Origin of the sequence: Halpernia frigidisoli, assembly GCF_900113805.1 — a bacterium.
In the GTDB taxonomy this organism is placed as follows: domain Bacteria; phylum Bacteroidota; class Bacteroidia; order Flavobacteriales; family Weeksellaceae; genus Halpernia; species Halpernia frigidisoli.
The window spans coordinates 1-115,343 of sequence record NZ_FOQT01000002.1 but is presented as its reverse complement, the minus strand read 5'-3'; the positions used below and the strand labels follow the sequence as shown (position 1 = coordinate 115,343).

The following is a 115,343-nucleotide window of genomic DNA, read 5'->3' as shown; positions in this document are numbered from 1 at the left end:
AAACAAATAGTTACACCGGAACCATTTTTACAAAAGATAAATTTGTGAAAATTACTTTGGATTGTTCCAAACTTACTGATATCAACACCAATGCTGCATCAAATTTCTTTGCCGTAAAAGTGGGAAAAGGCGCCGATTACAATTTGGATATTGATGACGTAAAAGTAATTGCAGGAAATTAAAACGTATTTATTTTAAAATTTTAAAGCCTGAAAATTTATTTTCAGGCTTTTTCTAATACCAACCGCGACGGAAATAATTAGTCACCGCCGCAAAATTTAAAATTAAAGTAAAACGAATTCTTCTGCCGTAATCTTTAAAAGAAGGCTCAAATCCTAAAGAAGACTGGATAGGAAAATAAACCTCCAGGAAATCCGGAATTATTTTCAGTTTTACGCCACTGTCCCAAATAAATTCCGCTTTTTGAAATTTATTTTTGTAAATACCTGCATCTGCATAAATATTAAACATTTTCCAGATATGAGAATCAACATTTGTACTGGCAATGTATTGATTTACAGTGTTTCCGATATAAGATTTAAAACCACCATCTGCCAAAATATACTGTTGTGAAAGCAATCCTGTTGTAGCACTTTGTCCCAATAAACCGTATGAAAAAGAATAATTTGAAACCCGTGAAATACCGTAGTCAAACAAATTATTTCTGGTAGAATTGTTTAAAAAATAACCTGCAAAAAGCCGGAAACTTATCTTTTTATTATGTGCATATTCCCAACGGTAGAAGCCTTCAGCGGATATTTTCTGGAAATCTTTCATCGTCTGAATGTTTCCACTCACATATTTCTCGTGGATCAGTTTGCTATCGCCGTAGCTGTATCCCAAACTAAAAAGATCATATTGATTATAATCGTTAGATTTTAATCTTCTCGGATCAAGATCTTTATTATAATAGGAATAAGAAATTCCTAAACTTCTGCCCACTGTGCTTCTGGGGTTTTTTGTAAAATTTAAACTTGCAAAAGCAGAATATTTTTGATAAGCGAGATTATAATCATAATGAAAATAAGAGCCAGAAACACCAAACGTCAGATTTTGATAAAAACTTTCCGGTGGTAAAAAGCTATAAGAAACCGCACCAGAACCGGTAATTTCGTTGGTTCCTGTACTGTAATAAGGGGTAAAGGAATAAATAAATGGTTGGTCAAAAAGTGATTTATTTTTAAAATTTAAGCCTAAAAGAACTTTATCATACGCATTAAAAGTAGCTTTTGGATTAAGATAGATCTCATTGTATTCCGGATTTGGAATGTCCTGCAAAAATTTAAATTTGATTTTCTTCATATTAGAAAACAGCCCTTTTGTGTAAATATAATTATCACGGTAACTGCTTTCAGGGAAAACATAATCATCATTTATTGTTATTTTTTCAGCATTTTGTTGCGGAATATTGTATTGAATATCCGTTTTTTGCGCTGAGGTATCATAAAAATAAACCTTTTTTTCACCTTCATTTGTTTCGGTTTCCAGTTTAAAAGGTAACGGAAGGTCTGTGTTTTTTTTAATCCGGATCTGGAAATTGTCGCCGGCTTTTGTATAGCTTTTAAGATTAAAATTATCTCTGTTTTTGTGCTGGAAATATTTTTCTAAAAAAGACGAACTGTATTCCGATTTTACCGCCAATTGGTCCAGGAAATCTTTTGTGTCAACTTTTTGATTTAGATTTTTAGCAAAATAATCCTTCAAAAAACCATCGAAATTCTCACTTCCCATTTTTTGACCAATAAAATCAAACAAACTTCCCGTTTCAAAACTACTGATTGCCATTTCATTAAAATTACTGAGATCGCTGTATTTTGAATCAATTTTTTGATCCAGGTTTTTTGTTAGAATATAATGATAGGCGAGACCGTAGCGGTCTGTTAGTTTAAGATCAGAAGCATAAAATAATTTTAAAGGTTTAAACTTAAAAATTTTTAAATCTTCCGGAAGTTGTCCTAAAAGTTTCGTATTTTCATAATAGGTGTGAAGATATTCAATTTCTAAATAGGTTTTTAACCCATTTTTAAACCAATGGTCTTTTATCTTTTCTGTTATGAAGCTTTGCTCTAAAATATTTTTTGAAATGATACTAAAATAGTCCAGATCTGTTTTTTGTGCATCCGTAAAAAGCTGGTATTTAAATTTCCAGAATTTTATATCATCATTGCCAAAAAAGTTTTCCTTCCTGCGAAATTTTTCCCCGATAAAAATATTTGAAGGTAGGAAACCAACTTTGTCTTTTATAAACTTAAGTTGAAGAGGCAGAAAAAATTCTAAATTTTCCTGTTCTTCCGGTGAAATTGGATAGCCTAATTTTATCGAAATTTTCTGATTATCGATATTAAAAATAAATGGATCTGACAGTTTTTTTAGACTTAAAAGAATTTCAGGATCTCCGGATAATTTTCCGCTGAAGTTATTGTTGTCAATTTTCTTCAGATTACTTTGAGAAGAAAAATATTGTGGATAATTTAAGCTAATATTCCAAAAAGTACCGGCATTTTGCGTTTCCTCCACATCCTGAAAATATTTGGAATATTGTTCTTTTTCTTCAAAACTGTCTGGGACAATAAAGAAATATTTTAATGAAATCTCATCCAGTTCGGAGCCATATTCCGTGAATTTTTTCACCGGTAAATACAAAGTGTAATCTAGATCAATCTTCAAAGATTTTCCTGCTTCCAGAGGAGATTTTAAGTCTAAATAAATATTTTCTTCCTCAAGATTTGAGACGTTTAATGAATTGCTTTCAATAAGAATTTTTAGATTTGTAAGTTGACCAAGATCTTCTTTTTTAGCAAAGTATATTTCGCTTTTTCTGTCGTCCAGTTTTCTTTTAGCTAAAGGAGATTTGCTGTTTTGATAGGCGGCGATCCAGTTTAAAAGTTTTATTTTAGAAATACTTTCATCCAGATCATTACGATAAATAATGGATTGCTTTACATCTAAAGTTCTCAGATCGGATTGCAAAGTCGCCTTTATGGCAATAGAATCCTGCTGTGACAGAACTGTCGCATAGCCAAAAAAAACGAAAAATAAAAAGCTGAATTTTTGCATTTGCATTTATTGATCTCAAATATAATTGTTCTATAACAAAAAATTGAATGTTTGGTAATAATTTTCTACCTTTAATTTTAAATACGTTTTTACATTGAAAATCAGATTTTTAAAACTGTTATTTATTTTATTCCTGTCAATTTCATCTACTATAATCGCGCAGGTCGAGGAAAAAACGGAGCTTTTAAATATCGAAGCTGGTAAATCGACAGTTAGAACGAGATTTTCTCCGCCGCGTAATTACAAATGGCAAGTTGAAACACCGAATTCGTTCGGCGATTATTTGGTTAATTTTCCACTCTATCCTAAAGATTTTCCGGTTCGCGATTTTAATGAAATTCCGATTGCTAAACAATATAACCATGCAGCTATTTTAAAAATTGATGTTGGTGAAAAAGATTTGCAGCAATGCGCCGATGCCTGGATTCGGCTTTATGCAGAATATCTGTTTGCTCAGAAAAAATTTGAAAAAATTGGTTTTCATTTTACCAGCGGACAATTTTTAACCTGGAAAGACTACGAAAAAGGAATTAGAACGGAAGAAGTAAAAGATCGCGTAAAATTTATTAAAGCTGCAAAATCTGACAGTTCTTATGAGAATTTTCGTGATTATTTAGACTTGATTTTCAGATATGCGGGCACGATTTCCCTTAATAAAGAAAGTGAGCAAATTACCAATAATGAAGATGTAAAAGTGGGCGATTTCCTTATAAAACCGGGAAGTCCGGGACATTCTGTGATCATTGTCGGAATCTCAAAAAATATTTCTGGACAAAAATTATATCTTTTAGCGGAAAGTTTTATGCCTGCGCAGGATATTCACATTTTAATAAATCCTGTCAATAAAAAAATATCGCCGTGGTATGAATTGGACGTTAATTCTGCACAGACCATTACTGCTAAATATATTTTTAAACCAACTTCGATTAAAAGGTTTAAGGGTAAATTTTAATATTAATTCTCAATAAAAATTATTTATTGCCCGTTAAATAAGAATTCCACCCGGCAATTTTATAATCTAAAGACGCTTTTTCAATATTTTCCGCCTTGTAAATTCCGCGTCCTACGATAATAAAATCGGTTTGCAAATTTTTAAAAACATATTCCGGCGTATTATATTGCTGCCCTTTTCCGTCGCCGGAGTTTTCTAAATTCACACCCGGCGTAAATAATAAAAGGTCTTCCGGAATTTTATTTTGAGAAACGCCACCAATCACATTTGGATGAGAAAGTGCTATTTTTAAAGCATTTTCGCGATAATCCGAATTCGTTAAAGTTCCTTTCGAAGACATTCCTAAAATGGCAATTACACCAACATTTAGAAAACAATCTAAAGAAGTTTCTCCACCAATCACCTGCGAAGTCACAAGATCTGCCCAGAAAGAAATTTTATAAATTCCGTTAGCAAACTGCAATTCCTGAGTATTTCCAATATCAGCAAATTTGCGGTCTTCCATTAAAAGAAAATTGTAATTTTTTGATAATTCTTTTAAAGGTAAAATGGTTTCATCGAAATCAAAATCTGTGATAATATCTATGTGCGTTTTTAAAGCCACGATATTTGGACCCACTTTTTCGGCAAAATCTAAAAGTTCTTTTGTCGTCAAAACATCTGCAGATGCGATTAAATTAGATTTTTTTTCAATAGCAATTTCCAGAATCTTTTTAGCGAAAGAGTTATTGGTTTTTTCTAATTTTTGTTCATAAGTCAGGTGTTTTTCAACTTCAAAATTTACTTCATTTCCAGTGAGAAAATCATTGATTCTGGTGATTTCTTCTTCTGAAATTAAATTATTATTTCTTAAAATTTCGCAAACTTCTGTAATGTTAAAAAGTGAATGAACTTTAAAACCTTTTTCCTCTAAAAGTTCTTTTCCACCTTGCTGACGGTCTAAAACAACCACAATATCTGAAACAGAAATGCCTTCATTTTCAATTTCCGGAATAGTTTCCAGTAAAGATTTTCCGCTCGTAATAACATCTTCCACTAAAAGACAATTTTGTCCCGTACTGAAAATTCCTTCAATTAATTTTTTTGTGCCGTAAGTTTTTGCTTCCTTTCTTTTAATAATTAAAGGCAATTCGCTTTGAAGCGACATTGCCGTCGCCATAGGAAGCGCCGCATAAGGAACGCCGCAAATAATATCAAAATCGGTTGTAGAAATTAATTCTAACAAATAACTGGATAGTTTTTTTAAAATTTTTGGGTCAGAAGCAAGTGGTCTTAAATCTACGTAAAAAGGACTTTCAATGCCGCTTTTTAGGGTAAATTTTCCAAATTTTATGATGCCCAGTTTGTAACATTCTAATAAAAAACTTTCCTTATTATCCATTGTTTTTTGTTTGGTGCAAATTTAAGATTATTAGTTTAAAATATAGAATTATAACTTTTACTTTTTTATTTCCTAAATTATTATCTTTGAGAGGTTTTTAAACAAAAAAAATTTAAAATGAAAAAATTTTATCCAGTACTTTTTTTACTGATTTCTACACTTAATTTTGCGCAGGTTGATCAAAAGAAATTAGATGAATTAATTCAAAATACTTTAAAAACTTTTGATGTTCCGGGAATGTCGGTTGGAATCATAAAAGATGGGAAATTAATTTATTCTAAGGGTTTTGGAGTTGCTTCATTGACGACAAAAAAACCAATGGACGAAAATACTTTGGTAGGAATTGCCTCAAATTCAAAAGGTTTCACAGTGACTGCTTTGGCAATACTTGCTGATGAAGGAAAATTAAACTGGGACGATAAAGTTTCAAAATATATCCCCGAATTTAAATTATCTGAAGCTTATCCAAGTCAGGAAGTAACAATTAAGGATCTCGTAACGCATCGTGCCGGCCTTGGTTTAGGTGCGGGTGATCTAATGTTTTTCCCTGAAGGCGGGACGCAAACTGTAAATGATATTGTAAAAAATATCCGTTATTTGAAACCAAATTATTCTTTCCGGAACGGTATGGAATATAATAATGTGATGTTCATTGTTGCGGGAGAAATTATCCACAGAGTTTCCAACTTGGACTGGGCAGATTTTATCGAGCAAAGAATTTTAAAACCTGTTGGGATGATTTCAAGTTTTGGAAGTTATGATCACGCAAAAAATGTTTTAAATAAAATTGGCGCACATGCACCAATCAACGGAAAAGCTGTTCAAGTGCCACACGACTGGAATGACACAGCAAATGCGGCGGGCGGAATTATGAGTAACATTAAAGATATGACGATCTGGGCAGATTTTCTTATGAATGGCTGGACGACGAAAGATGGTAAAAAATTGGTTTCCGATAAACAAATTCAGCAAATTTGGCAGATTCAGCGTCCAATTTCTGTTGCTTTAAAAAACCCTTACGACACTCATTTTTACGGTTACGGAATGGGTTGGTTTTTAAGTGATGTCAAAGGTCATTTTCAGGTGCAGCATACTGGCGGATTAATTGGAACGGTAACTCAGTTTACTTTAATTCCGGATATGAAACTGGGAATTGTGGTTTTAACAAATCAGCAAAGTGGTGCAGCGTTTAACACAATCACGAATACAGTGAAGGATAACTACTTTGGAATTGAAGATAGAAACTGGCTGAAAACTTACGGCGACAGAATGCAAAATTATGACATTAAGATCGCGAAAGGGAAAGCAGATGTTTTTGCTAAATCTGATTCTTTTTCTAGAAGCAACTCAGTACCAAAAGATTCGCAATTTATTGGAACTTACGCAGATAAATGGTTTGGTGATGTTGATATTAAAAAAGAAGGAAAAAACTACCGCTTTAATCCCAAAAATTCACCGCGTTTAAAAGGAACTTTATTGCCTTATTCTGAAAATACCTTTATCGTAAAACTGGACAATCAAAGTTATGATGCTGATGAATTTATCACTTTCAATTTTGATGAAAACGGCAACGCCACTTCCGCTAAAATGAAGCCGATATCAGACGTGACAGATTTTAGTTTTGATTTTGGTGATTTGGATTTGCAGAAAGTGAAATAGTTTTTTTTTTACCACAATGTCACGAAGATCTTTTTTGGAATATTTTATCGACAAAGACACAAAGTTTAAAGCAAATTTTTCCGTAATTAAACTTTGTGTATTATAGTGAAAATCTTTGTGTCTTTGTGTTTAAATAAACTAATTATGGTTTAAAAAACGCCACCAATTTTTTTTCTGCATTTTCAAAGTTAGACCATTGCTCACAATCAATATTATAAAGTGCTACACCACAGGTCGGAAAATGAACAATATCTTCTGACAATGAATTAGCAAAGTTTGAAATTCCGTTATTATGGGAAAATACCGCTACGGCTTCATTAGAATCGTCTAAAGATAAAATTACAGAGAGAAAATTTTTCTCAGAAGGATGGTATAGTTTTTCCGCTGTTTCGAAGGATTTTCCATATTTTTTTGAAAATATATCACAGGTTTCAACCGTTCTTTTTGCCGGACTTGTTAAAAAGTAATCAACTTTTAACTCTTTTTCAAATAAATTTTTTGCCATTTCAGTAGCGTCTTTAATTCCTCTTTCAGCCAAAGGTCTGTCAAAATCTTCTGTGTCTTCCGGCCAGTCGCTTTTAGCGTGGCGCACAAGTATCAATGTTTTCATCGGTGTTTTTTAGTTTTTTTGTAAAATTTTAAATCATTCAAAAATTTGCATTATTAAATTTATAAAAAATTTTTTAGTTATTTAAATAAAGAAAAACATTAAAATTCATGGTTTTACTAAATTTTAGTAAATTTGCCAATTGATGGGAAAAGTACTTGCAATAGATTATGGAAAAGTGAGATGCGGTCTTGCGGAAACTGATGATTTAAAAATAATTGCGAGTGGCTTACCAACAATTCCTAATGCGGAACTTTTAAATTTTTGTAGTGATTATTTTAAAAATAATTCAGTAGACGAAGTTGTAATTGGCCAGCCAATTGATTTAAAAGGAAACTTATCAGAAATTGAAAATGATATTTTAAAGTTTATTGAGAAATTTAAAATCAATTTTCCGGAAGTAAAAGTTTCCCGTTTTGATGAAAGATTTACCTCTAAGATGGCGAGTTTTTTCATTAGTCAAAGCGGTAAAAGCAAAAAGAAAAGACAGGAAAAAGGTTTAATAGATAAAGTAAGTGCAACAATAATTTTGCAAAACTTTTTAGAACAGAAATAGAAATGATATTACCAATTCGGGCTTTTGGAGACCCGGTTTTAAGAAAGAAATCAAAAGAAATTTCGAAAGATCATCCAGAATTAAAAACATTTATTGAAAATATGTTTGAAACTATGGCAGATGCGAACGGAATTGGCTTGGCTGCGCCGCAAGTTGGTCTGGATATTCGTGTTTTTGTGGTAGATCTTTCGCCCTTAGCAGATGATGAAGATTATGAGGAGATTGCAGAAGAATTAAAAACTTTTAAAAAAGTATTAATAAACCCTACAATTTTAGAAGAAACCGGTGAACTTTGGAAGTTTAATGAAGGTTGCCTCTCAATTCCTGATATTCGTGAAGATGTGGCGAGACACGAAACCATTACCATCGAATATTTCGATGAGAAATTTAAAAAACATACTGAAACTTTTTCAGATATGCGTGCGAGAGTTATTCAGCACGAATATGATCATATAGAAGGAATTTTATTTACTGACCACTTAAGCTCATTAAAGAAAAAAATGATCAAAGGAAAACTGGTAAAAATCTCGCAAGGCGACGTGAATGTAAATTATAAAATGAGATTTCCGAAGTAGGAAATTAATTTAAAAATATTTAGATAAAAATTTAATAAAAAAAATATGCAATTAGAAAAAATAATCTCAATTTCTGGTAAACCAGGACTTTTTAAATTGGTTTCTCATTTGAAAAATGGTTTTATAGTTGAAGATATTACGACTAAGAAAAAAGCCAGTATTTCTAATTCTTCGCAGGTAAGTTTGCTTGACAATATTGCGATGTTTACTTTTGATAAAGAAGTGCCTTTGTTTGAAGTTTTAGAAAACGTAGCAAAAAAAGAAGATTACAAACCAACGATTTCTCACAAATCTACAGATGCTGAACTTAGATCTTTCATGGATGAAGTTTTGCCGGATTATGACAAAGAGCGTGTTTATGTTTCTGATATTAAAAAATTATCTCAGTGGTATAATTTGCTGGAAAAAGCAGGTTACATTACACCTGAAAGTTTTGTGAAATCTGAAGAAACAAAAGAAGAAGAATCTTCGATCACAGATAAAATAGATGATAAAAAGTCTGTTCAGAAAAAAGAAAAAGCGGTTACTCCAAAAGTGAAATCTTCTTCCTCTGCAAAATCTACAGCGAAAAGTACGCACAGAAAAATGGGCTAAAATATTAGTAATAATTAATTAGCAATAAATAATTTACTTCGGCAAAGTTTGTTCTTTGCCGATTTTTTATTTAGCGAAAAACCAAAAACCGAAAACCAAAAACCAAAAGCCAAAAACTAAAAACGTAAAATATGACTTCCAAAGAACAAAAACTACAATTATTCTCCGAACTTTTAGATATTATGGATGAACTTCGGGAAAAATGTCCTTGGGATCAAAAGCAAACTTTTGAAACCTTGCGACCTTTAACTTTAGAGGAAACTTACGAATTATCTGATGCTTTGTTGAAGGAAGATTTAGTTGAAATTAAAAAAGAATTGGGCGATGTTTTATTGCATTTGGTTTTTTATGCAAAGATTGGTGAAGAGAAAAATGCTTTTGACATTGGTGAAGTTATTAAATCTTTAAGTGAAAAATTAATCTTCCGCCATCCGCATATTTATGGTGATGTTGAGGTAAAAGATGAAGAGGAAGTTAAGCAAAACTGGGAAAAATTAAAACTAAAAGAAGGAAATAAATCTGTTTTAGGCGGCGTTCCAAAAAGTTTACCATCATTAATTAAAGCATACAGAATTCAGGAAAAAGTAAAAGGTATTGGTTTTGAATTTTACAACGCTGAAGATGCGTGGAAAAAAGTAGATGAAGAACTGGAAGAATTTCACGCGGAAACTGATTTAAATAAAAAAGAAGAGGAACTCGGCGATATGTTTTTCTCATTAATCAATTATGCCAGAATGAACGGTTTGAATGCTGATTCCGCTTTAGAAAAAACCAATAATAAGTTTCTCGCGCGTTTCCAGTTAATGGAAAAAATGTCTGCTGAAAATAATGAAAATCTGAGTGATATAAGTTTACAGCAAATGGATGTTTATTGGGAAAAAGCGAAAGATGAATTGAAAAAATAAAAAAAGTCCTGAAATTTAACTTTCAGGATTTTTTTAATTTATTTTCTTTCCGTCTATCGTCTAAAAGTCTTTTTCACTATTTCATCTTTTCTGCATCTGCTACAAATTGCGCCAGACCTTTGTCAGTCAAAGGATGATTTAATAAATTTAAAATCGAAGGAAGAGGAGAAGTGATCACGTCTGCGCCAATTTTCGCGCAGTTGATAATGTGCATTGGCGAGCGGATTGACGCTGCAAGAATCTCACAGTCGTAATCATAATTATCAAAAATAATTCTAATTTCTTCAATTAAATTTAAGCCATCAACCGAAATATCATCCAGTCTTCCCAAAAATGGCGACACATAATTTGCGCCGGCTTTTGCTGCTAAAAGTGCCTGTCCCGCAGAGAAAATTAAAGTACAATTTGTTTTAATCCCTTTGTCGGAAAAATATTTTAAAGCTTTTATACCATCTTTTATCATCGGGATTTTCACCACAATATTTTTATGGATTTTTGCTAACTCATCACCTTCAGCGATCATTTCTTCATAAGTTGTCGAAAGAACTTCTGCAGAAATTGCACCGTCTACGATTTCGCAAATCGTTTTGTAATGGGCGTTAATAGCCTCTTTTCCGCTGATTCCTTCCTTCGCCATTAACGATGGATTGGTCGTCACGCCATCCAAAATCCCCAAATCCTGAGCTTCTCTTATCTGATCTAAATTCGCTGTATCAATAAAAAATTTCATATAAATATATTTTTATCAAGCAAAGGTAGGGCTATTTTTTAGGAGCAACAAGATTAGTTTTTTGTTTTAAAATTTGTCCCGCTGTTCACTTTATCTTTTTACGCGCTCGCCTCGCTCGCGCAAAAAAAAAGGATGCCGTTGCCATCGGGGCTACCTCGAAGTTTTATTTTTTCGTTCAAAAGATCATAAATATTTTACAAAAACAATTTGCAAAAAACTAATTTTGTAAGAACCAAATACCAAATACCAAATACCAAATACCAAATACCAAATACCAAACACCAAACACCAAACACTAAAATATGAATATACTTCTGGCTTCAACTTCAACGCTTTATGGCGGCAATTATTTAGAATATTTAACTGAAGAACTGAAAAGTTTATTTCAGGGAATTGACGAGATATTATTTATTCCTTTCGCCCGTCCTGGCGGTATTTCTCATGAAGATTATACAGCAAAAGCAGCAGAATTTTTTTTAAAATTAAATATTAAGGTCAAAGGATTACACGAATTTGAAGATAAAACCAGTGCTGTAAATTCTGCGAAAGGCTATTTCACAGGTGGTGGAAATACCTTTCTCTTAGTGAAAACTTTACATGAACTTGGCATTATGAATATTTTAAAATATAATGTCGAAGGTGGAAAACCTTATCTCGGAACAAGCGCCGGAAGCGTTATAGGAACATTGAATATGAGAACTACGAATGATATGCCGATCGTTTATCCGCCAAGTTTTGAATGTATGGCATTAGTTCCATTTAATTTAAATGCGCATTATCTTGACGCTGATCTGACTTTAAAACATAACGGCGAAACTAGAGAAACAAGAATAAAAGAATTTTTAACCCAAAATAACTCGAAAGTTATCGGATTGCGCGAAGGAAACTGGATCAGAAAGATCAACGAAAAAATTACAGTTGAAGGTCCGGAATCCACAAGAATTTTTGAAGTAGGAAAAGAACCGTATGAAATTAAAAGCGGAAGTGATATCAGTAATTTTTAACTTGAAAACAATCTTTTAAAAATAAGGTTTGATCAAATCCATTAAAAAATCCGGGCAACTGCATATTTTTTTTGTTTCAGAATTAAAAAAGTATAAGGTGGTTTTGGCTTCCGTTATTTTCTGTTTTTTTGGATTGTAAATTTCATACTCAAATTCGATTCTCACACCCGGAATTTTTTTTATAAAAGTATGAATTTCTAAAACTTCATCATAAAAAGCTGGCATTAAATATTTTATAGAATACTCTGAAACAGGTAACCAAAAACCAAGCTTTTCGATCTCGTCGTAAGACTTCCCAAGCGTGCGAAAAAGTTCAACGCGCGCAATTTCGAAGTAGGCAGCGTAGTTGCCGTAATAGACGTATTTCATAGGGTCTGTTTCGGCGTAACGTACTCTTATTGTGTGTGTTGTGTGTATCATTTTAAAGTATTAAACAAGTCATACAAATATATTTTTTAATAATCAATAGTACAAATATTTTTTTTGCAATTAAAAAAGAAGATATTTGTCTCCCTTCAAAACATAACCAAAAAACTTCTACTGTTCCATAAATAATGAATGAAAATCTTGACTTAATTTGGGAAAACTGCCTTCATTTTATGAGGGACAATCTCAATGCTGCAGAAGACCACACCGACTTGAAAAAACTGGAAAATTCATTCGATTTATTGTTTGACAAAGTTCAGCCTTTGTCTTTGGAAAATTTTAATTTAACGCTTTTAGTTCCAAGTGATTTTTATAAAGAATACATAGAAGACAATTATTTGGCACTTCTTTCTGCCGCTTTGAAAAAAAATATCGGTAAAGGTGTAAAATTATGGTATTCTGTGATGGAAAACAAACCTCAGGGGAAAGAAGAAGCCATCACTTTGAATATGAAAGGGAAAACAACTGTTTCCCCGAAAGTACAGCAAACGAGACCACCATCAGTTTCCAGTGAATTGGTAAATCCATTTGCCATTCCCGGGATGAAAAAAGTGGAAATTAATTCAAACTTAAAAGCAGATTTTTCTTTTGATAATTATGTAGAAGGTGAAAGCAATAAATTTGCAGCAACAGTTGCACGTTCAATTGCAAAAAGACCAGGTTCGACAGCATTCAATCCACTGTTTTTGCACGGCGGTTATGGTGTTGGAAAAACACATTTAGGTCATGCCATTGGTCTGGAAGTAAAAGCCTCTTTTCCTGATAAAGTGGTTTTATATTTATCCTCAGAAAAATTTATTCAGCAATTTATTTCTGCTGCAAAAGCGCGTAAACAAACAGAATTTTCAAATTTTTACCAAATGGTAGATGTCTTGATCATTGACGATATTCAGTTTTTATCCGGTAAATCAGCTACACAAGACAGTTTCTTTCATATTTTTGATTTTTTACATCAAAATGGAAAGCAAATTATTTTGACTTCCGATAAAGCTGCGGTTGATATAATGGATATTCAGGAAAGAATTGTTTCCCGTTTTAAATGGGGACTTTCAGCTGAAATAAAATCACCCGATTTTGATACAAGACGAAAAATAATTGTTGACCGTTTAAGTCGTGACGGAATTGTTTTAACCGATGATATGCTTGATTTTTTAGCTGCAGAAGCACAAACAAACGTTCGCGAACTTATAGGAATTATAAACGCTGTGATCGCTTATTCTACAATTTATAAGTCAGAATTGAGTCTTGAACTTTTAAAAGATACTATTTCAAAAATTGCTTGTAGTAAGAAAAAAGTGATCAATATTCCTTATATTCAAGATGTTGTTTGTGAGTATTTTGGGATTAAAAGAGAGCAACTTTTATCTAAAACAAGAAAAAGAGAAATTGCTCTACCGCGCCAATTAGCGATGTATTTTTCGAAAGAATACACTAACGCAACATTTACAAAAATTGGTGAAGAAATGGGCGGAAAAGACCATTCAACCGTAATGTACGCTTGTGACACTATTCGAGATGTTGGTAAAATGGATAAAGAAATTAAAAAATATTTAAAAGATTTAACCGAAAAAATTAAAAAATAATCGAATAAACTTTACTTTAAATTTATAAAAAACATAAACCTTTCAAAATAATATTTGAAAGGTTTTTTAAATAAAATATATTATGAAAATCTTAATGGTTTGCCTCGGAAATATTTGCCGAAGCCCTTTAGCAGAAGGAATTTTAAAATCAAAAATATCAGATAATCACGTTGTGGAATCTGCCGGAACAATTGATATGCACGAAGGAAATCAACCTGATAAACGTTCTATAGAAGTTGCGAAAAAACACGGAATTGATATTTCTTCCCAAAAATCAAAACATATTCAAAGTTCAGATTTAGACAATTACGATCTGGTTTTTTGTATGGATAAAAATAATTTGAAGGACGTAAAATCTTTAGCAACCAATGAAAAGCAAATTCAAAAAATTTCATTAGTCTTAGATAATTCAGAAGTTCCGGATCCTTATTGGGGAAAAGCAGATGATTTTGAAGATGTTTTTCAGCTTTTAGACAAAGCGTGCGATGAGATTGTAAAAAATTTAAAACAATAATTTAAAACTTTTATCTTTACACTTTTACCTTTTTATTTTTAAAATATGCTTTTTTTAATTCCCGCTTATTTATCGCCAGAAACGCCACAAGATTACTTTGGAAAAATTATTTCAGAATACATTTTGAAAACCAATTACTTTTTTGTAGAAAATGAAAAACCAGCAAGAAAGATTATTAAATATTTTTGCCCGGAAAAAAAACAATCAGATTTAAAATTATTTGTCGTTGATAAATATTCCAAAAATTCTGATTTTTTAGAAGCTCAAAAACTAATGCGGGAAGGTGCTGATTTTGGATTACTTTCTGACGCTGGTTTGCCTTGCATTGGGGATCCGGGGAATATTGTGGTAAAATTTTGCCATGAAAACAATATAAAAGTTATTCCAATTAATGGTGCAAGTTCTTTTGTTCAGGCTTTGATCGCAAGTGGTTTTAATGGTCAGGAATTTACTTTTAATGGTTATTTACCAATTGAAAAATCTGAACGAAAAGGAAGAATTAATTCAATGGAAAAACTATTGCAGAATACTGGTTTTACTCAAATATTTATGGAAACACCGTATCGAAACATGCCTTTATTTGAAGATCTTTGCAAAAATCTTTCCTTACAAACCAAACTTTGTATCGCTGCAAATATCAATCATCCGACAGATGAATATATTAAAACTTTAAATATTAAAAACTGGCAAAAGCAAAAGCCAAATCTTCACAAAATACCGACTGTTTTTATTTTAGGAAAATAGGCAAAATCGACTTTAACATTAATTAACAAAAGCTTTGCATCATTCTTGAATGTAAGTTTGAAAATAAATTAACTATTATGTCAGACAAAAAATTAGCAGGAATCTGGATGGATTCAGAAAATGCAATTGTAGTAAAAAATCACGATATCGAAAGCGCTTTTAAGTTTTTCCTTTGTGATCCGGTAAAAAGAATCGTTCAGGGTGGAAATTCAAGTGAAAACGCAGCGAATAATGCTGAACAAACTAACACAGCCAAGTTTTTTAAAGATTTAGAGCATCTAATTACAAATACTCAGGAATTGTATGTGACTGGAACGGGAACAATTCAGGAACAGTTTAAAAACCATTTAGCTGAAACTGCTCAGTTTAAAAATTTAAAAGTAACATTGGGAACTGACCAAAAAATGAGCGGTGACCAATTTTTAGAAAAGGTAAAAGAGCATTTTAACGCTTAATTTCACTTTAAAAAAAAAAAATGTCCTAACATTCGTTAGGACATTTTTTTTTCTTAATTCTTTCTGACGCCAGATAAAATATTTGGAAAATAAGTATCAGAAAGATGTTCAAATTCATCACCGCGCATAAACATTGAGGCATCAATTTCTCTGTAGGAATGTCTTCCTGTGGCGGAAATTAATTCATTACAAGTATGCAAGGTATTTTTATGAAAATGATAAACTCGTTCACTTTTATCGTTTACATCTAAACCTTTCATCAACATTTTATCTTGTGTTGCAACGCCGGTCGGGCAATTGTTTGTGTGGCATCGCAGCGCCTGAATGCAACCTAAGGAAAACATGAAACCTCGAGCATTGTTGCACATGTCCGCACCCATCGCTACTGCGCGAAGAATATCTAATGAAGTCAAAACTTTTCCACTGGCAATTACGCGCAATTTTTTTCTAACATCAAAAGCTTTTAAAGTCGTGTTCACAAAAATTAATGCAGGTTCTAAAGGCATTCCCACACCGTCAGAAAATTCCGGTGGTGCTGCGCCGGTTCCGCCTTCCGCGCCATCAACTGTTATAAAATCTGGATAAATTTTCATGACGTTCATTTGTTCACAAATATCTTCAAACTCTGTAGTGTCACCGATGCAAAGTTTAAATCCGACTGGTTTTCCGCCGCATAATTCACGAAGTTCCGCTACAAATCTTAATAGTCCTGACGCATCTGAAAAGGCTGAATGTCCCGGTGGTGATAAAACAGTTGTTCCCGGTTGTATATGACGGATTTTTGCAATTTCTTCCGTATTTTTAATTGCAGGTAAAACGCCGCCATGACCTGGTTTTGCACCTTGTGATAATTTTATTTCTACCATTTTTACGTTTGGTAAAGTGGCATATTTTTTAAATAATTCACCGGAAAATGTACCATCTTCATTTCTACAGCCAAAATATCCTGTTCCAATTTGCCAGCAAATATCGCCACCTCCTTCTAAATGGTAAGGCGAAAGTCCACCTTCACCAGTGTTATGGTAAAAATTTCCTTTTCTTGCACCACGGTTTAACGATACAATTGCGCGGCTGCTTAAAGATCCAAAACTCATGGCTGAAATATTTAACAAAGACGCGTCGTATGGTTGAGAACATTGTTCATTTCCAACAATGACCCGAGGTAATATTTCCGAAGGACTTTTTGCGTAGATCGAATGTTTTAAACCTTCATATTTTCTTTGGTTAATTTCTAGTTGCGTACCAAAAGGCACATTGTCAGGCAGATTTTTTGCTCGTCTATACGCGGCAGCGCGTTGATTTCTAGGAAAAGGTTTTCCGTCTGTTTCACGCTCAATAAAATACTGCTGCATTTCCGGTGAAATTTCTTCAAAGAAATAGCGAAAATAGCCTAAAACAGGGAAGTTGCGAAGGATTGCGTGTTTTGTTTGCGTTAGATTATAAAGGCCAATTAAATAAATAATTAATAACAATATTGGAATCCAGTAATCGGCTTTTATAAGAAGGGCAATTGTAGTCGAAAATATGATCAAAACAGCGCCCCAAACTAAAAATTTATTTCTCATTTTTTAAATTTTATCAAAATTACGATATTATTTAAAGATAAGAAATTTCGTTTTAAAAAGAAGAAAAAGGAAGAAATTAGCCTAAAAATGTTTTAAGCATTTTGAAGGAAATCGGCGAAACTGAAACTAACTGAAACCGTTCCATTTTCTAAAATTTTAGTTAATTCCAGATTTTCAATTTGATTGACAGAGCTTAAATCAAAAGGTTTTTGCACACGCACATAATTTTCTGTAAAACCAAACATAAAACCGTTTTTATTTTCGTGTTCCCACAAAACCGATAAAGTTTCCCCTAATTGAGTTTGATAAAACGCCATTTTCTTTTTTTCAGATAAAATTCTAAGCATTTTATTACGGCGTTTTCGTTCCGGAATTGGAACAGCATTTTCCATTGAAGCTGCTTCCGTATTTTCTCTTTCAGAATAAGTAAAAACGTGTAAATAACTGATAGGAAGTGAGTTTAAAAAATTATAAGTTTCTAAAAAGTGTTCTTCCGTTTCACCCGGAAATCCAACAATTACATCAACGCCAATGCATGCATTTGGCAAAACTTCTTTTATTTTTGAAACCCGATTTTGATATAAATTTGTCAAATATCTGCGTTTCATTTTTTTCAAAAGATCGTCGCTACCGGATTGTAAAGGAATATGAAAATGAGGTACAAACCTTTTACTTTTTGCGACTAAATCGATGCAATTATCATTTAATAAATTAGGTTCAATGGAAGAAATACGAATCCTCTCAATACCTTCAACTTCGTTTAAATTTGAAATTAATTCTAAAAAAGTGTGTTCGTGTTTTTTATTTCCAAATTCGCCTTTGCCGTAATCGCCAATATTGACGCCGGTTAAAACTATTTCTTTAATGCCTTTTTGTGAAATTTCTTTTGCATTTTGCACAACACTTTGAATGGTGTCAGAACGTGAAATTCCGCGAGCTAAAGGAATTGTGCAATACGTACATTTATAATCACAACCATCCTGAACTTTTAAAAAAGCGCGTGTTCTGTCGCCGATGGAATAACTTCCAATAAAAAAATCTGTTTCTTCAATTTCACACGAGTGAACTGAAGCATGTTCTTTTGTCTTTTCTAAATCTTCGAGGTAACTTAAAACATTAAATTTTTCTTTCGCACCCAAAACAAGATCTACACCTTCAATCGCAGAAATTTCTTCCGGTTTTAATTGTGCGTAACACCCGATAATAACCACTAAACCTTCAGGATTTGCCTTCAATGCACGTTTTACGTGAAGTTTACATTCACGGTCAGCATTTTCTGTAACCGAACAGGTATTTATAATATAAACCTGTGCAGATTCTTCAAAACCAACTTTTTCATAGCCGGAATCTGTCAATCGACGCGCAATAGTAGAAGTTTCTGCAAAGTTTAGTTTGCAACCTAAGGTATGAAATGCTGCTTTTTTGGTAGTAATTAAATCCATAATTGAAGCGGCAAATTTACGAAAGAAAATTAGATCTAATTTATTTAAAGAATTTATGGCAAAAATAATTTAAATAAAAATTTTCTATTTGATTCTTAAATTTCAAATGTCTAAATTGCAACTTCAATTAATTTTTGAACAATCAAACTATTGGCACAAAATTTATCGTATATATTTGTATGGATTGTAAAGTAACTTCATTTATGGAAGATTTAAACTCATTGAAGATTGAAAACCTTCAAAAGTGGTTTAATGACGAAAGTAGAATATGGATTCCGCCAGCGGGTGAAGTTGTAGGTGTTAGAAGAATTATGGCCTTATTTAGAGCTATTTTCAGAAAATATGAGAAGCTTGAATGGGACGTTGATGAAATTTTTTCTTTAGGAAATAATAAATTTTTCTATGAAACAATGTCAAAAGGAACCATTGCAAATAAGGGTATTTACAGTAACCAAATTTGTACTATCGTTTCTTTTACAGAGAACGGAACTATAAAATTTTTGTCAGATTATTTTAAAGATACAAATTGTTTTAAATAAAATATATTTTCAGATAATTTAAAGACCTTTTTTAAAAGGTCTTTTTTTTGTCAAAATTTTTTGGAACAATTAAAATATTATATTTGTCTTTACAAAAACAAAATAACTAAAAATGGATTTTAAAAACTTCAAAATGCCTTACAGCATTAATAAAGATTTTACAGAAAAAACGGCTTATTTTTCTATGGAATTTGCCATTGATCAGGCTTTAAAAATATATTCAGGTGGTCTTGGATTTCTTGCCGGTTCTCATATGAGAAGCGCTTATAATTTAAAACAGGATATTGTTGGCATCGGAATTTTATGGAAATTTGGATATTACGACCAGGCGAGAAATAGTGATCAAACTTTACTTCCGACCTGGACGAAAAAAATGTACAGCTTTCTGGAAGATACTGGTATTAAATTTCAAATAGAAATCCACAGTGCGCCGGTTTGGGTTAAAGCTTTTTATCTGAAACCTGAAACCTTTGATACAGCGCCGATGTTTTTTTTAAGCACAGATGTGCCTGAAAATGATCATATTTCAAAAACAATTTCTCACCGTTTGTATGACGCCAACGAATCTACAAAGTTGGCGCAGTACATTTTGCTCGGGAAAGGAGGTGCAAAATTGTTAGATATGATGAATTTTGAGCGTGAAGTTTACCATCTTAATGAAGCGCATGGTTTGCCTGCAGCATTTTATCTTTTAAATAAATACGGCGGTGACATGGAAAAAGTGAAAGAAAAACTGGTTTTCACGACGCATACGCCGGAAGAAGCCGGAAATGAAAAACACAATATTCATCTTTGTTCTGATATGTCTTATTTTTCAGGATTGAACATTGACGCTGTAAAAGATATTGAAGGCGTAAGTGACGACCGATTTAATCATTCACTTTGTGCTTTGAAAATGGCGCGGGTTTCTAACGCTGTTTCTCAACTTCATGGTGAAGTTTCCCGGAAAATGTGGAATAAATATGATGGAATTTGTGAAATAAAAGCGATCACAAATGCGCAGGAATTTAAATATTGGGCTGACAAAAATTTATATAAGGCCAAAGATAAAAATGACAATTCAGCTTTTGATGAACGAAAAAAATTACTTAAGAAGCGCGCTTTTAAAATTGTAGCAGATCAAACGGGAAATCTTTTTGATGAAAATACTTTTACGATTGTTTGGGCGAGACGTTTTGCAGGTTACAAAAGAGCTGATTTGCTACTTCACGATAAACAAAGATTTGAAAAATTATTAAATAATCCAAAATATCCGGTGCAGATCATTTGGGCAGGAAAACCTTATCCGATGGATTATTCGTCGATTTCTACTTTTAATTCTTTAGTGGAAGAAAGTAAAAATTATAAAAATATGGCAGTTTTGACAGGTTACGAACTGGCTTTAAGTAAAAGTTTAAAACAAGGTTCTGATCTTTGGTTGAATAATCCGCGCGTCCCAAGAGAAGCTTCGGGAACTTCAGGTATGACGGCTTCTATGAATGGTTCCGTAAATCTTTCAACAGACGATGGCTGGATTCCGGAATTTGCTAAAAATGGTGAAAATTCTTTTGTAACGCCTTTGGCAGATTATGATAATTTAAGCATTTATGACCAGGACAAATTTGATCTGGATAATCTTTATGACGTTTTAGAAAATGAAATTTTGCCGATGTATTATGATGAGCCAAAAAGATGGCGCGAAGTCGTTAAAAATGCGATGAATGATGTAAAAGATCAATTTAACAGCGATAGAATGGCGACGGAATATTACGAACAGATTTATCGGAAATAGACTTTTAGATAAAAGAAAAAAGATCAAAGACTTTTAAATAAAAAATCCACGAAAATTAATTTTTTCGTAGATTTTTTTATATTAATAATTACTAATTACTAATTACTCATTACCAATTACTTATAATCAATGTCCGTACATTTTATTGTAAAGATCGAGATATTTTTCTTTAATTGCTTTTCGTTTTAATTTTAAAGTTGGTGTAAGTAAACCGTCTTCTACAGACCAAACGTCAGGCGTTAATTCAATCATTTTTATCTGTTCCCATTTACCCAGATGACGGTTATATTGTTCTAATTCTTTCTCAATTCGATCTTTAATCTCCTTATTATTACAAAGATCCTGATTAGTGTCACCGACAGAAACATTTTTAATTTTTGCCCAACTTCTTACCATTTCAAAATTTGGCTGAACCAAGGCACACGGCATTTTTTCCCCGTCACCTACAACCATTATTTGATCTATAAATTTTGAAGCTTTTGCTGCGTTTTCAATGACTTGCGGTGCGATATATTTTCCACCGCTTGTTTTAAACATTTCTTTTTTTCGATCGGTAATAAAAAGAAAATTATCTTCGTCTAAATGTCCGATATCACCCGTCATAAAGAAACCATCTTTTGTGAAAGCTTCCTCATTTTTATCTTCAGCTTTAAAATAACCTTTAGTTATTGACGGTCCTTTCACGATAATTTCGCCGTCCTGAGCAATTTTCACTTCCAAATTTGCCAGGGGTTGACCTACAGAACCAATTTTTAGCTTTTCAAAACTATTTACAGCAATTACAGGCGAAGTTTCTGTCAAACCATAACCTTCCAAAATAGGAATTCCAGCCGCATGAAACATTGTATTTAATCTTTTAGATAAAGCTGCAGATCCAGAAACGAGCGTTAAAATATTTCCGCCTAAACCTTCCCTCCATTTTGAAAATACAAGTTTATCAGCGATCCAGTGTTTGAAAGTTTTAGATTTGTTGATGTCATAATTTTCTGCAATTCCAACGGCCCACAGGAATATTTTAGCTTTTAATCCACCAGCAGAAGTACCTTTATTGTAAATAGTATCGTAAACTTTTTCTACTAATCTTGGAACGACGGTCATATATTGAGGTTTAACCTCGCGCACATTATCGCCAATTTTTTCAATACTTTCAGCGAAATAAATTGAAAATCCGTTGTAACTGTAAATATAATAGATCATGCGTTCGAAGACGTGGCAAATTGGAAGAAAACTCAGCGCTTTCATTTCTTTATAATCAATATTCAGTTTTGGAATTCGCGGTGTTGAAGCCAAAACATTTGAAACTAAATTTCGATGAGTCAACATGACGCCTTTTGGTCTTCCCGTTGTTCCGGATGTGTAAATTAAAGTGGCTAGATCTTCTTCATTGATGGAATTCTTTAAATCTTCAACTTCATCTTGTGTGGCATCATCTTCCCCCAAATCCAGAATTTCCTTCCAGCTTGGCGCGCTTTTAACGTCATCAAAACAAAAAATACCAACTAAAGAATTAACCGATTTTTGAACGTCTATTAATTTGTCATAAAGATCTTTATCAGAGACAAAACAATATTTTATTTCGGCATTATTAAATATATAAATATAATCATCCACAGAAATTGTTGGATAAACTGGCACCGTAATCACACCAATCTGAGAAATTCCCAAATCCATAACGCACCATTCTGTGCGGTTCGTGGTAGAAATTAAACCAATTTTATCACCAGGTTTTATTCCTAGTTTTAATAATCCACGGGAAATTTTATTACCCTGATTTACAAATTCTAAAGTAGAAGTTTTTTGCCATTCACCGTTTTTTTTCGTCACCAAAAAGTCATCTTTTGGAAATTTATCTAAAGCATTTTGGGCAAAATCAAAAAGTCTCGTCATCGACATATTTATTATATTTAAATAAGATTAGTAGTTCTATTGACTATTTAGTAAAAATATTAAAATTTCTGATATAAATCTAAAAATAAAATTATTTTAATGTTTTTACTATTTATCGTAATTTTACAAAGTAACACTAAAATTATTTTATGGATTTTAATTTGACGGAAGAACAACTGATGATTCAGCAAGCTGCAAGAGATTTTGCACATTCTGAACTTTTAGCCGGCGTGATAGAAAGAGATACAACTCAAACATTTCCTGCGGAACAGGTAAAAAAAATGGGCGAGCTCGGTTTTATGGGGATGATGGTAGATCCAAAATATGGCGGCGCAGGAATGGACAGCATTTCTTACGTTTTAGCCTTAGAAGAATTATCAAAAATTGATGCTTCTGCAGCAGTAGTAATGTCTGTAAACAATTCTTTGGTTTGTGCAGGTTTAGAAAAATTTTGCAACGAAGAACAAAAACAAAAATATTTAAAACCCCTCGCAAGTGGTGAAGTGATTGGTGCGTTTGCTTTAAGCGAGCCGGAAGCAGGTTCTGATGCTACTTCACAAGCAACTACAGCGATCGATATGGGCGATCATTATCTTTTAAACGGTACAAAAAACTGGATCACAAACGGAAAAAATGCAACTTACTATGTTGTAATGGCTCAAACTGACGCTTCTAAAAAACATAAGGGCATTAATGCTTTTATAGTAGAAAAAGGTTGGGAAGGTTTTGAAACAGGTCCAAAAGAAGATAAATTAGGAATTCGCGGAAGTGATACCTGCTCTTTATTATTCACAGATGTAAAAGTTCCAAAAGAAAACAGAATTGGCGAGGATGGTTTCGGATTTAAATTTGCTATGGCAGTTTTAAATGGCGGAAGAATTGGCATTGCTTCTCAGGCTTTGGGAATTGCGAGTGGCGCTTATGAACTGGCTTTAAAATACGCCCAGACCAGAAAATCTTTCGGTACAGAAATTATCAATCATCAGGCAATTGCTTTTAAATTAGCAGATATGCACGTGAGTATTATGGCAGCAAGAATGCTTTGCTACAAAGCAGCAGCTGAAAAAGATGAAGGAAAAGATATTTCTGAAAGTGGCGCAATGGCAAAACTTTATGCTTCACAAGTGGCGATGGACACAACGATTGAGGCTGTTCAAATTCACGGTGGATACGGATATGTGAAAGAATACCATGTTGAAAGATTGATGCGTGATGCAAAGATTACTCAAATTTATGAAGGAACTTCCGAGATCCAAAAAATTGTGATCAGTAGAAGTATTTCGAAAAAATAGTTTAATTTTATTTTAAATTAATAATATGGAACAGGAAATCTACACCGAAAAAAAGAGCAGTTCACGCAAATTTTTTCTTTGGATCATCTTAGTTATTCTCTTATTTGGCGGCGTTTTTATCTGGTACAAATACTTTTTTGTTTTTGGTGAAGGCGTAAAATCCGGTCAGCTTAATTTTGTTGTAAAAAAAGGAAATGTTTTTAAAACTTATGAAGGAAAACTGATTCAGCAGGGTTTCGGGAATAACTCAAAATCCGGCGCTTTGACAAGTTATGAGTTTGAATTTTCAATAGAAGATAAAGCCGTTTTCGACCAGCTTGAAGCCAATAGCGGAAAGAATTTTGATCTGCATTATAAAGAATACCACGGGACGATTCCCTGGCGCGGAAACACAGTTTACGTTGTAGATAGAGTTTTAAACTCTAAATAAATATAAAACCTTTCAATTTTTTGAAAGGTTTTTTTGTTACTTTTATATTTAAATTAAATTCATGAAATTTTATATTTTTCTATTTGCTTTAGTTTCAACCTCAATTTGTGCCCAAAATAAAATGGAATTTACCGATGAAGTTGCCACAAAACTGGCTGAAAAACCTTTGAAATGCATCAATTAGGAATATCCAAATAAGACTGCGCACGTTATCAATTCTGCTGCAGAAGCGACCTTAACACCGCAAGATCTACACCCAACTTTTTACGGGTGTTTTGACTGGCATTCGTCTGTTCATGGGCACTGGATGCTTTTAAAGATTTTAAAAAGCAAACCGGATTTTGCAAAATCTGCTGAAATCACTACAATTTTAGATCAATCTTTTCAGGCGGATAAAATGAAAAAAGAGGCTGAATATTTCACCAAATATGAAGTTGCACAGAATTTCGAAAGAACTTACGGTTGGGCCTGGATTTTACAATTAGACAAAGAATTGGCAACGTGGAAAGATCCGCAAGCAAAGATCTGGCACAAAAATTTAAAACCTTTAACGGACGAAATTCTAAAGCTTTGGAAAGATTATTTACCCAAACAAACTTATCCAAACAGAACCGGCGTTCATCCAAATACGGCTTTTGCAATGTCTTTTGCTTTAGATTGGGCAAGAGCGACCGGCTACAAAGATTTTGAGAAAATTCTCATTGAAAAGTCTAAATATTTTTACTTAAAAGATGAAAAAACGCCCGCTTATCTCGAACCGGACGGAAGTGATTTTTTTTCACCAAGTTTAGAAATCGCAGATCTGATGCGAAGACTTCTTCCGCAAAAGGAATTCGTAAATTGGTTAAATAAATTTTATGATGAAAGAAGTATTGAAAATATTTCTAAAATCCCTGTAATAAGCGATATTAATGATTTCCAGACCGTTCATTTGGTTGGTTTATCATTTACAAAAGCGTGGTGCATGAAAGGAATTGCGAATGCTTTACCTAAAAATCATCCGCTAAAAAGTAAATTCACAAGAACGGCAGATATTTTTCTCAAAAATGCCTTGCCTTTGGTTTTTGCTGGAAATTATGGTGGCGATCATTGGTTGGCGAGCTTTGCGGTTTATGCGCTTTCGCAGGAATAGTTTTTTAACCACAAAGGCGCAAAGATTTTCACTAAGACCACAATGATTTTTGTTCAGATAAATCTTAAAAATCTGCGGGATAAAAAGTTTTTAAAATTGTTAGACTAAAATTTAAATTTTCTAAAACCTTGTGTCCTTTGTGGAATTTGATCAGTTATTTGATAAAAATTCTTTGTGACTTTGTGGTAAAAATCCATTTAAATCTTCTCAAAATTATCTGCATTTCGGAACTCACTTATAAAATGTAGTTTCACGTTTGGAAATTTTTCTTGTGTCATGTGAATCGTGAAAGATGAATCTGCTAAAAATACAAGTTGATTAAATTTATCTCTCGCTAAAAAACGTTGTTTTAAACGTGCAAATTCTTTAAATTCTTCCGATTTCTCATCGGCTTCTACCCAACAAGCTTTATGGATGGAAAGTGGCTCGTAAGAGCATTTTGCGCCGTATTCGTGTTCCAATCTGTATTGAATGACTTCATATTGAAGCGCACCAACTGTTCCAATAATTTTTCGGTTATTCATTTCCATCGTGAATAATTGCGCCACACCTTCGTCCATTAATTGATCAACGCCTTTATTTAATTGTTTGGCTTTTAAGGGATCAGAATTGTTAATATATCTAAAATGTTCCGGTGAAAAATTGGGAATTCCTTTAAAATTAATTTTTTCGCCACTCGTCAAAGTGTCGCCAATCCTGAAATTTCCTGTATCGTGAAGTCCAACGATATCGCCTGGAAAACTTTCTTCCACGATTTCTTTTTTGTCCGCAAAAAATGCATTTGGTGAAGAAAATTTTAATTTTTTTCCATCACGAACGAGTAAATAATTTTCATTTCTTTTAAAAGTTCCTGATACAATTTTCACGAAAGCCAATCGATCTCGGTGTTTCGGATCCATATTGGCGTGAATTTTAAACACAAAACCTGTGAAATCATCTTCTTCAGGTTTTACCAAACGGTTATCTGAATTTTTCGGCTGCGGTTTTGGGGCGATCTCTATAAATGCATCGAGCAATTCGCGAACACCAAAATTATTTAAAGCAGAACCAAAAAACACGGGTTGAAGTTCACCGGCGAGATATTCTTCACGGTTAAAAGGCGGATAAACTTCCTGAATTAATTCTAATTCTTCACGCAAATTTTCAGCGGCTTTTTTACCTACAATTTCGTCAATTGATTCATCATTAATATCATCAAACTTGATGGTTTCGCCTATTTTTTGTTTTTTTTCTTCAGTAAATAACTGGATATTATTTTCCCAAATATTATAAATTCCCTGAAAACTTGCGCCCATTCCAATTGGTATAGAAAGCGGACAAGTTCTCAAACCGAGTTTTTGTTCCACTTCATCGAGCAGATCAAACGCATCTTTTCCTTCTCGGTCCAATTTATTAATGAAAACCAACATCGGGATATTTCGCATTCTACAAACCTGAACTAATTTTTCAGTTTGCTCTTCCACGCCTTTTGCCACGTCAATCACGACAATCACAGAATCAACAGCCGTTAAAGTTCGGTAAGTATCTTCCGCAAAATCTTTGTGACCGGGCGTATCAAGAATATTTATCTTGTGATTTTTATATTCAAAAGCCAAAACGGAAGTCGCCACAGAAATCCCTCTTTGACGCTCAATTTCCATAAAATCGGACGTTGCGCCTTTCTTAATTTTGTTTGATTTTACCGCACCTGCTTCCTGAATTGCACCACCGAAAAGTAATAACTTTTCCGTCAGCGTTGTTTTTCCGGCATCCGGGTGAGAAATAATTCCGAAGGTTTTTCTTTTATCGATTTCTGTTTGTAAAGACATTTTTTAGATTTTAAATTTTAGATCATGAATTTTAAATTCAAATCTAGTGTGTACTTATGTTTTCTAAATTTTTCAATTAATTTAAAACTTCTGTATTAAAAAAATCTATTGTTTAGATCAAGATTGCAAAAATCGTGATTTTTATTCAATATTGAAAATTGGATTTAAAAGAACTTATACAAGATATTTTCTTTTTAAAAACCAGGCTAAAATTAAACCAATAAAAACCATAAAAGCGCTGAACGGAAATATATATTCCATTCCTGCAAAATCTGCAACGGCGCCAATTACCGGACCTGCAACGCCAAGAGAAATATCGATAAAAAGTCCGTAGCCAGCCAAAGCAGAACCTTGGTTTGCAGCAGGAACACTTTGAATCGCAACAACGCCCAAAGCAGGAAAAATTAAAGAAAATCCAAAACCTGTAACGCCTGCGCCAACTAATGCCAAAGTAGGATCTGTCGCAAAAGCAATCATTGAAAGTCCCAAAGTTTCAACTAAAAGACAAGCGATCGCGACTTTAATTCCACCATATTTGTTGATTGAATTATTGAAAATCAATCGTCCTGCAACGAATAAAATACCAAAAACGCTAAGCGACAAAGCGCCGTTATTCCAGTGGTAAAAAGTATAATAAAGTGTGATAAATGTTGAAATTGCTGCAAAACCAATTCCGCCCAAACCTAGGCAAAGTCCAAAAGGCGTCACTTTTCCTAAAACTTTCCAAAAAGACTGAACTTCTTTCCGGTTTTTATTAATTTTATTCCTCTTGGTTTTAGCAAAGAAAAATCCGATAATTCCCAATAAAATAGACAAAATTCCGATGCCATAAAGTCCGGAATATTGATGGATAACAATGCCCAAAGAAGCGCCAAGCGCTAAAGAACCGTAACACGCAACGCCGTTGTAAGAAATAATTTTTGCCGTATGTTTTTCACCAAACGCCATAATTGCCCAGTTTATAGGACTTGCGCCAACTAATCCTTCTGCACAACCTGTGAATAAACGTGTGATAATTAAAAATGTCAGACTTAAAAATGGGGAAAATTTAAAATAGTAAGCAATGATCAGAAAAATTCCAGTGATAGAAAAACCAATCATACTGTATAAAACCGCGAGTTTTGGACCTTTCCCGTCAATAATTTTACCCGAATAAGCACGAAGAAAAAAGGTGGCAACATATTGAACACTGATCACAATTCCCGCTACAATTAAGCCAAAGCCTAAAGTTTTGCTAATGAAAATTGGAAGTACAGAAAGCGATAAACCGATTATAAAATAACCTATGAAGGTGAAAGAAACGTAAGCGAGAAGAGAACTGGTTATGTTTTCAGTTTTTTTTTCTGAAATGTGCATGTAATAAATTTAAGGTGCAAAGGTACTTTTTAAATAAATTTTAGAAAAACAGATCTGTTAGCAATTGATTTTTCTAAACAATGAAAAACATTGACGGTACAACTTATAGAAATCCTTTATCTTTGCTAAAAATTAATAATTGGAAACGGTAAAGAGATTTAATTTTACGATCGGATGGCGGGAAATAGGCATTTTATTCGCTGGATATTTCTTAGCGCAAGTAGTGATCGGGATTATCGGTGCTTTTATGATGTTCGTTTTAAAAGAAGATTACGCAACATCTTCCGGCTTCTTATTAATTGCGTATTTATTAAGTTTAGGCTTACCAATTTTGTTTTTTGATCTTTTTGTGACACGACCAAAAGGGAATAAATTAAATTTCAATTTTTCTTCAAAACCACTTCTTACTTACGTTTTAATTTTTCCGATGATGTTTGGAATGATGCTCATTTCAGAGTATTTGACCAATCTAATTCCGACAACAGGACCGCTTTTTGGCTGGCTTTACAAAAGTTTTTTAGAACAAATGAATTCCATTTCTGTGGATCACGCTGCAATGGTAATAATGGTCGCCATTTTTGCGCCGCTTTTAGAAGAAATTTTATTTCGCGGGATTATTTTAAAAGCAATGTTAAATAAAGGCATTAAACCAAAAAAAGCGATTCTTTTTTCCGCTTTAATATTTGGTGCTATTCACGGTTATCCGTGGCAATTTTTGGGCGCATTTTTGCTTGGACTGGTTTTAGGACTGGTTTACTGGAAAACAAAATCTTTGTTAATGTCAATTTTACTGCATTCATTCAATAATTTTATTGCTGCAATGCTTATCATATTTACAAAAGATGAAAGTTTTAAAACAATTATTAATTTACCAGAAATTTATCTTTTAATTGCTGGTTTAGTGTTGTTCGGCATTTCATATTATTTTTTTATGCACAGAAATAAAATTATTTATCAGGAAAGTTAAAGCTTAAAAACACTTTTCTAAACATTATAAAACGAAATCGAACGATTTCAAATCATATAAAACATAATTAAAAAATGGAACTTTTAGTAGCCACACATAATCTTCACAAGAAAGAAGAAATTCAACAAATTTTGGGTACAGACTATGTTGTAACAAGTTTGACGGATTATAATATTCATGATGAAATTGTAGAAGACGGAAAAACTTTTCAGGCAAACGCATTAATAAAAGCAAAACATTGCTTTGAAAAAACGGGAAAAGCAAGTCTTGGTGACGATTCTGGTTTGGTTGTAGAAGGTTTAGACGGGAGACCGGGAATTTTTTCCGCGCGTTACGCTGGTGATCACGATTTTAAAAAAAATATCGCTAAAGTTTTAGAAGAATTAAAAGATGAGCCAAATCGAAAAGCCTATTTTATCACCGTTCTTTGCTATAAAGACCAAAATGGTGAGCATTTTTTTGAAGGAAGAGTTTACGGAAATATTACCGAAAAAGTCTTTGGTGAAGAAGGTTTTGGTTACGATCCTATTTTTACGCCGGAAGATCATAATCAGACTTTCGCAGAAATGCACGTAGAAGAAAAAAATAAGATCAGCCATAGAAAACTGGCTTTGGATCAGTTTATTCAGTTTTTAAATATTGAAAAACAAGCCTAAATTCGTAACTTTAAATTTTAAAATCTTACTTTGAGTTCTTATCTTACTATTCTCGGTTTCAATTCTGCCATTCCAACGGTCAATTCTTCGCCCACAGCGCAGTTTTTAGAGATGGAAGAACGTCATTTTTTGATTGATTGTGGCGAAGGAACACAAGTTCAACTTCGGAAAGCAAAGGCGAAATTTTCCAAAATAAACCATATTTTTATTTCCCATCTTCACGGCGATCATTGTTTTGGTTTGCCTGGATTGATCGCGTCTTTCAGACTTTTGGGCAGAGATAAACCTTTGCATATTTACGGTCCGGAAGGCATTAAAGAAATGCTGGAAACTATTTTTAGAATTACAGAAACTTATCGTGGTTTTGACTTGATTTATCATGAATTAAATAAAAATTATTCGGAGAAAATTTACGAAGATAATAGAGTAGAAGTGTTTACGATTCCTTTAAACCATCGCATTTACTGCAACGGTTATTTATTTAAAGAAAAGGAAAAAGAACGCCACTTAAATATGGAAGAAATTTCAAAATATCCTGAAATTAAAACCTGCGATTATCAAAACATAAAAAATGGAAAAGATTTCCCTTTGTCTGACGGTTATGTTTTAAAAAATGATAAATTAACTTTAAATCCTACAAAACCAATTACTTACGCTTTTTGTAGTGACACAAGATATTTAGAAGACATTATTCCGTTAATCGAAAATGTAGATGTGCTTTATCATGAATCTACTTTTTTGCATGATCTAAAAGAAATGGCAGATTACACGGGACATACTACGGCGTTGGAAGCGGCGAAAATTGCAAAAGCTGCGAATGTTAAAAAATTAATTTTGGGTCATTTTTCTAATCGATATCATGATTTAAATGTTTTTCTTGATGAAGCAAAAACTATTTTCCCGGAAAGTTATTTGCCAAAAGCATTAGAAGTTGTAAAGTTAGAATGAGCAAAAAGAAAGTAAATCTGGACGAAGTTTTTTCTTTACTAAATGAAAAAGCCGAACAATATAATAATCTGGATTTCATAGAACTCGATCCAATCAGTATTCCGCATCGTTTTTCTTTAAAACAGGACATTGAGATTTCCGGATTTCTAACGGCAACAATTTCCTGGGGAAACCGAAAAGCGATCTTAAATTCAGCGCAAAAAATGCTGGATTTTATGGACAATTCGCCTTATGATTTTATTCAAAATTTTACCGGTAAAGATTTAAAACAAATTGAAACTAAAGCCCTTCACCGAACTTTCAGCGGGGAAGATTTTGCTTATTTTTTAAAAAGTCTGCAAAAGATCTATTCTGAATTTGAGAGTTTAGAACAGTTGTTCATTGTCAATGAAAATGAAACTAATTTTTACCACGCTTTGGATAGATTTCGTGTGGTTTTTTTAAATGAAGACACGATCAAAACTTCAAAACACGTCAGTTCAACTTATAAAAATTCTGCAGCAAAAAGATTAATAATGTATTTGCGTTGGATGGTTCGCGATGATAAAAAAGGGGTTGATTTTGGTATCTGGAAAAACATTGATGCAAAACATTTATCAATTCCACTCGATGTCCATACTGCAAATATTTCTCGGGAATTGGGTTTGCTTAAACGAACTCAAAATGACTGGAAAGCAGTTGCTGAATTGGATTTGATAATCAGAAAATACAATCCAAAAGACCCTGCGGTTTATGATTTTGCGCTTTTTGGAATGGGTGTGAATAAGGATTTTTGAAATTAATTTTTATTTAACCACGAAGGCACAAGATTTTCACGAAGAATTAATTATTATGACTTTTAAGACACAAAGTTTTAATTCTTTGCATTTTTAAAGTTTGGATATTCGCAGTGTTTTCGTGTTTTGAAAAATAAATTCTTTTAAATTCTTCAAAACAATTTATATTTGTTTTATGAAAAAAAATCAGAAATCTGCGGCGGTAGGTTTTATATTTATTACGATTTTAATTGACATTACCGGCTGGGGAATCGTCATTCCGGTGGTTCCAAAATTAATACAGGAATTATTGCACGCTGACATAAGTGTTGCTTCTCAATATGGCGGTTGGCTGAGTTTTGCCTACGCTTTTATGCAGTTTATTTTCGCTTCAGTTTTGGGTGGTTTAAGCGATAAATTTGGCAGAAGACCAATCATTTTATTTTCACTTTTAGGTTTTGCAGGTAACTTTTTTCTTCAAGCTTGGGCGCCAACAATTATGTGGCTTTTTATCGGCAGATTGTTATCGGGCGTTACAGGCGCGAGTATCACAACGGCAAGCGCATATATTGCAGATGTTTCTACGGATGAAAATAGGGCGAAAAATTTCGGTTTAATTGGTGCTGCTTTTGGTGTTGGCTTTATTATAGGACCAGTTCTCGGCGGACTTCTTGGTCAATACGGTTCGCGGGTTCCTTTTGTGGCAGCGGGAATTTTATGTCTGGTGAATTTTCTTTACGGTTATTTTGTTCTGCCGGAAAGTTTGCCTCTTGATCAGCGAAGAGATTTTTCTTTTAAAAGAGCAAATCCGATTGGTTCACTTTTGCAATTAAAAAAATATCCGAAAATTTTGGGATTAATTTTTGCGCTGATCTTACTTTATATTGGCGGACATGCCGTGCAAACGAATTGGACTTACTTTTCAATGTATAAATTTAACTGGTCTGAAAAAACGGTCGGTTTATCTTTGGGCGTAGTTGGTATTATCACAGCTTTGGTGCAAGGCGTTTTGATACGGTATATCAACCCAAGAATCGGGAATCAAAAAAGTATTTATTATGGTTTAATGCTTTATTCTTTTGGAATGATGCTGTTTGCATTTGCCACGCAAAGCTGGATGATGTTTGCTTTTTTAATACCTTACGGATTGGGCGGAATTGCAGGACCAGCGCTCCAAAGTGTGATCTCTGCGCAAGTTCCAAGGAATGAACAGGGCGAATTGCAGGGAGCTTTGGCAAGTTTGGTAAGTCTGACTGCGATTATTGGTCCGCCTTTGATGACGAATACTTTTTTCTTTTTCACTCATGACAATGCACCGTTTAAATTTGCAGGTGCGCCGTTTTTTTTGGCTTCGATATTAATGGGAAGCGCTGCTGTTCTTGCATTCAGGGTTTTTAAAAAAGAAAATTTACAGGTCGAAAGCGAAGTAGTTGAAGTTTGATGTATATTATCTTGATTTAAAATTTTTATCTTTTTTGTTGGAAAAATCGACACGTGAACTTCTAGTCCCGATCGAAATGGAAATCCTTTTTTTGTGCATTTAACAAAAAAAGATTGGAAAGAAGAGCGGGCAGAGTTTTCCGAAAAATCAAAACTTTTGAAACTCCTTAAAACCAACACCTCTGAAAGTGCGTAAATACATAAATATTTCTTAAAAAAAATTTTAGAATAAAACTATTTCGTAATTTAGCCAAATGGAATTGAGTTTAGGTGAAATGCTAATGATAGTACTCGTAATTGTAGTATTATTTGGACCGGATAAAATTCCGGAAATTGCCCGCGGATTGGGCCAGGGCGTGCGCAAAATGCGTGGCGCAATGGAGGATATAAAGACCGATATCATGAAAGAAACGGATAATCCTGTGTCTGATATCAAGCGTGAGATCGACAGAATCCGTTCGGAAGCTTCAGAATTTAATCCATTAGCGGAATTAAAAAAAGATATCACAGACGATTCTTCTCCCAGAGGTTTGATCGATGAGCCAAAACCGGTTAGTCTGATCGACGATGAAACGCATGAAGGTCCTGTTAGTCGGTAACTATGGAAGATTTCATAGAAAAAGATCAGCAGCTTTTACTTTATTTAAATAATTTAGGAAATAAAAGTTTTGATCCTTTTTGGCTTTTGATGTCCAGCAAACTAGTCTGGATTCCACTTTACATCATTTTTCTTTATTTACTTTATAAAAATTATAAACTCCGAAATTTCATTTTCATTCTCATTTTTATAGGTATTGGCATTACGATTTCAGATCAGTTGTGTAATATTTTTAAAAATGGTGTTCTGCGTTTAAGACCTTGCCATACTGCATTTCTTGAAGCTAAAATGCGTCTTGTAACTTGCGGGGGACAATACGGATTTTATTCTTCCCATGCTTCAAATTCTTTTTTTATTTCTGCTTTTCTATCTTCATTGATAGGAAAAAGATACAAATATTTTACAGTTTTTGTATTTGTTTGGGCAATCGTTGTTTCTTACAGCAGAATTTACTTAGGTGTTCATTTTCCCTTTGACGTGGCTTTTGGCGCGTTGATAGGGTTTCTTCTAGGTGGATTATTTTCGGTTTTAGCTAAAAAAAGTTTTAGAACTGAAAAATTAAAAATTTAGAAATTTTAAACCAAAATTTAATTTATAAATCAAGAAAATTAAGTTTTGCAAATACTTTTTACTTTTCAATCATTATGATATGGTTTTCCCTGCAAGATAGAAGCTGCACGATAAACCTGCTCCACAAAAAACAGACGGATCATTTGGTGTGTAAAAGTCATTTTTGAAAGAGAAATTTTCTCACTCGCTTTTGCATAAATTTCATCTGAAAAACCATAGGCACCGCCAACTAAAAAGCAAATTCTTTTTACCGAAATGCTCATAAAAAAGTCTATTTTATCAGAAAATTCACGACTGGTAAACTGCTTGCCTTTTTCGTCTAAAAGAATTATTAGATCTGAAGATTCTAACTGATTTTGAAATAATTTTGCTTCTTCTTTTTTAATAAGTTCCGGCGTGAGACTTTTAGCATTTTTTACATCCGGTAAGGTAATTATCTCAAAATTCCAGTGTTTTGGCAACCTTTGAATGTAATAGGAGAGAAGTGTTGAAATTTCTTTGTCGTCCGTTTTGCCTATACACATTAAATTAATTCTCATTTCTTATCTTTGTCCTACAAAAGTAGATAAATGGGCCTAAAATCGCCTCTCTTTATAAAAAAAATTCACGGTTATTTAGACGGATTGCACATTCCGTTTTTAGGCATTTCTCTGTGGAAAATGTTTGAGATTTACGGCAAAGGTATTTTTAGAATTCAGCTCGGAAGACAAGCTGCAAGTATTTCCTGGAGTTTTTTTCTAAGTCTTTTCCCGCTTTTACTTTTTATGCTGTCGCTTTTGCCTTATCTTCCACATTACGACAAACTGCAGTTTTATGTATTTGAGGTATTACTTCGGAATATTTTTCCCGCGCATATGCAGACTGATGTTTCAGATTATATACAGCATTCCATTATTCCAAATTTGAAAAATTTTGGCAGCGCCACGATCATTTTTGCCTTAATTTTTGCCACAAATGGCGCGCATTCACTCATTAACGGTTTTAATTTAAATACCGAACTTAAAAGGACTTTTGTAAAAGAATATCTCGTGTCATTCGTTATTACCATTGCGTTCATTGGGGTGATAATGCTTTCACTTTTGGGGATTTATTACAGTGAAGTTGTTTTAAAACTTTTTAAGCCACATTATAATATCAGCTGGTTTGTGCAGAATTTATCAAAAATAATCGGGTACATTTCCTTTCCTTTTTTATATTTTATATTGCTGATATTTTTTTACTGGATCGGTTGTTTAAAGATCACCACAATGAGACAGGCAATTCCCGGAGCCATTTTTACAACTGTTTTATTCATTCTCATCACTTTTATTTTTGCTTTTTACGTTCAAAAATTTGCCAGGCAGAATATTTTATATGGTTCTGTTGGATCGATGATACTTTTGATGGTCTGGATAAACCTCAATATTATGGTAGTACTTTTAGGTAATGAATTAAATATTGCCATCAAAAAAGTACGGGTAGAAAAAATAATGTCAGAAGAAATTGGAAGTTTCGATGATAATTACAACAGTTCTCGTCTCCCAGATTCCCCGCAGGAAGAGGAAAATCACAATATTGTCTGGAAAGATAGAACTTAAAACCTCGAGTTAAATTCCTCGCGGTATTCCGACAAAATTATTTTTTTTCGTCTTGAATATTTTAAAAGCAGAAATCCTGAAAAACCGGATATAAGTGAGGCTGCAAGAATCGCAAATTTGGCTTCATCCTGAAGATCAGTACTTCCACGGAAACTTAAAAGTGCTATAAAAATTGACATCGTAAACCCAATTCCTGCTAAAAGACCGACACCCATCATCTGAATCCACCGGCTTTTATATGGAAGCTCACTAAATCCTAATTTTATGGCGATCCAGGAAAAAAGATTTATTCCGATAATTTTACCTAAAAATAAGCCAAGAATAATTCCTGCGCCAAAATTGGTGAAAAGTCCGTCTATCATTCCGGTGTGAAAAGTAATATCTGTATTTGCCAGTGCGAAAATGGGCATTATAAAAAAACTGACTGGAATTTGAAGTTTTGATTCTAATTTTTCCAACGGTGAAGGTATATTTTTCGAAATATTTGTTGGGATTGTGAATGCCAAAATTACCCCGGCAATCGTTGCGTGAATGCCAGAATGGATCATAAAATACCAAAGAAAAACGCCGGGAATTAAATAATAAAAATAATTTTTAAATTTTAAATAATTAAATAAAATCAGAAGTCCGATGATCAGTACGCAAATCCCCAGATATGCCCAGTGAAGCGAGTCTGTATAAAAAAACGCAATGATCAAAATTGCACCAAGATCATCAACAATAGCCAATGCTGCCAAAAAAATTTTAATGGATGAAGGCACCGCTTTTCCCAACATTCCAACAATAGCCAGAGAAAATGCAATGTCGGTTGCCATCGGTATCGCCCAACCTTTTGCATATGGCGTACCGTGGTTAAATAAAAAATAAATAATCGCCGGAAATAGCATACCGCCGATCGCTGCAAAAATGGGTAAAGAGGCGCTTTTAATAGTAGAAAGTTCACCTTCAACAACCTCTCTTTTAATTTCTAAACCAACTAAAAGGAAAAATACCGTCATTAAACCGTCGTTGATCCAGTGACTTACTGAAAATTTTAAACCCAGCGATTCAAAACCAATGTCGAGATGAAGCAGGTTGTTAAAACTCTCTGATGCTGAAGAATTTGCGATAAAAAGTGAAATAAAAACACAGATTATAAGTAAAATTCCAGAAGTCTCGCTGCTTTGAAAAAAGTTTTTAAAATATTTTGTTAAGATCATTTGAGTTTTATATTAGAGACTTTTTTCCTGTAACTTTTAAAAAAGTAAGTTTTTTGGAAGTGGTATTTAAAGTCTTTTTACTTTATTTACGCCGTTGATACTTCTTAATTGCTTAAAACTTTCCTCCAACTGTATTTTATTTTGCACTTCAAGGGTGATCATGCCACGAAATATTCCGTCATTTGATTCTATGGTCATACTTTTCATGTCCATACTCATTCCGTTACTGATTACGGCCGTTATATCGTTGATCATTCCCATTCTGTCAAGTCCTTCAATTTCAACTTTTATTCTGTTTTTAAATCGTTCCTCATTCACCCATTTTGCGGGCATCACGCGGTAATCGTAGTTTGCACGCAGATTTATGGCGTTGGGACACTGGTCATTATGAACTTTTATACCATCAGAAATTGTTATAAATCCAAACATTTTATCACCAGGAATAACAGTACAACATTTTGCAAAAGTATAATTTAATTTTTCTTCATCCTTTCCAAAAACAATCAGATCAAGATCTGTTTTTTCTGGTTCCTGAAACTCAATATTTTTTGAGGAAGATTTTTTAAAACGGTTGATAAAGTTATTGATCAAACCTTTGCTTTCCGTAAATCTTTTAATATCAGACGTGTCTAAAGCGCCATTTTGAAAAGAAATAAAAAGATCCTGTGATGTTTTAAGATTAAAAAATTTCTGCAACTTATTAATTTCCTCGTCGTTGAAATTAATTTTTGCATGACGCATTTTTCTCTGCAAAGTTTCTTTTCCTTCGTCAACTAAATGCGCTTTTTCGGAATTTAAAATCGCTTTAATTTTCGATTTTGCCTTTGAAGTCACTACAAAATCCAGCCAGTCGAGTTTTGGTTTTTGATTTTGTGAAGACAAAATATCTATTTGATCGCCGTTTTGAAGCGTATAACTAATTGGGACTAATTTTCCATTTACTTTCGCACCAAGACATTTCATCCCAAGATCGGAATGCACAGAAAATGCAAAATCCAATGCCGTAGAACCAACCGGTAAGATTTTAATTTCACCTTTTGGTGTGAAAACGAAAACTTCTTTGCTGTAAAGATTTAGTTTTACATTGTCTAGAAGTTCTGTCGTAGTAAGCGATTGCTGGTTTTCAAGAACATCTCTGATCTCGGAAACCCAGTTTTCAATATTTTTTTCGTCAGAATTTTGTTTGTAGCCTTCTTTATATTTGTAATGTGCGGCAACGCCTTTTTCCGCAATGTCGTCCATCCTTTCACTTCGGATCTGAACTTCTATCCACTTTTTATCCGGACCTAAAACAGTTAAATGTAAACTTTCATAACCTGTCGAACGTGGCTGAGAAATCCAGTCGCGCATTCTTTGCGGATTGCTGTGGTAAAGATCGGTAACTATTGAGTAGATTTTCCAGGCGATAAATTTTTCGTTTCTAGCATCAGATTTATAAATGATCCTGATTGCATAATTGTCGTAAACTTCCTCAAAAGTGACGTTCTGCTTCTGCATTTTCCTAAAAATCGAACTTATGGCTTTTGCGCGGCCTTTTATTGTAAAATTAAGATGTTCGGCTTCTAGCTGCTCAGAAACCTCATTTTTAAATTCATCTACATATTTTCTCCTGTTTTCTTCTGCGGTCTCAAGTTTGGAAGTTATTTCATTGAAAATTTCTGCGTTATTGTATTTTAAAGAAAGATCTTCGAGCTCAGATTTAATGACATAAAGACCAAGTCTGTGCGCTAAAGGTGCATAAATATAAACAGTTTCACTCGCAATTTTTCGCTGTTTATTTGGCGCCATACTATCTAAAGTCCGCATGTTGTGAAGTCTGTCAGCGATTTTAATTAAAATAACGCGGAAATCTTCTGATAAAGTCAAAAGTAATTTTCGGTAATTTTCAGACTGGATCGAAATATTCTGGTGATTCATCACCGAAATTTTAGTCAGACCGTTTACGATATCTGCTATTTTTTCGCCAAAAATCTTTTTGAGATCTTCATAAGTGTAATCAGAATCTTCTATCACATCGTGCATCAAAGCACAAGCTATCGAAGTAGCGCCCAAACCAATTTCCTCACCCACAATTTTTGCTACCGCGATCGGATGATAAATATAAGGCTCGCCACTTTTTCTCCGCTGATCTTTGTGCGCATCGAGAGCGATATCAAAGGCCTTACGGATGAGTTTATTATTTTCCTCGTCTAAAGTTCTGTAAGTATTTGAAATCAGATCTTTATAACGCGCAAGTATTTCCTTATTTTCCTGTTCTAAATCGTACCCCATATTCACTAACAATTTCATACGAAAATACAAAAAAAAGAGGCGAATACCTAGAATTTTTTATCCTTTCAAATAACTTAAAAACGCTTTAAAATTTATAAAAACTCTATATTTGAAAAGAATTTCACCTCTATGAAAAAAATCATTTTCCTTTTTTTATTTTTTTTTAAAGTTTTACCGGCTCAAAACGTCAGTCAGACTTTGGAAAAAGCCACGAAAGATCTGCTTTCCACCTCGGCGGCTCTTTCCGCTAATTTTTCATTTTACGTAGCCGATGCTTCAGGTAATTTGGTTTATGAATACAATGGTAATAAAGGTTTGTCAACTGCTTCCACTCAAAAGATATTTACCGCTGCTGCCGCTCTAGAAACTTTAGGTAAAAATTTTACTTACAAAACTCAGGCTTCTTTCGACGGAAAAATTAGTTTAGGCGAGCTTTCAGGAAATATTTTTATCACTTCCAACGGTGACCCGACTTTGGGAAGTTGGCGCTATGATGGTTTCAAACCGGAAGATTTCAAAAAAAAATTATTTAATGCTTTAAAGGAAAAAAATATTAAAAAAATTGATGGCGATCTGGTCATCGACGATACTTATTTTGATTTTCAAACAATACCTGGCGGTTGGCCGTGGAATGACTTAGGTAATTATTATGGTGCCGGTGTTTTTAGCGTCAATTGGAAAGAAAATCAGTTTGACATTAATATTACAGGGAATAAATTCAAGGATTTTTCTTATGATTTAAAAGATGTCGCTTGGGTTAATGAATTGAAAACTGGCGGAAGTTCTGATCAAAGTTTGATTTTCACGTCGCCAATTTCAAACGTCGCTTATATCAACGGAACTTTACCCGCGGGTAAAACGACAACCGTTTCCGGTGCAACGCCAAATCCTCCATTGCAACTGGCGGTAGAAATTCAAGAATTGTTTAAATCTTCGGGGATTGATTTTAAAGGAAAACTTATCACTAATTCACAAAGATTAGTTGCAGGCGAAAAAGTTTTAACAACGCCAAAAGAGAATATTTTTTTCACCTACGAATCACCAACTTTAGATAAATTAGTTTATAATTTTCTGCGAAAAAGTATCAATCTTTACGGCGAAACTTTTATTAAAACGATGGCAAAAGAGAAGAAAAATGAGGGAAGTTTTGATGTTGGTGTGAAATATTTAAAAGATTTTTGGGTTTCGAAAGGAATAAAATCTCAGATGATAAATTTCGCAGATGGAAGCGGACTTTCACCACAAAATTATGTGTCTGCAAAAGCGGAAGTTCAGGCTTTACTTTATGTTAAAAGACAGAACTATTTTCAGGAATTTTATGATGGATTTCCGACGCAGAGTAGCGGTATGAAAATGAAAAGTGGCACTATAAAAGACAGCAAGTCTTTTGCCGGATATTCTAAAAGGGGTAATTACGTTTTCTCGATCATCATTAACAATTATGATGGAAATGGCGTTAGTGAGGAACTTTATAAAGTTTTAAATGTTTTAAAATAGTAAATGAAGAGAAGAAGTTTTTTTTCGAGGTTTAATAATTGGTTCGTTTTCATTGTCTTTTCCGCGATGATCATCGCAATTATTTTATCGACCACAATTTTGATCAATTATCTGCGAAAAGAAGAAATAAAACGCATCAATCTTTTCGCGACAGCCATAAAATACCAACAGGAAATAAAATCGCCGTCACCAGAAATTTTAGATCTGGTTTTGCAGATCGGTCAATCGAATAACTCAATGCCATTCGTTGTTACTGATAAAAATAACGTACCGACTTTTCAGGCAAATATTCCGCCTGAAGTGGAAAAAAGTCCGGAAAAAATGAGCAGATTAATGCGCCGGATGAAAAATAAATACCCGCCAATCGAGATTGAATTTCCCGATCATAATAATCAGTTTGTCTATTATGACAACTCAGATCTGCTAAATAATTTACGCTATTATCCGTTTGTTTTGGGCCTTTTTATCTTCGCTTATCTTCTGTTTTCATTTTGGTTTTTACGAACTATTAAAAAAACAGATGAAGGTTTTCTCTGGGCTGGTTTAGCAAAAGAAACTGCGCACCAGATCGGAACACCTTTATCCTCAATGATAGGCTGGATCGAGGTTTTGCGCGAAGAAAATCCAAATTCTGAAGGTGTGAAAGAATTTGAAAAAGATATTTACCGGTTAAAAACGATCTCTGAAAGGTTTTCAAAAATTGGTTCAGTTCCCACGCTAAATGATCTCAATATCAATGAAACTGTTCAGCAAAATTTTGATTATTTAAAGAACCGTATTTCTAGTAAAGTAAATTTTTCTTTAAAAATGCCGAATCAGGAAATTTTAATTCCACACAGTAAAATTTTGATGAGCTGGGTTGTAGAAAATTTGGTTAAAAATGCTGTTGATGCGATGCGCGGGGTAGGGAATTTAGCAATAGTTTTGACTGAAAAAAATGATCTTGTGACGATTGATATTAAAGATTCAGGCAGCGGAATGACGACTTCACAGATCAGAAATGCTTTTAATCCTGGCTTTTCTACAAAAAAGCGCGGTTGGGGTTTGGGTTTATCTTTGGCAAAAAGAGTAATCAAAGAATATCATAATGGCGACATTAAGATCGTGCAATCTGAGATAGGGCAGGGAACTACTTTTAGGATTTCAATGAAAAATTCTTAAATATTTTCTAAAAATTTAGCGGAAAAAGCTGATTTTTTAAGTAAAAATCATCAAGATATTCTTAACCTGCTATAGAAAAGTTTTAAAAAAATAATTTGATTATTTCAAAGTTTCCTGAAAATCAGTTCTGTCTTTTTCAGTTATTTCTCTTAAAACCTTACATGGATTTCCTGCGGCAATCACATTTTCAGGAATGTTTTTTGTAACCACGCTTCCGGAACCAATAATTGAATTTGCACCAATCGTAACGCCGGGATTTACATTGACGTTTGCGCAGATCCAAACATTATCTTCGATCACAATTTCCTTCGAAATTTCATAACCTTCTTTTCTGAAATCTTTATCAATCGGGTGATTAACGGTTATCAAGGAAACATTTGGCCCGATCATAACGTGATCACCAATTTTAACTTTTGCAGCGTCAAGAACTAAAAAATTGTAGTTGGCGTAGAAATTCTTTCCAATTTCGATATTAAAACCATAATCACATCTGAAAGGCGGTTCAAGATAAAAAGTACCTTTCGTTTTGCCAAAAAGTGGTTTAATTAATTCGTGACGTTCTTTGATTTTTAAAGGTGATAGATTATTAAATTCAAAAATTTTTTCTTTGGCTTTTTGCCTTTCCAAAAATAACTCTTTGCCCACTGGTAAATAAGGCTCGCCGGAAAGCATTTTTTCTTTTTCAGATTTCATATGAAATAAATTTTTCGCTGATTTGTCATATGTTATCGCCCGGTTTTTATCTTATTTTGTTGACTTAATTTATGATTGGCGATTTCATAAAAATTAATTGGCTTGTGGCTCAATTACTTCATAATTAATGTAGTAATTGGGATCAAAAGAAATTGCCTGTTCATTCTCAAGTTTAAGAAATTGAGTTTTGTTGGATGGTTTAATAATTATTAATTTTCCACCATTATTAATTCTAATTGGCAAACTGAAATTGTCAACCGTATTTTTCCAGATAATTTGCAGCTCTTTTCCATTTTGATAATAACCAAGTGTCGGAATTTTCGTTGTTTCTAAATATTGCTTAAAAACTGAAGAAAAGTCGATCTCGGATTTTTGATTAATATAATCTTCAACCTGTTTTCCCGTCACCGTTTGATGGTAAAAATCTTTATTTAAACCTCGAAGAATTTGGCGAAATTTTTCATCATCATTAATGACCTGCCGAATTGTATGAAGCATATTAGCGCCTTTGTAATACATATCGCCGCTTCCTTCATTTCTTACACCAAATTTCCCGATGATCGGTTCATCATTTTGAATATTTTTTCGAAGACCGATCACATATTTTTCCGCAGCTTCTTTTCCCATAAAATTTTGGGTAAAAAGTGTTTCAGAATAACATGTAAAACTTTCGTGGATCCACATATCTGCCTGATCTTTTGCAGTTATATTGTTGGCAAACCATTCGTGCCCACTTTCATGAATAATTATAAAATCCCAGTTTAAACCAACACCAGTTCCGCTCAAATCGCGACCTAAATAACCGTTTTCATAGCGATTCCCATACGCTACAGAACTCTGGTGTTCCATTCCTAAATAGGGACTTTCTACCAATTTGTAAGAATCTTCGTAAAACGGATAAGGACCAAACCAATATTCAAAGGCCTTCAACATCGGTTTAACCTGCTCGAATTGCTTTTTAGCTTGACCTAAATTATAATCTAAAACCCAATAATCTAAATTTAGTTTTCCTTTTTCGCCGTTAAAAGTGTCTTTAAAATTAACATATTTCCCAACATTTGGAATGATAGAATAATCGTTGATCGGATTTTTTACTTCCCAGGTATAAACTTTAGAATCGCCTTCTGAAACGGTGGAAATTAATTTTCCATTTCCAACGCCTACTAAATCTTTTGGTGTTTTTATCTTTAAAATCAAACCATTGTCCGGCTCATCGTTCCAGATATCTTTTGTGGGCAGCCAAACAGACGCACCAATTCCTTCATCAGCAACAGACATCCACGGATTTTTATTTTTATCTTCGGTAAAAACCCAGCCGCCGTCCCAAGGTGGTTTTACAGCAACAATTGGATTTCCATAAAATTTGAATATGACTGAAAATTTTTGACCTTTTTTAAAATTTTGATTGGTTTCAAGAAAAATAAAATCGCCGTCTCTTTTTTCATTTTTAAATTTAATATCAGAGGCCAGAATTTCGTAATTCATTGGCTGTTTCAAATCAATTTGAAAAGTGGGATTTTCTATGTCTTTTGTAATTTCAAAAGAAATTTTATTGGTTCCATTAATTGATTTGTCTGAAAATTTTGGTGTCACTGAAACTTCATATTTCTTGACATCCCAAAAATTTCTAAAATCTGTATCTGAACCTTTCAAAGTATCAGATTTTGTAAAAGTTTGCGCCGACGCAAAACCCGAAATTATTACAAATAGAAAAATTGAACTAAATTTCATTTAAATAAAATTATTTAGAAATAACGATATCTGTGGTTTTACTTCTTCTGTTCATTCTGCGAACGGTAATTTTACACATTACGATACTGAATTCATACAGTAATAAGAGTGGAAGCGCCGCCGCCATCATACTTAAAACATCTGCCGGCGTTATAATGGCCGCAACACCCATAATTAAAACAATTGCGTGGCGTCGGTATTTTTTCATGAATTCCGGCGTTAAAACTTTTAAATGTGTTAAAAAATAAACCAAAACCGGGAAAAGAAAAATAACGCCCATTCCTAAAACGACCTGTAAAAATAAAGATGTGTAATCGCTAAGATCATAAAGTGGAACGATAATATCTGATATCTTAAAAATAACGCCAAAATTAATAGCAAAAGGAAGAATCATAAAATAACCGCATAAAACACCAGTTATGAATAATATCCAGACAAAATTGATTAGGAAAACAGAGTTCTTTCTTTCTTTTGGATGAAGTGCAGGACTGATAAAACGCCACAATTCCCAAATTAAATAAGGAAAAGAAAGTACCATACCGCCAAAAAGCGAGACCGCCATCATCACATTAAATTGCTGATAAAGTTTTTGCACACGCACAGGAAATTCTCCCGGCAAATGAATACTGTCACTTCCAATTATTGCCCTGGAAAGTCGATTTACGATCCGGAAAGTTGGAAAATTATTTCTTGTAGGACCAAAGAAAATATGATCCATAATGAAGTTTATATTATAACCAATAAAGATGGCGCAGATGATAATTGCAATTACTGAACGGATAAGATGACCTCTTAATGCTCCAATGTGTCCCAAAAAGGACATTTCTTTTTCTTCCATGCTTGTTTGATAGCTATTTTTATCCCTGCGAAATTAACGATTTATCTATGAAAAATCAGGTTATCGGCAGAAAATTCTGATTGTTAAAGGTAAAATACGAAAAAGGAGATTTTTTAGGTTTAAAATTTAAATAATTCCTTCGTCCAGTAACTTATGGATATCAATAATGCCGCAGTATTCTTCAAGATTTGTGACTATTAGTTGTCCAATATTATTTTCCTTTAAAATAGCCATTGCTTCTTTCGCCAAAGCATCTTTCGAAACAGTTTTTGGATTTTTTGACATAATGTTTTCTGCGGTAATATTTTCTAAAGAGTCATTGTTTAAAAGCATTCTACGAAGATCTCCATCAGTTATGACGCCTAAAATTTTCTTATTCTCTAAAACTACTGTGATACCATGTTTTGAACTGGAAATAGAGATAATAATTTCCCGAATTGTCGCATTGTTTGCAATAGAAGGTCTATTTTGAGATAAAAAGCGTTCTACAGTTGCCGTTAAATTCTTACCTAAACTTCCGCCCGGATGAAATTTTGCGAAATCCTGTTCTTTGAAACTTTTCTTTTGCATTAAACAAATCGCCAGCGCGTCACCAAGCGCCATTTGAACAGTCGTAGAACTTGTGGGAGCTAATTTTATCGGGCAAGCTTCTTTTTCAACGAAAGTGTTTAAAACAACATCAGAATATTCTGCTAATTTTGATTCTAAATTGCCTGTCATTGCGATTAACGCTGAACTATATTCTTTTAAATAAGGCAATAGACTTACGATTTCCGGTGAATTTCCTGAATTTGAGATGCAAAGAACAACGTCACTTTTTTGTATGGTTCCAAGATCACCATGAAAAGCTTCGGATGCGTGTAAAAATTGTGCAGGTGTTCCGGTAGAATTTAAAGTAGCCACGATTTTATTTGCAACGTGCGCGGATTTTCCGATGCCGACAATGATCAGTTTACCGGCAGAATTACTGATTAAATCTAAGGCGGTTAAAAATTCGTTATTAATTCTGTCTTTTAAATGTTGTAATTCCTGTATCTCGATTTCTATCGAGTTTTTTGCTAAGTCTAGAAGCTCTGAATTTTTCAATTTGCAGGTTAATTTTAATTAAAAGTAAAGGTTCAAAAAATTGAACTTCATATTTTTTTTTATAACTTTGATAATATGTGCAAATTTAGCAAACAAAATTAGATGGAAACAAAAAACACCGATTTATCAAAAGAACTTAAAAAATATTTTGGTTTCTCTAAATTTAAAGGTCAGCAGGAAGAGATTATTGAGACATTATTAAAAGGCAATGATGTCTTTGTGCTTATGCCAACAGGTGGTGGAAAATCCCTTTGCTACCAACTTCCCGCGTTGATTTCCGAAGGCACTGCGATCGTTGTTTCGCCATTGATTGCTTTGATGAAAAATCAGGTTGACGCGGTAAATGGACTTTCCGACGAAGATGGCGTTGCGCATGTTTTAAATTCTTCACTGAATAAAGCGCAGACAAAACAAGTGATGGACGACATCAGAGCCGGGAAAACAAAACTGCTATATGTTGCGCCGGAAAGTTTAATTAAGGAAGAATACCAAGAATTTTTAAAAACAGTAAAAATTTCCTTTGTTGCCATTGATGAAGCGCATTGTATTTCAGAATGGGGCCATGATTTTCGCCCTGAATATCGAAATATCAAAACGATTGTTGATAGAATTGCAGATCTTCCCGTTATTGCTTTAACGGCGACTGCGACACCAAAAGTGCAGGATGACATCCAAAAAACTTTGGGAATGTCTAATGCAACTGTTTTTAAAGAAAGTTTTAACCGACCGAACCTATATTATGAAGTTCGCCCAAAAGTTAATATCGACCGAGAAATTGTAAAATTTGTCTCAAAATATAAAGGAAAATCTGGAATTGTATATTGTTTAAGCCGAAGAAAAGTGGAAGAGTTTTCTCAGCTTCTTCAGGTTAACGGAATGAATGCATTGCCATATCACGCAGGTTTAGATCAAAAAACACGCGTCGCCAATCAGGATAAATTCTTGATGGAAGAAGCAGATATTATTGTCGCCACGATCGCTTTTGGGATGGGAATTGACAAACCGGATGTACGTTTTGTGATCCATTATGATATTCCAAAATCTCTAGAAAGTTATTATCAGGAAACCGGAAGAGCTGGAAGAGACGGTGGCGAAGGCTATTGTCTGGCTTTCTACGATCCAAAAGATATTGAAAAATTAGAAAAATTTTTAGCCCAAAAACCAGTTTCAGAACGTGAGATTGGTCTTCAACTTTTAAATGAAGTTTCTGGTTATACTGAAACATCAATGAACCGTCGTCAATATTTGTTAAATTATTTTGGTGAACAATTCGATCCCGAAAAAGGTGAAGGGGCGAAAATGTGTGATAATTCTACAAATCCGGTTACTTTAAAAGAAGCAACAAAAGATTTAATAAAAATTCTTCAACTTATTAAAGAGCTTGAAGAAAAATTCCGGACAAAAGATTTAATTGCCGTCTTAACTGGGAAAGAAAGTCCGGTGACGAAATCTTATAAACTGGAAACCAACAAACATTTCGGTTCCGGAAAAAAGGAAACAGAAAATTACTGGAAAACGATTATCAGACAAGCGACCGTTCAAAATTATCTTCAAAAAGATATTGAAACTTACGGTGTTTTAAAATTGACTGAAAAAGGAAATGAAACTTTAGACGGAAAAAACAAAGAAAAATTTCTGATTTCGGAAGATAGAGAATATGATCTGGCGCAAACAAAAGCGGATTCTGATCAAGTTGAAGTGCAAAGTAGTGGCGGTTTAGACGAGACTTTATATTTGCAGCTTAAAGAATTACGCAAAAAAGTGGCACATAAAAACGGAATTCCGCCTTACACGGTCTTTATGGATCCGAGTCTGGAAGATATGACCGTTCAATATCCCATTTCAGTTGAGGAAATTGGAAAAGTCTACGGTGTTGGTGAAGGAAAAGCCAAGAAATTCGGTAAAGATTTCGCAGATTTTATAAAAAAATATGTAGAAGAAAACGATATCGAGCGAACGCAGGATATGGTTTTAAAACAGGTTGCCAATAAATCTTCCCACAAAGTATTTATCATCCAGAGTTGTGATAAAAAAATCGATCTTGAAGATATTGCAAAAGCCAAAAATCTTTCGATGGATGAACTTTTAAAAGAAATGGAAAGAATTGTCTACCAAGGAACTAAACTTAACATAGATTATTATGTTGATGAAAATTTTGATGAAGATCTCGTGGAAGAATTTATGGATTTTATGAAAGAATCTGAAAGCGATTCTATGAAAATACTTTTAGCAGAATTTGGTGATGATTTAAGCGATGAAGAAGTTAGAATGTTACGAATTAAATTTATATCGGACGTCGCAAACTAATTTTTAAAACTATGGAAAATCCAATAATAGAAGCAAAAAAAGAAATCATCGAATGGGTAAAAAATCTTGATGAACTGGAAACGATTCAGGAATTATTGGATTTAAAAAATAATAATAATTCTTCATTTCAAGTTAATGAACCAGAATTAGAATACGCTGTTAAAGATGATTTTGATGAAAGATTTTCGAAGGGAATGAGTTCTGAAAATGCACGAATTGAATCCAAAAAAAGAGTTAGAGAATGGTGGGGAAAATAATTTACTCTGATAATTTTATTTCTCAATTGGATGAACTTTCTAAAATTTTATACACCAAAAAATATTTCAGTTTTATAGAAGATGTAGATTTTTATATTGATAAAATTTATGATTACTTAGATTTTAATATTGACAAACCAATTTCCAAAATTTCACCTGAAAAATTTAAGAAATATGGAGAGAGATTTATAAAATACAAAGCCAATAGTCGCACGACTTGGTATATTTTCTTTGATAAAAAAGACAATAAATTTTTGGTAAATTATATTTTAAATAACCATTCGCACGATTTTCCTGAACTTATGTAAATGAAAAAAATCTCAATAATTTTCATTCTTCCTGATTTGGAAACTGGCGGCGCAGAAAGAATTGTCACCACAATTGCAAATCATCTCGACCGTGAAAGGTTTGAATCAAAAATAATGCTTCTGCGCAAAGAAGGCGGTTATCTGGATTTTTTAAAAGATGATGTAGAAATTATTGATTTAAAAATTCAAAGGATTCGTAATTCTTTAATCCCGATTTTAAAGGAAATTAAAAAAAGAAAACCGGATATTGTTTTTAGTGGTTTTGGTGAGGTCAATGCTTATTTGGCGGTTTTTATTAAAATGTTTCCCAAGACGAAATTTATCGCGCGGGAAACTAATGTTGTTTCGCAACACGTTACGCGAAAAGAAATCAAGTTTTTCTATAAATTTTATAATAATTACCACAAAATCATTTGCCAAAGCGATGATATGAGAGATGATCTGATCGAAAATTTTAAAATTAAAAAAGAGAAGATCATCAAAATAAATAATCCCGTTGATTTTGATTTTATCAGTGAAAAATTAGAAAATGCTTTAAAACCTGAAACTTTTTCTGATGATTTTAAAAACGTCGTAGCCATCGGAAATCTGTCTCAGAGGAAAGGTTTCGATAATTTGCTTAAAGTTTTTTCACATTTGAAAAATGAAAAAATAAAACTTCATATTTTAGGAAATGGAAAAGATGCGGAACTTTTGCATCAAATGAAATTAGATTTACATTTAGAAAACGTCATTTTTCACGGACAACAAAAAAATCCTTATCCATTTTTAAAATTCGCAGATCTTTTTGTGCTTTCTTCCCGTTACGAAGGTTTTCCGAATGTTTTATTAGAAGCCGGCGCGTGCGGAACTTACGCTTTATCCAATAACTGCAAAGGCGGAATTACTGAAATTATAGAGCCAAAAATTAACGGTGAAATTTCTCATATTGAAAACCATCAGGAATTTGCTGAAAAAATTAGTGAAGTTTTAAAGGAAAATCATGATAAAGATAGGATTAGACATTCTATAAAATTGAGGTTTTCTAAGGAGATTATTTTGGAGAAATATGAAAAATTATTAAATAGTTTTTAAATGAAATATTTAAGTTTATTTTTTTTATTTATAATTTATTCTTGTTCACCTTTAATGAATAAGCAAAAATATGTGACGCTTTCAACTTTAGATGAACAAAGATTTGTTTTTACTAAAGAAGATTCAATTTTGATTAAAAAGGAGGAAGAAGATTTAGAAATATATTTAGATGCATGCAAGAAATCTAATGAGAGTTGTTTTGTTGACATCACTGATATTTTGCCGAATTTTAAAAGTGGAGTAAGTGGTTTCCGAAATATTTTTTATGAAAGATTAAAGATTTCGCGAAGTGCAAAACCGTCAAAAAATAGAATTAAAATTCTGATAGGAAAACAAAATTCTATTGAAAATATTGAAGTTACAGACTTCAAAAATAGTTCCGTGAAAAATGAGATAATTAGAGTTTTAAAATTACCGGAACTAAATAAATGGAAATCTGCAAGAACATTATCTGGAAATAAAAACTACGAAATTATATTTTATCTATATATTAAAACCAAATAACCTGATTGTAATTTTAAATAGCCCTGATTGCAGCGGCATCCTTTTTCTTTCGCATAGCGAAGAAAAAGATACAGCGGAAAGCAGGTTCCCGGCTTCTGAAAAAAATAAGCCATAAGTTTAACAGATTGCTTCGTTCCTCGCAATGACATTCAGCCAATTCTTTCTAATGCAGCGACAAAAAAATCCAAACCAATCTATAAGACTTGAAGGAAAAAATTTCCTTAAATTTGCACCACATTCAATTTAAAATAAAAAACGAAAAAAGATGAGTCAATTTGATGTTACTATAATCGGTTCGGGACCTGGTGGATATGTTGCTGCCATTAGATGCGCACAATTGGGTTTTAAAACTGCCATTATTGAAAAATATTCTACACTCGGCGGAACATGTCTTAATGTCGGTTGTATTCCTTCAAAAGCATTATTAGATAGTTCTGAGCATTTTTATAACGCGAAACATTCTTTCGCAGACCACGGAATTATCATCGACGAACCAAAAGCGGATCTCGCAAGAATGATTGCCCGTAAAAATGAAGTGGTAGATGTGACGACCAAAGGCATCGACTTTTTGATGAACAAAAATAAGATCGAAGTTTTCACCGGAATGGGAAGTTTTGAATCTGCAACGAAAATTAATGTGGCAAAAGATGACGGTAGTTCAGAAAGTATCGACACAAAATATGTGATCATCGCTACGGGTTCAAAACCTGCAAATTTGCCATTCATTAAATTAGATAAAGAACGCGTAATTACTTCCACAGAAGCCTTAGAATTAAAAGAAATTCCGAAACATTTGGTTGTAATTGGCGGCGGCGTGATTGGTTTAGAAATCGGTTCCATTTATAAAAGATTAGGCGCTGAAGTAACGGTTATAGAATATTTAGATAAAATAATTGCCGTGATGGACGGTGCTTTGTCTAAAGAATTGCTTAAAGTTTTGAAAAAACAAGGTATCAAATTTATGTTGTCAACCGCAGTTTCCGGCGTTGAAAGAAACGGCGATTCTATAAAAGTGACCGCAAAAGATAAAAAGGGCGAAGAAGTAACAATCGAAGGCGATTATTGCCTCGTTTCTGTGGGAAGAAAACCTTACACAGAAGGTTTAGGTTTAGAAAAGGCCGGCGTGGAACTGGACGAAAGAGGAAGAGTGAAAACCAATGAAAAGTTGCAAACGAATGTTTCAAATATTTACGCAATTGGTGACGTCGTTGCAGGCGCAATGCTCGCGCACAAAGCGGAAGAAGAAGGGACGATGGTTGCGGAACTTTTAGCCGGACAAAAACCGCATATCGATTATAATTTAATTCCAAACGTTGTTTATACCTGGCCGGAAGTTTCTGGTGTTGGGCAAACAGAAGAACAACTAAAAGAAGCAGGTCGCGCCATAAAAGTCGGAACTTTTCCGATGCGTGCTTTAGGTAGAAGCCGTGCTTCAGGTGATACAGACGGTTTAATTAAAATCATCGCAGACGAAAAAACGGACGAAGTTTTGGGCGTTCACATGATCGGCGCGAGAGTTGCGGATTTGATTGCAGAAGCAGTTGTCGCGATGGAATTCCGCGCGAGTGCGGAAGATATCGCAAGAATGTCTCACGCGCATCCAACTTACGCAGAAGCCGTGAAAGAAGCGGCTTTGGACGCGACTGGAAAAAGATCTATTCACTCGTAAGTTGTAAAGTTGTTGATTGGTAAAGTCGCAAAATTTCACAAATAAATATTAGAGAAGTTTCGGCTTCTCTTTTTTACTGGAATTAATTTTAAATGATTAATTTAGCGTTATAAATTTGAAAAATTGCCAGAAATTAGTAGATTTTACGGGATAATTATCCAAATGTTTTTTATGGATCATAATCCACCGCATTTTCATATTAATTATGGAGATTATCGAGCAGTGATTACGATTAATGAAGAAACTATTGAAGGTTTTATGCCTGCAAGAGCTCTGAAACTTGTTTTTGAATGGATGGAATTGCATAAAGAAGAATTATTAGAAAATTGGAGATTAACTCAAATTGGCGAACTTCCTCATAAAATTGAACCTTTAAAATAATAGAAAATGAATCTAATTTGGATAAAAAATGCAAAATATGTTTCAAATTTTATTATTGAATTTGAATTTAATACAGATGAAAAAGCAGAAATTGATTTAGAAAATTATTTGAAAAAAGGCATTTTCGCAGAACTAAAAAATATAGAAAAATTTAAAAATTTTAAGGTAAATTCTTGGACCATTGAATGGGAAAATGGTGCGGATTTTTCTCCAGAATTTTTATACTCATTATTAGATAAAAAAGAATTTAGTTATTGAAATTCTAATTAACAATTATTAAAAGAGAAGTTTCGGCTTCTCTTTTTTATTGGATTTTTTTTTGGCAGCATTTGACTTCGTCGAAAGCACTTTTATATATTTTTTATGGCAGCTTTTCCGCCTTCCGTTCTCAAAACGAGGAACGAATTTCGATGGTTCAAATAAAAATAAATAAAAAGTAGAATCAATCTTTTTTTTAAATGCAAAAAAAGGATTTCCACTCAAACCTAACGAAGTGGTTGGATGATTCAAATGAAAATATAAAAATTCATCATCAAGTCGGGCTGCAAAGTTTTGCATAAAATTTTATTTATCGTTAGTTGATTTTTTTTATTATTAACGAAAGTCTCGACTTCTTATTTTTTATTAAATTTGAATTATGAAAGAACTTTTACTTAAAATTTCTAAGCAAGCAATTGAATTAGGTGATTTTGATTTTAATGAAATTCAAAAAAATAATAATTGGATCGGAAATATTCCTGCTACAAAAGATCAAAATTTCTTTAAAGGAAAAAGAACTTAACATTATTTTGCCAAAAGATTATAAAGAATTTTTATTAATTTCAAACAGATTTTCTGCTTCAAACGATATAGAGCCAACATTTGAAAATCTTGAAAGAATTGATTATTTAAAGAATATTTATCCTGAGATAATTGAAAATTATCAAATTGAAAAATTGAGAGAATGTTTAATTATCGCTGGTTTTGATGATGAACAACAATTTTTCTTAATTCCACCGACTAACGAAAAAGACTGGAGATATTGGAAATTTGCAAATTGGCAAGCCGGAGAATATGAATTTCAAAATTTAGAAAGTTACTTTTTAAACGTTATAGAATTTAACAAGGAACAAATTGAAAACAAAAAAAATCCAGACTTAAAAATTATTGCACAGGAAGAGAATATTCAAATAAAGGAATATGTCGCGCCTTTAATTTTGGTTGATGGAAAGAAAGTAAATGTTCAGGATTTTTCACAAATGAATCAACAAAATTTTATTGAAAGCAAATATTTATATACTGAAGAAGCCATTTTAAAATATGGAGATATTGGTAAAAATGGAGTTGTAGAAGTTTCAACTTTCAAATAATTTTTAAACCCAATTTATTAAGTTAAATTTGCAAATTCTTTATTCAATCAATCTATATTACTTATGAAACTCGGCAAAACCCAATTTTTAAAAATCGCAGAACAAAATTATTCAGGTTTATTTCTGGAAGATGAAGATGGCGAACGCGCTTTTTTATCTAAAGTTTTTGCGCCGGAAAATCCCGTGATTGGAGAAGAAATGGAAGTTTTTGTTTTTCAGGATGATGACAGATTAAAAGCAACAACCGAAAAACCAATTGCTGAGGTTGGCGAATTTGCTGTTTTGACCTGCGTGGAATCTATGCCAAGTGGCGCTTTTATGAACTGGGGAATTATCAAAGATCTTTTTATTCCGTACAAACAGCAGAAATCTAAAATTTTAGAAGGGAAAAGATATCTGGTTCAACTTTATGTGGACGAATTTACCGATCTGATTACCGGAACAACGAAGTTTAAAAGAAATCCACAATACGAAAATACACCTTTTAACTACGGCGATAAAGTAAATCTGATTATGATGAACGAGTCAGAATTGGGTTGGAATGTCGTGATCAACAAAGAATATATTGGCTTAATTTACGCTTCTGATGTTTACAAAAAACTTTATCCTTTGTCGGAAGAAATCGGTTATATAAAAGCCATTCGCGAAGATGGAAAAATTGATGTTTCGCTTCAGCCCGAAGGTTATGAAAACAATGATGAGTTTCAAAAAATAATTCTTGACGCTTTGGAAGCCAATCATGGTTTGCTTTATTTGAGTGATAACTCTTCACCGGAAGACATCAAACAAGAACTTCAAATGAGTAAGAAAAATTTTAAAAAAGCCATTGGAGGACTTTACAAATGGAATAAAATTGAGATTTTAGACGATAAAATCAAATTGTACGAAGAAGGAGAATAAGTAGCTAAATTTTTCTTATTGGGCAAAAACTGCAGCCCGGCCTGAGTGGAGCTCTTTTCTTTTAAATTTTACAAAAATTTAAAAGAAAAAGCGGGAACGGAGGACGGAAAAGCTGCCATAAAAAAAACTATAAAAATACTCTCGACGAAGTCAAAAGTCTGCCCAAATTAATTCCTGTTTTTCAGCAACAAATATCCATTTAAAATCCTTCCATCGGAAACTTTTATCGTGTACCAATAAGTTGCCGTTGGTAGATTTCGACTATTCAATTTTCCGTCCCATTCAAAACTTCCGGAAGTAATTTTATAAAAAACTCTTTTTCCTGAAACATCGTAAACTGAAACTTCAGAATTTGGGTAGTTTTCTAAACCGTCAATTTTCCAGGTGTCATTTATGCCGTCGCCATTTGGTGAGAAAGAATTGGCTATGTTAAATATGGAAAAGTTCATTTCACCAATAATACAACCGGATTTTGCACGGACGTAAACGGTATAATTTCCATTTGCTAAATTCTTAAATTGATTAGAAATCTGGCAGATTTATTATCGAGTGAATATTCGAAATCGCCATTCGCCGAAAGAATTACGGTTGCATTATTATTTAAAATTTCAACTTTTAAAATATTTGCTAAAACTGATTTTTTTACAATAATTGATGCTGTATTTTCGCAGCCAAAACTTGTCTTAACTTTTACTGTATAAGTTCCTTCTTTATCAACTTGAATTTTATTGGTTGTTTCGCCGGTGCTCCATTCATAGGAATAATTGGGATTATTTCCAGGATTTAAAATTACCGATAAACCATTGCAAAATTCTGCAGTTTCAGGTAAATTTATGACCGGTTTTTCATTCAACTGAAGCGTTAATTTTACTAATTTAAAACAACCTTGCGCGGTGGAAACTTTTACATAAAAAACATTGTTGCCAATTGAAAGTGTTCGGCTTTTAAAATCGTTGATGGGATTCTGATTTTGGTCAAAATAGTCGAAAATGTAACCTGAAGAATTACTAATTAAGTTTTCTTCGTATTTTGTTAAATCCTCGATTTTTGAAGTTGAGGTTGTGTCATTGCAAAACGATAAACCAAAATCATTTGCTGGCAAAGCATTTTGATTAATTGCGACTTTTATTTCAAATTTATCTGACTCACAGGAATTGCTGGTTTGCGTCACAAAATAAGAAGTATTGTCTAAAAGCAAAGTAGAAGTTGGTAAAGAATTTCCAGCCAGATCATAAAACTTTAAACCAGTTCCCGTTACTTTTAAATCTGAAATGGTGGCTTTTTGAGTCGAACAAAAATCCTGATTTGCATTTGCTGTAGGAAGAGCCGTTACATTTATTTTTACGGAAACTTTTATTTTGTCACTTTCGCAACCGCTACTATTTTGTGAAGCGAAATAATCGCCATTGACTAGTTTTGAAGTTGGATCTAAAACAGTTCCGGCTGCATCATACCAGGTAATATTTTGCCCTAAAATCTGCAGATCTGCAACTGTTCGATTTTCAGTGCTACAAAACTCTTGCGTAGCATTTGCCGTGGGTAAAGCAGGCGAAGAAATGATCACATTTTGATTTTGATGTGCAATGTTTCCGTTTCCGTCGTCGTAATCCCAAACAACGACATAGGTTCCGGGAATTGAATATTGTAAAGGGTTTTTTGTTGTTGCAATAATATTTCCCATACAACCATCTATTGCCGTTGGAAATACTGAAACTACGGTATTACAATCTCCTTTAATATCTGGAAGATTTGTAATATTTGGAATTGGTGGCGTTTTATCTTCCACTTTTACATCAACTGAAAATGTGCCGTCACAATCTCCCGATCCGGTAATTTTACAATAATAAGTGCCGGAATTTATTGAATTAGCATTTGAAATTGTCGGGTTTTGGTCTGTTGATTTAAAATTATTTGGACCTGTCCACGCGTAAGAAGTTCCACCTGATGCTTTTAGGTTAATATCTGAATTTGGGCAGACAGGGGAAGTTGCCGAAACAAATAGATCATCGGGGCAGTCCTGAAATTTGGTGAGTAAAAAGGTTGCTCCATATACTGCAGCAGGCATAAAAGTTCCAGAAGTTCCAAAATTGTTAACTGAATAACTGTACGAATAAATATTATTTTTACTATTAAAAATAGAAAAAATTTCAGGGTAATAAGTTCCCCAAAGCTGCATCCCTGAACTGTTAAATTTTGTAAGAAATCCTCCTACATAATTTAATGTTTTAAAATCATTAATATAACCATTTGATGTAGCAATATCTGTTGAATTTCCTGTCACACCTGCGATGTACAAACTTCCATCAGATTTTACAAATAAATCATGAACCTTATCATCAAATCCAGTATTAGCGCCAAAATAAGTTCCCCATATTCTGTTTCCATTTTCGTCAATTTTGGCTAAAAAGACGTCGGATCCAGTACCGCTAAAATTTTCTTTGTGAGAATTTGGCGTGGCAATATTTTGTTTTGCAGTAGTATTTCCGGCAATATAAATGTTATTTGCTGAATCTGTTCCAACACCAAAAGGAAAGTTTTCATTATCATGTTGACCGCTTAATCCATATAACAATGTACCGCCATAATATGTGCCCCAAATTTTATTAAAATTTTTATCGAATTTAATAAGAAGGGAATTTGCCTGTCCTACTATAATCGGCTGGTGTGTTCCGGAAGTTCCTTCAGATGGAAAGCTTTTATCGTAACTATAAGCGCAAAAAATATAATTATCATTTTTATCCACTGCATTGTGATAAATGACGTCTGGTAAATAACTTCCATAAATTTGATTTCCAGCAGAGGAAAATTTAGCAAAAAAACCAATATAATAAGAATTTTGTATAAATGATTTGTAAGGATTTGCAGTTACAATTCCTTTATCGCTATAAGTTCTTCCAGAAATTATTAAATCTTGATTACTGTCTAAAGAAACTGAAAGTATTTCATCAGAACTGTCACCACCAAAATATGTACCCCAAATTCTACCACCATTTTCATTGAATTTCATAATTTCACCCTCCACACGAGATCCTGTCGCTATCTCTTTATGAGCACCGGGTGTTGTGATGTTATTGGAATAATTAGAAATTTGCTCCACAGCTTTACCTACAATATAAATTTCCTTTTTATTATTTACAACGCAGTCATTTATAACATTCATCAAACCTCCATTGATGTAATAGGAATAATTACCGATAAAAGTACTCCACAAACGTTGTCCATCTTTATTAAATTTTGAAAGCAAAGAATATTCATCAACGTTTTTGAAATTTGTTTGAAATGCTCCCGAAGTAACTAAATTATTATTTGAAAATATATCAACTTGAGTTGTTGTAATAATATTTTCGTCACTATCAGTTCTCACAGTTTTAATTAATGGTTCATAAGAAGAGCCAAAATAGTAAGTCGCCCAAATCCGCGTCGGCGTCGGATCAATCACCACCGTTTTATCAAAACTATCCTGCGCGCTTTTAAATCCAAAAGTTTGATTTCCGGTTTCTTTGAAATTAACTTTAATGTCTTTTTTAGAAGTTAAATCTTCAATCCATGAATTTGGAATATTTTCCTGCATCTCACCAAAACGCAACTTCATATAAAGTTTGCCGTCTTTTAACTTTGTTTTTGCACCGTTAAATTTTAACTGAATATTAGAAATTTTCCCGCCGGGTTTTACAATAAAATTATATTCTACGGGTTTTAAAGTATCACTTGGTTTAAAAAATTCCAGATCGATGTTTGGATAAAGATTTTTGTAGGTAACTTTTCTGTAACGATAGACTTTTTCAACTCCTTTCGGAATGTTCGGAATATTATAATAATTATCGTAATCGGTAGATTGATCTTCCGCAATAATTTCTACATTCGGATTAGAATTTTCAAAATCAATATCAACTCGATGAAATTTTTGAGTGGTTTTAAAGTTTGGTTTTTGTTTTCTGGAAATGCTTACTAATGATTTTTTTGTGGGCGAAATTTCTTTTCTTTCACTTTCATAAACATCATAAGAAAATCCTGTTTTTTTAATCTGAACATTCAAACCATTTGAAATATAAAGAAATTTAACTTCTTTATTTTGTTTTCCACTTTGATCGATGATCTGACCTTTATTTTCGTAAAATGAATACTCAAAATTTTGTTTCGCTTTTTGTGCAAAACTTAAAAAATTTATGGAAATCATTAAAAAAAGTAGCGTTTTTTTCATCGAATAAAGTAAGCGGCTAAGATAATTTATTCTTTCCGCACGAGCAAAACCCAATCTTCCTCCAGAAATTTATAACCCTGATTGTACACAAACCTGTATTCTGAGCCATTTTTATAAACTGTAATTTGCGTGAAAAAGTCAAAATCAAACCCTTTGGAAGTCATTTTTGTTTTGGTGGTTTTGGTTTTTCCATCTTCGTTAATAGATTCTAAAATTCTGAAATTTTTACGCAATTTGTTGTTCACATTTCGCATCAGGTTTGTAGAATCACTGTTTTGTTTGTTGTTAAAACTGTTTCTGCAGGCATCGTCACAGAATTTTTTATCGGCTCTGCCAACGATTTTTTGACTGCATTCCAGACATTCCATAGTTTCTTTTTTTAATTATTGGGAAGAGTTTTGAGTAGGTAAACGAGCAATCATTTTTGTGAATGATATTTTTATTTAATAAAAATTACCACTTTCTCTGCGTGTATTTCTTTGCGCCTTTGCGTGAAATCATTGTTCGATATTAATCGCTTCAAAACCCATTAATTCTTCTTCCTCAAAAACCACGTGAAGCTCAATTGGATTACAGCAAACCTCACAATCTTCGATATAAGTCTGATCTCTAACGGATGAATCGAGCAGAGCTGATATATTTTCCCAACAGTAAGGACAGGTATAAAAATGCTCATACATATTTTTATTTTATTAAAGTTTTACTAAACTAAATTACAACTTATTCGTTTACAAATGACTACAAACGAAAATAAATAGATAATTACCGAATAAATTTTCATTGTTGATGAATCTTTGCAGCAGAGAAATGAGACAGACAAGTAACGGCTCACTTCTAATATTAATTTTTTAAACTTAAATGTTATGTCACTAAGAAACAAAGTATCCTTAATTGGAAGAACAGGAAAAGAAGTAGAGATCATCAACTTCGAAAAAGGAAAACTTGCAAAAGTAAGTTTGGCAACAAGCGATTTTTACACAAATGCTCTCGGAGAAAAAGTAGAAGAAACGCAGTGGCACAATCTGGTTGTCAACGGAAAATTGGCAGATATTATGGAAAAATATGTCACCAAGGGAAAAGAAATTGCTGTTGAAGGAAAAATTCAATACCGTACTTACGATGATAAAGAAGGCGTAAAACGTTATTTCACTGAAATTCGCGTGGAGGAATTAGTTCTTCTTGGCGCAAATTAATTTTTTCAAAGAAACTTTGCCTAGCTAATAATTAGGCAAAGTTATTTTAAAAGATTTCCCTTAATAACCAAATTTTACCTTTATGAAAGTCAAAATATTAAAAGTAAGAATTACTGATGAGCATCTTCTATCTGACCAAAAACTTGTTGATGAATTTTTATTGAACCATGAGATCTGCAATGTCAATTCTTCGTTCGTATATGAAGAAAATTATTGGTCTGCGTGCGTTTATTATGAAGATAAAAAAAAGAAGGAAGATACTCTTTCAACTACTTTAAACGAACCAAAAGCACAAAAATATTCGGTGGAAGATCAGGAGTTAAATACTGACGAGATCAAAATTTTAGAAAGCTTAAAACTTTGGCGCTCAGAGAAAGCAAAAGAACAGAATTTACCGGTTTATTTTATTGCTACCAATAAAGAACTTTCTTCGATAGCGAAATTTAAACCTTTTAAAAAAGAAGAATTACAGGAGATAAAAGGATTTGGAAAATTTAAAATTGAACATTACGGCTCTGAAATTATTGAGATTCTGGAGCAGATATAGAAACACAAATTGATGGAGGAAAATGAAGTGGCCGGAAGAATTTTTCTTTCGGCCTTTTTATTTTCAAACTAAATATTAGAGTTGAAATTTCCATATTTTTTATTATTTTTAAAAAATGGAAATCACAGTTAGAAAAATTGAAGAAAAAGATAATTTAGAAATTGCGTCAATCATAAGAAGTTGTTTTGATGATTTCAATGCGCCAAAATCAGGAACGGTTTATGTAGATCCAACTACAGATCATCTTTATGATTTATTTAAAGAAAAAAAATCTGCTCTTTTTGTAGCACAAGAAAATGAAAAATTATTAGGCTGTTGCGGCATTTTCCCGACAGAAGGGTTGCCCGAAGATTGCGCAGAATTGGTAAAATTTTATTTACATAAAAATTCACGCGGAAAAGGAATCGGTCGAAAATTAATGGAAGAAAGTATTAGTTTTGCCAAAGACATTGGTTTTAAATCAATTTACATTGAAAGTTTACCGGAGTTTTCCACTGCAGTTTCTATTTACGAAAAGCAGGGATTTAAATTTTTAGAAAAATCCTTAGGAAACTCCGGACACAGCGGCTGTAATCTTTGGATGCTAAAAGAATTGTAACTAATTAATGCAAAAAATTATGTTTTAATTTCCTTATTTTTGTGTTTTAATTTTTAAAGTTAAAGTTGTCAAAAACCGACAACCGATAACTGACAACCGACAACCAATTATAATGAAGCCTAGTTTAGCCAAAGGAACACGCGATTTTACCGCGGAAGAAGTGTACCGCCGAAAATATATTATATCAGTTTTAGAAAAAAACTTTCGTCTTTTTGGTTTCCAACCTTTGGAAACGCCAAGTTTTGAAAATCTTTCAACTTTAACCGGAAAATACGGCGAAGAAGGTGATCGATTAATTTTTAAGATTTTGAATTCCGGTGATTATGCTTCGAAAACAAATTCCGAAGATTGGTCTTCTAAAAACTCTCAGAAATTAACTTCGCAAATTTCCGAAAAAGCACTTCGCTACGACTTGACAGTTCCTTTCGCCCGTTATGTTGCAATGAATCACGGTCAATTGACTTTTCCTTTTAAACGTTATCAAATTCAGCCGGTTTGGCGTGCAGATCGCCCACAGAAAGGACGTTTCAGAGAATTTTACCAATGTGATGCTGATGTTGTAGGAAGCGAAAGTTTGCTGCAGGAAGTTGAATTGGTTCAGTTATATTTAAAATCGTTTTTAGATCTAAAAATTCCGGTAAAACTTCAAATGAACAACCGGAAAATTTTAACTGGTTTAGCCGAATATGCGGGAATTCCTGATCAGTTAATTGATTTCACTGTCGCTTTAGATAAATTAGATAAAATCGGTAGAGAAGGAGTTGTTAAAGAATTGGAATCAAAAAATATCAGTTCAGAATCTATTGAAAAACTGGAATTTTTATTTAAAACTCAGTCAGATCAGTTGCAGTTGTTAGCAGATTTAAAAGAAAAATTTACCAACATTGCAATTGGTTTGGAAGGCGTTGAAGAGTTGGAATTTGTTTTAAACAATTGTATTAATCTCGGAATTTCTCACCAGAATTTAGTTTTCAATATCACTTTAGCGCGCGGTTTAGATTATTACACCGGAGCGATTTTCGAAATAAAGGCCCATGGCGTAGAAATGGGATCTGTTGGAGGCGGCGGAAGGTATAATAATCTGACAGAGGTTTTTGGCGTAAAAAATATCCCTGGAATTGGAATTTCTTTTGGTTTGGATCGCATTTATCTGGTAATGGAAGAACTCAATTTATTTCCGGAAAATTCCGTAGAAAAAACAAAATATTTATTTGTGAATTATGGAACTGAGGAAAGTATTCAGGCTCTAAAAATTATAAATGAACTTCATAAAAAAGACATTTCCTCAGAACTGTATCCTGAAAATACAAAGCTTAAAAAACAATTTTCTTACGCTGAAAAGAAAGGTATTGAAAATATGGTTTTTTTAGGTGAAGAGGAATTGAAAAATGCAACGATCACTGTAAAGAATCTTCAGTCCGGCGAACAAAAAACTTACGATCAGCAGGAATTTCTTAATCAAATTTAATTAAAATCATGTGGTGGATTTACGCTTTGGTTTCTGCATTATTTGCCGCTTTAACTGCGATTTTTGCTAAAATTGGCGTTAAAAATGTCAATTCCAATTTAGCCACAAATATTAGAACCGTTGTTGTTTTAATTATGATAACCGCGATTGTATTTTTTAGAAACGAGTTTAAAAACATCGGTGAAATTACCACAAGAACCTGGATATTTCTGACAATTTCCGGCGTTTGCACCGGGCTTTCCTGGATATTTTATTTCAAAGCTTTGCAAATGGGTGAAGTTTCAAAAGTCGCTGGTGTTGATAAATTAAGTTTGGCTTTGACAATTGTATTTTCAATTGTATTTCTTGGCGAAACGATTTCCTGGAAAGCAGGCGTTGGTGCACTTTTAATAATTGCCGGAACCATTTTGCTAATTTTTAAATAAAAAAACCCTTTCAAATTTTATCGAAAGGGTTTAGTTTTGATTGATTAAAATTTACTCGTTCCGAATAACCGGTTCAAGATCTTCTAATTCTTCCTTGGAAAATAATTTATAATGAACTTTAAAAGTTTTACCAAGTGGAGTTTCTAAAGAAAAGCCGCCGGGTCCGATTCCTTCCAAAATATCCAGGGTAAAATGCGAGTATTTCCAATATTCAAATAAATCCCTATCGACCCAAAATTCATGTTCGTTGATGTGACCGATCATCGCGTCATTCATCCGCGGAAAATAACCACCTTTCTCAAAACACTGTGGTTGTGTTCCTTCACAACAACCACCTGCTTGATAAAACATGAGTTCACCATATTTTTTTTCAAGTTCAAAAATAGTGTCGAGGGCTTTTTCGGTAACGCTTAATCTTCTTATCATTTAGAAAAATCCTAATTTATTTTTATTGTAAGAAATCAGCATGTTTTTCGTGTTTCGGTAATGATCAAGCATCATTTTATGATTTTCACGTCCAATTCCCGATTGCTTATATCCGCCAAAAGGTGCGCCCGCAGGATAAGCGTGGTATTGATTTACCCAAACTCTTCCAGCCTGCACCTGTCTCGGTATTTGATATAATTGATGTGCATCACGGGTCCAAACTCCGGCGCCAAGACCATAAATAGTATCATTTGCAATCTCAATTGCTTCTGCCTCATCTTTAAAAGTGGTAAATGCGAGAACAGGTCCAAAAATTTCTTCCTGAAAAATGCGCATTTTGTTATTTCCTTTAAAAATGGTCGGTTGAATGTAGTAACCTTCCTCTAAATCTTCACCAAGATGATTAACCTCGCCACCAACTAGACATTCTGCACCTTCTTCTTTTCCAAGTTTGATGTAAGATTCAATTTTGTCTTTTTGAATTTTAGACGCCTGCGCACCCATCATCACGGTTTTATCTAAAGGATTTCCAAATTTTATAGCTTTAACTCTTTCAATTACTTTTGCAATAAATGCATCTGCAATATCTTCCTGAACCAATAATCTTGAGGGCGCAGTACAAATTTCGCCCTGATTTAAGGCAAATAAAACCGCACCTTCTAAAGCTTTATCTAAAAATTCATCGTCTGCATCCATTACAGAATTGAAGAAAATGTTGGGAGATTTACCGCCCAATTCTAAAGTTACAGGGATAATATTTTCAGTTGCATATTGCATTACCAATCTTCCGGTTGCTGTAGAACCTGTGAAAGCGGCTTTATTTATTTTTGGATTCGTAACTAATGCTCTACCTAATTCACCACCGAAACCATTAACAATATTTACAACACCTTTTGGCAAAAGATCGCCGATCAATTCCATTAAAATTAAAATTGAAACCGGTGTACTTTCGGCAGGTTTCAAAACGACACAATTTCCGGCTGCTAAAGCTGGTGCAAGTTTCCAAACCGCCATTAATATTGGGAAATTCCAAGGAATGATCTGCGCAATTACACCTAAAGGTTCATGAATAATCAGGGAAACGGTGTCTTTATCAAGCTCAGTTGCAGAACCTTCTTCACCTCTGATCACTGAGGCAAAATATCTGAAATGATCTATCGCTAAAGGAATATCTGCCATCAAAGTTTCACGAACAGCTTTTCCATTATCAACCGTTTCGACGGCTGCAATGTATTCCAGATTTGCTTCAATACGGTCCGCAATTTTATTTAAAATAATACTTCGTTCTGTAGAAGAAGTGTCTTTCCACGTTTTAAAAGCCGCTTCTGCTGCGTTCACTGCAACTTCAAGGTCTTCTTTGGATGAATGTGCTACTTCTGTAAAAACCTGTCCATCTATTGGAGAAACTACATCAAAATATTTTCCATTGACAGGTTCGGTGAATTTACCATTAATGTAATTACCATATTTACTTTTGAAGTCGGGTCTTTTGATAAGATTTTCCGATTCTGTTTTTGTTAATGTACTCATACTTTGTTTTTAATTATTAAAAATCATTTCTACTAAGTTAGAAATAATATGGCTAACAAAATCCGAATATATTATTTTTAAGAATCTTTTATGATTGTAATAGCCTATCTAATTTTACTAAAATTTTAAAAGGCCTTTAAAAAATGTCAATTTGTAAACAGCACCAATAGACAAAAAAAACTCTTTTCATTTGAAAAGAGTTTTTTTACTAACCTAAATTTTTTCTTAGTTTGAAGCGACGTTTTCAGCTTGAGACTGTAAATCACCAGCTTTGTCTTTCACTTGACCAGCAACGTCATTTGCTTTTGATTTTAAATCATTTCCCCAACCTTTTAAGTTGTCTTTTGCGTTGTTGATTTTGTCTTTTACTACTTGTTGATCAGCTGCAGAAGAATTTTTGTATTTCCAATAAGCTAATGCACCTAATCCTAATAATGCTAAAAGACCTTTACCTTTACTTGCCATAATTTCTAATTTTTATGTATTAATAATTTTTGTTTGAAGTTTCTGTTATTGAAAATTATGTGCCAAAGAAAAATTTTTTGTGTTAATAAAACTATAAATTATAGATTTCCAATAATTTATAAACAACACTATTTCATAATAGAGTTTTTTAAAAATCATTAAGAAACATTTCGTGAAAACTAATCATATTATTAAGAATATAGTTTTGCATAAATTTTTTATTCTTTAGGGTTGGGAAAAAAAAATTTTGCAGGAGATTCGTTCAAAAAATAAAAATTTTTGAAAAAGCAAAAAAAATCCGGAATAATTAAATTCCGGATTTTTTTTATTTAAATTTTAACCTAAAAAAGGATATCTATAATTCTTCGGCGGATTAAATGTTTCCTTAATCGTTCTCACAGAAACCCAACGCATCAAATTCATTTTTGAACCTGCTTTGTCATTCGTTCCCGAGGCTCTTGCGCCACCAAATGGTTGTTGACCGACAACTGCACCAGTCGGTTTGTCATTGATATAAAAATTCCCCGCTGCATTTTCCAAAGCGATGTAAGCTTCTTCAATTGCGTAACGATCTTGGCTGAAAACTGCGCCAGTTAAAGCGTAAGGTGAAGTCTCATCAACCAGTTTTAAAGTTTCTTTCCACTTTCGATCTTCATAAATATAAATCGTTAAAATAGGTCCAAAAATTTCTTCACAAATACTTTCGTATTTTGAATTGGTAGTCAAAATCACAGTTGGCTCTACAAACCAGCCTTTGCTATCATCACATTTTCCACCAAAAATGACTTCTGCGTCATTAGAAGCATTTGCTCTTTCAATATAACCTTTGCATTTATCAAAAGAAACCTGACTAATCACGGCGTTAATGTAATTTGAAGGATCTTCCGGCGATCCCATTTTTATCGTTTTCAATTGAGCGTCCATTGAAGATTTTACAGCTTCCCACAAAGATTGTGGAATATAAGCTCTTGAAGCCGCAGAACATTTTTGTCCTTGGTATTCAAAAGCACCACGAACCAAACCAGTTGCAACCGCGTCTGCGTGAGCTGAAGGATGCGCGATTACGAAATCTTTTCCACCTGTTTCACCTACAATTCTTGGATAAGTTTTGTATTTGTGAATATTATCGCCAATCTGTTTCCACATATTTTGGAAAACACTCGTCGAACCTGTGAAATGCAAACCAGCAAAATCTGGATGTTGCAATACTTTTTCAGCCGTTTCTTTTCCGTCTGTAAAAACCATATTGATTACGCCATCCGGAAGTCCTGCTTCACGGAAAACTTCCATAATGACGTGCGCAGAGTAAACCTGTTTGTCTGAAGGTTTCCACAAAACCACATTTCCAAGCATCGCCATACAAGAAGGCAAATTCCCTGAAATTGCGGTAAAATTAAAAGGCGTCACCGCAAAAGTAAAACCTTCCAAAGCTCTGTATTCAACGCGGTTCCACATTCCTTCATCAGAAATTGGTTGTTCCGCATACATTTCGCGCACAAACTCTACATTAAATCTTAGAAAATCGATAAATTCACAAGCCGCGTCAATTTCTGTTTGATGCACACTTTTAGATTGCCCGATCATTGTTGCTGCATTTAAGCGATCTCTGTAAGGTCCTGCAAAAAGATCAGCAGCTTTCAAGAAAATCGCAACTCTTTGTTCCCAGCCTAAAGCCGCCCATTTTTGGCGCGCTTCCAAAGCCGTTTTTATCGCGTCATCCACGTGAGACATATCGCCTTCGTAGTAAAAACCAAAGTCGTGCTGATGATTTTGTGGTGACTGCAACTGCACTTTTTTAGATGTGGTAATTTCCTTTCCGTTGATCACCATTGGGATTTCCATTTTCTCGCCCCACATTTTTTTGTAAGTTGAGATCAGGCTTTTCACCTCTGCTGAGCCGGGTTCGTAAGATCTTACCGGTTCGTTTAAAACCACTGGCACATCCGAAATTGCTTTTGACATATATTTATTTTTATAGTTTAAAATCAAGTTTCACAAAGTTAAGGCTTTCATTTCGGACTTGCGAATTTGTTCAATTAATTAAGTTTTTTTTATGAATTTGAAGCAAGAGATTTTTTGCTTTTTAAGAAGGTTTGTCCCGCTTTCCACTATATCTTTTTCTTTTTTTTTGAAAAAAAAAAAAAAGGATGCCGTTTCAATCGCGGCTAAAAAAGAAGTTTATTTTTTCGTCCGAATAGTCATTGCGAGGCACGAAGCAATCCCATGTAAATGCATCGAAACCCTTTCACGCAAAGTCACAAAGATTTACGCAAAGAAATTCAAGCGTAAAATTTAAACACATCTAATAAAAACCTTCGCCCACTTTGCGTGTATTCCTTTGCGCCCTTTGCGTGAGTTCCCTTTGCGCCTTCGCGTGAAATTCCATTTTCATTATATTTGTTAAAAATAAAAATTATGCAGATTATAAAAGTTGGGCTTTGCGCCTTCGGAATGAGTGGGAAAGTTTTTCATGCACCTTTTATAAAAGAACATCCCGGATTTTTATTAGCAGCAATCGTAGAAAGAAACCGCGAAGAATCCAAAGAAAAATATCCTGAAGCAACGATTTACAGATCTGTCAGCGATATGTTGGAAAACGCAGATATTGATTTAGTAGTTGTTAATTCCCCAATTCAAACTCATTTCGAATATGTAAAAATGGCTTTGGAAGCCGGAAAAAATGTGATCGTCGAAAAACCTTTTACTGTCAATGTTCGAGAATCTGAAATGTTAGTGAATTTGGCAAAAGAAAAAAATCTGTTCCTGAGTGTTTACCAAAACCGCCGCTTTGACCGTGATTATCTACAGTTTAAGAAAATTTTAGACGGAGGAAAATTAGGAAATATAAAAGAAGCAGAAATAAGCTATGATCGTTTTAGAATAGAAGCGAGTGAAAAAGCACACAAAGAAAATCCCGATTTGCCCGGTTCTGGCGCATTACACGATTTAGGTTCGCATTTAATAGATCAGGCTGTCCATCTTTTTGGCTTTCCAGAAAAACTTTTTGCCGATGTTTTTGCGATGAAAGGTTCTGCTTTTGCCAATGATTATTTTGAAATTATTCTCTATTATGAAAATGATTTGCGCGTTCGTTTGAAAGCCTCGGTTTTTGCCAAAGAAACGCATAACGAATTTATCCTTCAAGGTGAAAAAGGCAGTTTTTTACAGGAAAGAACCGACACGCAAGAATCGGAAGTAGTTTCAGGAATTATTCCAAAATTAAATGAAAACTGGACAAAAAATTTAGAAAAACCAGACGGTATTCTCAATTATCAAAAAGAAAATTCTGAATGGGAAAGACAATTGACTTCCAGCGAAGCAGGAAATTATATGGATTATTACCAGGAAATTTATGACCACTTTGTTTCCAATTTAAAACTGCCTTCACCAGGAACTGAAGTCATTCAAAATATGAAAATTATTGATGCGGTTTTAGAAAGTGCGACAGAAGAAAAGGTGGTTTATTTGAATTAGTCATTGCGAGGAACGAAGCAATCCGTTGAAAATTATTACAAACTGATTCAAAATTCAATTAAATTTGCAAATATTTTTTAAAAAATTATGCTAGCAATGTCCATTATCCTCGCAATATTGATTGCTTCAATCTACATTTTCCTCCAACAACCAACTTTCGGAAAAGCACCTTCTGGCGAACGTTTAGAAAGAATGAAAAAATCACCAAATTACAAGAACGGGGGATTTAACAATTTAAGTTTTACACCACAATTTGCGGAAGATGTGTCTGTGCCGAAAGTGATGTTTAATTTTTTCTTTGGTAAAAAACTAAACCTAAAGCCTTCAAAAGCATTTAATTTTAGCAAAACAGATCTCAAAAACTTAAATCCAGCAGAAAATGTTTACGTCTGGATGGGACATTCTTCTTATTTTCTACAAATTGACAGTAAAAAAATCCTTGTCGATCCAGTTTTTAGCGGAAACGCGTCGCCGGTTAGTTTTACCACAAAAGCCTTTGCGGGAAGCGATTTATATGCCGCAGAAGATATTCCGGAATTGGATTATTTAATTATTACTCACGATCATTGGGATCATTTGGATTATAAAACCGTTACTAAACTTCGCCCAAAAGTGAAGCAAATCATTACAGGTTTGGGAACTGGTGAACATTTAGAATACTGGAAATACGATCTCAAAATAATTATGGAACTTGACTGGGGCGAAAATTTTGATCTTGGAAACGGTTTTAAGGTTTATTGCGAAACGGCGAGACATTTTTCTGGTAGAACTTTAAAAAGAAATCAGGCGATTTGGGCAAGTTTTGTTTTTGAAACCCCAAATCAAAAAATTTATATCGGCGGAGACTCAGGGTTTGACACCCATTTTGAAAAAATCGGTGAAAAATATGGCGGTTTTGATTTAGCAATTTTAGAAAACGGACAATATAATGAAGCCTGGAAATACATTCATCTTTTGCCAAATGAGTTTTTTCTGGCAGCAAAAAATCTTAAAGCAAAACGTACGATCGCCGTCCACAACTCAAAATTTGCATTATCCGTTCATACCTGGAAAGAGCCTTTGGAACAAATTACTCAATTTAATGAAATAGAAAAGCTACGTTTAATAATTCCAAAAATCGGGGAGAAAGTGAATTGGGAAGATGATGAAAAAGTGTATGAAAAGTGGTGGGAAGATTATGAATAAAAAATAATTCATTATAAGATCAGTTCAGCAAAATGAAATACAAATCATTACTATTTTCTATTAATTAGTAAGATTTTCGGCATTAAATTTTTATACCTTCGTTAGTGTTATTTTAAAGGACTTAGAATGTCCTAAAAAATAATTTAACTTTAATTTATAAGTTTCACTCAGGATTTTGGTGAAACTATTTCGTAAATTACATTACTAAATTAGAAGAAAGAATACATGAAGGATATTAATTATAATTTTGGGAAGGGTTTTACTTTTAAAAAACACGTTCCCGGAGAAGTTTCTCATTTTGAGCGGGTCTTTGATGTTTTTAAAGATTTGCTCACGCACACTTCCGGCGATATTGAAGAAGCCTTTGAATGGCTGGAAATGCTGGACAAAGAATATGATATTTTCACTGATGAATATTCACTTGAGGATTTCGAGGAAGATCTTAAAAAACGCGGTTACATTAAAGAAGAGATTGATCCCGAAGACGGAAATACCGGCACAGGAAAAGGCAAAAATGTTTTAACGGCAAAACTTGAAAATGCTCTACGAGAATACGCTTTAGATCAAATTTTTGGTAAACTTAAAAAAAGCGGCGTCGGAAATCACAACACCAAGAAAATAGGTGTAGGTGATGATCGTGACGGTGAAACCAGAAATTTCCAATATGGTGACGACATGGCGACTTTAAACATGACAGAAAGTTTAAAAAATGCCCAGATCAACAACGGAATTTCAGATCTGCGTTTGACAGAAGACGATTTAATTGTTGAGGAAACCAAGCATAAAGCGCAAATGAGTACGGTTTTGATGATTGACATTAGTCATTCAATGATCTTGTACGGGGAAGACAGAATTACACCCGCAAAGAAAGTCGCGATGGCTTTGGTAGAATTAATTCACCGAAAATATCCGAAAGATTCCATTGACATTATCGTTTTTGGAGATGAAGCCTGGCCGATAAAAATCAAAGATCTACCTTATTTAAAAGTCGGACCTTACCACACAAACACGGTTGCCGGTTTGGAATTGGCAATGGATATTTTGCGCAGAAAACGAAATACCAATAAGCAGATTTTCATGATCACCGACGGAAAACCAAGTTGCCTAAAATTACCTTCCGGTGAATTTTACATGAATAGCAACGGTTTAGATCAATATATCGTGGATCAATGTTTGACAAAAGCCGCACAGGCCAGAAAATTAAAAATCCCAATTACCACGTTTATGATTGCGCAAGATCCTTATCTAAAGAAATTTGTGGAAGCATTTACCGCTCAAAATAATGGCAAAGCCTTTCTCACGGGACTTTCTGGTTTAGGTGAGATGATTTTTGAAGATTACGAAAAAAATAGAATAAAGAGAATTTAGATAAAAGAGTCAAGATAAAAGAGTCAAGAGCCAAGATTAAAAAAAACTTGCAACTCAAGATAAGTAATTTTGCTAAGTGAAACGCCTCTGCGTGTCTCTAAATATTCATTACAATTAAAAAACTTTGCGAACTCATCGTTCAAAATAAAAGAAATAGAGAAAATAAGATATGAAACAAGATACTACATTTAAAGATTTAAAAAAATCAGGTTATACCGATAAAACCATTAATCAAGAAATTCAGGCGAATTTAATTAAAAAGATAAAAGCAAAAGAGCCAGTTTTTGAAGGACTTTGGGGTTATGAAGACACCGTTGTTCCGCAATTGAAAAAAGCAATTTTAGCCGGACACCACATTAATTTGTTAGGACTTCGTGGACAAGCGAAAACCAGAATTGCGAGAAGTATGGTGAGTCTTTTAGACGAATATATGCCGATTGTAAAAGGTTCTGAAATTAACGACAGTCCTTTTCAGCCTATTTCGAAATTTGCCAGAGATTTAATTGAAGAAAAAGGTGATGAAACACCAATTTCCTGGGTTCACCGTTCGGACCGGTTTTTTGAAAAATTAGCAACACCAGACGTAAATGTTTCCGATTTAATTGGTGACATTGATCCGATAAAAGCGGCGACTTTAAAATTACCTTATTCAGATGAACGTGTTTTGCATTACGGTATGATTCCGCGTGCCAACCGTTGTATTTTTGTTTTAAACGAATTGCCAGATCTTCAAGCAAGAATTCAGGTTTCTTTGTTTAATATTTTACAGGAAGGTGATATTCAAATTCGTGGTTTTCAGTTGAGAATGCCTTTGGATATTCAGTTTGTGTTTACCGCAAATCCTGAAGATTATACTAATAGAGGAAGTATAGTAACACCGTTGAAAGACAGAATTGGCTCTCAGATTTTCACGCATTATCCAAAAACGATTGAGTTAGCAAAACAAATTACCGAACAAGAAGCGAAAATTTCAGTAGAAGATAAAGCGCAAATTTCAGTTCCAACTTTAGCCAAAGATTTACTGGAAGAAGTGGCGTTTGCAGCGAGAGAAAGTGAATATGTGGATGAGAAAAGTGGCGTGAGTGCAAGATTGACAATTTCCGCGATGGAAAATTTAATGGCTGCTGCAAAATTACGTTTGATAGAATCTAATTCCGAAAAAACGACTGTTCGTTTGGTAGATTTTATTTCAATAATTCCTTCTATCACAGGAAAAATTGAGTTAGTTTATGAAGGCGAACAGGAAGGCGCAGATTTTGTGGCTAAAATATTAATTGATAAAGCCGTGATGAATGAGTTTGAAAAAATATTCCCACGGATTTCAAAATTAGAAAAAGAAGGAAAGAAAAATGCTTACACCGACTTAATTCAATGGTTTGAGAAAAACGAACTGGAACTTAATTTCACAGACACAGATGAGGAATTTTTTGCAAGTTTAAAAACAGTAAAACCTTTAACGGAAATCATTAGCGAATATGCAACTGATTTTAGCAAAGAAGACCAAAATTTTTGCAAAGAATTAATTCTTTGGGCTTTGACGATCAGTAAAAAATTAGATAAAGCAGATAGTCAAAATTCCTCAAAATTTGACGCCGCAGGAATTGGTCAATATTACAAAAACTAACATTATAATATAAATTAAATAAATATGGAAATTTTAATAAATACCGATCACAACGTAGAAAGTAGCGAGGAAATGATCGCTTATTATAAGTCAGAAATTCAGGATGATTTTGAAAGATTTAATGAACATTTAACGAGAATTGAAGTAAAGATCAGTGATGAAAATGGCGAAAAATTTTCTGAAAGAGATAAAAAATGCGTGATGGAAGCGCGCTTAAAAGGAATGCAGCCTTTCGTAGTAACAAGTCATGAAGACACGGTGAAAAAAGCGGTGAAAGATGCTTCAAATAAATTGAAAAAATCACTTGACAGCACGATGGGGCGATTGAGTGATCATTAAACATCAACAAAAAATATTATAGAAGAAGGTTAATTTTAGCCTTCTTTTTTTTTATGAGCAGGACAAATTTCGCATAGTCCGAAAACTCTGCCGGCTGTTCGCTATATCTTTTTCTCCCGATTGTCATCGGGATAAAAAGGATGCCGCTGCCATCCGGGCTAGGTTGTAGATTTTTGCTATTTTTGAAGTGAAGAATTTAGTGATCAGAAATTCTAATAAAAATTTTGAGCCAAAAATGTTAAAAAATGAGCGCAACCAAATTACCTTTCGATTTTATTGTTGATAAAACCACAAAAACTGTTTCCATTACCAAAGAATTCGCTGCCGAATTGCCTTTGGTTTGGTACGCTTTCACCAAAAAAGAAATTTTAGATAAATGGTGGGCGCCAAAACCCTGGAAATCTGTTTCAAAAATTATGGATTTCAAAGAAGGTGGAAAAAGATTTTACGCCATGGTCAGTCCGGAAGGGGCGGAACACTGGTCTTTGCAAACTTATAAATTGATCACGCCTAAAAGCAATTTTAAAATGCATAATGCATTTGCGGATAAAGATCAAAATCCAGATTTACCAGGCTCAGATTGGGAATTTAATTTTACCGAAGAAAACGGAAATACAAAAGTGAATATTGAGATCTATAACGAGTCTTTGGAAAGAATGGAACAGCAAATAGAAATGGGATTTCAAGGCGGTTTTACCATGACTTTAAATTACCTTGATGAACTTTTGGAAACTTTAAAATAGAGTAATCCTCAAATTATCCAAATAGAAAATCGGAAAATTTATTCTTAAAAAAAATCTAAAAAATAATCTTAAATTTCAGGGAAATATTTATTTAATACTGTTTGTTAGTAATGTAATATTGATGCATTTCTTCTAAAAACTGCGGATCATCAACAGGAAATTCCGAACTTAAAACGCAGTCCATTTGACATTTTGGGCATACGGCTGTTTCTGTTTTTAAGTTGGGTTCTAAAACAAATTCAGGAATTTCTGCCGGTGCAAAAGTGGCGAGACAAACCATACAACCACATAAATTGCCATCCAGAATTTCTTTTTTATTTGATGAGATATGCTGGTGGGCATTTTTCAAAAAATCAACTGTATATTTTGGTGTATTAATCATTTTTTTATTTTAAAAATTATTACTTTATTTAAAACAGTTGAAGCGATGGAATTCGTTCTTAGCTAATCTAAATTTTAAATCTTTGATTTAAATGTGTGATAAAGATATTAACAAATTATTGACTTTAAAATTTTTTATTCTTAACTACTAAACTGTTAATTTTTAAAGTTAAAGATTAGTAATATTTATAGTTAAAAATTAATATTTACATTTAGTTTTTATTTAATTTCGCATAAAATATAATAATTTATAACGTAATCATTAAATTAAAAAAATGAAAACTACAAAAACATTTCTTCTTCTTTTATTCTTATTTTTAGGCTTCAATACTTTATCTGCACAGCTCGAAAATACTGTATGGAAGGGTACTTTTATGGTTCCAACACCGATAGAAAGCGTGCTGGAATTCGGTAAGGACACGGTAAATCTTAAGTTTGCTGAAGGTTTTGTAATAAATTCAAATTCTGATGAAGAGCTTACAGAAAAAATGAGTTATAAAATTGATAAAGATACCATCGCATTTCAGAAAATCTCTGGTGGAAGTCCTTGTGACGCAAAAGCTGTAGGCGTTTACCGTTTCCAATTAAATGATAATAAATTGTCGCTTGCAATGATAAAGGATGATTGTGTGGAAAGATCTTCAGCATTTCCCGAAGAACCTATGACCGCCGTAAAATAAAATCTGTTTAAACGACTTCAGAATGTCAATTTCAAAACTTATTTGTTTAAATTAGATTTCTAAATAAAAAAAATGAAAATTGCGACTTATAATGTGAACGGAATAAACGGCAGATTGCCGGTTTTACTTAAATGGTTGGAAGAATCAAAACCCGATCTTGTTTTTCTGCAGGAATTAAAAGCGCCACAGGAAAAATTTCCGTTGGAAGACATAAATGCTGCTGGTTATGAAGCCATTTGGGTCGGGCAAAAAAGTTGGAATGGTGTGGCAATTTTAAGCAAAAATATTAAATTAAAAGAGCGCCGACGCACTTTACCGGGAAATGATTCCGATAAGCAAAGCCGGTATTTGGAAGTTGAAACAGATGATTTTATTTTGTGCTGTATTTATGTCCCAAACGGAAATCCTACGCCGGGCGAAAAATATGAGTACAAATTAAACTGGCTGGAACATTTTCAGGCGCAAGCAGAAGTTTTGATTTCTTCTGGAAAAAAGATCATTATTTGCGGTGATTTTAATATTATTCCGACAGAAAAAGATGTTTATAAACCTGTAAAATATGAAAAAGACGCGCTTTTTCTGCCAAGAGTTCGGGAAGAGTTTTCAAATTTAATTTCGCTTGGATTTACAGATGCTTTGCGTTTTTTAAAACCGGAAGCAGAACTTTATACTTTTTACGATTATTTTCGTAAAGCCTTTGAGAGAAACGCCGGAATGCGGATCGATCACTTTCTTTTGAGTGAAAATCTGGAAGAAAATTTAAAAACTTTCGGCATTGATAAAGAGGTGAGAGGTTGGGAAAAATCCAGCGATCACGTGCCGGTTTGGATAGAAATTGATCTGTAAAAAAAGAGCAGATTTATTTCTGCTCTTTTTACTTTTATTTAAATTATATTTATTCCCCTTTTCTTATCGGTTCCTGAATTGAAGGCCATTCTGCAGGTTTTCCGGTTTGCGAATTTATTGGCATCACAATTCTTTCGGCGGAAGTTTTTTCCGGATCTTCGCTTGCCATGTAAGCCAAAATTGCCGTTAAAGCCACATTATTTTTTACTTCATCAAAAACAATTTTATCGTAAGTATCTCTCGTTGTGTGCCATGTATAACGGCCATAATCCCAACTGTTTGAACTTAAACTAAACGCCGGAACGCCCGCTTCCACAAAAGAAGCGTGATCGGAACCGCCTCCGCCGGGATAACCGGGAAAATCGGTTTTAATTTCTTTTGTGATACTTTTTGGAACTGCAGAAAGCCATTTGCCGATGTAATTATAAGAATTCACAAATCCCTGTCCGCCGATATTTACAACCCTTCCGGTTCCGTTATCCTGATTAAAAACTGCCTGAATTTTTGGCAATTGATCTTTATGATCGGAAACGTAAGCGCGTGAACCATTTAAACCCTGTTCTTCACTTCCCCAAAGTCCAATAACGATGGTTCTTTTTGGGTTTGGATAATATTTTTTTAAAATTCTTGCGGCTTCCATCATTGTGATCGTTCCAGTTCCGTTGTCTGTGGCGCCTGTTCCGCCGTCCCAGGAATCAAAGTGAGCAGAAAGAATGACGTATTCATCGGGTTTTTCAGTTCCTTTTATGGTTGCGATCGTGTTAAAAGTTGGCGCCATTCCCAGATCTTTTGAGTTGGCTATAATTTTTAATTTTGGCGTAATACCGTGCTTAATAAATCTGTATAACTGACCATAAGCTTCGAGAGAAATATCTACTGCGGGAATTTTTTCCGTTCCTGCCATAAAAACTTTATTCACACCGAAGCCTTTAGACCAGTTGGACCAGATTATTCCTGCGGCGCCGGCTTTGTCGAAAGGTTTGTTTAAAGTTCTCCATGTTAGACCGATTGTTTGTAAAGATTTATTCCACTTTTCATTGGCTGCATCACTTTGTTTTTGGTATTTTTCAAATAATTCAGGTGTGGCAAATTCTTTCCAGTTGGCTTCCGGGCGGCCGGTCCATTGGTATTGAGAAACCATTACTAGTTTGCCTTTTACGGATGGTAACCATTTTTCAAAATCTGCCTTTGTAGCAAATTCCGGCATCATGATAACTTCAGCGGTGATGCCGTCTTTTTTTGTGGCCGGACTCCACGCCAATTGCATTCCTTCTAAAGATTTAATATAAGGATAAACCATTTCTACAGAAGAGGTACCGCGATCCCAGGATTTCCAGGTTCCCCATTGTTCATTTTTTGCTTCAATTCCCCATTTACTAAATTTGGAAACTGCCCAGTTGTTTGCCATCTGCATTTTTGGACTGCCGACTAATCTTGGTCCGATGCTGTCAGTGAGCGAAAATGCGAGGTTTTCTAATTGAGAATTATCAAAGCTTTCTTTCATGATGTTTTTTATGACTTCATCTTTGGTTTGAGAAAATATAAAACCGCTGGAAAGTGCGGCAGAAAGAAAGCTTACTTTTAAATAAAAATTCATGTTTAAAAATTAAGTTATGTTTCGGTTAAGATATTAATTTTTTTTGAATTTTTTTCTTTACAATTGGAAGGCAACAACTCAATTTTCAGATTTTAAAATTTTTTTCTTCATTTCGAACGAAAAAAAAATCTTCTTTTTAGCCCCGATGGGAACGGCATCCTTTTTTGGCGCGAGCGAAGCAAGCGCCAAAAAAGATATAGTGGACAGCGGGACTGATTTTCGGAAAATGCAGGCTCTTGTTGCTCCTTACTTCAGTTTGAATTTTGTAAATTTACCTATCAAAATTAAAAATATGACTTCCAGAGAAAAAGTCGCACAATTGCGCACAAAAATGGCTGAAAATAATATTGACGCCTTTATCGTTTATTCCGCAGATCCGCACATGAGTGAATATTTGCCGAAAGAATGGCAGGAAAGGTCGTGGCTGTCGGGATTTACAGGTTCGGCAGGTTTTGTGGTTATTACGAAAGAAAATGCAGGACTTTGGACGGACGGACGGTATTTTGTGCAGGCGCCGATTGAATTGAAAGATTCTGGAATCGACCTTTTTAAAGATGGAATGGACGGCACGCCAAATTATATTGACTGGATCATTTCTGAAATTCCAGAAAATGGAACGGTTGCAGTGAATGCAATTGCTACTTCTCACGCCAACTGGGAATTATTAAAGGAAAAACTTGAGGCTAACAATAGAAAAGTGGTTGATTTTCCTTTGTTAAAAGATGTCTGGACGGATAGAAATTTTAACTCTGTGAAAAATCCAATTTTTGCCCATCCGGTAGAAAGAGCGGGAAAATCTGTGATGGATAAATTTGTGGACATCCGAAATAAAATGGAAGAAATGGACGCGTCGGTTCATATTATTTCAAGTTTGGACGATGTTGCCTGGACATTGAATTTGCGTGGAAGCGATGTGCAGTCGAATCCGGTTTTTTTGGCATATTTAATTTTAACAAAAAACGATGCAAAACTTTTTGTTGATCTTGAAAAATTAGATATTGATTCCCGAAAACAAATGGACGATGCGTGGGTGAAAATGATGCCTTATGAAATGTTTTATGAGGAATTGAAAACCATTAAAAATGAAAAAGTTTTAGTTTCACCAAATAGCAATCAATCTATTTTTGAGGCTTTAAAGGAAAATAATACCTTCATAAAAGCGCCGGTTCCGGGAAATTTAATGAAAGCCATTAAAAATGAGACCGAACTGGAAGGTTTTAGAACCGTTATGCAAAGAGACGGCGTTGCGATGGTAAAATTTCTTTATTGGCTGACTCATACTGCAGGAAATGAAAGTTTAACAGAATACTCTATTGGTGAAAAATTACGTGGTTTTCGTGCTGAAGGAAAAAATTTCGTGGGGGAAAGTTTTGGAAGTATTGTTGGTTACGGGGAGAATGGTGCAATCATGCATTATTCCGCGAAAAATGAAGGCAGTAAAGAAGTAACAAATGCAGACACCATTTTAGTAGATTCCGGCGGACAATATCTAGAAGGAACGACAGATATTACAAGAACTTTTGCTTTGGGAACGGCTTCTGAAGAATTTAAAACTGATTGTACTTTGGCTTTAAAAGGTTTAATTCAACTTTCTATGGTGAAATTTCCGAAAGGAACGCGCGGTGTTCAGTTGGATGCTTTTGCGAGAATGGCGCTTTGGAAAGAAGGAAAAGATTACAACCACGGAACGGGTCACGGCGTGGGAAGTTTTATGAATGTTCATGAAGGTCCGCAAAATATCCGAAAAGATATGAATATGCAGCAGTTGATTCCGGGAATGGTTTTGTCTAATGAACCAGGCTTCTATTATGATTACCATTATGGAATCCGCCACGAAAATCTGATCGCCGTCCGCGAACTGGAAACTACAGATTACGGAACATTTTATGACTTTGAAACTTTAACGGTCTGTCCGTTCGACAGAAAGGTTTTAAACTTAGATCTTTTGACGCAACCGGAAAAAGACTGGCTGAATAATTACCACATTTGGTGTAAAGAAAAACTGGAAAATGATCTTGAAGGTGAAATTAAAACCTGGTTTTTAGAACAGGTAAAACCTTTATAATTAAAAAGTGCGGATTGAGAAATTCGCACTTTTATTTTAAGATTAATTGATGCAAATCTGGTATTTAAAGTAATAAAAAAGTCCGGTTTAATGAAAAACTGGACTTTAAATATTAAAGAAAAATTAGTAAGCCATTCCGTGCGGATTGATCACAAATTTCTTCGCTGCGCCTTTATCAAAATCAGCGTAACCTTTTGGACCTTCATCCAGAGAAATTACCTGAACGTTTACGGCATCAGCAATTTTAATTTTATCATTCATAATCGCGTGCATTAAATTTCTGTTGTAAGTCATTACCGGACATTGTCCTGTGTGAAAATGGTGGGATTTTGCCCAACCCATTCCAAATCTTACACTTAAACTTCCTTCTTTTGCAGCTTCAGTTTTCGCGCCCGGATCACCCGTAACGTAAAGTCCCGGAATTCCGATTCCTCCACCAGCTCTGGTAATATTCATAGCGTCATTTAAAACAGTTGCAGGTTGTTCTTCTGCGTCAGCACCATGTCCTTTTGCTTCAAAACCCACACAGTCGATTGTATAATCTACTTCTGGAATACCCAAAATTTGCTCGATCTGATCTGCTAAACTTGCATCTTTTCGAAGATCAACCGTTTCACAACCAAAACTTCTAGCCTGTTCCAATCTTTCCGGGATCATATCGCCAACGATTACAACCGCAGCACCTAAAAGATGGCAGGAAGCTGCACAAGCTAAACCAACCGGTCCGGCTCCGGCTACATAAACCGTTGCGCCAGGTTTTACACCCGCCGTTACAGCGCCATGGTAACCTGTTGGAAGTATATCTGATAATAAAGTAAGATCTCGGATCTTTTCCATCGCCGCATCCTTGTTTGGTAATTTCAATAAATTAAAATCGGCGTAAGGAACCATCACATATTCAGATTGTCCACCGATCCATCCGCCCATATCAACGTAGCCGTAAGCTGCGCCGGGACGGGAATCATTTACATTTAAGCAAATTCCGGTTTGTTGTTCTTTGCAGTTTCTGCATCTTCCGCAAGCGATATTAAAAGGAACTGAAACCAGATCACCGATCTGCATAAATTCTACATCACTGCCTTTTTCTATTACCAAACCTGTAATTTCGTGACCCAAAACCAATCCGGAAGGTGCGGTTGTTCTGCCTCTTACCATGTGTTGATCGCTCCCACAAATATTAGTTGAAACTACTTTTAAAATTACACCATGGTTACATTTTCTATCGCCCAACGCCAGTTTTGGATAACTGATATCCTGAACTTCTACCACGCCGGGTTTTATATATACAATTGCTCTGTTTGTTGCCATTTGTTTAAAATTTTTAAATTAAAATTCTTTAAGCTTGTATTTCAAGCTTTTTTATGACCTTTTTTAAAGTGCTGATACACCTGCTTCTGCAACAGTATGATCGTTTTCAACAGAACTTCCGCTCACGCCGATTGCGCCAATTACTTCACCTTCTGCATTCTTAATTGGAATTCCACCAGGAAATGTAATTAATCCTAGATTTGAATGCTCGATATTAAATAAAGGACCACCAGGTTGAGAAGCCTGACCTAAATCACCGGTGTTCATATCAAAGAATCTTGCAGTTTTAGCTTTCTTGATGGAAATGTCTAATGAGCCTAACCATGCACCATCCATACGTGCGAAGGCTACTAAATTTGCACCACCATCCACAACTGCAATGTTCATTTTTGTGTCGATTGCTGCTGCTTTTTCCTTTGCTGCTGAAATCAATTTTTCAGCTTGTGCTAATGTAATGTTCATACTTTTTTGGTTTTAAATTATTAAATAAATTATTTAGGTAAAGCTAATAATAGTACCATAATTTAAACTCACCAAAAAAGTTCAAAAAGTTATGAAAAAAGTTCAAATATTGTGAAGTTGAATTATTTATAAACCTCTTTTGGACTGACACCAAATTTGTTTTTAAAGGCAATACTAAAATTGGAAAAATTGTTGTAACCGCTGTCAAAATAGATTTCAGCGGGTTTAAAACTTCCGTTTTCCAGTAATTCTTTTGCTTTTTGCAATCTTTTATCCTGCAACCATTTTCCGGGGGAAATTTCGTATTCTTTTATAAAATGACGTTTAAAAGTTGATAAACTCATATTGCATAAAAAGGCAATTTCTTCCAGTTTTAAATTAGAATATACTTTGCTCTCAATAATTTTCTTGAATGAAGAAATCTCGTTGCTAATTAATGAATAGAGGTATTTTTCGAAATTTTCATCATAATTCTGTAAAAGGTAAAGCATCAATTCTTCAAATTTTACCTGCAAAAGATTGTTTAGAAATGGGGTAGAAGTCTCACTTAAAGTAGAAAGTGACTTTAAATAATTTTTAATGTAACGGTCGTTTTTAATGATAAAATACGGAATTTCATTTTCACTTTCATGCTCCTGAATATTGTGTTTGTGTAGAAAATCACGAAGGATTTTTTCCGAAAAAAATAGAAGTTTGCAGTAATAAATTGTTTCCTGATCCAGCAATTCTGTCCAAAGCCAGTTGCCTTTTTTTAATAATAAAGATTGGTTTTTATTAACAGCAACCGAAGTTCCCGCGAAGTGAACCTGTTTTTTACCAATTTGCAAAAAACTGAACATATTCATACTTAGATTGACCTTGCTGTTCACAACATCGCTGGTCATTTTAAAATCATAAACCAACAGCTCAGGCGATTCCTGACCAATTTTTAAATAAGATTCCGGTATGTTTGCGATCGGCATTAATTAGTCAAAAATATTATATTTGAAGGAAATTCATTAATTTCAAATATAGATAAAATTATCAAAATGACTTTTACTTAAAAATATATTGTCTTGTATAAAATTAATTTTTTTTAAATAAAAGCAATTTATAATTCGAAGATTTTATAGTTAAGTAAATGGCGCATTTTAAAAATGAAACTCAGGAATTGAATTCTTTGTTTTATTTTAAATGATTTTTCTCTCTGATTCTCAAATTGCAAAAAGCTAAAAATTATCTATTTTTGCAAAAATAAAAGTGCAGTTTTTGTAATTTTTTATTTAAAATTTTAATTTTTATGAAAGATTACGGCTTTTATTCCACGGTTGTTTTCCAAATGCTGGCAACAATTGGTTTGGCTTTTTGGGGCGGAAACTGGCTGACAAAACATTTTGAAATGCAAACAAATTTAATGACCGTTGGAATTGGATTTTTAGGTCTGGCTTTAGCACTTTACAACACATTGAGATTATTAAAATACAAAGAAGAAAAAGATAAAAAATGAAAAAAACCACGATATATGTTTTCCTTTATTTTTTGATGTTTTTTATGCATTTTGGGATCTGGACTTATTTAAAGCTTGATTTTGAAGTTGTGTTTTTTAAATATTATCTTTTTTTAACGATCATTTTTATGATGGTAATCACGATTTTATCTTTATTTAAAAAGATTTATCCAGATCATTTGGGTTTTGTTTTTATCGGTTTAATTATGGTTAAATTAATGATGATCATGATCATAAAAAAGAAACTTAATATTGTGGAAGTTCCAAACTATAAACTCAACTTTATTTTGCCTTATTTAATGTCTCTGCTTCTAGAAACTTTGTACGCCGTTCAATTGATCAAAGATGAAAAAAATCAGTAATTCTTCGCTTTTATATTCTAAAAAATTGTTATATTTTTGCAAAACTTAAAACAAGATATAGGAATGCTGAAAAGATTAATACTGATTCTGGGTTTTTTCTCGATATTTTCAAGCTCTTTTGCACAGCAGGAGAATGCAGGTAAAGCGATTGTAACAGATTTATCTGAAGCAACCGGACCAACATCTGCGAAAGAAAAAATTAAAGTTGAGAATAAAGAATACATCGATCATCACCTTCTAGACGGACACAGTTTCGATATTATGGCGGTGAAAAATGCGGACGGAACTGAGCACCATGTTGGTTTTCCTTTGCCAATTATTTTTTACGACAAAGCAAACGGTTTCCATTCTTTCATGAGTTCGGAATTTAACCATGGCGAAGAAGTTGTAGCAAGTAAAGGCGGTTTTTACAAACTTTCCCACGAAAAAATTTACAAAACGGACGCTGCCGGAACTTTAACTTTAAACAAAGAAGGTCACGCAGAAAACGAAAAAGTTCTTGATCTTTCTATCACAAAAAGTGTAATGATGATCCTGATCACAGGTTTATTATTGATTTTAATTTTCGGTTCAATGGCTAGAAATTACAAGAAATCACCAGTTCCTACTGGCGTTGGTAAAATCTTTGAACCTTTGGTTATCTTTGTACGTGATGAGATCGCAAAACCAAATATTGGTATTAAATATCAAAAATACATGAGTTATTTATTGACTGTATTTTTCTTTATTTTATTTTTAAATGTTTTTGGTCTGATGCCTTTCGGTATTAATGTTACAGGTAATATCGCCATCACATTTGCCTTAGCATTGCTTACTTTTATCATAACTCAATTTACAGCTAACGGAAATTACTGGAAACATATTTTCTGGATGCCAGGTTTGCCATGGCCAATGAAAATAGTAATGATGCCAATTGAGATTATTGGGGTTTTTATTAAACCATTTGCACTTTTGATACGTCTTTTTGCTAATATGAGCGCGGGACATATTGTTGTAATGAGTTTAATTGCTTTAATTTTTTACTTTCAAAATATCATTGCAGGTGTTGCTTTTCCACTTTTAACATTTGTTATTTATTTACTGGAAATTTTAGTGGCATTTTTGCAGGCTTACATTTTTACAATGCTTTCCGCAGTTTATTTCGGAATGGCAAATGAAGAGCACGGTCACGAAGGTGAAGAGGGAATGGCGCATTAATTAAGGAAAAAAAAGGATTTTTAAAATCCATAATTTAACAGAAACTAATTTTTTAAAATTTATATTATGAACGAATCAATGCCAAAAATTATCGGTGCAGGTTTAGTAGTTATCGGAACAGGTATCGGTATCGGAAAAATCGGTGCAGCTGCTTTAGAAGGTATGGCTAGACAACCAGAACAAGCTGGTAAACTTCAAACTGCGATGTTGATCGCTGCGGCTCTTGTAGAAGGAGTTGCTTTTGCTGCTTTATTTGCAGTAAACTAGGAAGTTCTCAAAAAATACTACCTGCCGGCGACGGTTGGTCACGACAGGTAGTTTTTTAAAAAATTAAGTTAAAAAAAATAATTTTATTATAAAATCTTATGGGATTATTAGAAAATTTTTCTTCAGGTTTATTCATCATTCAGACAGTAATCTTTTTGATCCTGCTTTTCATATTACACAGATTAGCTTGGAAACCAATTATGAATGCTGTTAATGAAAGAGAAATAACGATTGTTGATTCTTTAAATCAGGCAAAATTAGCCAGACAAGAAGTTGAAAATTTAGCTGCTGAGAATGAAAATATTATCCGTGCTGCGAAAGTGGAACGTGATACTATTTTAAAGGAAGCCAGAGATATAAAAGATCGTATCGTAGGTGAAGCTAAAGATTTAGCAAAAGTTGAAGGTGATAAAATGATCGCAAGCGCAAGACAATCTATCCAGTCGGAAAAAACGGCTGCAATGGCTGAAATTAAAAATCAGATAGGTGCTTTATCAGTAAATATTGCTGAATCTATTTTAAAACAAAAATTAGATAATTCTGAGGCCCAAAATACTTTGGTTAATGATTATCTTACAAAAAATTTAAACTAAAATGCGAACTTCTAAAGTAGCAAAAAGATACGCGCAGGGTTTATTAGAGTTTTCCACGGATTCTAATTCTACAACCGAGCTTTTCGGGGAGATGAAGGATTTGGTTAATATTTTAAATTCTTCCAAAGAATTACACAGTTTTCTTGCCACGCCAATCTTGGACAGCAAAAAGAAAATTGCGATCGCCGGCGAGATTTTTAAAAACTTTTCAACAACTGCAAAAAACTTTATCAGTTTAATTATTAAACAGGGTAGAGAAAAAAATATGCAGCAAATAGCGCAGGAATACATTAACAAAGTGGAAACTTTACAAGGTGTGCAGCGCGTTTCTTTAACTTCAGCAACTCAGCTTTCAAAGGAAAATGTAGAAGCGATTTTAAAGTCAACTGATTTGGTTAATGCTTCTCAAAAATTTGATTTGCAGACCAACATTAATCCAAATATTTTGGGCGGTTATATTTTGAGAGTAGGAGACCAGCAAATTGATGCGTCTGTGAAAAGTAAATTGACCCAATTAAAAAAAGAATTTCAATTAAATTAAGAAAATAAGCATAAAATGGCAGAAATAAATCCAGCTGAAGTTTCAGCAATTTTAAAACAGCAGTTAGCTAATTTTGATACGCAATCTAATGTAGAAGAAGTAGGAACTGTGTTAACAATTGGTGATGGTATTGCCAGAGTTTACGGTTTAGAAAATGTACAGTACGGAGAATTGGTAAAATTTGAAAGTGGTGTAGAAGGGATCGTATTAAATCTTGAAGAAGATAATGTGGGTGTTGCACTTTTGGGCGAATCCAGATTGATCAAAGAAGGTGATACTGTAAGAAGAACTGAGAGAATTTCTTCCATCAATGTTGGTGAAGGAATGCTTGGAAGAGTTGTTGACACACTTGGAAATCCTATCGATGGAAAAGGACCTATTGAAGGGACAACTTATGAAATGCCATTAGAGAGAAAAGCACCTGGTGTTATTTTTCGTCAGCCGGTAACAGAACCACTTCAAACGGGTATTGTTGCGATTGATTCCATGATTCCTGTGGGTCGTGGACAAAGAGAGTTGATCATTGGTGACCGTCAAACAGGTAAAACTGTGGTTGCGATTGATACGATTCTTAACCAAAAAGAATTTTATGACGCAGGTCAGCCAGTATATTGTATTTATGTAGCGATTGGACAAAAAGGTTCAACTGTTGCACAGATCGTAAAAACATTAACGGATAAAGGCGCGATGGCTTACACAACTGTAGTTGCTGCAAACGCTTCAGATCCAACACCAATGCAGGTTTACGCGCCAATGGCGGGTGCTGCAATCGGTGAATATTTCCGTGACACTGGTCGTCCAGCATTAATTATTTACGATGATTTATCTAAACAAGCAGTTGCTTACCGTGAATTATCTTTATTATTAAGAAGACCACCGGGACGTGAGGCTTATCCAGGAGATGTATTTTATTTACATTCCAGACTTTTGGAAAGAGCAGCAAAAGTAATTGCTGATGACACGATCGCAGCACAAATGAACGATTTACCAGAATCTTTGAAACCAATTATAAAAGGTGGTGGTTCATTAACAGCACTTCCAATTATTGAAACACAAGCAGGTGACGTTTCGGCCTATATTCCTACGAATGTAATTTCAATTACTGACGGACAGATTTTCCTGGAAACAGATTTATTTAATTCAGGTGTTCGTCCGGCAATTAACGTAGGTATTTCGGTATCACGTGTGGGTGGAAATGCTCAAATTAAATCAATGAAAAAAGTATCAGGAACTTTAAAATTAGACCAGGCGCAATATAAAGAATTAGAGGCGTTTGCAAAATTTGGTTCAGATCTAGATGCTGCGACAATGGCTGTAATTTCGAAAGGTGAGAGAAATGTGGAATTGTTAAAACAACCCGTAAATTCTCCATTACCAGTTGATAGCCAGGTTGCAATGATCTATGCAGGAACGGAAAATCTTTTGAGATCTATTCCTATTAGAAAAGTAAAAGAATTTCAGGTAGAATATATTGACTTTTTAAGAAGCAAACATCCTGAAACTATGGCTGCAATTAAAGCGGGGAAAATTGATGATTCAATTACCAGCGTTTTAAAACAAGCGGCTGCAGAATTAGCTTCAAAGTATAACTAAAATTAGTTGATGGTTTTTGGTTGATAGTTGATGGATTTTTCCAGAACTAACAACCAACAACCGACAACCAACAACTAAATTAAAAATGGCAAATTTAAAAGAAATACGCGCGAGAATTTCCTCCATCTCTTCTACGATGCAGATCACAAGCGCCATGAAAATGGTTTCTGCTGCAAAATTGAAGAAAGCACAGGATGCGATCGTGATGCTTAGACCGTATTCCGAAAAGCTGCAGGAATTGATTGAGAATGTAAATTCTAATCCGGATCCTGACAATATTTCGCCATACGCAACTCAGAGACCTGTAAAAAAAGTTTTATATATCACCGTGACGTCAAACAGAGGTTTGGCTGGTGCTTTTAATTCTTCTGTTATCAAAGAACTCAACACAAGAATTTCAAATGAAAATCATGAAGTTGAGATTTTAACAGTTGGTAAAAAAGTACATGACGCGGTTCATAAAACCAGAAAAGTTTTTGATAACCAAAGCAGCGTTTTTGATTCCTTAACATTTGAGGTAGTTTCAAAATTTACCAAGTCGGTAATGAATGAATTTTCGTTGGGGAATTTTGATAAAGTATATATTGTTTATAATAAATTTATCAACGCTGCAACGCAGGAAGTTCACACAGAGCAGGTTTTACCAATTGCAATGCCGGAAAGCAACGTTTCAGCATCCAGTACAGATTACGTTTTTGAACCAAATGCAAAAGAGATCCTTGATGTTTTAATACCAAAATCCATTAAAACACAAGTTTATAAAGCAATTTTAGATTCTGTAGCTTCTGAGCACGGCGCAAGAATGACAGCCATGCATAAAGCAACTGACAACGCAGAAGCATTGAGAAACGATCTTAAAATATTTTATAACAAAGCGCGTCAGGCAGCAATTACAAATGAAATTTTAGAAATTGTTTCTGGAGCAGAAGCATTGAAGGATTCGTAAAAGATTTCTCATTTAAATATAAAAAAAGCATTGAATAATTTTTCAATGCTTTTTTTCATCTTACTATTGATGATTTTTACAAATTATTTAACTGCCAACAAATCTACCATTTCAATAATCGGATCACTTGATAGTAGTTCCGATGCGTTTGCCATTAAAGCAGCTGCAATTGGTCCATTGAGATGTGCGGTACGTCCTTCTTCCGTTGGGAACGTGTCGAATATTCCGAAAGTTGACGGACCTAATTGTAAAGCATACCAACGAACTGTATCTGGCTCGTTTTCCGCTAGAGGCAATGCCGATTTTAAAAAATCAAGCACTTCTGCTTCTTTTCCGGTTTTAGCCTCGACTCTTACTAAAATTGCAAATTTTTCCATAATTAATTGATTGATTTAAAATTATTTTTTACGATGATCGTTTTGTAAAGTTAGTTATTTCCGAAAGCAATAATTTTTTTTAATATAGAAAAAATCAATTCATCATGTTGAGCTTTTCTGCTACCGGATTTTAAAACATTTAAATTAATTTCTTCAAAGAAATTTTATTAGTAATAAATTTTTGAACCCTAATTTTGACATTTTTTCTGTTTTAATTTCTTAAAGGTAATTTTTGCATTTTAGATTTTATATTAATTTTTTTTAAATTATATTTGAAAAATATACAGCAATTTTATGGCTTCAGGTTTTTTCGCAGTTTTAGATGATATAGCAGTTTTACTGGATGATGTTGCAGCGATGAGCAAAATCGCGGCAAAAAAAACGGCCGGTATTTTGGGCGATGATCTCGCTGTAAATGCCGAAAAAGCTTCGGGTTTTGCTTCTACGAGAGAATTACCTGTTTTGTGGGCAATCACAAAAGGGTCGCTTCTCAATAAATTGATAATTTTCCCTGTTGCATTTTTGTTGAGTGCGTTTTTTCCTGTTGCAATTAATATTATTTTAATTCTTGGCGGAGTTTATCTTGCTTTTGAAGGCGCTGAAAAAATTTACGAAACGCTTTTTCCGCATGCACATCCAAAAAAAGATATTATAAATCAGGTAGAATCGGAAGAAGATATTTTAAATCTTGAAAAATCTCGTGTTAAATCTGCAATCCTAACAGACTTTATTCTCTCCGTAGAAATTGTAATTATTGCGATGAGCACCGTCGTTGACAGGCCTTTACAAACTCAAATATTGGTTGTTTCTGCTATCGCACTTCTAGCAACAGTCGGCGTTTATGGAATTGTTGCTTTGATAGTAAGGATGGATGAAGCTGGTTTTTATCTTATTAAAAAAAGCAAAAAGGAAAATAGTTTTCAAAGTAAATTTGGTAAAATCCTGGTTCAGGCCTTGCCTTTAGTTATTAAAGGTTTGGCGATAGTTGGTACAATCGCGTTGCTATTAGTTGCGGGCGGTATTTTTTCACATAATATTGAGATCTTTCATCACTTTTTAGAAAGTGTTCCGGCGACTATCAAAGATCTTATTTTAGGTCTTGCTGTTGGTGGTCTTGCTGTTTTAGTAGTAGAATTAGGAAAGAAAATTTTTAAAAAATAAATGTAGAGAATTAGCTTAAATCAATTTCGATTTCAGTTTTTGAAATCTAATTTTTTCTATGATAATTTTTATTTTTGTTGAGAAAAATCTTCTGGTAAATTTTTGTAATAATTGTCTTGTAATAAATTAGATTTTTAGCAAGATTATGTTAGCAAAAAAACCTCCTTTTTATATCCATCTTACATCTTATTTTACGCACAGTTTGTATATCATTGAATTCCGATCGGGGAAAACATAATCCATTGGTAAATTTTCATTAAAAGATTGTTCAAATCCATTTCGTATGTAAAATTTGTGAGATGCAGTTGCAATTTTTGGTGTATCAAGCCATAAGGTATTAATTTCTTTGTTTTTTGCAAATTTAATTAAGGTATTAAATAATTTTTGCGCTAAATGAAATTCTTTTCCTCTAAGTTCATTTTGAACAAACATTTTTCTTAATATTCCATTTTTCTCGTTAGTAATTTGAAGACCTATCGTTCCGACGATGGTATTATTTATTTTTGCAGTCCAAAAACCTCCACTTTTGTAAAACTTTTCTATATCAATTAAGTCAGGTTGTTCTGCTGCTTCAAAACCCAGATTGAATTCATTGTTTTGTATGTTTAAAACAAATTCCCGTACTTGATTTTGATCTTTGACTTCAAATTTTTTGATTTCAAACATTTTAAAATAATTATTTTATTCACTTAAATAATTCAAATTTTGAATTATATTTTACTCGATAAATACGGATATCTTATCAACTAATCCATTTTTTAGATATAGAATATCTGAACCCATTATTTTTGAATTATCTTTTTCCGACTTGAATTCCCAGTTAAATTTTATAGTATGATGATGATTTAAAACTTCACCAACCAAACTAAAAGCATGATCTGGATGTTTTGATTGAAGATCTGTAATAAAATCATTTAATTTTTCTTTTCCCTCAAAGTTGATCTGAGGATCTAAAAATTTGATATAATCTGAATATATTAAATCGATAGCATTTCTTCGAAGTTCCATATTTTTTTCGTTCCATAATTGTAAATGTTTTTTGGCCATATTTTCTGCACTTAAATTATTTTCGATTTTTTCATCTTCAAAAATAGTATTCGTTTGAAATATGTTAATTTTATTGCCATCAATGTCTTCAATCATGGTACACAGCATTTTGTCACCTGCTATATATTGCTCCTTCCACACAAATTTCACCTCTTTTTCTTCCAATTGCTGGGTTGTTAAATTGAGATCAGTTACCTGAAATACAATTACTTTATTTCCTATCGGAATTAGGTGCATTGGCACATCAGCAAACATTTCCGGAATTTTTTTGCTATTTGGAACTTGAAGTAACTCTAGATTTAAATCTCCCAATTTAAGAATAGCGATATCCGCCGAGCCTGAAGGTAAGCTGAATTTAGATTTATTTTTAAGTTCGAAACCCAATACATCCTTGTACCATTTAATTGACGCATCTATATTTTCTACTGTAAAAGCAATGTTGTAGAGGGAAATTGATTTTAAACCGTCCTCTGTATATGTTTTTGAATTCATGATTTTTATTTTTTATTGTTTGTATTTTAATTTAAATATTTCATAATTAAATTGCGTTTTCTTTTGCAACGCATAGATTGTAAGGTATTCAGAGTTAGTTATTTTCATTTAATTTCAATTTTCCGGGCTGAATCGGATGCAATTACTAATCCAGCAGTCATCATGATAATATCTTTTATAACCAATCTACCCGCGCCTGATAGAAAGGGAAAACCGTAATCTGCACCGCCCAAATTGGGAACATAAGCTTCCGGGGTGGTAATTAAAAAAGAAAGTGTAACCAGCGACATTCCAAAAGTGAGCAAAGCACCAAATAGACCTATTTTTGCAAACCAAATTCCTAAAAACGTTAGGAATCCAATCAAAATAATAGAAAATCCAAGAACCAAAGCGAAAGTGTAAGTCCCGTTATCTTTATTCCATTGAATATTTGTGAGATTTACTTCACCTTCTTTGTTTTTATGGGTTTTATATTCTACCGGATGGTTATAAAAAAAACTCATAACCGGACTGTTCGCGACAAAGGGAACAATGCCTTCTGCTTCGTATTGAAAGGCTTTTAACCTACCAATCCATGTCATAACAATGAAAATGGATATTCTAAGTAAGTTGATAAATTGTTTTTGAGAATTTGCTAAAAAATATAAGGTGCTTTTCATAATAGTTTATTTTAATTATTATGAAGCAAAATTAGGCTGAATATGACGTTGAAAAAATGGACGAAAACGACTATTCCTTGGACAAATATGCTATTTCAGAAATACCGCCTTTTTTTCTAAAAGTTTGTGGTGATAATTTGGTACATTTCTTAAAAAACCGACTAAAATAATATTCGTCATTAAATTGCAGGCGAAAAGCAATTTCCTTGATACTGAAAGTGGTAAGGTGCAATAATTTTTTAGCCTCTAAAACCAATCGATCCTGAATTAACTGAGAAGGTGTTTTACCGAAGTATTTTATTGATTTTTTGCTGAGTGTATTTGAGGTAATTAATAAAAGTTCAGCGTAATCATTGGGTTTGTGCAGCGTTAAGAAATTTTTATCTAACAGCAACCTGAACTGTTCCATTTTATCATCTTTCAAAGTATTGACATTCAAAATTTCTAAAGTTTTTAACTTGATACTGCTGCATTTCGCTAAAAATACCTGCAGGTAAGCTTTTAAAACAATCTCTGAAGAAGCAACATCTTTAAACTCAAACTTAATTTGGTTGATCAGTTGTGAAAATTCTTGTAATTGCTTTTTCGAAAGGTCAACTGAAGGCTCAGCATAAATATTATTAAATAAAAGTCCGTTGCAAGCCACCTCATCCCGATGCGCTTCAATACAATAAAAGTCTGAATGGAAGCGTAACAGAGTATATTTTATTTCTTTCTCAGAAGTAAAAAAAATAGTTTGCATAGGCGTTGCAAACAATAATTTTGGTCCCGTAAAAAGAAATGAGGAAAAATCTGCGTGGTAAATTCCTTCACCATTATGGATAAGAATAAATGCATACTCATAAAACTGAACGCGAATCGTCAAATTAAGATCAACATTTTCTTCTATTCCAATTAAATACTCACCAGATTTTGAGATCATATTTTTCATATAGAGGTACTTTGTTGATTTTTAAAAGTAATTAAAAGTTCAGTTAAATTGCTTACTAAATTTTCTATTGGTAAATAAATTTAAATAAAACTAATCTTTGTTTATTTTTGATCTTTCAATTTTTCTTCCAACATCTTCACCTTATTTTCGAGAGTTAGGATATATTCTTTCTGTGGTTTCAAGATTTCCTCAATCTCTTCGCTGGTAAAACGTAGTGTAATATATTGCGGACAATTCCAGTCGTAGGCCTGAATTTCGAATACCATCATTCTTTCAGGACGAAATTGATAGTCTTCAGGTTTTAGAAGTTCATATAATTTTTGATCATTTTCAAGATCTACAATTTTTGCTTTGGCGTAAAGTTTTAATCTTGCACGATGCGGATAGGACACCATAATAATCGCCACATTATTATTTGTGACTATATTTCCTGCAGATATATATTGCTTATTTCCCGCAAAATCTACGAAGCCAATAGTTTTATCATCAATCACCTTTACAAAACCTTTCGGTCCGCCGCGATGTTGAATGTATGGAAATTCATTTTCGCCGAAACTTGCCATATAAAAACTGTCACGGTCTTGAATAAAACTAATTTCATTATCTGTAAGTCCGTCAACAACCGACATTTTTTCCATCCTGTCATAACCATTTCTGCTTCCCTGCTTTTCCTGCAAGTTTTTAACAGCATCTGTAAAAGCTAATTGTGCATAATTCATATTTAGAGATTTAAGTCGTTAAAGATTTATTTTTAAATCAAATTTTCCAGCTATAAAAACCTCGTTCAAATTTAAGAAAAAGCAACAATTACGAAAACCGCGGTTACCTGTTGCCCAAATTATTAGCAGCTAATTGTGTTGGTGCTAAACCAAATTCTTTTTTAAAAGCGAATGAAAAATGGGAAAAATCTTCAAAGCCTACTTCAAGATAAATATTGCCTGGTTTTTCGTGTTGGTTGCTGATTTGAAAATAGGCTTCATCAAGACGTTTCTTTTTGAGCCAAATTCCCGGGTTTGTTCCAAATATTTTCTGAAAATCTCTTTTAAATGAAGATAAACTTCTACCCGTAAGAAATACAAAACGTTCCAAACTAATATTAAACCTGAAATTAAGATTCATAAATTCTTCTAAATTTATTTTTTCAGGTATTCCAAAATTGAAAAATGCATCTGCAAGTATAGGATTGTTTTTTAGTAAAATCAGCAATAATTCTTCCCGCTTTACATCTGCAAAAGTTTGGTCAATTTGCTCATTTCCGCTGTAGTAAGGTTTTAATGATTGTATAAAACTTTTTATCAATACATTTTCCTCTACAAATAAAAATGAATTTTCATTATCAAAAACGCCAACCGATATTGGATGTTTTTCCAGATAGTTTTTTAAAAAAATTTCGTCTAAAGTGATGACTATTTTTTGAAAGGAATTATTTTCATCTTTAAGTTTTGTGTAGCGCATTAAATGATTTTTCCGGGCAATACAATAATCGCCCGGCTTCATCGAATAATTATTTTTCCCATCAAAAGCCTTCATCGAACCTTGCAAAATATATAGGAAAAAATGCTCAGGTATAAACTGTTCGGGCGAAATTTCCGGACCTAAATGGCAAGATTGGATAGCGGTGGTTTGCATTTTTTTTGGAAGATTATTTACAAATCAAATTTAGTTAATTATACTATCAATACTTGCTAAAAGTGTTTCTTCTTTACTTCGAGGATGCCAATCTAGTATTTCTTCTGCTTTTTTATATGAAATAGCTACATAAAATTCTTCTGAAACGGGTTTTAAATCTGCGATTTTACTGCTTATTTCAGGACGTTCTTTTTTGATGAGTTCTGCAATATCATTAAAGGCAACTGAACCAGCTGTCGTAGCCAAAAAACGTTGTCCGTCTGCATCAGGATCCAACATTGCCTTAATATGAATATCTGCGACATCTCTAACATCAACGGTCGCAAAAGTAAACAAAGGTGTTTCTGTAACGACACCATCGATAATAGACTTAAGAAGATCTTGCACAACAGGATAAATACCGCCGATAACAGGACCGGTAATTCCGACTGGATTAATCACAGTAAATTCTAGATCGCCGCCTTCATTTTTTATAAAATCCCAAGCTGCTTTTTCAGCAACCACTTTTGATTTGATATAAGGTTCAATAGGCGCATTTTCATCGGTCCAATCTTCTTCGGTAAAAACATGATTTTTTGAGTTTCTACTATATCCAATTGCCGCAAATGACGAAGTGAGCACTACACGTTTTACGCCTGCTCTTTTTGCCGCTCTCAATACTCTCAAAGCACCATCACGAGCAGGAATAATTACTTCATTCTCGTCCTTTGGCTGTTTTGCAGGAACGGGGGAAGCAATATGCAAAACATAATCACAATCTTTCACCGCTTCGTCCCATCCTTTATCATCCGTTAGTTCCGCTTCGTAAAATGACAGGTTATCGAAACTGGTAATTCCTGCTTCTTTCAACGCATTAATAATGAGGTCTTTTTTTGCTAAAGAACGTAGCGTTGTTTTTACTTTATAACCTCGTTGCAGTAATTGCAAAATAGTATGAATTCCAACAAACCCTGTTCCTCCGGTTACTAATACTGTTCTGGTCATTTTCATTTTTTATAAATTTTATAATGCAAAATTAATAATGATGGAATTGATTGGCTTTGTTGTAAAGTTCTTTTTTTATGTGTTGTGCAGTTCTTTTTTCGTATTAAACAATCTGTATTGTTGAAAATTTAAGAAGATGTTTGAATTTATTATCGGCAATATAAATAACTTCAAATCATTTTTTGTCCTAAAAATTATTTTAAATTTCTGTGTATAAAATGGCTTCTAATTAGCGTTTCCAAACATTTTCTTTTTAAGAAAAATTTTTACAACAAGTCTTGGTAAATAAAAAATTGAACAGTTAGCGAAAATCTTGATGATAGGAACTTCCGACCCGCTAATAGAAATACTCTGTTAGGCGAAGTTCTTTCATTCATAATACCAATTTGAAAAAATTTCTTCATTATTTTTGCAAATTTCTTCAATTGAATTTTTTTCTACGAATTCATTGAGTTCGAACTCATTGATGATTTTATAAATTTCATCATCATATTTTTTGTTTTTGGTTTGGATATATTTTTTACATAAGCATTTCGCAACTTCCATTTTTGCGTTATGATATCTGTACCCTTCATATTCACGTCCAAACACAGACATTTTATATTCACTTTTACAATCTTGTATAGTAATTGATTTTGTTATGTCCGGATTTATCAATCTAAAAATTGCAAATAGCACTAAAATAATTCCCGAAATTTTCAAAATCTTTTTTGGTGTCATATGTTGTTTTTAGAATTTCGTCTAAGGTTTTGCCAAACTGCTGTTGTGCGATCTGCTTTACATTCTTTTGAATTTTCAGTAACCATCTTTTTTAATTTATTGCATTAGTTTTTTTCCAAAATTTTGAAACGATTGCAATGCACCTCCAAATAACATTTCTTTGATATTTTCATTTTTACCATTATCAGTTACCATTTCTATTGTATTATTTTGGTCATTTCTAAAAATATAAGTCTCATCGTAAGTTTCAGTCAATTCTTCATCTATATATTGTTCTATTTGAAAAACAACTTTAACGGTGTTAGAATTTATTTGTGTTATTTTTTTTACATTGTATGTCATTGCACAGCCAGTACCACAACTTATAACGAATGATTCGTTTTCAATATTGTTGAAATTTCTACCCGCAACATTACTTTTAGTTTTTTGTATTTTAATTATAAATTCTTTATAGTCAAGAAAATCAGAATCGCCTGCATTTCTAATACTATCCATCTTCCATTCGATTTTTATTTCATCTCCACTTTTAAAATAAGTTTGTTCTTTATTATATACTAAACCAATTGTGTCATTGTTTTTCTTGACAAAAACTAACCAATTATCTCCATTGTCATCAAAAGTGACATACTTTAAAGTGTCTGTATAAATTTTTCCAAGTTTCAATTTTTCATCTGGTCTTAGCAGACTTTGAAAATCAGTTGGTATGGAATTTATCTCTGTTGAGTTTTTTAACTTTGAGTTAAATTCTGTTGATTTTTTCGTTTTATTTTCACAAGATTGTAATGCGAAAACCAAAATTAAATAAAAGATTAAATTTTTCATTTGTTTTCTGTTTTTCTTTTTTGTACGGCTGTTGGTTAGCAGATTTATAACGTTCCGCGGTTTTCCGATGGTGCGGCTAAAAATACAGATTTTTTGTATTGTAAATTAATCTTCGGAATATATAAGATAGTTAAACGTGCGATTGTTCCGCACTATTGCCAATATGTTATCTGCAGTGCTATTTCTTCCTTCCTCCGAATTTTTCATGGAATATTGTTTTTCTATTTTTTACCGTATAAAAAAATGTTATCAATTATTTTAATCATAGCTTACTTATATAATTTTAAATCCAGAAAATTATTATTATTTTTTATCCATTTTTCCGTATACTTTTTCTCTTCCCTTAAACCTTGTCTGAAATCAAGTTTATTTCCATTTTCATCAAATCTTTCTCCGCTTAAAAGGCCTGGGTTCAGAATCATAAATTGTTCAGTTCCTCCAATCGGATTTTTTCTAAATTCATTCCATTTTTTATTAAAAAGAATCTCGCTGATTTGAGTAGGCACTAAATAAGGTTTATTAATAATATTTGTTTTAGTACTTGTTGTTTTATAGTTTGCAACTAACAAAAAAGAATGTTGATTTGTAGTATCATAAATTTTTACTATTAATCCCGGGAGCCCACTAAAAAGATAGGGGCCTTCCTGAATGGGTATGTCTTCAGTAAACCATGCTTCCCATTGACGGTTTCCAAAATTTATGGTTGCTTTCTGACATTTATAACCTTCAATTATTCTTTTTTCGTTTGATAATGACCATTTTAATTTTGCATTTCTTACCACCTTAAAAGGTTGAATTCCAATGTAATCAATTGTATAAACCAGATTTTTACTTTTATACGTTTTACCTAGGTATTTTCCATCTGCAAACTGAATATTAGCCTCACTTTCTTTTCTTTCCTTTGCAGTCGCTATTGCAGAATCTTTTTTTGTATTTACATCACTCAAAAATTCAGAATGGTCTTTAAATATTTCTAATCTTGTATTTTCAACAATAATACTGTCGCTTTTTGTTGAGTCAGCAACGAATTTATATTCATAAATAAACCTATGAGTTTGAGCAACACATATATTTGAGAGAAATAGGATAAATACTAAAATGTACTTCATCTTTTGTTTTTTAGTTCGGGGTTATATTAGCATTGCAGATAACGTTTTGCGTATTGGCGATGGTGTGGATTAATATGACAAATCTTTCTATTATAAACTAAACTTCGGAAAATCTAAAATAGTTAAACTTGGCGAAAATCCCGCACTATTGCAAAACCGCTGTTGTAGGTAGTGCTTTTTAATAGTCAACAATGATAAAGTCAAAATCGCCCATTAAAAAAAGGAAATTTTCAGTTTCTTTTCTTGCTTTTTTTCCCTTTTGAGGAATGCCGAGTTGTAATATTTTTTTTTGAGATTCGGATGCGTTATTCCAAATATTATCTGGAATAATATCTTCCCTTGAAACTTTCATATTTTCCTCAAATCTTTTTTTATATTCATCTGTTTTACGAAATTTAATAAATTGGTTAATTTTAAAAATTTGATATTCTTTTTTTGATACATCTTTAATTTTTTCAAGTTTGTCGTTGATTACGGTTATCAATTTGTAATTTTCAAAGAGTGAGGAGTATGCAAAATTGTCGGAATCGATAAATTCTCCTGTTGGAAGTTCTAAAATTCCAGTATAATGTAGGTTCATTGAATTTTCGTCTTGAAATAACTTATCAAACACAGAAATTTCTTTTTCAAAATTCGAATTTGGGTCAGGAATAACTAAGTCAATCAAATATAGTTTTGAATTTTTTATTTCATATGTTGCGATATAACCTCTGTAATTCCCTGTTGATATGTTCCTATATCCATCAATTGAAGTCCCCAAATCATAAAGTTTTTCATCAATTATTTTATTTTCACTTAAGTATTTTTCCAAAGGATTATTTAATAATGAATATTCAATCCCCTTAATTTTTATTTTATCAGGTTCTTGTGAAGTTGCAAAAATTTTAAGAAAAAAGAGTGAGATAAATAATATTGTAAATTTCATTTTCATTTTCTATGTATTGTTATTTAGCATTACCTACAACGTTTTGCATCTTTGCGATGGTGCGGCTTAATATGACAAATCTTTCTATTATAAACTAAACTACGGAATATCTAAAATCTTTAAACTCGGGAAAATCCCGCACTATTGCAAAACCGCTGTTAGCTGTAGTTTTTTTTAGTGGATTGACACTGGCTTTGCGCTAATGTTTTCACTTTTAACTTCTATTTGTTTTTTTAGTTTGTATAGCTTAATATTCTTGTGAAAATTATAAATCCAATTTGAAAATTCATTAAGTTCTTTTGGTGCATCATGGCTATGAACTAATATTAACTTTTCGTTTAAATTGGTTTTGAAATAAAATTGGTAGGTTACTCCATCAACAAAATTTTGTTGATAAATGGAATTATACTTTTCTATTTTCAATCCGCTAAGATAATAGTTGAAATCTTTTTTTTGTTTTGAATTTAAAATTGCATAATAATTTTCATTCCATTGGTATGGATTTCTACTTGTGTCTTCAAAATTTTTTCTGAAATAAACTGTATCACCATTTTTATATTTTATTGAAAAGTTAACTTTAAAGGAATCTGATAATGTATAGTCCATTTCCTTTATTTTATTCTGATTACAACTAACGAAAAATAAAAGTGAACATAAAATTACTATTGAAAGTCTCATTTACAAACGGTTTGTATAAAATTACAGCTAACGTCTTGGCGCTTGGCGAGGTTGGGGAGTAAAGATGCGAGATTTTTCCATTAAACACAAATTTTACAAGTACAAAACCATCTTTAAATTAAGCCTAAAACCCCAATCTCGCCAAACGGCTGTTAGCAGATGGCTTTATTTTTTTTCAACGTTATGTCCAATTTCTATGAAAAATTTTCTGAATTCTTCATATGTTTTGGTGTCTGCGTCAACAAATGTTTCATTATCTAATTGCATATATTCACAACTTAAACAAATATTTAAAGACAAAACTATTTTGTCATTATCACCATAAAATACAATTCCATCTCTATATTTTGGTGCGCACATCCAATCCATTTTATTTAGAATTGGATTTTTTAATATGCTGATAATTTGTTTTGTTTCTTTGTCACTATTATCGAAAGTATTCATTTTAACACTCGATGAATGAAAAGCACCATTCTTATCAATTAAATATTGAGTATAATTTACGATCTCTTTTAATTTTAATAATCTTTGTTCACTTTCAGGATTTAAATCATTTTTTTTTGATTTTCTTTTTTCCAAAGTATTTAAATCTTTTTCAGCGATTGTGAATTCAGTATAATATTTTTCTCCTCTTTGCAAAGAATAAGTTTCAACATATTTAAATGTCAAATTCTGTATTAAATCATTGGAATTTATGTATTTGTACGTATTTTTCATTGCTATCTGCTAACGTTCCGGCGCTTCGCGACAGTTGCGAACTTCGGAACCGATTATTTTCTATTAAGGTAATATTTCTTGCGAAACGCAAACGTGAATTTTGAACAAAATTCGCAATTGCGCGAAACGGCTGTTAGGTGAGGTACTTATTCAGATTTCCTATTTTAATTTTATTTTCTTGATACTTGTTATTTCTAATATGCCTTTATTTAATTCTATTAAAATTTTGTCTGCATTTGCTAATTCATTTTTCTCAATATTTGGTAATAGTATTTCTTGAGTTATTCCGTTGCAATTTATTTCTACACTATTTACTCCTTTATTGCTCTGTAAATATTGTTTGGATAATATTGGGAAAATCTCGGTATAGTTTTCTGTCATACTTCCATATTTGTTTGTTAGAAATATTATGGTAAACATTATGTTGCCTAAAAATAAATATTCCCAAGTTTTTGCAAAACTTAAAGTTATTTTTTTGTTCTTAATATAGTCTAAAATTATACCTGCAGAAACGCCAAAGCATACTGTCAATATTGCAAAATACTTAAATTCAAAAATGCTAAAGTTAAATGCTCTTCCAGAGTATACTAAACAAAAAATTCCTAAAACATAAAAAAGACAACCTAATTTGCTAGTCAAATTTTCTTTTTTTAGCCTTTTAATTTTCAATTTATGTTTTTCTAATTTCGTTAAATGTTTCGATTTAGTTTCAATCATTTCTTTTTTAGCATTTTCGAGAGAGTATCTCACCTAACGTTTGGCGGCTTTGCGATGGTGCGGATTAATATGATAAATCTTTCTATTATAAACGAAACTTCAAAATATCTAAAATCTCGAAACTGGCGAAAATCCCGCACTATTGCAAAACCGATGTTAGCAACAGTTTATTTGTATTTTATTAATTCTTTCATTATTTTTTCTAAAGAATTTAAACCGGTAGAAATTTTAGATATTTCCTTCCCTTCAGAATTGACTAATATCAAAGAAGGTAAAGAGTTGGCCTGATATTTATCTCTAAAGTAAACATAGTCTTTGACTAGTTTCGTGTCATAATCCATATGTCTTTTCAGGTTAATTTCAAGAATTATAAGATTAAGGTTTGCATATGAAATAAATTCAGTATTTTCAATAACATTTTTTTCCATTTTCACACAAGGTTTGCACCATTCAGAACCAGTTAAGATAATTAAAATTTTCTTATTTGAAATCTGAGATTCTTTTTTCGCAATTTCCCAATCATCATATTTCTGTTGACTAAAAGAAAAGGTAAAGAACAATAGTAGAATTGAAGTTGTTATTTTGGTTTTCACAGTTTTCGGTTTAAATTGTTGCTAACGTTTCGCGGCTTGCAGAAGTGGCGAACTTCGTAACCGAGATTTTTCGGCTAAGATAAAATTTCTTGCGAAAGATAAACGTGAATTTACCTCATATTTCGCCATTTATGCAAACCGCTGTTAGCACCAGTTGTTCTCTTTTCGACGTAATTACATCATTGTTATAAGGTCAACTGTCCGTTTAATTTTTTCTTGGTGTTTAAAAATATTTGTCAAGTCAATCCGATATTCGTCTTTAAACGCTAAAACTTGTTTGTCTTTTATAAACTCTTTTAGGAACGATTGTCCTTGCTCACTTTTCATAAGGTTTTCAAAAATCTTGTCCATTGTCCAAGATTTTTTGATTTCAAATCCAGCTTTTTCTGCTGTCTCTTTTAGTTCTCCTTTACTCGTAATTTCGGGTATGGCATTTATATCATTTACGGTGTCAAAAATCCCCAATTCTGAAATATTTTTTATGCTGTCTAACTCGTTAATGCCATAACTTCTTGTTTTGTAAGAGCTGTCTCCATTCCAAAATTTCCTGTAAGAGTAAACAGTTGCAAAGTCAAAAAAATGAAGTCTTTCTCCTGTATTAATTTGTTTGAGTTTCTTTTCTAAACCGTTGGCTGTTTCAAGTTTGTATTCGTTTTGTAGTTCTTCTATTTTGTAATTTTTATACTCTTTCCAAAAATCAACGTCTTTTCGCATTTCACGCAAAAACTTATTTGCTTTTTTAATTAGTGGGTCAAATGAGTTTGGAACGATTTCAAAAGAATAAACACTTAAAATTTTGCAAAGCAATTCAGCTTCTTTGTCTTCTGCTATCCAGAATTCTCTATTAAAGTCGTCAATGCCACGTTTGAGAATAAAAAACGCTTGGATTTCAAAAATTGCTTGTTCGTCAATATTGCTGAACAATGCTTTGAAATTTTTGGTCAAAAATTTTTCAAATGTCTTTTTGAGTTCTTGCTCACTGTGTGTGTCTTTGTCTCTGCCTAAATAATACTCTTTTACAAATGCGTAAAGTGAGTTATAGTCTTTCGTTTTAAGTTGCTCAATTACCCAGCCTGAAAAGTCTGTGTAAGGCATTCCAGAAGTTACTGCGTATTCTTTTCTTAAAAGTGGATATTCAGCGTGTCCTTTTGAGCCTAATTCCGATAAAAGTGTTTTTAATTTTGAATTATTGCTTGTTACTGTCGGCTTGGGATTACTTTGAATAGTTGAAGTGGTTTGTGTCTTTTGTCTTTGAGAAGGTGGTAAAAATTGTTGTGGATATTCAAGGCCGTAGTATGCTCTAAATTCGTCATACTCTTTTCTTATAGTTTCTAAATGGTCTTCAAAAGTTCCGTTTTCTGTTATGTTTTGTTGTCTAATACTTTCAATGAGTTTTGCATAAGAGAGATTTGCAAGTTCCAAGTCTTCATTTAAAAGTCCTTTATCAATGGCTTTAATATGCCAAACTATTGCATCAATTCTGTCTGGAAAGGTTATGAAATTTAGTTTTGAAACAAAATTATCTGATTTTTCTCTTGGTTTTTCAAATGAATTATTTATAATTTCTTTAACCTTTAATGTGCTATATTTTTTACTTGAATTTAAACCAAAACCTGCATCAAACTTCGTCATTTTTTTGAAGCATTCTCTGCAAACTTTTTCTCCGTCATTTAGTTTTCCCCCGCCCAAATTTGGCGTAGTCATATATGTTAATTTTGTACTGCAATTTGCACAAAATAAATCTGTCGTTTTATCTATGTGGTTAAATTTGGAATTAAACTTTTCATCACTACTTAAAAAGAAAATTATGGCATCAATAAATGCAATAAAAAAAGGAATTAAAGTCCAAAAGAATAATAAATATAAAATACCTAAACCTTTCTGACCAAGATAAAATCTATGAATTCCAAATCCACCAAAAAACAATGCTAAAATACCTGCTAAAATTCTGTTTTTCATATTTTTAAGTTCTATGGGCTTTACAATTGGTGCTAACGTTTGGGTATTTATGCAGGCGGGATAAAAATACGAAAACTTTCTACTTGCTAAAAACTTACTTAATCGCTAAAATCTTCGATGAAAACTTCAGACCCGCTTGTATAAATACTTTGTTATGCGGCGTTATTTTCTGCTTTTTATTTGCTTCCTTTTCAGTTTCCTATATTTTCTATATTCAGAATAATTTTCGGCAGATAATATTTTCACAGCACTCCAGGAAACACCATCTCTTGTCCAGGTAAAATAGGGAACTTCACTCACAAACTTTTCTTGATTCGTTTTATAATCTATTATTTTATCTATTTCCGTTACAAAAAAATTTATTTTGTCAGATTCCATAAATTTATTTTGCGAAGTTGGTGTCCAATAATGTTTGTAGGAATAATTTATTCCGTTTTTATTTTCCATTTTATAAGTGATTCCATCAAAACCAAAAGTCCATTCTTTGATGCGATTATCACTTGGAATATCGTTTATTTTTAAGGAATCAATTAACTTATTAATTTTATAAACTTGACTGTCATTTAATTTTATCTCCCGAATAAAAACTTCTCCTGTTTTTCTATTATCCCATATTTCATCCGCATAAATTAAATACTTATTTGAAATTTCAGATAATTCTAAATAATATTTGTCCGAACTAAATCTGAAAAAGTTATAATTTCCTTCGGGTTTTAGTAAGTTCAGTTTTTTAACAATTGGTTTTTCATATTTATAATAATGAAGAGTATCACTATCATAAGTCAATTCATAATTAAATGCTTTTTGTCCAAAAACAAAAACTGAAAAAACTGAAAAAAATATCAAAAATGTTGATTTCACGAGGTCTGGATATAATGACGCATAACGGTTGGTAGCTTTGCGTAGTGGCGGATTTTAGCACAAAACCTCAATCGAAGAACTGAACTTGAATCTACCACAAAACTGTCATACGAAGCACTGAACCCGCCATTACGCAAAACCGCTGTTAGCTGTTGTTTTTTTTCGCTTTCAAGTCGTACAAATTTTTAGTAATTGTTGATTTGTCTGCATTTGTCTTTGCCAAAGTTAATGCAATTTCAAAATTTTCAATTGCTTTCATATTGTTAATATCTGTATGCAAATAACCAAGCAAGGAAAAGTAAAAATGATTGTCTGTTAGATTTAATTTTTCTGCCTCTATAATTGCGGTTTGTTTACCCTTTACTTGTGCCAACGCATAAGTTCTGTTTAGTGCTGTTATTGGTGAATATTCAATTAGCAAAAGTTGATTATAGGCTTGTAAAATATTGTCCCACTTTTTTGGATTTTCAATTTTGCTACTATGCCAATAGGCAATGTTTGCCTCTAAATGATATTTGCTTAATTCATTACCTTGGGCACTTTGTATTAAATAAAAATTTCCTTTTGCTATGAGTTCTTCGTTCCATAAATTTTTATCTTGTTGGTCATACAAAATTGGTTCGCCTATTTGATTGGTTCTTGCTTCAAAACGTGAAGAGTGAAAGCACATTAAAGCCATCAAAGCGTTTACGATGGGTTTGTTTGTAGTTTCATTTTCTATCAAAAAATAATTTAAACGCATTGCTTCCAAACACAATTCTTTTCGTAAATGAGTTTTCTGTGTACTTGAATGATAACCTTCATTAAAAAGCAAGTATAATGTAGTCAGTACAGTTTCTAATCTTGAATTAACATCGTTTTCAGTCGGTAATTCAATTTTAATATTTTCTGTTCGTAATTTTTCTTTGGCTCTAAATAATCGTTTATTGATGGTTTCTTTATTGGTCAAAAATGCCTCTGCAATTTCATCAATTCCAAAACCACAAAGAATTCTTAATGCTAAACCAATTTGTGCTTCTGCTGGAATTATTGGATTGCAAATGGTGAAAATCATTTGCAATTGGCTGTCTGTTATATTTTTATGAGATAAATCAACTTCAATTGATTCACTTTGGTTTTGATTCAGTTTAAAATCAACAACTATTTTTTCAGAAAATGTTTTATGTCGTTTAAAGTAGTCTTTGGTTCTGTTTTTAGCAACAGTATAAAGCCAAGCCGTTGGATTTTCGGGAATGCCTTTTAATTCCCAAGTTTCAGAAGCCAATAAAAAAGTATCGTTGGTAATATCTTCTGCAATTTCAATATGAACAATGCCAAACAACTTACAGAGTACAGAAATTATCTTTCTGTACTCTGTCTTAAAAAGTTGTGCAATTAATTCTTTCTCGTTCAAATTAACTATTAACTGGTATAATAGTTCTGACTTCAACATTTCCTCCGTGGCTAAGAATAGGACAACCTTCTGCCAATTTCATCGCTTCGTCAATGTTATTTGCTTTTACAACTATGGTACCTCCAATAATTTCTTTTACTTCTGCATATGGCCCATCGGCAATTACATTATTAGGCTTCAATGTTTTTCCTTCAAAACTCAAACGGCTTCCACCTGCCATTTTTTCTTGTGCAGCAATACCGCCCATCCAATCCATCCAATCTTGCATGTTGCCTTGCGTTTGTTCTGGTGTAGGTCCAAACGATTCGTTGATTTCGCTTCTGAAAATCATTATAAATTCTTTCATTTTTTTACTTTTTTAAATTGTTAAATTAATTGTTTACAAATCTATGACGATTGAGTTTTTCAATATTGGACATAAAGTTGAAAATATTTTTTTTGTCAGTTGAGGTTTGCAGAGTGGTCGGTTAAAATAACAGCTAACGGTTTGGGGCTTTGCGAAGGTGGGGAATTAGAAGCTCAAATGTTCAATTTCGCACAAATATTTATTAGAAGTACAAATGCTCAATTCAGCACTTTTGCCCCACTTTTGCAAAACCCTTGTTAGCGGTTCGTTGTTCTTCTCGCCACTTAATTTTCTTTTCCAAGTTCAATACAATAAGATGTAATTTCTATCATTTGTCCGTTGTCAAACTTGTAAATGTCGCAAGACGCAACTCTTGATTTTTCGTTGTTTTGGTCTATATAGTCTGAAATGCTGTCAACAGTTATATAGTTGTCTGTTTCAAGGACTAAAAATTTACTGAATGTTGTTTCAACTGTTTTAAGATAACTTGCAGACTGTTCGCACGTCTTAATCACAGTTTCTTTTCCAAGCATATGTTCGCCACCAACCATATTCCATTGGATATTGTCTGAAATGAATGGATAAGTTATTTCAAAATTATGATTTGAAAATGCTTCCGCAATTTGTTTGATTGTCAATTCCATTTTTTTTTAGTTTGTAATCATTGCTATTTGTTTCAAATATTTGTCTTCCAAAATTTCAGTCACAATAAATTGGGCAACATCAAGATTGCTAATTTGATAACTTGAATGTGGGCTTGGATTGTTAACTGTAAAATTTGCGGTTTCTATATTCCCTGTAATTTCCGTTGGTCGTACAATTGTCCATTTAAGGTCTGAGTTCTTTACAAATTCTTCTTGTATTCCGTGGTCTTTAAAAGATGCCTTCAAAATGTCGTTTTCTAAAACCATTTCTTTGAATTCGTTTGGCATATATTCCCAACTATCGCCTGCACCTTGTGCACTCAAACAAACAAGTCGAGTTGCTCCATTTTTTTTCATTGCAGAAATGATGTTTGCAGTTCCTTTTGACATTGTGTCCAAACTACTGTTGTTAAATCCTAACGCAACAATAATTTTATCGTCTTTTTGAATTATTTGCTCAAAAGTTTCTAATTCAAGCACATTACCGACTTTGTAGGTCAAGTTGTCTTTGTTCTCTTTTTCTTGTCTTGTCAAAATACAAACATTTTGTTCCTTGTCAAGAAGTTTTCGCACAATGATTTGTCCAACATCTCCTGTTCCGCCAAATACTATTATTTTACTTTTCATATTTTTTATTTTGTTTCCTTGATTTACGGTGTCGTTTTACAATGACCGCTAACGGTTTGCGTATTGGCGATGGTGCGGCTAAAAATACAAACTTTTTCTATTATAAATTAATCTTCAAAATATCTAAAATCTTTAAACTTGCGAAAATCCCGCACTATTGCAAAACCGCTGTTATCTGTAGGCGTTTTTATTCAAACCAATTTTTTCCATTTTCCAAACTTATTAAAAAATCTGTAAATGATTTTCCAATTTCGATAAAATATTCTTCTGACATTCCCATAAATGGGCAAAGAATAATTCTTAATTCATTATTTCTAAAATTTTGAATTCCAATAAATTCGCCACCACCATTTCCGCCAATAGCAATCGTCTTTTTTAAATTTTTAAATATTTCATAATCTTCGTTGGCCTCTAATAATTCAGTTTCACAATCCCAAAGTCGTACATATTCATTTCCAATAGAATTTTCGTTTCCATAAAAATTTTCAGCGTACATTTTGTAGTCAAGCGGAAGTTTAAAACCTGTCATATCTTCAATTTGCTGAAAATTAATATTGATATTTTCTTTTCGTTTTAACCAACCGTATTTACCTAAAATTTTTTCGATATTTTCCATCTTTAATTTTTATAAAACGCTCTATACGCTTACAGATAACGGTTTGGGGCTTTGCGAAGGTGGGGAAATCGAAGCACAAATGTTCATTTCAGCACAAATGTTGATTAGAATTCCAATACTCAAATTTAGTACAAATGCCCCACTTTTGCAAAACCCTTGTTAGCTGCTGCCCTTTCTGTGCTTTACGAATTTAATTCTTCCACATACTTTTGAAACTCATTAAAACTTTCGGGTAATCTTTTCTTGAAACTATTGGCGATTACATTTTTTAAAAGTAGCCCTAAACTTTTAGGTTCAAAAGAAACAGTTTGCGTAATTTCTGTTTGTCCGCCTTTGTCAGTTACTTGATATGTATGATGAAATTCGCCAAGGTTAAAAAAGTTAAACATTTTCATTTTTGAATAGTGTGTAAACTCTTTGTTTGTCTGAACATTTTGAAAAGTAACTTTTGCTTTCCCTGAACCTTTAAAATTCCCTGTCATTACAGAACCGTTTTTTATTTCGCCTTTGGGGAAAATGGTGGCTTCTAAATAAAGTGAATTCCATTGTACTTGTTCGGCTGGTTCTATCAATTTTTGATAGGCATTTTCAACAGTAGTTTTTAAAATTCTGCTATCTGAAAATATTATTGCTTTGCTCATTTGTTTTATTTTATATTGTTATTAAACCAATTAGAAATTTCATTTACCGATTGTCCAATTATTCTCGGGTCGTCATAAAATTGAAAATGTACTGTTTTGTCTATCCAAACAGATTTTTTGTTTGGCGTTGGGATTGCATTAAAAATTTGTTTTGCAAATTCATAACCTCCATCGCTCATTTCTCCGTGAATAAGCAAAGTTGGCTTTTTTATTTTTTTTGCAACGCTCAACGCATCAAAATTCAAAGTTTCCCATTCACTCATTGCCGTTACTTCGTTTTTCCAACCGCCACGATAAGCAAAATATGGTGCTTTCTTTTCCCAAGGATGGTACCATTCGTAAATAGGCAAAGGTGGTAATAACTGGTCTGTTCCTATGCTGTCAATAATTTTTATGTAATCTACTTCACCTGTTTTTTCAAATTTTTCTTTTGCCGTTTTTGCTCTTTGCAAGTGCTTATTCCAAATAGTTTCATCGCCCAAAAGATGCAACATATTTTCTTTGATTAAATAATTTCCCGAAACTAACGCCAATGCTTTTACTCTTTTATCATCAATGCTTACCTGCATCATTTCGTTTGTGCCATTGCAAATTCCCAAAACAAATATATTTTGAGCATCTACATCATTTCTTGAAATCAAATAATCTATGGCAGATTTTACGTCTTGTTCTTTGTTTTTTAAACTTTCAAATTGTCTTGGCATTCCTTCGCTTTCACCATAACTTCTTGCATCAAAACACAAAGCAATAAAGCCATTTTGGGCTAATCTTGTGGCATATTGAATAGGTGATTGTTCTTTTACCGAACATATTGGTCCCAAAATCACAACAGCCGATTTTTTAGTTTTTGTATCGTTTTGACATAAAAGCCCAACAATATTTTGATTTTCGCTTTTAAAATTTACCTTTTGAGTAGTGAAATTTTGTTCCATTTTGATGTTTTTTGAATTACAAGAAACCATCATCGTAGCAAAAGCCACAATGATGGTTGAGATTAAATGCTTCATTTTATTTTTTTGATTTCAAAAATTTAATCACTAATTCGGCTGTCTCTTTTCCACTACTTCCTTGTTGTCCACTAACTAAATTGTCATCAGCAACAGCAAAAGATTTGTATGGGATATCACCTGTTATGTATTTGGTGTGCAATTTTTGGGCCTCATCTTCTATGCGGAAAGGTTGCATTTTTTTACCTGCTCCTTTATCTACTATATCTTCTTCGGCATTGCAAAAGCCTGTCCATTTTTTACCTTCGGATAATAATTTTCCATTGCTTAATTTTGTTTGTAATAAAATAGCCGAACCGTGGCAAATAGTTGCAGATGCTTTGCCTGCTTCATAAAATTGAGCAAATAATTTTTGCAGATTTTCATTGTTGTAAAACGTTTGCATTGGTCCAAGTCCGCCTACTACAAAAATGCCATCAAAATTATCGGCTTTTATTTCGTCTAATTTTACGGTATTTTCCATCAACGCAACCGTTTTAGGGTTGTGTTTAAAACCTGTACTTACTAAATCTAATTCTCTTGCATTCGGACTTTCGGGGTCGCTCCAACCGTCAAAAACAATTTTTCCACCATCGGGTGAAGCGATAGTAATTTCATAGCCTGCTTCGCTAAAAGCATAATAAGGTTGTGCTAATTCGGATAACCAAAAACCGATTGGATAATCTGTTGTTTCGGATTTTACTTGGTTGGAAACTACAAATACGATTTTCATTTTTTTGTTTGTTTTAGTTTGTGATTTTTGTGCAAAACCAATTGTTACCAGTAAGGTTAGTGCAATTGTTGTTAATTTTTTTTTCATTTTTATTTGATTTTAAAGTTTGCTTTTAAATTGTACATTTTGGCATCGGGCAAGGTGAAATTCACAAAAACTTCATTGGTATTCAAGTTAAAAATATCGATAACGTTTGAACCATCTTTTTCTGTCCAAGTGATTTGATAAACGCCTTTTGCTATTTTAGTAATCGTGGCTTTTTCGGTTTCAGTCTTACCGGTTTCATTATTTGGGGAAGAAACGTACAACCATTTTGCTTCGGTGTTTGAGATTATTGTAAGGTTAAGATGCGTTTCCTCGATGGTGTACTCGTAGGTTTTTCCCACAAAATCTAAGCGATTATTTTTATGTTTTTTCTGTGCAAAAGTTATGGTTGCGATGAATATTAATGCAAAAGTGAAGATTGATTTTTTCATTTTTTTTATTTAATTAATTGTTTTATTTGTTTTTTAAATTGATAAAGCATAATGCCGATTAATACGAAATAGGTGCTAATAAAAATCCAAAAAAAATGGAATGATAAAATGTTATTTGTAAAAATCAGTAAGGCTAAACTTAGCATTACGAATACCACCGACAAACTAAAATTTTTGATGGTCAATTTTTTTATGTGACTATATTTCAATTGATTATTTCTAATATTTTGCAAGTCAAATGAAAATTCGTTTAGTTGCAAATGCAAATTATGCTTAGCAATTACGTTTTCCATAATCTGAATTCCTTCCAAATTCCTATCATAAATTTTTTCTAATAGATGATAATCTTCGCCTTTAATATATTCAGTAAGCGTTTTATTATTATCGGGTTTTTTTTCTAAGACGAAGCCTTTTAAAAAACTAATTTCATTGCTAATGTTTTGCAGTTGAAAGGTTGAAAATGCGCCAATTAAACCCGTTAAAGTTGCAACTATTGCAGAGGCAGTTGAAAATAAAAATTCTAAAATGTCCGAATTTGGCATCAACATATATTTACTAATCCAATTCTGGTTTTATTAAACTTGTTTTCTACAATTTCATTTGCGATAAAATGCCCTACATTTCCTGCAAATATTTGCCTGGCTTCACTTTTTGGGAAATAATTTTCTTCAAAAAGATAATTTCCATTTGCATCGCCATCTACCACCATTGTTGGGCAAATAAAAAGGCAATTTATATCCAACGGTGCAATTTGTGTATACGCTTCCCAATGATCGGCACGTTGATTTTTTAAAAATTCAGGTTGTCCTGCCAAATTTCTTCGCAAGGTTTTGGCGTCAAATAAAGTAAGTCCCGAACCTGCGACTAAGATTAATCTTTGGTTTGATGAAATTGCTTCAGCTAATAAAATTCCTAATGATGCTACTATCATCGTTGGGTCTTCATAGTTTCTATTTCCAACCGCAGAAACGATTACATCAAAATTCTTAATTGCAGTTACAATTTTAGCTTCGTCAATTAATTCTCCTGTAATGATTTTTACATTTTCATCTGGAAATTGAGTTTGACGAATGTAAACTGTCACTTCGTTACCTGCTTTCAAGTTTTCTTTTACTATTTGTTTTCCCATTAAGCCTGTTGCCCCGAAAACGATTACTTTTTTGCTCATTTTAATTTATTTTAGTTTTTTACTTACAGAAATTCCGTTGTGAGATGCTCTTATGATAGAGGTTTGATAGTTGCCTAATTTTTCTAAATATTTAAAAAAACGACCATCATCGCCATAACCATCGGTTACGTTGTGCATTGTGTAAAGTCCGCCTATTTTGAGTTTTGGCTCGGTGGCTTTAAAAAAAAGTAAATAACTTTCTTTGGGTTGAACCGTAAGAGTAGCATCAGAAAAAACGAAATCGAAGGTTTCGTTTAACGTAGGAATAATTTGTAAAGCATCCCCTAATTTGGCTTCTATTAAATGTGAAACATCTGCTTCTTTAAAATTTTTGAGAGCTTGTTGGTGGCGGTTTTTATCAATTTCGATGGTAATAATTTTACCGCCCGTTTTTTCAACGGCTTTTGCCAACCAAATTGTGGAATGTCCTGTGGAAGTGCCTATTTCTAAAATAGTTTGGGAATTGTTTTCGAGAACTAAATTTTCTAATGCTTGCCCATCTTCAAAAGGCACATTAAAAAAAGTCCATTTGTTTTTGTGTTGAAGTAAAAATTCTTCAACGGTTTCTTTTTCTGTGATTGTTTCGCTCATCATTTTTAATATAATTTGATGATGCAAAGATGAGACGAAGTCGTACTATTTTGTTAGGACAAATAGTTGCGTTTTCGGTACTTTTAGAAAATGTTTTTTCTAAAATCTAAAGGCGAAGAGGAAGTATGTTTTTTGAAATATCGGGCAAAATAACTACTGTCTTCAAAACCTAATTTGTAGCTAATTTCACTTATGTTATCGTCAGAAAATTGAAGTAATCGTTTGGCTTCTAAAATTGTTCTTTCATTAATAATTTCGCTTGTTGTTTTGTTACAAACTGACTTTACGATGCTATTTAAATTATGAAGTGTAACATTAAGTTGATTTGCATATTCGGTTAAAGCTAAACTTTTAGTAAAATTTTCGTCAACTAAATTTTTAAATTGTTTAAAAATTACAATTTGATGTTTTGAGTTTTGGGAATTTCCTTTTTCTGAAAATAAGGTTTGAATTTGTTTTAAAAACACATATATAAGTGCTTGTATTGTTTCGTGTGCCTTTTCATTTAGTAGCAAATCAACTATTGCTTTTAATTTAGATTTGTCTTGTTGTTTAATTTTTATAAAAGGATTTTCGTACATATTATCCAAGTAAGATAATTCAAAAAGTATATTTTTATTTTGAAAAATATGCAAGAAAAAATCTTCGGTAAAAGCAATGCAATAGCCATTAATGTCTTGCCATTCTTCAAACAAATGTAATTGTCCTGGCGAAATAAAAAATAATGTGTCTGCTTCTATTTCATAGTTTTTGAAATCAATGGTGTGTTTGCTACTTCCGTTTGTAATCCAAAGAATTTCGTAAAAATTATGATTGTGTGGAAACTCAATATTTTCAGGTTCTTCCATTTCTTCAAATCTGTCTACAACAAATTCTACCTTTTCGGTTGGTTTATTTAAAAGGTCAGAAATTGAAATAGTTTTTATCATTTTACAAAGATAGAAATTAATTGATTTTTTTGGGTGGTGGGTGGGCTTTGGATCTTCGTTCTATTGTAGTGCTGAATGTTTGCAAGGTGTCTGTTAGGGTTGCAGCTAACGTTTTGCGTATTGGCGATGGTGCGGCTAAAAATACCGACTTTTGCTATTAAAAATTAATATTCGAAATATCTAAAATGTTTAAACTTGCGAT

122 protein-coding genes and 1 pseudogene (1 of these 123 running past the window's edge) are annotated in these 115,343 nt (G+C 33.1%); 62 read left to right on the top strand and 61 right to left on the bottom strand.

Going from position 1 to position 115,343, the window contains the following annotated elements:
• A protein-coding gene (locus BM238_RS05645) for a hypothetical protein (protein WP_090079241.1) crosses the window boundary here: on the top strand, positions 1-182 show its 3' end. It extends 388 nt beyond the left edge of the window; 182 of the gene's 570 nt are visible here — the last part of the coding sequence; its start codon lies beyond the left edge, outside the window; the stop codon is at positions 180-182.
• 52 nt (positions 183-234) lie between these two features.
• On the opposite strand, the gene BM238_RS05640 is transcribed toward BM238_RS05645, so the two are convergent.
• On the bottom strand, positions 235-3,057 hold the full coding sequence (locus BM238_RS05640) for a gluzincin family metallopeptidase (protein WP_090079739.1): 2,823 nt from the start codon (positions 3,055-3,057) through the stop codon (positions 235-237).
• Positions 3,058-3,151: 94 nt separating this feature from the next.
• Here BM238_RS05640 and BM238_RS05635 point away from each other — a divergent pair, with 94 nt between their 5' ends.
• A complete protein-coding gene (locus tag BM238_RS05635) occupies positions 3,152-4,009 on the top strand; it encodes a DUF4846 domain-containing protein (RefSeq protein WP_090079240.1) in 858 nt (285 codons plus the stop codon).
• Between the two features lie 19 nt (positions 4,010-4,028).
• Here BM238_RS05635 and pyrF read toward each other — a convergent pair whose 3' ends face one another.
• Positions 4,029-5,390: an orotidine-5'-phosphate decarboxylase gene (gene pyrF / locus BM238_RS05630; RefSeq protein WP_090079239.1), complete on the bottom strand. Its 1,362-nt coding sequence runs from the start codon at positions 5,388-5,390 to the stop codon at positions 4,029-4,031.
• A gap of 117 nt (positions 5,391-5,507) precedes the next feature.
• Between pyrF and BM238_RS05625 the strand changes: the two genes are divergently transcribed.
• Positions 5,508-7,049 (top strand): serine hydrolase, encoded by a 1,542-nt coding sequence (locus BM238_RS05625; protein WP_090079238.1) that lies wholly within the window; start codon positions 5,508-5,510, stop codon positions 7,047-7,049.
• 142 nt (positions 7,050-7,191) lie between these two features.
• Here BM238_RS05625 and BM238_RS05620 read toward each other — a convergent pair whose 3' ends face one another.
• A complete protein-coding gene (locus BM238_RS05620; protein ID WP_090079237.1) occupies positions 7,192-7,659 on the bottom strand; it encodes a SixA phosphatase family protein in 468 nt (155 codons plus the stop codon).
• A gap of 142 nt (positions 7,660-7,801) precedes the next feature.
• On the opposite strand from BM238_RS05620, the gene ruvX reads away from it, so the two are divergent.
• The 4 genes from ruvX to mazG all read left to right on the top strand — a co-directional run bounded on the left by ruvX (position 7,802) and on the right by mazG (position 10,286).
• Complete coding sequence (gene ruvX / locus BM238_RS05615; protein WP_090079236.1) at positions 7,802-8,212, top strand: Holliday junction resolvase RuvX; 411 nt, start codon at positions 7,802-7,804, stop codon at positions 8,210-8,212.
• Positions 8,213-8,214: 2 nt separating this feature from the next.
• Positions 8,215-8,787, top strand: a complete 573-nt coding sequence (gene def, locus BM238_RS05610) for a peptide deformylase (RefSeq protein ID WP_090079235.1) — start codon at positions 8,215-8,217, stop codon at positions 8,785-8,787.
• A gap of 45 nt (positions 8,788-8,832) precedes the next feature.
• Positions 8,833-9,381: a DUF5606 family protein gene (locus BM238_RS05605; protein WP_090079234.1), complete on the top strand. Its 549-nt coding sequence runs from the start codon at positions 8,833-8,835 to the stop codon at positions 9,379-9,381.
• A gap of 131 nt (positions 9,382-9,512) precedes the next feature.
• A complete protein-coding gene (gene mazG / locus BM238_RS05600; RefSeq protein ID WP_090079233.1) occupies positions 9,513-10,286 on the top strand; it encodes a nucleoside triphosphate pyrophosphohydrolase in 774 nt (257 codons plus the stop codon).
• Positions 10,287-10,362: 76 nt separating this feature from the next.
• Here mazG and fsa read toward each other — a convergent pair whose 3' ends face one another.
• On the bottom strand, positions 10,363-11,016 hold the full coding sequence (gene fsa / locus BM238_RS05595) for a fructose-6-phosphate aldolase (RefSeq protein ID WP_090079232.1): 654 nt from the start codon (positions 11,014-11,016) through the stop codon (positions 10,363-10,365).
• 302 nt (positions 11,017-11,318) lie between these two features.
• On the opposite strand from fsa, the gene pepE reads away from it, so the two are divergent.
• Entirely contained in the window at positions 11,319-12,020 is a 702-nt protein-coding gene (gene pepE, locus BM238_RS05590) for a dipeptidase PepE (RefSeq protein ID WP_090079231.1), read from the top strand.
• A gap of 15 nt (positions 12,021-12,035) precedes the next feature.
• On the opposite strand, the gene BM238_RS05585 is transcribed toward pepE, so the two are convergent.
• Positions 12,036-12,440: an acyl-CoA thioesterase gene (locus BM238_RS05585; protein WP_090079230.1), complete on the bottom strand. Its 405-nt coding sequence runs from the start codon at positions 12,438-12,440 to the stop codon at positions 12,036-12,038.
• A 134-nt stretch (positions 12,441-12,574) separates the two neighbouring features.
• On the opposite strand from BM238_RS05585, the gene dnaA reads away from it, so the two are divergent.
• The 4 genes from dnaA to BM238_RS05565 all read left to right on the top strand — a co-directional run bounded on the left by dnaA (position 12,575) and on the right by BM238_RS05565 (position 15,742).
• Entirely contained in the window at positions 12,575-14,029 is a 1,455-nt protein-coding gene (gene dnaA, locus BM238_RS05580; protein WP_090079229.1) for a chromosomal replication initiator protein DnaA, read from the top strand.
• Positions 14,030-14,111: 82 nt separating this feature from the next.
• Positions 14,112-14,543, top strand: coding sequence for a low molecular weight protein-tyrosine-phosphatase (locus BM238_RS05575; RefSeq protein WP_090079228.1), 432 nt, complete (start codon positions 14,112-14,114; stop codon positions 14,541-14,543).
• A 45-nt stretch (positions 14,544-14,588) separates the two neighbouring features.
• Positions 14,589-15,287 (top strand): SAM-dependent methyltransferase, encoded by a 699-nt coding sequence (locus BM238_RS05570; protein WP_090079227.1) that lies wholly within the window; start codon positions 14,589-14,591, stop codon positions 15,285-15,287.
• A 77-nt stretch (positions 15,288-15,364) separates the two neighbouring features.
• A complete protein-coding gene (locus BM238_RS05565) occupies positions 15,365-15,742 on the top strand; it encodes a hypothetical protein (RefSeq protein WP_090079226.1) in 378 nt (125 codons plus the stop codon).
• A 53-nt stretch (positions 15,743-15,795) separates the two neighbouring features.
• Here the strand turns inward: BM238_RS05565 and BM238_RS05560 are convergent, their stop codons facing one another.
• Positions 15,796-17,307 carry an FMN-binding glutamate synthase family protein gene (locus tag BM238_RS05560; RefSeq protein WP_090079225.1) on the bottom strand — a complete coding sequence of 504 codons (1,512 nt, stop codon included), beginning with the start codon at positions 17,305-17,307 and terminating at the stop codon, positions 15,796-15,798.
• A gap of 92 nt (positions 17,308-17,399) precedes the next feature.
• Positions 17,400-18,749, bottom strand: a complete 1,350-nt coding sequence (gene mtaB / locus BM238_RS05555) for a tRNA (N(6)-L-threonylcarbamoyladenosine(37)-C(2))-methylthiotransferase MtaB (protein ID WP_177205433.1) — start codon at positions 18,747-18,749, stop codon at positions 17,400-17,402.
• A 179-nt stretch (positions 18,750-18,928) separates the two neighbouring features.
• Here mtaB and BM238_RS05550 point away from each other — a divergent pair, with 179 nt between their 5' ends.
• Positions 18,929-19,288: a nuclear transport factor 2 family protein gene (locus BM238_RS05550; RefSeq protein ID WP_090079224.1), complete on the top strand. Its 360-nt coding sequence runs from the start codon at positions 18,929-18,931 to the stop codon at positions 19,286-19,288.
• Positions 19,289-19,400: 112 nt separating this feature from the next.
• Positions 19,401-21,059 carry an alpha-glucan family phosphorylase gene (gene glgP, locus BM238_RS05545; protein ID WP_090079223.1) on the top strand — a complete coding sequence of 553 codons (1,659 nt, stop codon included), beginning with the start codon at positions 19,401-19,403 and terminating at the stop codon, positions 21,057-21,059.
• 126 nt (positions 21,060-21,185) lie between these two features.
• Here glgP and BM238_RS05540 read toward each other — a convergent pair whose 3' ends face one another.
• Positions 21,186-22,952: an AMP-dependent synthetase/ligase gene (locus tag BM238_RS05540; protein WP_090079222.1), complete on the bottom strand. Its 1,767-nt coding sequence runs from the start codon at positions 22,950-22,952 to the stop codon at positions 21,186-21,188.
• Between the two features lie 143 nt (positions 22,953-23,095).
• Here BM238_RS05540 and BM238_RS05535 point away from each other — a divergent pair, with 143 nt between their 5' ends.
• From BM238_RS05535 to BM238_RS05525, 4 genes and pseudogenes are all read left to right on the top strand, one after another.
• A complete protein-coding gene (locus BM238_RS05535; protein ID WP_090079221.1) occupies positions 23,096-24,238 on the top strand; it encodes an acyl-CoA dehydrogenase family protein in 1,143 nt (380 codons plus the stop codon).
• A gap of 25 nt (positions 24,239-24,263) precedes the next feature.
• Positions 24,264-24,668 carry a hypothetical protein gene (locus tag BM238_RS05530; protein ID WP_177205432.1) on the top strand — a complete coding sequence of 135 codons (405 nt, stop codon included), beginning with the start codon at positions 24,264-24,266 and terminating at the stop codon, positions 24,666-24,668.
• A 61-nt stretch (positions 24,669-24,729) separates the two neighbouring features.
• The gene (locus BM238_RS14590) at positions 24,730-24,852 is read left to right on the top strand and encodes a hypothetical protein (RefSeq protein WP_262490309.1); all 123 of its coding nucleotides are present in this window, start codon (positions 24,730-24,732) and stop codon (positions 24,850-24,852) included.
• Positions 24,853-24,864: 12 nt separating this feature from the next.
• Positions 24,865-25,800: pseudogene (locus BM238_RS05525) on the top strand (DUF2891 domain-containing protein); the annotation flags it as partial.
• A 197-nt stretch (positions 25,801-25,997) separates the two neighbouring features.
• Here BM238_RS05525 and BM238_RS05520 read toward each other — a convergent pair.
• Positions 25,998-27,608, bottom strand: coding sequence for a peptide chain release factor 3 (locus BM238_RS05520; protein WP_090079220.1), 1,611 nt, complete (start codon positions 27,606-27,608; stop codon positions 25,998-26,000).
• A gap of 174 nt (positions 27,609-27,782) precedes the next feature.
• Positions 27,783-28,964 carry an MFS transporter gene (locus BM238_RS05515; protein WP_090079219.1) on the bottom strand — a complete coding sequence of 394 codons (1,182 nt, stop codon included), beginning with the start codon at positions 28,962-28,964 and terminating at the stop codon, positions 27,783-27,785.
• Between the two features lie 139 nt (positions 28,965-29,103).
• Here BM238_RS05515 and BM238_RS05510 point away from each other — a divergent pair, with 139 nt between their 5' ends.
• The 7 genes from BM238_RS05510 (at position 29,104) to BM238_RS05480 (ending at position 34,898) form a co-directional block, all read left to right on the top strand.
• On the top strand, positions 29,104-29,931 hold the full coding sequence (locus tag BM238_RS05510; RefSeq protein WP_090079218.1) for a CPBP family intramembrane glutamic endopeptidase: 828 nt from the start codon (positions 29,104-29,106) through the stop codon (positions 29,929-29,931).
• A 74-nt stretch (positions 29,932-30,005) separates the two neighbouring features.
• On the top strand, positions 30,006-30,587 hold the full coding sequence (gene rdgB, locus BM238_RS05505; protein WP_090079217.1) for an RdgB/HAM1 family non-canonical purine NTP pyrophosphatase: 582 nt from the start codon (positions 30,006-30,008) through the stop codon (positions 30,585-30,587).
• A 30-nt stretch (positions 30,588-30,617) separates the two neighbouring features.
• Positions 30,618-31,535 carry a ribonuclease Z gene (locus tag BM238_RS05500; protein ID WP_090079216.1) on the top strand — a complete coding sequence of 306 codons (918 nt, stop codon included), beginning with the start codon at positions 30,618-30,620 and terminating at the stop codon, positions 31,533-31,535.
• Complete coding sequence (locus BM238_RS05495) at positions 31,532-32,311, top strand: TIGR02757 family protein (RefSeq protein ID WP_090079215.1); 780 nt, start codon at positions 31,532-31,534, stop codon at positions 32,309-32,311. The genes BM238_RS05500 and BM238_RS05495 overlap by 4 nt, the downstream gene beginning before the upstream one ends.
• Before the next feature lie 175 nt (positions 32,312-32,486).
• Positions 32,487-33,731: a TCR/Tet family MFS transporter gene (locus BM238_RS05490; RefSeq protein ID WP_090079214.1), complete on the top strand. Its 1,245-nt coding sequence runs from the start codon at positions 32,487-32,489 to the stop codon at positions 33,729-33,731.
• Between the two features lie 253 nt (positions 33,732-33,984).
• Positions 33,985-34,329 (top strand): Sec-independent protein translocase subunit TatA/TatB, encoded by a 345-nt coding sequence (locus BM238_RS05485; protein WP_090079213.1) that lies wholly within the window; start codon positions 33,985-33,987, stop codon positions 34,327-34,329.
• A gap of 2 nt (positions 34,330-34,331) precedes the next feature.
• Positions 34,332-34,898, top strand: coding sequence for a phosphatase PAP2 family protein (locus BM238_RS05480; protein ID WP_090079212.1), 567 nt, complete (start codon positions 34,332-34,334; stop codon positions 34,896-34,898).
• 65 nt (positions 34,899-34,963) lie between these two features.
• On the opposite strand, the gene BM238_RS05475 is transcribed toward BM238_RS05480, so the two are convergent.
• Entirely contained in the window at positions 34,964-35,437 is a 474-nt protein-coding gene (locus BM238_RS05475; protein WP_090079211.1) for a 23S rRNA (pseudouridine(1915)-N(3))-methyltransferase RlmH, read from the bottom strand.
• A 30-nt stretch (positions 35,438-35,467) separates the two neighbouring features.
• Between BM238_RS05475 and BM238_RS05470 the strand changes: the two genes are divergently transcribed.
• Positions 35,468-36,475, top strand: coding sequence for a YihY/virulence factor BrkB family protein (locus tag BM238_RS05470; RefSeq protein WP_090079210.1), 1,008 nt, complete (start codon positions 35,468-35,470; stop codon positions 36,473-36,475).
• On the opposite strand, the gene nhaA is transcribed toward BM238_RS05470, so the two are convergent.
• Positions 36,472-37,674 (bottom strand): Na+/H+ antiporter NhaA, encoded by a 1,203-nt coding sequence (gene nhaA / locus BM238_RS05465; protein ID WP_090079209.1) that lies wholly within the window; start codon positions 37,672-37,674, stop codon positions 36,472-36,474. The genes BM238_RS05470 and nhaA overlap by 4 nt on opposite strands.
• A 66-nt stretch (positions 37,675-37,740) precedes the next feature.
• Positions 37,741-39,945 carry a RelA/SpoT family protein gene (locus BM238_RS05460; RefSeq protein ID WP_090079208.1) on the bottom strand — a complete coding sequence of 735 codons (2,205 nt, stop codon included), beginning with the start codon at positions 39,943-39,945 and terminating at the stop codon, positions 37,741-37,743.
• 129 nt (positions 39,946-40,074) lie between these two features.
• Between BM238_RS05460 and dacB the strand changes: the two genes are divergently transcribed.
• On the top strand, positions 40,075-41,442 hold the full coding sequence (gene dacB / locus BM238_RS05455; protein ID WP_090079207.1) for a D-alanyl-D-alanine carboxypeptidase/D-alanyl-D-alanine endopeptidase: 1,368 nt from the start codon (positions 40,075-40,077) through the stop codon (positions 41,440-41,442).
• Positions 41,443-41,445: 3 nt separating this feature from the next.
• Positions 41,446-42,603, top strand: a complete 1,158-nt coding sequence (locus tag BM238_RS05450; RefSeq protein WP_090079206.1) for a sensor histidine kinase — start codon at positions 41,446-41,448, stop codon at positions 42,601-42,603.
• Positions 42,604-42,702: 99 nt separating this feature from the next.
• Here BM238_RS05450 and BM238_RS05445 read toward each other — a convergent pair whose 3' ends face one another.
• The 4 genes from BM238_RS05445 to BM238_RS05430 form a co-directional block, all read right to left on the bottom strand.
• Complete coding sequence (locus BM238_RS05445; protein WP_090079205.1) at positions 42,703-43,296, bottom strand: sugar O-acetyltransferase; 594 nt, start codon at positions 43,294-43,296, stop codon at positions 42,703-42,705.
• Between the two features lie 93 nt (positions 43,297-43,389).
• Positions 43,390-45,027 carry a M1 family metallopeptidase gene (locus tag BM238_RS05440; RefSeq protein WP_090079204.1) on the bottom strand — a complete coding sequence of 546 codons (1,638 nt, stop codon included), beginning with the start codon at positions 45,025-45,027 and terminating at the stop codon, positions 43,390-43,392.
• A gap of 10 nt (positions 45,028-45,037) precedes the next feature.
• Entirely contained in the window at positions 45,038-45,865 is an 828-nt protein-coding gene (gene tatC / locus BM238_RS05435; protein WP_090079203.1) for a twin-arginine translocase subunit TatC, read from the bottom strand.
• 126 nt (positions 45,866-45,991) lie between these two features.
• A complete protein-coding gene (locus BM238_RS05430; protein ID WP_090079202.1) occupies positions 45,992-46,951 on the bottom strand; it encodes a KpsF/GutQ family sugar-phosphate isomerase in 960 nt (319 codons plus the stop codon).
• 102 nt (positions 46,952-47,053) lie between these two features.
• On the opposite strand from BM238_RS05430, the gene recQ reads away from it, so the two are divergent.
• The 11 genes from recQ to BM238_RS05375 all read left to right on the top strand — a co-directional run bounded on the left by recQ (position 47,054) and on the right by BM238_RS05375 (position 55,700).
• Positions 47,054-49,258: a DNA helicase RecQ gene (gene recQ / locus BM238_RS05425; protein ID WP_090079201.1), complete on the top strand. Its 2,205-nt coding sequence runs from the start codon at positions 47,054-47,056 to the stop codon at positions 49,256-49,258.
• Positions 49,259-49,269: 11 nt separating this feature from the next.
• Positions 49,270-49,515, top strand: a complete 246-nt coding sequence (locus BM238_RS05420) for a hypothetical protein (RefSeq protein WP_090079200.1) — start codon at positions 49,270-49,272, stop codon at positions 49,513-49,515.
• On the top strand, positions 49,500-49,823 hold the full coding sequence (locus tag BM238_RS05415) for a hypothetical protein (protein WP_090079199.1): 324 nt from the start codon (positions 49,500-49,502) through the stop codon (positions 49,821-49,823). Before BM238_RS05420 ends, BM238_RS05415 begins: the two co-directional genes overlap by 16 nt.
• The gene (locus BM238_RS05410) at positions 49,824-50,897 is read left to right on the top strand and encodes a glycosyltransferase (RefSeq protein ID WP_090079198.1); all 1,074 of its coding nucleotides are present in this window, start codon (positions 49,824-49,826) and stop codon (positions 50,895-50,897) included.
• On the top strand, positions 50,898-51,401 hold the full coding sequence (locus tag BM238_RS05405) for a hypothetical protein (RefSeq protein WP_090079197.1): 504 nt from the start codon (positions 50,898-50,900) through the stop codon (positions 51,399-51,401).
• 265 nt (positions 51,402-51,666) lie between these two features.
• Entirely contained in the window at positions 51,667-53,070 is a 1,404-nt protein-coding gene (lpdA, locus tag BM238_RS05400; protein ID WP_090079196.1) for a dihydrolipoyl dehydrogenase, read from the top strand.
• A gap of 123 nt (positions 53,071-53,193) precedes the next feature.
• Complete coding sequence (locus BM238_RS05395; protein ID WP_090079195.1) at positions 53,194-53,451, top strand: DUF4160 domain-containing protein; 258 nt, start codon at positions 53,194-53,196, stop codon at positions 53,449-53,451.
• 6 nt (positions 53,452-53,457) lie between these two features.
• Complete coding sequence (locus BM238_RS05390; protein WP_090079194.1) at positions 53,458-53,709, top strand: DUF2442 domain-containing protein; 252 nt, start codon at positions 53,458-53,460, stop codon at positions 53,707-53,709.
• Between the two features lie 379 nt (positions 53,710-54,088).
• Positions 54,089-54,232 carry a hypothetical protein gene (locus BM238_RS14395; protein WP_177205431.1) on the top strand — a complete coding sequence of 48 codons (144 nt, stop codon included), beginning with the start codon at positions 54,089-54,091 and terminating at the stop codon, positions 54,230-54,232.
• 7 nt (positions 54,233-54,239) lie between these two features.
• Positions 54,240-54,800 (top strand): hypothetical protein, encoded by a 561-nt coding sequence (locus BM238_RS14390; RefSeq protein WP_177205430.1) that lies wholly within the window; start codon positions 54,240-54,242, stop codon positions 54,798-54,800.
• A 63-nt stretch (positions 54,801-54,863) separates the two neighbouring features.
• Entirely contained in the window at positions 54,864-55,700 is an 837-nt protein-coding gene (locus BM238_RS05375) for a CvfB family protein (RefSeq protein WP_090079192.1), read from the top strand.
• Positions 55,701-55,867: 167 nt separating this feature from the next.
• Here BM238_RS05375 and BM238_RS05370 read toward each other — a convergent pair whose 3' ends face one another.
• The 4 genes from BM238_RS05370 to BM238_RS05355 form a co-directional block, all read right to left on the bottom strand.
• Positions 55,868-56,149: a T9SS type B sorting domain-containing protein gene (locus BM238_RS05370; protein ID WP_090079191.1), complete on the bottom strand. Its 282-nt coding sequence runs from the start codon at positions 56,147-56,149 to the stop codon at positions 55,868-55,870.
• A 56-nt stretch (positions 56,150-56,205) separates the two neighbouring features.
• Positions 56,206-59,877 carry a DUF7948 domain-containing protein gene (locus BM238_RS05365; RefSeq protein ID WP_143093358.1) on the bottom strand — a complete coding sequence of 1,224 codons (3,672 nt, stop codon included), beginning with the start codon at positions 59,875-59,877 and terminating at the stop codon, positions 56,206-56,208.
• A gap of 50 nt (positions 59,878-59,927) precedes the next feature.
• A complete protein-coding gene (locus BM238_RS05360; RefSeq protein WP_090079189.1) occupies positions 59,928-60,269 on the bottom strand; it encodes a hypothetical protein in 342 nt (113 codons plus the stop codon).
• A 129-nt stretch (positions 60,270-60,398) separates the two neighbouring features.
• Positions 60,399-60,581, bottom strand: coding sequence for a CPXCG motif-containing cysteine-rich protein (locus tag BM238_RS05355; RefSeq protein ID WP_090079188.1), 183 nt, complete (start codon positions 60,579-60,581; stop codon positions 60,399-60,401).
• Between the two features lie 183 nt (positions 60,582-60,764).
• Here BM238_RS05355 and BM238_RS05350 point away from each other — a divergent pair, with 183 nt between their 5' ends.
• From BM238_RS05350 to BM238_RS05330, 5 genes are all read left to right on the top strand, one after another.
• Complete coding sequence (locus tag BM238_RS05350) at positions 60,765-61,094, top strand: single-stranded DNA-binding protein (RefSeq protein WP_090079187.1); 330 nt, start codon at positions 60,765-60,767, stop codon at positions 61,092-61,094.
• An 82-nt stretch (positions 61,095-61,176) separates the two neighbouring features.
• The gene (locus tag BM238_RS05345; RefSeq protein ID WP_090079186.1) at positions 61,177-61,641 is read left to right on the top strand and encodes an HRDC domain-containing protein; all 465 of its coding nucleotides are present in this window, start codon (positions 61,177-61,179) and stop codon (positions 61,639-61,641) included.
• Between the two features lie 115 nt (positions 61,642-61,756).
• Positions 61,757-62,239, top strand: a complete 483-nt coding sequence (locus BM238_RS05340; protein ID WP_090079185.1) for a GNAT family N-acetyltransferase — start codon at positions 61,757-61,759, stop codon at positions 62,237-62,239.
• Between the two features lie 112 nt (positions 62,240-62,351).
• Positions 62,352-63,707, top strand: coding sequence for a histidine--tRNA ligase (gene hisS / locus BM238_RS05335; protein WP_090079184.1), 1,356 nt, complete (start codon positions 62,352-62,354; stop codon positions 63,705-63,707).
• A gap of 8 nt (positions 63,708-63,715) precedes the next feature.
• On the top strand, positions 63,716-64,132 hold the full coding sequence (locus BM238_RS05330) for an EamA family transporter (protein ID WP_090079183.1): 417 nt from the start codon (positions 63,716-63,718) through the stop codon (positions 64,130-64,132).
• A 51-nt stretch (positions 64,133-64,183) separates the two neighbouring features.
• Here the strand turns inward: BM238_RS05330 and BM238_RS05325 are convergent, their stop codons facing one another.
• The 4 genes from BM238_RS05325 to pruA all read right to left on the bottom strand — a co-directional run bounded on the left by BM238_RS05325 (position 64,184) and on the right by pruA (position 68,515).
• On the bottom strand, positions 64,184-64,558 hold the full coding sequence (locus BM238_RS05325) for a DUF779 domain-containing protein (RefSeq protein WP_090079182.1): 375 nt from the start codon (positions 64,556-64,558) through the stop codon (positions 64,184-64,186).
• Complete coding sequence (locus tag BM238_RS05320) at positions 64,559-66,088, bottom strand: aldehyde dehydrogenase family protein (RefSeq protein ID WP_090079181.1); 1,530 nt, start codon at positions 66,086-66,088, stop codon at positions 64,559-64,561.
• 225 nt (positions 66,089-66,313) lie between these two features.
• Positions 66,314-66,553: a YtxH domain-containing protein gene (locus BM238_RS05315; RefSeq protein WP_090079180.1), complete on the bottom strand. Its 240-nt coding sequence runs from the start codon at positions 66,551-66,553 to the stop codon at positions 66,314-66,316.
• Positions 66,554-66,889: 336 nt separating this feature from the next.
• Entirely contained in the window at positions 66,890-68,515 is a 1,626-nt protein-coding gene (pruA, locus tag BM238_RS05310; protein WP_090079179.1) for an L-glutamate gamma-semialdehyde dehydrogenase, read from the bottom strand.
• Between the two features lie 453 nt (positions 68,516-68,968).
• Between pruA and BM238_RS05300 the strand changes: the two genes are divergently transcribed.
• From BM238_RS05300 to BM238_RS05275, 6 genes are all read left to right on the top strand, one after another.
• Positions 68,969-70,027 carry a Gfo/Idh/MocA family oxidoreductase gene (locus tag BM238_RS05300; protein WP_090079734.1) on the top strand — a complete coding sequence of 353 codons (1,059 nt, stop codon included), beginning with the start codon at positions 68,969-68,971 and terminating at the stop codon, positions 70,025-70,027.
• 96 nt (positions 70,028-70,123) lie between these two features.
• Complete coding sequence (locus BM238_RS05295; RefSeq protein ID WP_317040675.1) at positions 70,124-71,212, top strand: MBL fold metallo-hydrolase; 1,089 nt, start codon at positions 70,124-70,126, stop codon at positions 71,210-71,212.
• Positions 71,213-71,437: 225 nt separating this feature from the next.
• Complete coding sequence (locus BM238_RS05290; RefSeq protein WP_090079176.1) at positions 71,438-72,580, top strand: vWA domain-containing protein; 1,143 nt, start codon at positions 71,438-71,440, stop codon at positions 72,578-72,580.
• Between the two features lie 169 nt (positions 72,581-72,749).
• Positions 72,750-74,204, top strand: a complete 1,455-nt coding sequence (locus BM238_RS05285) for a sigma 54-interacting transcriptional regulator (protein ID WP_090079175.1) — start codon at positions 72,750-72,752, stop codon at positions 74,202-74,204.
• Between the two features lie 24 nt (positions 74,205-74,228).
• Positions 74,229-74,543 carry an HPF/RaiA family ribosome-associated protein gene (locus BM238_RS05280; protein WP_090079174.1) on the top strand — a complete coding sequence of 105 codons (315 nt, stop codon included), beginning with the start codon at positions 74,229-74,231 and terminating at the stop codon, positions 74,541-74,543.
• Between the two features lie 245 nt (positions 74,544-74,788).
• Positions 74,789-75,286: an SRPBCC family protein gene (locus BM238_RS05275; RefSeq protein ID WP_090079173.1), complete on the top strand. Its 498-nt coding sequence runs from the start codon at positions 74,789-74,791 to the stop codon at positions 75,284-75,286.
• A 91-nt stretch (positions 75,287-75,377) separates the two neighbouring features.
• Here the strand turns inward: BM238_RS05275 and BM238_RS05270 are convergent, their stop codons facing one another.
• Entirely contained in the window at positions 75,378-75,668 is a 291-nt protein-coding gene (locus tag BM238_RS05270) for a hypothetical protein (protein WP_090079172.1), read from the bottom strand.
• Positions 75,669-75,942: 274 nt separating this feature from the next.
• Here BM238_RS05270 and BM238_RS05265 point away from each other — a divergent pair, with 274 nt between their 5' ends.
• Both BM238_RS05265 and xth read left to right on the top strand, forming a co-directional pair.
• Positions 75,943-76,347: a hypothetical protein gene (locus tag BM238_RS05265; RefSeq protein ID WP_090079171.1), complete on the top strand. Its 405-nt coding sequence runs from the start codon at positions 75,943-75,945 to the stop codon at positions 76,345-76,347.
• Between the two features lie 72 nt (positions 76,348-76,419).
• Complete coding sequence (gene xth / locus BM238_RS05260) at positions 76,420-77,193, top strand: exodeoxyribonuclease III (protein WP_090079170.1); 774 nt, start codon at positions 76,420-76,422, stop codon at positions 77,191-77,193.
• Between the two features lie 49 nt (positions 77,194-77,242).
• Here the strand turns inward: xth and BM238_RS05255 are convergent, their stop codons facing one another.
• Entirely contained in the window at positions 77,243-78,790 is a 1,548-nt protein-coding gene (locus BM238_RS05255; RefSeq protein ID WP_090079169.1) for a M20/M25/M40 family metallo-hydrolase, read from the bottom strand.
• A gap of 292 nt (positions 78,791-79,082) precedes the next feature.
• Here BM238_RS05255 and BM238_RS05250 point away from each other — a divergent pair, with 292 nt between their 5' ends.
• A complete protein-coding gene (locus BM238_RS05250; RefSeq protein ID WP_090079732.1) occupies positions 79,083-80,855 on the top strand; it encodes an aminopeptidase P family protein in 1,773 nt (590 codons plus the stop codon).
• A 123-nt stretch (positions 80,856-80,978) separates the two neighbouring features.
• Here BM238_RS05250 and fdhA read toward each other — a convergent pair whose 3' ends face one another.
• The 3 genes from fdhA to BM238_RS05235 all read right to left on the bottom strand — a co-directional run bounded on the left by fdhA (position 80,979) and on the right by BM238_RS05235 (position 83,587).
• On the bottom strand, positions 80,979-82,163 hold the full coding sequence (gene fdhA, locus BM238_RS05245) for a formaldehyde dehydrogenase, glutathione-independent (protein WP_090079168.1): 1,185 nt from the start codon (positions 82,161-82,163) through the stop codon (positions 80,979-80,981).
• A 63-nt stretch (positions 82,164-82,226) separates the two neighbouring features.
• Positions 82,227-82,625: a GlcG/HbpS family heme-binding protein gene (locus BM238_RS05240; protein ID WP_090079167.1), complete on the bottom strand. Its 399-nt coding sequence runs from the start codon at positions 82,623-82,625 to the stop codon at positions 82,227-82,229.
• Between the two features lie 122 nt (positions 82,626-82,747).
• Positions 82,748-83,587: a helix-turn-helix domain-containing protein gene (locus BM238_RS05235; protein WP_090079166.1), complete on the bottom strand. Its 840-nt coding sequence runs from the start codon at positions 83,585-83,587 to the stop codon at positions 82,748-82,750.
• 317 nt (positions 83,588-83,904) lie between these two features.
• Between BM238_RS05235 and BM238_RS05230 the strand changes: the two genes are divergently transcribed.
• The 8 genes from BM238_RS05230 to atpG all read left to right on the top strand — a co-directional run bounded on the left by BM238_RS05230 (position 83,905) and on the right by atpG (position 89,610).
• The gene (locus BM238_RS05230) at positions 83,905-84,111 is read left to right on the top strand and encodes an AtpZ/AtpI family protein (RefSeq protein WP_090079165.1); all 207 of its coding nucleotides are present in this window, start codon (positions 83,905-83,907) and stop codon (positions 84,109-84,111) included.
• Positions 84,108-84,473, top strand: coding sequence for a hypothetical protein (locus BM238_RS05225; protein WP_090079164.1), 366 nt, complete (start codon positions 84,108-84,110; stop codon positions 84,471-84,473). Before BM238_RS05230 ends, BM238_RS05225 begins: the two co-directional genes overlap by 4 nt.
• A gap of 63 nt (positions 84,474-84,536) precedes the next feature.
• Complete coding sequence (atpB, locus tag BM238_RS05220; protein ID WP_090079163.1) at positions 84,537-85,670, top strand: F0F1 ATP synthase subunit A; 1,134 nt, start codon at positions 84,537-84,539, stop codon at positions 85,668-85,670.
• Between the two features lie 66 nt (positions 85,671-85,736).
• Positions 85,737-85,937 (top strand): ATP synthase F0 subunit C, encoded by a 201-nt coding sequence (gene atpE / locus BM238_RS05215; RefSeq protein WP_090079162.1) that lies wholly within the window; start codon positions 85,737-85,739, stop codon positions 85,935-85,937.
• A gap of 98 nt (positions 85,938-86,035) precedes the next feature.
• A complete protein-coding gene (gene atpF, locus BM238_RS05210) occupies positions 86,036-86,530 on the top strand; it encodes a F0F1 ATP synthase subunit B (protein WP_090079161.1) in 495 nt (164 codons plus the stop codon).
• Position 86,531: 1 nt separating this feature from the next.
• Entirely contained in the window at positions 86,532-87,071 is a 540-nt protein-coding gene (gene atpH / locus BM238_RS05205) for an ATP synthase F1 subunit delta (RefSeq protein ID WP_090079160.1), read from the top strand.
• Between the two features lie 15 nt (positions 87,072-87,086).
• Entirely contained in the window at positions 87,087-88,664 is a 1,578-nt protein-coding gene (gene atpA, locus BM238_RS05200) for a F0F1 ATP synthase subunit alpha (RefSeq protein ID WP_090079159.1), read from the top strand.
• 85 nt (positions 88,665-88,749) lie between these two features.
• Complete coding sequence (gene atpG, locus BM238_RS05195) at positions 88,750-89,610, top strand: ATP synthase F1 subunit gamma (protein WP_090079158.1); 861 nt, start codon at positions 88,750-88,752, stop codon at positions 89,608-89,610.
• An 83-nt stretch (positions 89,611-89,693) separates the two neighbouring features.
• Here atpG and BM238_RS05190 read toward each other — a convergent pair whose 3' ends face one another.
• Complete coding sequence (locus BM238_RS05190; RefSeq protein ID WP_090079157.1) at positions 89,694-89,987, bottom strand: putative quinol monooxygenase; 294 nt, start codon at positions 89,985-89,987, stop codon at positions 89,694-89,696.
• A gap of 294 nt (positions 89,988-90,281) precedes the next feature.
• On the opposite strand from BM238_RS05190, the gene BM238_RS05185 reads away from it, so the two are divergent.
• Complete coding sequence (locus tag BM238_RS05185; RefSeq protein WP_090079156.1) at positions 90,282-91,148, top strand: DUF808 domain-containing protein; 867 nt, start codon at positions 90,282-90,284, stop codon at positions 91,146-91,148.
• A 186-nt stretch (positions 91,149-91,334) separates the two neighbouring features.
• Here BM238_RS05185 and BM238_RS05180 read toward each other — a convergent pair whose 3' ends face one another.
• The 30 genes from BM238_RS05180 to BM238_RS05035 form a co-directional block, all read right to left on the bottom strand.
• Positions 91,335-91,814, bottom strand: a complete 480-nt coding sequence (locus BM238_RS05180; protein ID WP_090079155.1) for a GNAT family N-acetyltransferase — start codon at positions 91,812-91,814, stop codon at positions 91,335-91,337.
• A gap of 51 nt (positions 91,815-91,865) precedes the next feature.
• The gene (locus BM238_RS05175) at positions 91,866-92,687 is read right to left on the bottom strand and encodes a VOC family protein (RefSeq protein WP_090079154.1); all 822 of its coding nucleotides are present in this window, start codon (positions 92,685-92,687) and stop codon (positions 91,866-91,868) included.
• A 104-nt stretch (positions 92,688-92,791) separates the two neighbouring features.
• Positions 92,792-93,346 carry a DUF417 family protein gene (locus BM238_RS05170; RefSeq protein WP_090079153.1) on the bottom strand — a complete coding sequence of 185 codons (555 nt, stop codon included), beginning with the start codon at positions 93,344-93,346 and terminating at the stop codon, positions 92,792-92,794.
• A 70-nt stretch (positions 93,347-93,416) separates the two neighbouring features.
• On the bottom strand, positions 93,417-94,268 hold the full coding sequence (locus tag BM238_RS05165) for a helix-turn-helix domain-containing protein (RefSeq protein ID WP_221404924.1): 852 nt from the start codon (positions 94,266-94,268) through the stop codon (positions 93,417-93,419).
• Positions 94,269-94,378: 110 nt separating this feature from the next.
• Complete coding sequence (locus tag BM238_RS05160; RefSeq protein WP_090079151.1) at positions 94,379-94,996, bottom strand: pyridoxamine 5'-phosphate oxidase family protein; 618 nt, start codon at positions 94,994-94,996, stop codon at positions 94,379-94,381.
• Between the two features lie 103 nt (positions 94,997-95,099).
• Positions 95,100-95,906 (bottom strand): helix-turn-helix domain-containing protein, encoded by an 807-nt coding sequence (locus BM238_RS05155; protein ID WP_090079150.1) that lies wholly within the window; start codon positions 95,904-95,906, stop codon positions 95,100-95,102.
• Positions 95,907-95,936: 30 nt separating this feature from the next.
• The gene (locus BM238_RS05150) at positions 95,937-96,890 is read right to left on the bottom strand and encodes an SDR family oxidoreductase (RefSeq protein ID WP_090079730.1); all 954 of its coding nucleotides are present in this window, start codon (positions 96,888-96,890) and stop codon (positions 95,937-95,939) included.
• A 369-nt stretch (positions 96,891-97,259) separates the two neighbouring features.
• Entirely contained in the window at positions 97,260-97,610 is a 351-nt protein-coding gene (locus tag BM238_RS14385; protein ID WP_090079149.1) for a hypothetical protein, read from the bottom strand.
• 96 nt (positions 97,611-97,706) lie between these two features.
• Positions 97,707-98,432, bottom strand: a complete 726-nt coding sequence (locus BM238_RS05140; protein WP_090079148.1) for a hypothetical protein — start codon at positions 98,430-98,432, stop codon at positions 97,707-97,709.
• A gap of 269 nt (positions 98,433-98,701) precedes the next feature.
• Positions 98,702-99,541 carry a GLPGLI family protein gene (locus BM238_RS05135; RefSeq protein ID WP_090079147.1) on the bottom strand — a complete coding sequence of 280 codons (840 nt, stop codon included), beginning with the start codon at positions 99,539-99,541 and terminating at the stop codon, positions 98,702-98,704.
• A 178-nt stretch (positions 99,542-99,719) separates the two neighbouring features.
• Positions 99,720-100,466, bottom strand: a complete 747-nt coding sequence (locus tag BM238_RS05130) for a hypothetical protein (RefSeq protein ID WP_143093356.1) — start codon at positions 100,464-100,466, stop codon at positions 99,720-99,722.
• A 174-nt stretch (positions 100,467-100,640) separates the two neighbouring features.
• Entirely contained in the window at positions 100,641-101,072 is a 432-nt protein-coding gene (locus tag BM238_RS05125) for a hypothetical protein (protein ID WP_143093355.1), read from the bottom strand.
• Positions 101,073-101,309: 237 nt separating this feature from the next.
• Complete coding sequence (locus BM238_RS05120; RefSeq protein WP_090079144.1) at positions 101,310-101,861, bottom strand: hypothetical protein; 552 nt, start codon at positions 101,859-101,861, stop codon at positions 101,310-101,312.
• A 159-nt stretch (positions 101,862-102,020) separates the two neighbouring features.
• Positions 102,021-102,578 (bottom strand): hypothetical protein, encoded by a 558-nt coding sequence (locus BM238_RS05115; RefSeq protein WP_177205429.1) that lies wholly within the window; start codon positions 102,576-102,578, stop codon positions 102,021-102,023.
• 167 nt (positions 102,579-102,745) lie between these two features.
• A complete protein-coding gene (locus BM238_RS05110) occupies positions 102,746-103,171 on the bottom strand; it encodes a thioredoxin family protein (RefSeq protein WP_090079142.1) in 426 nt (141 codons plus the stop codon).
• Positions 103,172-103,345: 174 nt separating this feature from the next.
• On the bottom strand, positions 103,346-105,130 hold the full coding sequence (locus BM238_RS14585) for an NINE protein (RefSeq protein ID WP_090079141.1): 1,785 nt from the start codon (positions 105,128-105,130) through the stop codon (positions 103,346-103,348).
• Positions 105,131-105,292: 162 nt separating this feature from the next.
• Complete coding sequence (locus BM238_RS05100; protein WP_090079140.1) at positions 105,293-105,976, bottom strand: hypothetical protein; 684 nt, start codon at positions 105,974-105,976, stop codon at positions 105,293-105,295.
• A 160-nt stretch (positions 105,977-106,136) separates the two neighbouring features.
• Complete coding sequence (locus BM238_RS05095) at positions 106,137-107,384, bottom strand: RNA polymerase sigma factor (RefSeq protein WP_090079139.1); 1,248 nt, start codon at positions 107,382-107,384, stop codon at positions 106,137-106,139.
• A 1-nt stretch (position 107,385) separates the two neighbouring features.
• The gene (locus tag BM238_RS05090; protein ID WP_090079138.1) at positions 107,386-107,730 is read right to left on the bottom strand and encodes a YciI family protein; all 345 of its coding nucleotides are present in this window, start codon (positions 107,728-107,730) and stop codon (positions 107,386-107,388) included.
• 284 nt (positions 107,731-108,014) lie between these two features.
• Positions 108,015-108,374 carry a nuclear transport factor 2-like protein gene (locus BM238_RS05085; RefSeq protein WP_090079137.1) on the bottom strand — a complete coding sequence of 120 codons (360 nt, stop codon included), beginning with the start codon at positions 108,372-108,374 and terminating at the stop codon, positions 108,015-108,017.
• 6 nt (positions 108,375-108,380) lie between these two features.
• Positions 108,381-109,001, bottom strand: coding sequence for an NAD(P)-dependent oxidoreductase (locus BM238_RS05080; protein WP_090079136.1), 621 nt, complete (start codon positions 108,999-109,001; stop codon positions 108,381-108,383).
• A 187-nt stretch (positions 109,002-109,188) separates the two neighbouring features.
• The gene (locus tag BM238_RS05075) at positions 109,189-109,617 is read right to left on the bottom strand and encodes an SMI1/KNR4 family protein (RefSeq protein WP_090079135.1); all 429 of its coding nucleotides are present in this window, start codon (positions 109,615-109,617) and stop codon (positions 109,189-109,191) included.
• A gap of 182 nt (positions 109,618-109,799) precedes the next feature.
• Positions 109,800-110,258: a hypothetical protein gene (locus tag BM238_RS05070; protein ID WP_090079134.1), complete on the bottom strand. Its 459-nt coding sequence runs from the start codon at positions 110,256-110,258 to the stop codon at positions 109,800-109,802.
• Positions 110,259-110,263: 5 nt separating this feature from the next.
• Positions 110,264-111,265 (bottom strand): alpha/beta hydrolase, encoded by a 1,002-nt coding sequence (locus tag BM238_RS05065; protein WP_090079133.1) that lies wholly within the window; start codon positions 111,263-111,265, stop codon positions 110,264-110,266.
• 1 nt (position 111,266) lies between these two features.
• Positions 111,267-112,064, bottom strand: coding sequence for a type 1 glutamine amidotransferase domain-containing protein (locus BM238_RS05060; RefSeq protein ID WP_090079132.1), 798 nt, complete (start codon positions 112,062-112,064; stop codon positions 111,267-111,269).
• Positions 112,065-112,066: 2 nt separating this feature from the next.
• Complete coding sequence (locus tag BM238_RS05055; RefSeq protein WP_090079131.1) at positions 112,067-112,453, bottom strand: MoaF-related domain-containing protein; 387 nt, start codon at positions 112,451-112,453, stop codon at positions 112,067-112,069.
• A gap of 5 nt (positions 112,454-112,458) precedes the next feature.
• Complete coding sequence (locus BM238_RS05050; RefSeq protein WP_143093354.1) at positions 112,459-112,995, bottom strand: hypothetical protein; 537 nt, start codon at positions 112,993-112,995, stop codon at positions 112,459-112,461.
• Positions 112,995-113,621: an NAD(P)-dependent oxidoreductase gene (locus BM238_RS05045; protein ID WP_090079129.1), complete on the bottom strand. Its 627-nt coding sequence runs from the start codon at positions 113,619-113,621 to the stop codon at positions 112,995-112,997. Before BM238_RS05045 ends, BM238_RS05050 begins: the two co-directional genes overlap by 1 nt.
• Before the next feature lie 6 nt (positions 113,622-113,627).
• Positions 113,628-114,215, bottom strand: coding sequence for an O-methyltransferase (locus BM238_RS05040; RefSeq protein ID WP_090079128.1), 588 nt, complete (start codon positions 114,213-114,215; stop codon positions 113,628-113,630).
• An 80-nt stretch (positions 114,216-114,295) separates the two neighbouring features.
• Positions 114,296-115,141, bottom strand: a complete 846-nt coding sequence (locus tag BM238_RS05035) for an AraC family transcriptional regulator (protein WP_090079127.1) — start codon at positions 115,139-115,141, stop codon at positions 114,296-114,298.
• Positions 115,142-115,343 lie beyond the last annotated feature (202 nt).

Bases quoted from the DNA above. Each gene is read 5' to 3' on its own strand.
- BM238_RS05640 (WP_090079739.1), bottom strand. From the start codon at position 3,057: ATGCAAAAATTCAGCTTTTTATTTTTCGTTTTTTTTGGCTATGCGACA.
- pyrF (WP_090079239.1), bottom strand. From the start codon at position 5,390: ATGGATAATAAGGAAAGTTTTTTATTAGAATGTTACAAACTGGGCATC.
- BM238_RS05625 (WP_090079238.1), top strand. From the start codon at position 5,508: ATGAAAAAATTTTATCCAGTACTTTTTTTACTGATTTCTACACTTAAT.
- BM238_RS05620 (WP_090079237.1), bottom strand. From the start codon at position 7,659: ATGAAAACATTGATACTTGTGCGCCACGCTAAAAGCGACTGGCCGGAA.
- ruvX (WP_090079236.1), top strand. From the start codon at position 7,802: ATGGGAAAAGTACTTGCAATAGATTATGGAAAAGTGAGATGCGGTCTT.
- def (WP_090079235.1), top strand. From the start codon at position 8,215: ATGATATTACCAATTCGGGCTTTTGGAGACCCGGTTTTAAGAAAGAAA.
- BM238_RS05605 (WP_090079234.1), top strand. From the start codon at position 8,833: ATGCAATTAGAAAAAATAATCTCAATTTCTGGTAAACCAGGACTTTTT.
- mazG (WP_090079233.1), top strand. From the start codon at position 9,513: ATGACTTCCAAAGAACAAAAACTACAATTATTCTCCGAACTTTTAGAT.
- fsa (WP_090079232.1), bottom strand. From the start codon at position 11,016: ATGAAATTTTTTATTGATACAGCGAATTTAGATCAGATAAGAGAAGCT.
- pepE (WP_090079231.1), top strand. From the start codon at position 11,319: ATGAATATACTTCTGGCTTCAACTTCAACGCTTTATGGCGGCAATTAT.
- BM238_RS05585 (WP_090079230.1), bottom strand. From the start codon at position 12,440: ATGATACACACAACACACACAATAAGAGTACGTTACGCCGAAACAGAC.
- dnaA (WP_090079229.1), top strand. From the start codon at position 12,575: ATGAATGAAAATCTTGACTTAATTTGGGAAAACTGCCTTCATTTTATG.
- BM238_RS05575 (WP_090079228.1), top strand. From the start codon at position 14,112: ATGAAAATCTTAATGGTTTGCCTCGGAAATATTTGCCGAAGCCCTTTA.
- BM238_RS05570 (WP_090079227.1), top strand. From the start codon at position 14,589: ATGCTTTTTTTAATTCCCGCTTATTTATCGCCAGAAACGCCACAAGAT.
- BM238_RS05565 (WP_090079226.1), top strand. From the start codon at position 15,365: ATGTCAGACAAAAAATTAGCAGGAATCTGGATGGATTCAGAAAATGCA.
- BM238_RS05560 (WP_090079225.1), bottom strand. From the start codon at position 17,307: ATGAGAAATAAATTTTTAGTTTGGGGCGCTGTTTTGATCATATTTTCG.
- mtaB (WP_177205433.1), bottom strand. From the start codon at position 18,749: ATGGATTTAATTACTACCAAAAAAGCAGCATTTCATACCTTAGGTTGC.
- BM238_RS05550 (WP_090079224.1), top strand. From the start codon at position 18,929: ATGGATTGTAAAGTAACTTCATTTATGGAAGATTTAAACTCATTGAAG.
- glgP (WP_090079223.1), top strand. From the start codon at position 19,401: ATGGATTTTAAAAACTTCAAAATGCCTTACAGCATTAATAAAGATTTT.
- BM238_RS05540 (WP_090079222.1), bottom strand. From the start codon at position 22,952: ATGTCGATGACGAGACTTTTTGATTTTGCCCAAAATGCTTTAGATAAA.
- BM238_RS05535 (WP_090079221.1), top strand. From the start codon at position 23,096: ATGGATTTTAATTTGACGGAAGAACAACTGATGATTCAGCAAGCTGCA.
- BM238_RS05530 (WP_177205432.1), top strand. From the start codon at position 24,264: ATGGAACAGGAAATCTACACCGAAAAAAAGAGCAGTTCACGCAAATTT.
- BM238_RS14590 (WP_262490309.1), top strand. From the start codon at position 24,730: ATGAAATTTTATATTTTTCTATTTGCTTTAGTTTCAACCTCAATTTGT.
- BM238_RS05520 (WP_090079220.1), bottom strand. From the start codon at position 27,608: ATGTCTTTACAAACAGAAATCGATAAAAGAAAAACCTTCGGAATTATT.
- BM238_RS05515 (WP_090079219.1), bottom strand. From the start codon at position 28,964: ATGCACATTTCAGAAAAAAAAACTGAAAACATAACCAGTTCTCTTCTC.
- rdgB (WP_090079217.1), top strand. From the start codon at position 30,006: ATGGAACTTTTAGTAGCCACACATAATCTTCACAAGAAAGAAGAAATT.
- BM238_RS05495 (WP_090079215.1), top strand. From the start codon at position 31,532: ATGAGCAAAAAGAAAGTAAATCTGGACGAAGTTTTTTCTTTACTAAAT.
- BM238_RS05490 (WP_090079214.1), top strand. From the start codon at position 32,487: ATGAAAAAAAATCAGAAATCTGCGGCGGTAGGTTTTATATTTATTACG.
- BM238_RS05485 (WP_090079213.1), top strand. From the start codon at position 33,985: ATGGAATTGAGTTTAGGTGAAATGCTAATGATAGTACTCGTAATTGTA.
- BM238_RS05480 (WP_090079212.1), top strand. From the start codon at position 34,332: ATGGAAGATTTCATAGAAAAAGATCAGCAGCTTTTACTTTATTTAAAT.
- BM238_RS05475 (WP_090079211.1), bottom strand. From the start codon at position 35,437: ATGAGAATTAATTTAATGTGTATAGGCAAAACGGACGACAAAGAAATT.
- BM238_RS05470 (WP_090079210.1), top strand. From the start codon at position 35,468: ATGGGCCTAAAATCGCCTCTCTTTATAAAAAAAATTCACGGTTATTTA.
- nhaA (WP_090079209.1), bottom strand. From the start codon at position 37,674: ATGATCTTAACAAAATATTTTAAAAACTTTTTTCAAAGCAGCGAGACT.
- BM238_RS05460 (WP_090079208.1), bottom strand. From the start codon at position 39,945: ATGGGGTACGATTTAGAACAGGAAAATAAGGAAATACTTGCGCGTTAT.
- dacB (WP_090079207.1), top strand. From the start codon at position 40,075: ATGAAAAAAATCATTTTCCTTTTTTTATTTTTTTTTAAAGTTTTACCG.
- BM238_RS05450 (WP_090079206.1), top strand. From the start codon at position 41,446: ATGAAGAGAAGAAGTTTTTTTTCGAGGTTTAATAATTGGTTCGTTTTC.
- BM238_RS05445 (WP_090079205.1), bottom strand. From the start codon at position 43,296: ATGAAATCTGAAAAAGAAAAAATGCTTTCCGGCGAGCCTTATTTACCA.
- BM238_RS05440 (WP_090079204.1), bottom strand. From the start codon at position 45,027: ATGAAATTTAGTTCAATTTTTCTATTTGTAATAATTTCGGGTTTTGCG.
- tatC (WP_090079203.1), bottom strand. From the start codon at position 45,865: ATGGAAGAAAAAGAAATGTCCTTTTTGGGACACATTGGAGCATTAAGA.
- recQ (WP_090079201.1), top strand. From the start codon at position 47,054: ATGGAAACAAAAAACACCGATTTATCAAAAGAACTTAAAAAATATTTT.
- BM238_RS05420 (WP_090079200.1), top strand. From the start codon at position 49,270: ATGGAAAATCCAATAATAGAAGCAAAAAAAGAAATCATCGAATGGGTA.
- BM238_RS05415 (WP_090079199.1), top strand. From the start codon at position 49,500: ATGGTGGGGAAAATAATTTACTCTGATAATTTTATTTCTCAATTGGAT.
- BM238_RS05410 (WP_090079198.1), top strand. From the start codon at position 49,824: ATGAAAAAAATCTCAATAATTTTCATTCTTCCTGATTTGGAAACTGGC.
- BM238_RS05405 (WP_090079197.1), top strand. From the start codon at position 50,898: ATGAAATATTTAAGTTTATTTTTTTTATTTATAATTTATTCTTGTTCA.
- lpdA (WP_090079196.1), top strand. From the start codon at position 51,667: ATGAGTCAATTTGATGTTACTATAATCGGTTCGGGACCTGGTGGATAT.
- BM238_RS05390 (WP_090079194.1), top strand. From the start codon at position 53,458: ATGAATCTAATTTGGATAAAAAATGCAAAATATGTTTCAAATTTTATT.
- BM238_RS14395 (WP_177205431.1), top strand. From the start codon at position 54,089: ATGAAAGAACTTTTACTTAAAATTTCTAAGCAAGCAATTGAATTAGGT.
- BM238_RS05375 (WP_090079192.1), top strand. From the start codon at position 54,864: ATGAAACTCGGCAAAACCCAATTTTTAAAAATCGCAGAACAAAATTAT.
- BM238_RS05370 (WP_090079191.1), bottom strand. From the start codon at position 56,149: ATGAACTTTTCCATATTTAACATAGCCAATTCTTTCTCACCAAATGGC.
- BM238_RS05365 (WP_143093358.1), bottom strand. From the start codon at position 59,877: ATGATTTCCATAAATTTTTTAAGTTTTGCACAAAAAGCGAAACAAAAT.
- BM238_RS05360 (WP_090079189.1), bottom strand. From the start codon at position 60,269: ATGGAATGTCTGGAATGCAGTCAAAAAATCGTTGGCAGAGCCGATAAA.
- BM238_RS05355 (WP_090079188.1), bottom strand. From the start codon at position 60,581: ATGTATGAGCATTTTTATACCTGTCCTTACTGTTGGGAAAATATATCA.
- BM238_RS05350 (WP_090079187.1), top strand. From the start codon at position 60,765: ATGTCACTAAGAAACAAAGTATCCTTAATTGGAAGAACAGGAAAAGAA.
- BM238_RS05345 (WP_090079186.1), top strand. From the start codon at position 61,177: ATGAAAGTCAAAATATTAAAAGTAAGAATTACTGATGAGCATCTTCTA.
- BM238_RS05340 (WP_090079185.1), top strand. From the start codon at position 61,757: ATGGAAATCACAGTTAGAAAAATTGAAGAAAAAGATAATTTAGAAATT.
- hisS (WP_090079184.1), top strand. From the start codon at position 62,352: ATGAAGCCTAGTTTAGCCAAAGGAACACGCGATTTTACCGCGGAAGAA.
- BM238_RS05330 (WP_090079183.1), top strand. From the start codon at position 63,716: ATGTGGTGGATTTACGCTTTGGTTTCTGCATTATTTGCCGCTTTAACT.
- BM238_RS05325 (WP_090079182.1), bottom strand. From the start codon at position 64,558: ATGATAAGAAGATTAAGCGTTACCGAAAAAGCCCTCGACACTATTTTT.
- BM238_RS05320 (WP_090079181.1), bottom strand. From the start codon at position 66,088: ATGAGTACATTAACAAAAACAGAATCGGAAAATCTTATCAAAAGACCC.
- BM238_RS05315 (WP_090079180.1), bottom strand. From the start codon at position 66,553: ATGGCAAGTAAAGGTAAAGGTCTTTTAGCATTATTAGGATTAGGTGCA.
- pruA (WP_090079179.1), bottom strand. From the start codon at position 68,515: ATGTCAAAAGCAATTTCGGATGTGCCAGTGGTTTTAAACGAACCGGTA.
- BM238_RS05300 (WP_090079734.1), top strand. From the start codon at position 68,969: ATGCAGATTATAAAAGTTGGGCTTTGCGCCTTCGGAATGAGTGGGAAA.
- BM238_RS05295 (WP_317040675.1), top strand. From the start codon at position 70,124: ATGTCCATTATCCTCGCAATATTGATTGCTTCAATCTACATTTTCCTC.
- BM238_RS05290 (WP_090079176.1), top strand. From the start codon at position 71,438: ATGAAGGATATTAATTATAATTTTGGGAAGGGTTTTACTTTTAAAAAA.
- BM238_RS05285 (WP_090079175.1), top strand. From the start codon at position 72,750: ATGAAACAAGATACTACATTTAAAGATTTAAAAAAATCAGGTTATACC.
- BM238_RS05280 (WP_090079174.1), top strand. From the start codon at position 74,229: ATGGAAATTTTAATAAATACCGATCACAACGTAGAAAGTAGCGAGGAA.
- BM238_RS05275 (WP_090079173.1), top strand. From the start codon at position 74,789: ATGAGCGCAACCAAATTACCTTTCGATTTTATTGTTGATAAAACCACA.
- BM238_RS05270 (WP_090079172.1), bottom strand. From the start codon at position 75,668: ATGATTAATACACCAAAATATACAGTTGATTTTTTGAAAAATGCCCAC.
- BM238_RS05265 (WP_090079171.1), top strand. From the start codon at position 75,943: ATGAAAACTACAAAAACATTTCTTCTTCTTTTATTCTTATTTTTAGGC.
- xth (WP_090079170.1), top strand. From the start codon at position 76,420: ATGAAAATTGCGACTTATAATGTGAACGGAATAAACGGCAGATTGCCG.
- BM238_RS05255 (WP_090079169.1), bottom strand. From the start codon at position 78,790: ATGAATTTTTATTTAAAAGTAAGCTTTCTTTCTGCCGCACTTTCCAGC.
- BM238_RS05250 (WP_090079732.1), top strand. From the start codon at position 79,083: ATGACTTCCAGAGAAAAAGTCGCACAATTGCGCACAAAAATGGCTGAA.
- fdhA (WP_090079168.1), bottom strand. From the start codon at position 82,163: ATGGCAACAAACAGAGCAATTGTATATATAAAACCCGGCGTGGTAGAA.
- BM238_RS05240 (WP_090079167.1), bottom strand. From the start codon at position 82,625: ATGAACATTACATTAGCACAAGCTGAAAAATTGATTTCAGCAGCAAAG.
- BM238_RS05235 (WP_090079166.1), bottom strand. From the start codon at position 83,587: ATGCCGATCGCAAACATACCGGAATCTTATTTAAAAATTGGTCAGGAA.
- BM238_RS05230 (WP_090079165.1), top strand. From the start codon at position 83,905: ATGAAAGATTACGGCTTTTATTCCACGGTTGTTTTCCAAATGCTGGCA.
- BM238_RS05225 (WP_090079164.1), top strand. From the start codon at position 84,108: ATGAAAAAAACCACGATATATGTTTTCCTTTATTTTTTGATGTTTTTT.
- atpB (WP_090079163.1), top strand. From the start codon at position 84,537: ATGCTGAAAAGATTAATACTGATTCTGGGTTTTTTCTCGATATTTTCA.
- atpE (WP_090079162.1), top strand. From the start codon at position 85,737: ATGAACGAATCAATGCCAAAAATTATCGGTGCAGGTTTAGTAGTTATC.
- atpF (WP_090079161.1), top strand. From the start codon at position 86,036: ATGGGATTATTAGAAAATTTTTCTTCAGGTTTATTCATCATTCAGACA.
- atpH (WP_090079160.1), top strand. From the start codon at position 86,532: ATGCGAACTTCTAAAGTAGCAAAAAGATACGCGCAGGGTTTATTAGAG.
- atpA (WP_090079159.1), top strand. From the start codon at position 87,087: ATGGCAGAAATAAATCCAGCTGAAGTTTCAGCAATTTTAAAACAGCAG.
- atpG (WP_090079158.1), top strand. From the start codon at position 88,750: ATGGCAAATTTAAAAGAAATACGCGCGAGAATTTCCTCCATCTCTTCT.
- BM238_RS05190 (WP_090079157.1), bottom strand. From the start codon at position 89,987: ATGGAAAAATTTGCAATTTTAGTAAGAGTCGAGGCTAAAACCGGAAAA.
- BM238_RS05185 (WP_090079156.1), top strand. From the start codon at position 90,282: ATGGCTTCAGGTTTTTTCGCAGTTTTAGATGATATAGCAGTTTTACTG.
- BM238_RS05180 (WP_090079155.1), bottom strand. From the start codon at position 91,814: ATGTTTGAAATCAAAAAATTTGAAGTCAAAGATCAAAATCAAGTACGG.
- BM238_RS05175 (WP_090079154.1), bottom strand. From the start codon at position 92,687: ATGAATTCAAAAACATATACAGAGGACGGTTTAAAATCAATTTCCCTC.
- BM238_RS05170 (WP_090079153.1), bottom strand. From the start codon at position 93,346: ATGAAAAGCACCTTATATTTTTTAGCAAATTCTCAAAAACAATTTATC.
- BM238_RS05165 (WP_221404924.1), bottom strand. From the start codon at position 94,268: ATGATCTCAAAATCTGGTGAGTATTTAATTGGAATAGAAGAAAATGTT.
- BM238_RS05160 (WP_090079151.1), bottom strand. From the start codon at position 94,996: ATGAATTATGCACAATTAGCTTTTACAGATGCTGTTAAAAACTTGCAG.
- BM238_RS05155 (WP_090079150.1), bottom strand. From the start codon at position 95,906: ATGCAAACCACCGCTATCCAATCTTGCCATTTAGGTCCGGAAATTTCG.
- BM238_RS05150 (WP_090079730.1), bottom strand. From the start codon at position 96,890: ATGACCAGAACAGTATTAGTAACCGGAGGAACAGGGTTTGTTGGAATT.
- BM238_RS14385 (WP_090079149.1), bottom strand. From the start codon at position 97,610: ATGACACCAAAAAAGATTTTGAAAATTTCGGGAATTATTTTAGTGCTA.
- BM238_RS05140 (WP_090079148.1), bottom strand. From the start codon at position 98,432: ATGAAAAATTTAATCTTTTATTTAATTTTGGTTTTCGCATTACAATCT.
- BM238_RS05135 (WP_090079147.1), bottom strand. From the start codon at position 99,541: ATGAAGTACATTTTAGTATTTATCCTATTTCTCTCAAATATATGTGTT.
- BM238_RS05130 (WP_143093356.1), bottom strand. From the start codon at position 100,466: ATGAAATTTACAATATTATTTATCTCACTCTTTTTTCTTAAAATTTTT.
- BM238_RS05125 (WP_143093355.1), bottom strand. From the start codon at position 101,072: ATGGACTATACATTATCAGATTCCTTTAAAGTTAACTTTTCAATAAAA.
- BM238_RS05120 (WP_090079144.1), bottom strand. From the start codon at position 101,861: ATGAAAAATACGTACAAATACATAAATTCCAATGATTTAATACAGAAT.
- BM238_RS05115 (WP_177205429.1), bottom strand. From the start codon at position 102,578: ATGATTGAAACTAAATCGAAACATTTAACGAAATTAGAAAAACATAAA.
- BM238_RS14585 (WP_090079141.1), bottom strand. From the start codon at position 105,130: ATGAAAAACAGAATTTTAGCAGGTATTTTAGCATTGTTTTTTGGTGGA.
- BM238_RS05090 (WP_090079138.1), bottom strand. From the start codon at position 107,730: ATGAAAGAATTTATAATGATTTTCAGAAGCGAAATCAACGAATCGTTT.
- BM238_RS05085 (WP_090079137.1), bottom strand. From the start codon at position 108,374: ATGGAATTGACAATCAAACAAATTGCGGAAGCATTTTCAAATCATAAT.
- BM238_RS05080 (WP_090079136.1), bottom strand. From the start codon at position 109,001: ATGAAAAGTAAAATAATAGTATTTGGCGGAACAGGAGATGTTGGACAA.
- BM238_RS05075 (WP_090079135.1), bottom strand. From the start codon at position 109,617: ATGGAAAATATCGAAAAAATTTTAGGTAAATACGGTTGGTTAAAACGA.
- BM238_RS05070 (WP_090079134.1), bottom strand. From the start codon at position 110,258: ATGAGCAAAGCAATAATATTTTCAGATAGCAGAATTTTAAAAACTACT.
- BM238_RS05065 (WP_090079133.1), bottom strand. From the start codon at position 111,265: ATGAAGCATTTAATCTCAACCATCATTGTGGCTTTTGCTACGATGATG.
- BM238_RS05060 (WP_090079132.1), bottom strand. From the start codon at position 112,064: ATGAAAAAAAAATTAACAACAATTGCACTAACCTTACTGGTAACAATT.
- BM238_RS05055 (WP_090079131.1), bottom strand. From the start codon at position 112,453: ATGAAAAAATCAATCTTCACTTTTGCATTAATATTCATCGCAACCATA.
- BM238_RS05050 (WP_143093354.1), bottom strand. From the start codon at position 112,995: ATGCCAAATTCGGACATTTTAGAATTTTTATTTTCAACTGCCTCTGCA.
- BM238_RS05045 (WP_090079129.1), bottom strand. From the start codon at position 113,621: ATGAGCAAAAAAGTAATCGTTTTCGGGGCAACAGGCTTAATGGGAAAA.
- BM238_RS05040 (WP_090079128.1), bottom strand. From the start codon at position 114,215: ATGATGAGCGAAACAATCACAGAAAAAGAAACCGTTGAAGAATTTTTA.
- BM238_RS05035 (WP_090079127.1), bottom strand. From the start codon at position 115,141: ATGATAAAAACTATTTCAATTTCTGACCTTTTAAATAAACCAACCGAA.